The sequence below is a fragment of the Citrobacter europaeus genome (genome assembly GCA_020099315.1).
Lineage (GTDB): Bacteria > Pseudomonadota > Gammaproteobacteria > Enterobacterales > Enterobacteriaceae > Citrobacter > Citrobacter europaeus.
In genome coordinates this window covers 4,264,429-4,379,771 of record CP083650.1, presented here as the reverse complement: position 1 = coordinate 4,379,771, position 115,343 = coordinate 4,264,429, and the positions used below count along the sequence as shown (strand labels likewise).

Sequence of the window (115,343 nt, the reverse complement as noted above, 5' to 3'; positions counted from 1 at the left end):
CGATGCATACCCGCAAACTGTGGGTAATGACCGTTTTTATTATCCTCACCCTGGTTCTCGGGCTGGCGAAATTACAGCATGCGATGGAACTGTTGCCGATAATCGGCACGCTGGCCAGCACCTGGGCGCTGTTTCGCTGCCAGGGGTTAACCGTGCGCTGCGTAATGTGGTGCGCAACCGCCTGCTGGGTTATCCATAATTTTTGGTTAGGGTCGATTGGCGGGACGATGATCGAAGGTAGCTTTCTGGTGATGAACGGCCTGAACATTATTCGCTTCCGGCGGATGCAAAAACGCGGCATTGATCCATTCAAAATAGAAAAAAGCGTACAAGAAGAGAACCCCTCCGCCCGATGACGGAGGGGAGCGGAGATTAGCCGCGCAGGGCGTTATTTGCCAGACGCTCGTCTTCAGCCTGGCAGGCCGCAGCGGTAAACAGGACGTCTGTCGAAGAGTTCAGCGCCGTTTCACAGGAATCCTGCAATACGCCGATGATAAAGCCAACGGCAACAACCTGCATGGCGATGTCGTTCGGGATACCGAACATATTACACGCCAGTGGGATCAGAAGCAGAGAACCCCCCGCCACGCCCGATGCGCCGCAGGCGCACAGCGAAGCCACCACGCTCAGTAACAGCGCCGTCGGTAAATCGACCGGAATACCCAGCGTATTCACCGCCGCCAGCGTCAGCACGGTAATGGTGATCGCCGCGCCTGCCATATTGATGGTGGCGCCCAACGGGATAGAGACCGAATAGGTATCACGATCCAGATTCAGCTTCTCACACAGCGCCATATTCACCGGAATATTTGCCGCGGAACTGCGGGTAAAGAAAGCGTACACGCCGCTTTCGCGCAGACAAGCCAGCACCAGCGGATACGGGTTACGGCGAATTTTCCAGAATACCAGCAGCGGGTTGATTACCAACGCCACCAGCAGCATACAACCTACCAGCACGGCCAGCAGTTGAGCGTAGCCCCAAAGCGTGGCAAAACCGGTGGTTGCCAGCGTGGAGGAAACCAGGCCGAAGATCCCGATCGGCGCGAAACGAATCACCAGCCTTACCATAAAGGTGACGGCGTTGGACATATCATTAACCAGGTTTTTGGTCGTTTCATTGCCGTGGCGCAGCGCAAAGCCCAAACCGACGGCCCATACCAGAATACCGATATAGTTGGCGTTAAGCAGGGCATCAATTGGGTTAGAAACCATGCTCATCAGCAGGCTGCGCATCACTTCGACGATACCAGACGGCGGCACAATATCACCGGCGCTACTGGAAAGATGCAGTGTGGATGGGAAGGCGAAACTGAAGACAACGGCTGCTAACGCTGCGGAAAATGTTCCGAGCAGATAGAGGAACAGGATTGGGCGGATATTAGTTTTTTGCCCGTGCTGGTGGTTGGCGATAGAAGCCATCACCAGCATCAAAACCAGAATTGGCGCGACAGCTTTTAATGCGCCGACGAACAGCGTACCCAGCAAACCAACGGCTTCTGCCGCAGGTTTTGACACCAGTGCCAGTAAAATCCCCAGTACCAAACCGATCAAAATTTGTTTAACCAGGCTCCCTTGCGCCAAACGCGAGAGTAGCCCCGATGAACGTTGCGTAGTCATGTAGTGATCCTTTCATTGTGTTGTTGCCTTACCTTTGTGCGTTCTGTAGACGCATCTTTCAGGATGGGCAAATGTTTGCATGGCTGAGTATAAGGAAAGTACGGGGTTCGGGAAGATAAATATCCTGGATTCCGCGTTGAGATCATATTTTATAACTTTGGATTAACATTATTTTGACATGATAAACAAAAAGCCCGACGCACGCAGTGTGCTGTCGGGCTTTTCAGCTAGCAGATGAAACTTACTGAATTTGCTGCTTTTTATCGTGCTGGTGGTTGACCCACGCATTCACAATCAGCGTCACAAACAGAATGCCAAATACTACGCCTAACGAGATAGCGATCGGGATATGGTAGAAATCGACGATCAGCATCTTAATACCGATAAATACCAGAATGACCGACAAACCGTACTTCAGCATGGAGAAACGCTCCGCCACGCCTGCCAGCAGGAAGTACATCGCGCGCAGACCCAAAATAGCAAACAGGTTCGAGGTCAACACGATGAACGGGTCGGTGGTGACGGCAAAGATAGCCGGGATACTGTCGACGGCAAAAATAACGTCGCTCAGTTCAACCAGAATCAACACCAGCATCAGCGGCGTGACAAACAGCAGGCCGTTTTTACGCACAAAGAATTTTTCATCTTCGATGGTATCGGTCATGCGTAAATGGCCGCGCAGCCAGCGTACTAACGGTCTGTCGCCAATACCGGAGGCATCTTCTTTCGCCAGCGCCATCTTCACGCCGGTAAACAACAGGAATGCGCCGAACACGTACAACAACCACTCAAACTGGGTGATAAGCCAACTGCCGGCGAAGATCATGATCGTACGCAGAACAATCGCGCCCAACACGCCATACACCAGCACCCGACGCTGCAACGCAGGCGGTACGGAGAAGTAGCTGAACAGCATTAACCAGACAAAGACGTTATCTACCGCCAGCGATTTTTCGATCAAATAGCCGGTAAGGAACGCCAGCGCCTGCGGGTCGGCAACGGCGCGGCCCTGGGTTTGGGCCAGGTACCACCAGAAGGCGGCGTTAAACAGTAACGACAGCGTTACCCAGACGATTGACCAGGCCGCAGCCTGCTTCATCGACATCGTATGCGCGCCACGACGACCCTGTAACAGCAGGTCGATGGCCAGCATAATAACCACCACGACAGCGAAGCCACCCCATAACAACGGTGTGCCGACAGTATTCATTGTATTTCCCCATGCATAAAAAAAACGGCCAACGCCGAATGGCATTAGCCGCTGCTTTTTATGCATAGACCTTGCCATTCGGCAAGGTCTCACTTACAACAACAAAGGAATACGATGGCGTATTCCTTTGTTATCGCCCGGCGACCGGATGTGGTTTTTCACACATCGTAATGACGATCAACCGACAACGAAGTTACTCCCCTTTGCGGGTTACAAAATATTACAGGCCATGCATTCAGTCAATGGCCTGCAACATTCGTTTTACACACCTTTACGCAGTCAGCGATGCTACCGCTTCGTCTGCCGGAAAAATCACGCCGGTCTGGCGGCGAATCTCCGTTTGCAGTTTGGCGGTGATACGACTGACGGTCAGTGCCGGGTGATCCACTTCGCCGGATTCAACCAAATGAGCAAAAGCCTCTGCCTCATACAGCATAGTATTGATGTGTTGAGGCGTCGTCAGATCCTGCGTTTTCCCCCCGCGAGGAACGAAACACACTTTCTGACACTCGGAGATATGCTCGATGACCAACGATCCCGACTCGCCCTGAATTTCACTGGCTAATACCGAGTCGCTTACTTTTGAGTGCTGGAGCGTAACGCTGAAATCACCGTAATTCAGCACCACCACGCCGTGAGCGTCCACGCCGCTTTCCAGCAGGCTGGCGCTGGCCTGAACGCTCTGCGGCTCGCCCCACAGCGCAACCGCCGAGGCCAGGCAGTAAAAACCGATATCCATAATCGAGCCATTGGAGAATGCCAGATTAAACGTGTTCGGATTTTCACCGTCCAGATAGCGCTGGTAACGCGAGGAGTACTGGCAGTAATTGATAAACGCTTTCCTGATTCTTCCAACTTTGGGGAGCGATTGCTGCAACAGCAGGAAGTTAGGCAGGCTGGCGGTCTTAAACGCTTCAAACAGTACAACCTGATTTTCGCGCGCGCAGGCGATAGCGGCTTCGGCTTGCGTCAGGTTTGAGGCCAGCGGCTTTTCGCAAATAACATGTTTTTTATGCCGCAAAAACAGCTCGGTCTGCGGGAAGTGCAGGGAGTTTGGGCTGGCGATGTAGACAGCGTCGATTGCCTCGCTTTGCGCCATCGCTTCCAGCGAAGTAAACAGATGTTCGACGGGGTAATCGTTGGCGAAGGTCTGCGCCTGCTCAAGGCTACGGGAATAAACTGCGGTTAACTTATATTTGCCGGTTTCATGGGCGGCATCGACAAACTGGCGAGTGATCCAGTTTGTGCCAATTACTGCAAAACGTATCATAAAGGCCTTCAGGCTGCGAAAAGGGATTCTTTCGTCAATTTAGCATGCCCTGAAGACAAAGCCAGTGCGCGACTACGCAGTTTGCTTTAACGATTGTTGCGTTAACCACAGGCGGGTATCGAACTCCAGTTGATGGTACTGAGGTTCCATATGACAGCACAGCTGGTAAAACGCTTTGTCGTGCTCTTTTTCTTTCAGATGCGCCAGTTCATGAACGACGATCATACGCAAAAAGGGTTCCGGGGCATTGCGAAAGACGGTGGCGACGCGGATCTCCGCTTTGGCTTTGAGCTTACCGCCCTGCACGCGAGAAACGGCGGTATGCAGCCCCAACGCATTCTTCAGAACGTGGATCTTGCTGTCATACATGACTTTATTCAGCGGCGGGGCATTGCGCAGAAACTGATTTTTCAGATCCTGCGTATATTGCCAGAGCGCTTTGTCGGTGGCGAAATCGTGGGTGCCCGGATAGCGTTTTTCCAGCACTGCGCCCAGGCGCTGTTCAGCTATCAGCGTTCTCACCTGAGAAAGCAAATGTTCCGGATAGCCCTGGAGGTAAGTTAGTTGGTTCATTCATGTCCCATCCACTTCATCCTTCAAGCTGCCTCTGTGTTGGCTGCGTTCGCGCACCCCAGTCACGTACTAAATGTACGCTCCCGGGGATTCACTCACTTGCCGCCTTGATGCAACTTGAATGATTTTGTGTATTCAAAATGTTGTATACTCACGCACCCTTTTCAGGGATACGCCGAAATTTTACCATTCAGGAGGGCCGATGAGCCACACAGACAACGGTTTCCGTTCACTGACACTTAAACGTTTCCCGGAAACGGACGACGTTAACCCGCTGCTGGCGTGGGAAGCGGCGGATGAATATCTGCTGCAACAGCTGGACGATACCGAGATTAGCGGCCCGGTGCTGATCCTGAATGATACCTTCGGCGCGCTGGGCTGTGCGCTGGCGGAACATACGCCGTACAGCATTGGCGACTCCTATCTCAGCGAGCTTGCCACACGCGAGAACCTGCGCCACAACGATATTGCCGAGTCGAGCGTCAAATTCCTCGACAGCACCGCGGAGTATCCGCAGGCGCCGGGCGTGGTGCTGATAAAGCTGCCAAAAACCATGGCGCTGCTGGAGCAGCAACTGCGCGCGCTGCGCGAAGTGGTAACGCCGCAAACGCGCATTATCGCCGGGGCAAAAGCGCGTGATGTGCATACCTCGACGCTGGAACTGTTTGAAAAAGTGCTGGGTCCAACCACCACGACGCTGGCGTGGAAAAAAGCGCGTCTAATCAACTGTACGTTCAGCAAACCTGAGCTGGCCGCTGCCTCGCAAACGCTGAGCTGGAAGCTGGAAGGTACCGACTGGACTATCCATAACCACGCTAACGTCTTCTCCCGTACCGGGCTGGATATCGGCGCGCGCTTTTTTATCGAGCATCTGCCGGAAAACCTCGAGGGGGAGATTGTGGATCTCGGCTGCGGTAACGGCGTTATCGGTATGACGCTGCTGGCGAAGAACCCGGAAGCCAGCGTGGTATTTGTTGATGAATCGCCGATGGCGGTGGCTTCAAGCCGTTTGAACGTGGAAAGTAACATGCCTGAAGCGCTGGATCGCTGCGAGTTTATGATCAACAACGCGCTGTCTGGCGTCGAACCGTTCCGCTTTAACGCCGTGCTGTGCAACCCTCCGTTCCATCAAAAGCACGCGCTGACGGATAACATTGCCTGGGAGATGTTCCACCACGCCCGCCGCTGCCTGAAAATCAACGGTGAGCTGTACATTGTGGCTAACCGTCACCTCGACTACTTCCACAAGCTGAAGAAGATTTTCGGCAACTGCGTAACCATTGCCACCAATAATAAATTTGTGGTGCTGAAGGCGGTTAAAACCGGTCGTCGTCGCTAACAGGGATGCCGGATGGCGGCTAACGCCTTATCCGGCCTACGAATTACATCCTGTTAAATTTCCAGCGCCAGTCGGGTGCCTTGCGCAATAGCACGTCGGGCATCCAGTTCCATCGCCACATCGCAGCCGCCGATCAGATGCACCGTTTTACCTGCCGCATGGAGCGGATCGACCAGCTCACGGCGCGGCTCTTGTCCGGCGCAAATCACCACGTTATCCACGTTAAAGATCACCGGTTCACCGTTCAGCACGACGTGTAACCCATCATCATCAATCTTCTGATAACTGACTGCAGGGATCATTTTTACGCCGCGTGAGAGCAGGGTGGTGCGATGGATCCACCCCGTCGTTTTACCTAAACCTTGTCCCGGTTTGCTGGCTTTGCGCTGCAGCATCACTATCTGGCGCGGGCTGCGGGATAAGTGCGGACCTTCCGGGCGTAAACCGCCAGGCTGTTGCAGGCTGGTGTCGATCCCCCATTCCACGCAGAACTCCGCAATGTTCTGGCTGGTGGGATCGCCGGGCTGGCTCAGATACATGGCAGTATCGAAACCGATCCCGCCGCATCCAACGATTGCCACGCGTTTGCCCACTGGCGTTTTATCGCGCAGGACGTCGAGATAGCTCAGCACTTTAGGATGTTCGATTCCCTCGATCGGCGGCATGCGCGGCTCGATCCCGCTGGCAAGGATCACTTCGTCGAAGGTGTGCAGATCGCGTGCGCTGACAAAGTGATTCAGCTTTAGCGTCACGCCAGTCACGTCGATCATCCGGCGGTAGTAGCGCAGGGTTTCATAGAATTCTTCTTTGCCGGGGATCTGTTTGGCGATATTAAACTGCCCGCCAATCTCGCCATGCGCGTCAAACAGCGTGACGTGATGTCCGCGTGCAGCAGCATTAATAGCGAAGGCGAGGCCGGCAGGGCCTGCGCCGACAACCGCCAGATTTTTCTGCACAGTTGCCGCAACGATCGGCATTTTGGTTTCATGGCAGGCTCGCGGATTCACCAGACAAGAGGTGACTTTGCCGACGAAGATCTGATCGAGACAGGCCTGGTTACAGCCGATACAGGTGTTGATCTCATCTGCTCGTCCGGTCTGCGCTTTTGACAGCAGTTCGGCATCGGCGAGGAACGGACGGGCCATCGACACCATATCGGCGTCGCCACGGGCCAGAATGTCATCGGCGACCTGGGGGTCGTTAATGCGGTTGGTGGTGACCAGTGGGATCGTCACATGCCCTTTCAGCTTACGCGTCACCCAACTAAACGCGCCGCGCGGTACCGGGGTAGCGATAGTGGGAATACGCGCCTCATGCCAGCCAATACCGGTGTTAATAATGGTGGCCCCGGCGGCTTCTATAGCCTGCGCCAACTGGACGGTTTCGTCGAAGGTTCCACCGTTTTCCACCAGATCGAGCATCGACAGGCGGAAGATAATAATAAAGTCATTCCCGGCACGCTGGCGTACCGCTCGCACCACCTCAACGGCAAAACGCATGCGGTTGGCATACTCACCGCCCCATTGGTCATCGCGCTGGTTGGTACGCAGAGTCAGGAATTCGTTGATGAGATACCCTTCCGAACCCATCACTTCTACGCCATCGTAGCCCGCTTCCCGTGCCAGCTGTGCGCAGTGGGCAAAATCTTCAATCAACTGCAGCACTTCGTCGTGCGTCAGTTCATGCGGCGTAAAGCGGTTGATTGGCGCCTGAATGGCAGAAGGCGCCACCAGATGCGGCTGGTAGCTGTAACGCCCGGTATGCAGAATTTGCAGGGCGATTTTGCCGCCTTCATCATGCACGGCGTCGGTAATGACACGATGGTGTGCAAGCTGGCTGGTGTCGTTGAGCATCGCGCCACCTTCCATCCCTACGCCGGAAAGCGCAGGCGCAATGCCTCCGCTCACAATCAGAGCCACACCGTGACGAGCGCGTTCGGCGTAGAACGCGGCCAGCCGTTGGGCGCCGTCGGGATACTCCTCCAGCCCGGTATGCATTGAACCCATCAGCACGCGGTTTTTAAGCGTGGTGAAGCCTAAATCGAGCGGGGCGAACAGCGACGGATAGCTCATAAAGGTGTCCAGTATGTAAAATTATTGTTATGTGGTCGGATGAGTTAATAATTTAGCCGTCACCGCGTAAAAGGGAAAAGGGGAATGCCGTGATTGTGATGGGATTCAAAAAAGGAGTGGGAGCAGAGAATGAATTTGCCGAATGTCGGTGCAAGCACCTAACCCGGCCGGTGAAAATGTGTCTTTTGGGCCGGATGAGCGAAACGTCATCCGGCAAAATGCTACCGATTACTGTTTTTTAAGAAAATCGTTATACAGCATATAGAGATGCGCCGCGCTCCAGGAGAAGTTCGGTGCGCCCTGTTGTGCGCCGGTCAATGGGTTATAGTTTTCCTGAATCGGACCGTCTGCGGTCAGGCCTTTGGCGTGGCTGAAGAAGGTATCCGCCAGTTTTAACGCTTCATCGCGATAGCCGTAACGCTCCATCCCTTTTAGCCCGAACCAGAACTGATCCACCCAGACGCGCCCGCGCCAGTATATATCCGCGCCGAAAGCCGGGTTGGTCAACGCCGCCGTGCCAAGCGGGACAAAGGTGTTGAACTCTTTGGGGTCGAGCATCACCTTAACCACCGCATCCGCATGGGTCTGCGTCGCCGCACCGTTAAACAGCGGCGACCAGCCTTCCGGCCCTTTGCCGCGTTCGACGATCGGTTTACCTGCACAGCCGTTTGCCAGCGGGGTATCTTCGATCCTGACGTCATAGAAGAATTGGGTGTCAGGGTCGAACATACAGGTATTGATGTAATCCGCGAGATTTTGCGCCAACTGGCGGTAGCGCTGCGCCTCCTGGTGTTTACCTAGCAGGGTCGCCATCTGCGCCAGATAATGGTTGTCGCTGTACATGTAGCTGGCCTGATCCACCGACTCCTGCATTAGCGAGTAACCCAGCAACTTACCGTCTTTACTGCGGTTTTCGGCAAATTTCACCACCCAGTCGCTGCGTTTTCCACCGCTCGCGACATATTTATCCAGTTGATCTTTATCGATAAAACCGAATACTGCCGCATCATCACGACCGGACTCCCACGAGGCGGCAACCTGTGCCGGGATCTCCAGGCTGTCATACTGGCCTTTATCGATCACGGCGGCGTAGTTGTTCAGTCCAAAGAGGGTTTCTTCCTTGTCGCCTTTTTTCACCGTAAACAGCATTTCACCGCTGTCGGTATTGTGGGCTTTATCGCGCGTAGCGCCGTATTCCGGCACGCCGTTGCCGTTGTGATCGCGGTTACGCAGCCACCAGTCGTGATACGCCACCAGTTTTGGATACATCTCTTCGAGCCAGGCCTTGTCTTTGGTGACGTTGTAAACCTCCATCACCGACCAGGCCGCCAGGCTGGGTTTGGTGTTGCGCTCGTTCCAGTTACCGCCGTCGCCGCCGCGTTCCGGGCTGAGATTCCAGGCAATCAGGTCGGGAAGGAATCCGGCATCCTGCGCACGAACCGGATCGCCAGGTTTAACCTGCCATGAAAAGACGGCGCGAATGTTCTCTTTGGCGATATCCGGGTTAAAGTGCGCCATGGCGAAGGCCTGCTTCCAGGTGTCCCACGGCCAGGTTTGGTTGCCGGAGAACCAGCGGCCGGTGACCGAAGGCGTCACGGTATTGTGTTTTACCGCCCCGCCTGGCGAGCGCCAGTTGCCGTTCAGCGTTTCAATAGCTTTAACCGCGACCCGGGTTTGTTCCGTTGTGGCATCCGGGTTGGTTAAGCCTTTTTGCAGATAATCTGCCCAGCGCTTTTGCGATGCCGCAAGATACCAGGCCGGGCGAGCCAGAATATCGCGGATCTGCGGCTGCTCTTTCGCCACATCCTCGGCGGTAAGCAGATGAGAATAGGTGGTGTAGAAAGTGGTTGAACCTTTGATATGGGCCTTCCCCATGAAGCGATGACCGTTAACCATCGTTTTCATGGCGACAGATTTATGCACCTGATACTCCGACTCACCGGAGGTGAGCAGATCCCAGGTTGAGCGCACTTTGCCGAAGGTGACTTTCAGGCCATCGTGTGTGGCGGTGATTTTGCGCTGATAGCCAGGGAATTCGCCATCAATGGTTTTATCTGACAGCGCTTTTCCCTCTTTGGCTTCCAGCTTCGATAGCAGGTCGCCGTCCCACACCAGATCCAGCGGCGTGTCGCTGGTGATTTTGGTTTCCAGCAGCGAGGTGCGGGGACTGGCAAAACGCAGCGTCATCTCTATTTGCACATGCTTAGATGACAGCTTTTGCACCAGCGCGCCCGGAATGCTGTAGGCCTCAGGTGCGAAATCGACCTTTTTACCGTGCTGGTACACCGTCAGACGGTCAAAATTATTGGCCATAAAATTGATGTATTCTTCGGTCAGCAATGCCACGCCCGGAAAGCCGCCCATCGTGGCGGGACCGTCCGGCAGCAAATGACCGTGCCAGGCGCCAAGATCGAAAAAGGGATTAAAGCGCTGGTGGTCGTCGTGATCGTAGTCATGCATGTAGCCCGGCGCACCGGTGCGATTAATGATGTTTTTAAAGTCGTCAGCAGTGGCGGCATGCGCGGAGACGTTCATCAGCAGGATGCAGGCCAGCGGCGTAAGAAGAGGTTTCATGTTCATGGTGTTCCGGTCCTTGTTACCAATAGAAATATTGCATCAGGAAGATTTGGTCGCTCGGGTCGCCAGATGCATTCTGCATATAGAACCGGCTGTCGAAGGCGGTAGCGAAACGTCCGCCGCCGTATTCATACCAGATACCGAACTGCATAAAGGAAGTGGTTTCGTCCTCATAGCTATCCGGTCGGTGTTTGGCGTAACTATAAGCGGTGGAGAGGTAAACGCCTTTTAGTGCTTCATACATCGCGCTGACCATAAAGCCGGTCTCGGTGCCGGGCACATCCAGCCCGTCGGCGCGGCCCGTGTGGTGCCAGGCGCGGGCGGCGAAGTTGGGCGAGAGGATACCGGTCAGGAACAACTGTCCGGTACCATCCGTTATCTCCAGGCCGTTCATCCAGGTTACGCCTTCGATCAGATCGTACTGGATGTAGCCGTTCATCATGGCCGGATAGGTATATTTATCGTCGTAGCGATCGTATTTACCAAAGTGCAGCCAGGCTTTGCTCTCGTCGTGGTGTCCGGCGGGCGTCGCGGTCACGCTGTAGCGCAAAGGACCGGTCAGGTTTTGCACTTTAATGGCGGTCATGATGTCGCGGGTATTAGGAATGACGTAGCCCAGGTCTGGAGTGAAATCCCCCCACCATTGCAGGTCATCCAGCGAAGAGTCCTGGCGCAGGCTGAGCATCAGCTCCGTGCCATCATCGGTGCGGTAACCACCGTAAAAGCGGTTGATCCCGCCTTCGAATCCGCCCCAGCTATGGTCAGGAACCCAGGCATTGCCCTGATGGTCCGCTTGTACGGTCCAGCCCTCGCCGTAGATCAGACCAAACCACGAGCCGTGTTTTATCTCCAGGCCACCTTCTATATAGGTACCATCGCTGTACTTATGTTTATCTTTTCCTTCTAAATCCATATATCCACCCATGCCCAATTCGCCATAAAAACGAAATGACGGGGAAGATATTTCGGGCGTTTTCGTGTCGTCGTGTTCTGCAGGGCGAACTTCTTCTGCACCCAGAGAGGAGATGCAGAAAAAGGGCAGGGCAAGAATTGCCCTGCAACAGAGGCTAATGTTTTTCATGCTTCGATCCTAAGCCAAATAAAAGATAATTTTTATTGTTATATACCCGTCATACTTCAAGCTGCATGTGCGTTAGCTACGTTCGTTCACCCCAGTCACATAGTTATCTATGCTCCTGGGAATTCACTCACTTGCCGCCTTCATGCAACTCGAATTATTTTGGTTATAGCCTTGGCGAATATTGTTTATTGTTATTCTGTTTTAGTCATTAATTGATATCTGAAGCAGGGGCCGCCTCAATAGCTTTTTCTTCTTTGGTCAGCCCTTTGATGTATTTACTGTATTTCCACCAGGCGAAGCCGAGGAAAATAACAATGCCACCAACGTTATAGAAAATAATGGTTATGATGTTACCGCCGGTCGGGAAGGTAGAGGCGATAAATCCGATGGTGAAAAGAACAATCAGCATCGAGACCACAATAATGCCGGTTTTTTGTGAACCCATACGGAAGTCACGCGGTAAGTGATCCAGTTTTGCGCGCAGATTCAGGTAAGCCAGCATAATAAACAGCGGCGGCAGCATCGATGCGGCGGCTGTCATGTTGATGATGGTGTTCATTAAATCCTGCACGGTATTGGAGCCGAGGGTTGGGATAATCATCAGCGGGATAACGATCAGGAACTGGATCCACGCTGCGCGGGCCGGAACGCCATTTTCATTCAGTTCGACGGTTTTTTTACCGAAAATACCCGCCGGAATTTCAGAGAAGAAGATCTTCACCGGCGTGGCGGTCCACATCAGCAGAGAGCCGAACATCGCGGTAAAGGAGACCAGGCCGACAAAGCGGTTCACGACCAGTTCCGGCAGGCCGAAATATGCCGCCAGGCCGTGGAATACCTGCACCGAACCACCGGTAAACTTCAGCTCTTTGCTGCTGACAAAGACGTTGATCAGCACCGAGGAGATGGAATAGAGCACGCCGATAAAAATCCCGGCAATGATAATGACCTTCACGAATGATTTGGAACCACCCTTGACGTCATTGACGTACACCGCCACCGACTCTGCGCCGCCTGCAGCCATAAAGATCCAGGTGGTGATACCCAGGAAGGCCCAGTTAAAATTCGGGATCATTGCGTCTACGGTGATAGGGTCAGCAGGCTGTACGCCGCCAACCAGCGCAGTACCCGCCAGTAAGATATAGGATAGCGTCAGCAGCAGCATCAACGTGGAGGTGACTGAGGTAATTGGTCCTAACATTTTTGCGCCGTTGGTCGAAACCCAGGTGGAGAAGGCAAACAGCACCATACTTAACACGGTAGTCGCGAACGGCGTCAGAATGTATTCGTAGCCTAAAAAAGCATATGAGGCGTAGGCGATAACGCGGGGCAAAAGCGAGGTAAAAAAGAACAGATTAACGAACCAGTAGGTGTAGGCGGTAATAAATGCCCAACGTCCGCCCAGCGAACTTTTTACCCATGCGTAGACACCGGCTTCGGAGTTTTTATTCAGCGAAACAAATTCGGCGATGATTAAACAGAATGGAATAAAGTAGAAAATCGTCGCGAGGAAAAACATCGGTGCGGATGCCAGACCAAGCTCAATATTATTATTGATTACGTTATTAAAACTATAAACCGCGGCAAAAGTGAGTGAAAGTAAGCCGAACTTGCCGATGGTATTGCGTTTGGTATCAGACATAGCACATCTCCGATTCCTGATTATTATAGGGTACTGGCGGCGCAACGTCGGCGCCGCCTGTGTTTTTATTTATTATGAAAATAACCATCTTCGATGGTGACTTTGAGTACGACTTTTTTCACTGCGTTATTACAAATAAAACGATAGGCCTCATGGTTGTCACAAATAACCATTTGTCCTTCGTGCACTTCTACGGTTTTTCCACAACCTTTCAGATATTCGCGATCGGTTTCATCGCGATAGTATTCAACCACCTGGAGATCCTCTTTGGCGGCATACTCTATTTTTTGCTGTCCTTGCAGGTAGTAATGGATCTCAAAATAACGACGATGGCCGGTAAACAGCGCATCGGTCGCGGAGTCTGTTTCCACGCGGTAGCTCAGGGAATCACCGATCGAGTGGGCGACGCCTGGCTGAATATTGTCAATATTTTCAATAGCCTCGACGCAGCGTTGCCATTTCCGACCCGAAGCATAGCGTTGCTGGAACTGCTCTAAGTTGTCGATGATCCTCATTTTGTATTCTCGCTGTGCAAATTCGTGGAAAAGAATCCGGTGCCAAAGGCGCGGTTGGCGGTGGTTTGAGCGCCAGACTCGCTGCCGGAAAATGGCAACAACGTGAAGCCGTAGCTGAATGATGTAAACCAGACGCGCCAGGAATCGAGCACCTCACTTCCCCACGAATTGGAACCTAGTCCCAACAACTGGTGGTCCAGATTCAGGGTGATGTCATCGCTACGCTGTAGCGCGTTGCAGTGCTGTGCGGCGAAGATATTTTCTGGCGTATAGCGCCAGGAGCTCAGGTTGACAGGGCGCTGCCCAACCACCAGAAGACCGTTGCCGTGGCGGTTGGTTAGCGTTGCCCAGCGCACGTCCTGACGATTGCCGTTGTTTTGCGGGAACGGATAATTTTCGAACATCTCATCCACGCTGCTGCGCCAGATGTCGATGATGTTGGCCTGCTGGCTATCGGCATAGTTTTCACCGGGACCACGTCCGTAATATGCCACCTGGCCCAAATCACCGTTGATGCCTATCGTGAAGCCGATGCACGGAATGATGTCCCGGTACTCTCCGTAAGGCTGGCCGGAAAGCTCTACGTTCAACTGACCGTCCGCGGCAATGCGCCAGCGATAGGTGCAGCGCATACCGAAATCGAATACCGGCGGGGCGATAATGGTCTGGCTGGTTATCAGCAGCGCATCATCGGTTTGCTCAAGGGTAAATTCGCGCAGATGCTCCTGCATAATCTGTAAATGATTCGGCTGCCAGAGGCCTTCGAACTCTTGCTTGTGGTTATCAATGGTCGGTTTGAAGAAATTAATCTTCGGCTCGCGGGTAATCAGCTCTTCGCCATTGACGTTCCAGGCGATCGGCTTACCGGTCAGCTTTGAGAAGGTCAGATGGAAGTTATAACCGCGAACGGTGAAGCTCTGGCGGCTGTCTTCCAGCGTCAGAGGGGTGGAGTTTTGCAGTCTAAACGGTACAGTAGCCGCCGTTCTGGCTTTCAGCGGAAACTGATACGTCGCGATGTGATGCCCGGCTTCGCTGTATAGCGTGCGGGAATCTTTCGTCACGCTGACGTTAAGGAACGCTTCGCGCGCATCCAGCTCCGGCAGTGCGCATTGCAGGAGCGCATCGCTGTTGGGAGGAACGTCACGTAGTTTTATCTGCTGAACAGAGAGCGTATCTCCTTCGGCGCGAACCTCAATATGCAAGGTGTAGTCGTCAAGCGTGGTGAACCACAGTTTGTTTTCTACCCGCAGTTCGCCGCGAGCCAGATCCTGTGCGCGTACTTTCACTGGCGCAATTACCTGCTTGTACTCTTGCAGTCCTGGTCCTGGGGTTTGATCGGAATAAATCAGGCCATCAAGGCAGAAGTTGTAGTTGTTCGGATAGTCGCCGTAGTCGCCGCCATAGTTGTACCAGACGTTGCCGTCGTCATCTTTGGCCTGAATCCCGTGATCGCACCACTCCCAGACATAGTGCCCCTGAATGCAATCATGCTGATAGAAGACGTTCTGATATTCCGTTAGCCCGCCGGGACCGTTACCCATGGCGTGCGCATACTCGCAGATGATGCGTGGCTTAGGATGCGGATATTCACCAAACTCATTCATCAGCGGCACGCGGGTGTACATGGTGGAGATGATATCCACCACTTCGGCGTCACGATCTTCTTCGTAATGGATCAAACGCGTGTCATCCAGCGCTTTTGCAGCGTGATACATGGCGCGGATGTTACAGCCGTATCCGGATTCGTTGCCGAGTGACCAGATGACGATCGACGGGTGGTTTTTCTGCGCATGGACGTGGCGCACGATGCGCTCAACGTAGACATTTTCCCATAGCGGATCGTCGGTTATCCGGCTGATATCGCCGATATTAGCGAAGCCGTGAGATTCAACGTCGGTTTCGGCCATCACGAACAGACCGTAGATATCGCACAATTCATAGAAGCGCGGATCGTTCGGGTAATGGGCGGTGCGTACGGAGTTGATATTGTGCTGCTTCATTAACAGCAGATCTTTTTCAACGCGATCCATACCGACCGCGCGGCCCTTAAGATGATCGTTATCGTGGCGGTTAACGCCATGCAGCATCACGTAGCGATTATTGATGTAAAACAGACCGTCGCGAACTTTAATATCGCGGAATCCGACGCGCTGTGGCACGACTTCAAGGATGTTGCCGCTGGCATCTTTCAGCGTCATCACCAGATGGTAGAGATACGGCGATTCCGCCGACCACTGCTGCGGCGCGCTGACCTTGAAATTAAACGCGGTCTGCGTTTGTTTATCCACCTTCAGGGTATTAATCACGCCGCTATGCAGCACCTGCTCAGCGTCAAACAAGGTGTATTCGAGCGACGCTATCGCCGGCGTGGCGGCCAGGTTTTCCAGCGCAATGTCGCAAGAGAGGGTGGCGTCGCGATAGTCATCATCGAACTCGGTGCGAACGGTAAAATCCTGAATATGGGTCGCCTGTTTGCCTACCAGATAGACGTCGCGGAAAATTCCCGCCGACCACCACATGTCCTGGTCTTCAACGTAGGTGGAATCAGCCCATTGCATTACGCGAACGCACAGCAGGTTGTCACCGGTGCGCACCATTGCGCTGATATCAAATTCGGCCGTCAGGCGGCTGCCTTTGCTGAAGCCAACGTACTGACCATTCACGTAAACTTCGAAGTAGGTTTCTACGCCATCAAACTTTATCAGCGTCTGTTTGCCCTGCCAGCCTTCGCTGAGGGAGAAAATGCGCTGGTAGGCTCCGGTGGGGTTATTGGTCGGAACGTAGGGGACGTCAATCGGGAAAGGAAAACCTTCGTCGGTATACTGCAGCTTACCGTGTCCTTCCATCTGCCACATGCCAGGGACGGTGATGCTGCCCCAGTCGTTCATAAATTGCGACGTAAAGGCTTCCGGCACCTGTAGCGGATGCTCAAAGAACTGAAAATTCCACTGACCGCTTAACAGCTGAAAGAGGCTGCTGGTTTCGCGGGCAAACGAGCGAGCCTGCGCAACGGAGTCATAAGAGAAAAAATATGCGCGTGGCGCTAGTCGATTTTCGTGGGTGAGCTGAATGTTTTCCCAGCGATTCATAAGGCCTCCCGGTGGAGAAAAATCGGAACCATTCATTGTAATGGTGAGTAAGTGTAATTGATGGTGATTTTAGTAAAAGTTTTACTAAAATATAGCGAATGAAGTGATTTACTTTAACTGGATCACGAAAATAATTCGGACGCAGAAAAGAATGCATGACAATGCGCGCCCGGCATCAGAAGAAACCGGGCGGGTTAACGGGGGATTTTAGCGGGTGGTGCCGCGCAGTTTCAGCTTGCTGGGAACAAAAACCAGCAGGGGAAGCGCACGCCCGTCGCGGGCTTTCTCGAAAAGCAGGTTGACGCCCTGACTGCCCATCATTTCAGAATGAATGCGAACGGTGGAAAGCGGAGGAAAGGTGAAACGCGCCGTTGGAATATCATTAACGCTTATCAGCGAAATATCCTGTGGAATGTTCAGACCACGCTCGTGGATGGCGCGCAGAACGCCAATAGCAATCGAATCTGAAGCCACAAACAGGGCGCTGGGATAGTCGGGTTTTGCCAGCATTTCTTTAGCCAGTTCATAGCCTGATGAACTGGAGAAACCGCCGCGATAGATGTCCTGTTCAGAAACGACCTGCTGGAGACGACCGTATTCGACAAACGCGGCTTCGCGGATATCGGCCTTGCCCGGCTGGTCTTCACCACCGATGAAGCCAATGCGGGTGACGCCCTGGGCAATGAAAAAGTCGATGCTCTCTTTGCTGATGCGGGCCAGATCGATATCGACGGCGTCATATTCGCTGCCGGGTTCATGGAAATCGATAAAGCAGATGTTGTCGGTAAGCGCTGTTGCCGCCTCGCGCAGAGCGGGAGAAGGCTTGCCGACAATAAGAATGCCGGTAATGTGTTTGCTCTCCGGCAGTCCACTGTGCTCATAGCAGTTGGTCAGTTCGATCCCGAGTTTCTCACACTGGGTTTCAATCCCATGGCGGATCGCGAGGTAGTAAGGATCGTTGATTTCCAAATCCTGCTGATAGCTGTAGAGCGCCAGAATATGCTGGGGGCCGAGCGCATTGGTCTGGTTCTTACGGGCGCTGCTGGTTTTGTACTCCAGCTTTTCCGCGATCTCCAGAATGCGATGCTTAGTCTCTTCTTTTACATTCAGCGTGGGGTCATCGTTTAAAACCCGGGACACTGTCGCCAGGGACACGCCAGCTTCGATTGCGATGTCTTTAAGTGTTGCCATGTTTGCCTTTTCCCTGAGTTACCTGCGCATTGTAAATGAAGTGCTTATCTATTCATCTGTTTTCAGTAAAAAAAGCATGTTTAATTGACATGCTCGGGGTAAAACCGGGCTTTCAGAGTGTGATGAGTACGTCATTTTCCCGCTTTTGAGAACAATGCCTGGAAAATATTTTGCTAGTATTTAGTAAAATTTTACCAGAGGAGAAAACAATGGATATCGTCGCATTTGCTGATTTTGCCCGAATGGAAATACGTGTTGGAAAAATCGCACAGGTAAAGCGCCATGACAATGCCGATAAGCTGTATATCGTACAGGTAGATGTTGGAGAGCGTACGCTGCAAACCGTGACCAGCCTGGTTCCTTATTACAGCGAAGAGGAGCTAATGGGGAAAACGGTAGTGGTGCTGTGTAACCTGCAAAAGGCCAAAATGCGCGGTGAAACATCTGAGTGTATGCTGCTGTGCGCTGAGACGGATGATGGCAGCGAAAGCGTGCTGTTAACGCCAGAACGGGTGATGCCTGTGGGTGTGCGGATTGTTTGAGTTAGGCTAATTGCCGGATGGCGGCTACGCCTTATCCGGCCTACAAAAGGGTATCTTTTATAGGCCGGGTAAGGTTGTTACACCTGCTCCACGCTCACCCGTAATGCTGCCAGGGCTTTGCGCGTTGCTCGCAATACCAGATCGCATTGCTCGATCGTTAACGTCAACGGCGGTTCGATACGGATCGTCTTTGCATTGTTCAGCGTGCCGGCTACCAGCACCCGCTGGCGGAACATCTCACTGGCAAAGTTATAGCCGATTTCATTATCAACAAACTCAATCGCCATCAGCATGCCCTTACCGCGTACATCATGTACCAGGTCCGGGTATTCCCGCGCAAGCTGGCGGAAACCATCCAGCAACATATCGCCTTTCTGCTCCGCCTGAGCCGGTAAATTTTGCTCCAGCAGGACGTTAATGGTGGCCAGCGCAGCCGCGCAAGCAAGCGGGTTGCCGCCAAACGTGGTGGTATGCAGGAAAGGATTGTCGAACAGGACGGAGAATACCTCTTCGGTGGCAATGGTTGCGCCAATGGGCATCACGCCGCCGCCCAGCGCTTTAGCCAGGCACATAATGTCGGGCTGCACGTTTTCGTGTTCGCAGGCGAACATTTTGCCAGTACGACCCATGCCGGTCTGCACTTCGTCAAGGATCATTAGCGCGCCAAACTCATCGCAAAGTTTACGAACGGCGGTTAAATAACCTTGCGGCGGCAGGATCACGCCTCCTTCACCCTGGATCGGTTCGAGGATCACGGCAGCGACGTCGTCACCGGTTTTTTTACACTCGCTGAGCACGGTGCGCATCGCGTTAATATCGCCAAACGGTACATGGCGGAAACCCGGCAGCAGCGGCATAAAGGGTTTGCGGAAGGTGGATTTAGCCGTGGCGGACAGCGCGCCCAGCGATTTACCGTGGAATGCGCCGCTGGTGGCAATAAACGTAAATTTACCGCGCGGTGATTGATACGCTTTCGCCAGCTTCAGAGCGGCTTCAACCGACTCGGTCCCGCTGTTACAGAAAAAACTGTATTTCAGCTTACCTGGGGCCAGTGCGGCGAGGGTTTTTGCCAGCATGGCCCGCAGAGGGTCGAGTAGCTCCTGGCTATGCAGAGGTTGTTTCGCGAGTTGATTCTGTACGGCGGAAACCACGACTGGATTACGGTGCCCCACGTTGAAAATTCCAAAACCACCCAGGCAATCGACGAACTCCTGCCCCTGGGTGTCGACAAGCGTATTCAGGCTTCCCGCTTGCCACTCTACGGCTCCGTAATCCCCGCCTGCTGTTACAGATTTTCGATACTCTAAGAACCCCGGATTGACATGCTCCTTGAAGTATTCAATCACCTCTCGGTTTAATGATTTCATTTCCTCATGATCAAGCGTGCGCTTTTCGATGAGATTCAGTGCGTGTGCGCTGCAGGCCAGGGCCGATGCGCTGGAAGGTAACCTGTTCAAAATATGCTCCCGGAGCTCGCGTATCACATGATACTGATTTAAGTATTGCAGGGATTGCGCCATTCCGGCGCGCTTAGCAAAAATCGGGATAAACACCAGGAAACATCTCATTTACGCAATATTTAATGCCAGCGCTTAACATTTGCTGGCATTTTGCCCATGTTCAGACTGAGAAAACAGATCGGAAAACCCCTTTTCTGCGCTAAAAATGAGCAATATTCGCCCTGTGACGGTGCATTGGTAGAAGTGAAATTGAATAGTTTCTGATTGAAAGTATTTTAAATCAATGGATTAGAATGCGTACAAATTTTGAGGTTTAATCGCAAATTGCGATCTAAATCAAATTTAACAACTAAAGATAAAAAAATTATCGCCGAAATAACATAAGCCGAAAGAGTTAACAACCAGATAACCTGCACAGGACGCAATCATGTCTTCTCATCCCTACGTTAGTCAGCAAAATACACCGCTGGATGATGATATCACCCTCATGTCGACTACCGATTTACAAAGCTATATCACCCATGCGAACGATACCTTTGTCCAGGTCAGTGGCTATCAACTAAATGAATTGCTCGAAAAACCGCACAACCTGGTTCGTCATCCGGACATGCCAAAAGCGGCGTTTGCGGATATGTGGTACACCCTGAAGCAGGGTGAGCCATGGAGCGGGATTGTGAAAAACCGGCGTAAGAATGGCGATCACTACTGGGTAAGGGCCAATGCGGTGCCGATGGTGCGGGAAGGGCGTGTAACCGGGTATATGTCGATCCGTACCCGGGCAACTGACGAGGAGATTGCGGCGGTAGAGCCTTTATATAAAGCGCTGAATGAAGGGCGTTGCAATCGACGAATTCATAAAGGCCTGGTGGTACGCAAAGGCTGGTTGGGTAAATTCCCGGCGCTGCCGATTCGCTGGCGAGTGCGCAGCGTAATGGCGTTTATGTTTATTTTACTGGCGGCCGCATTGCAGCAAATGGGCGCCGAATGGCCGTTACTGCTGACGAGCGTGTTGGTGATGCTTTTAGGAACGGCTATTTTCGAATGGCAGATTGTGCGTCCTATTGAGAATGTCGCCCGTCAGGCGCTTAAAGTGGCGACCGGTGAGCGGAACAGCGTGTCGCATCTTAACCGCAGTGATGAGCTGGGCCTGATGCTGCGAGCGGTCGGGCAACTGGGGCTAATGTGCCGTTGGCTCATCCATGATGTCTCCAGCCAGGTGAGTTGTGTACGCAGCGACAGTGAAACGCTGGCGAAAGGCAGTGATGATTTAAACAAGCATACGCAGCAGACCGTAGAGAATGTGCAGGAAACGGTGACCACCATGAATCAGATGGCGGCATCGGTAAAACAAAACTCTGAGACCGCCGCCGCAGCCGATAAACTCTCCATCGCCGCCAGCAGCGCGGCAACGCACGGCGGTGAGGCGATGGATACCGTCATCAAAACCATGGACGATATCGCCAACAGCACCCAGAGGATCGGCACCATTACGACGCTGATTAACGATATTGCTTTCCAGACCAACATTCTGGCTTTGAACGCCGCCGTTGAAGCTGCACGGGCAGGTGAGCAAGGGAAAGGGTTCGCCGTGGTGGCGGGAGAAGTGCGTCATCTTGCCAGTCGCAGCGCCAGTGCGGCCAATGATATCCGCAAGCTGATTGATGCCAGCGCCGATAAAGTGCAGTCCGGCTCCGATCAGGTTCACGCTGCAGGGCGCACGATGGACGATATTGTGGCGCAGGTGCAAAACGTCACTCAGCTGATCGCCCAAATCAGCCACTCAACGCTGGAGCAGTCAGATGGCCTTTCCAGCCTGACTCGGGCAGTGGATGAACTGAGCAATATTACGCAGAAAAACGCCGAACTGGTTGAAGAGAGCGCCCAGATTTCTGCGATGGTGAAGCATCGCGCTGGTCGACTGGAAGATGCTGTCACGGTGCTACATTAATATAAACCCTACAGGCGGAACGGCGGGCAAACGGGTCCCGCCTGCAGTGTAAATTAATCCAGCTGAGTAATATCCAGCGCAGCGCGATCGATAATACCGATGATTTTTTTGATCTGCGCATCGCTGGTATCACCATGATTAACCCGTAGGTCCAGCACGGCTTTGAAGTTTTCCAGCGCGCGTTTCATCTGCGGATTCTTGCGTAATTCAAAACCCACGCAGCGGGCTTTAATACGTTCGTGGATATGTTCCAGATGCTCACGGTTTTCATCCAGCCATTGCTGGCCCTGAGTCGTGATCGCAATCTGTTTACGCCCACCTTCCTCGTCGCTGATGGTGATCAGTGCCTGATCCTGCAAGAAATCCAGCGTCGGATAGATAACGCCCGGGCTCGGGGTATAGTTACCCTGAGTCAGGGTTTCAATTGCTTTAATCAGCTCATAGCCGTGGCTGGCGTCGCGGGTCAGGATATCCAGAATGACCAGGCGTAATTCTCCGTGACCGAAGAAGCGTTGGCGACGACCACCGCCCCCGCGACGGTGCCCACAACCCTGTTCGTGGTGATGTTCTTTGTTACAGCCTTCATGGCGATGTTCTTCACCTTTGCAGCAACCTGCATGGTGCTCGTTGTGGCGGCCTTCGTGGTGATGTCCTTCACCCTTGCAGCAGCCTTCGTGTTGGTGCTCAGTATGTTTGCAGCAACCTTCATGATGGTTTTGCATCATCGTCTCCTGATGTTGTTTAGATATATCTAATTTATATCTAAAAATTGTCATCTTGCAAGTCTACAAATTATATTTTGTTTAATATGATGATTATTAACAGTTTTTATTGGTTGGTGCTGTCAGTCTAATCTGACGGTGACTATATCAAAAAAGTGCTTGCAATCCTCTTGATTAGCAATCATTATCATTTAAAAATGTATTTAGATATATCGTATTATCTTCACAAGGCGAAAAAAATGACAAAAAACACCTCACGCTACCCCCAGCGCGTTCGTAATGAACTGCGCTTTCGGGAACTTACCGTCCTGCGCGTAGAACGTATTAGCGCGGGCTTTCAGCGCATTGTACTGGGCGGGGACGCTCTGGACGGTTTTAGCTCACACGGGTTTGACGACCATACCAAGGTCTTTTTCCCTGAACCGGGCAGCCATTTTGTGCCGCCTGTCGTCACCGATGAAGGCATTGTCTGGGCTGACGGCGTACGTCCGTTATCCCGTGATTACACGCCGTTGTATGACGAAGCGCGCCATGAGCTGGCGCTGGATTTTTATATCCATGACGGTGGCGTGGCAAGTACGTGGGCGATGAATGCCCGTGAGGGGGACAAGCTGACAATTGGCGGACCGCGCGGTTCTTTGGTGGTGCCAGAGGATTATGCGTATCAGGTTTATGTGTGTGATGAATCGGGAATGCCCGCGCTGCGCCGACGCCTGGAGTCGCTCAGTCGTTTAGCGGTACGTCCGCACGTCACGGCGCTGGTCAGCGTGCAAGATGCAGCATACCAGGACTATTTTGCCCACCTCGACGGGTTTACTATTCAGTGGTTTATCGGTCATGACGAGCAGGCGGTGAATGAACACTTATCGCGGCTAAGCGTGCCAGCAGACGATTATTACATCTGGATCACTGGCGAAGGGAAGGTGGTCAAAAACCTGAGTGCTCGCTTTGAAACCGAGGCGTTCGATCAGCAACGGGTTCGCGCAGCGGCTTACTGGCATCAGCGCCGTTAATCAGTAATTAGACGGCGGAACGCCAAACGCCTGGCGGAATGCGTAGCTAAATGCCGCGGTGCTTGAATACCCCACGTCGAGCGCCACGGCGGTTACGCTTTTATTTTTCTTCAGCATTAATACGGATTCCAGAATACGCATTTTTTGCTTCCAGACGCTGAAAGGCAATCCGGTTTCTTTTTTGAAATGGCGTGAAAAGGTACGGGCAGACATACCCAGATGCTGCGCCCAGTATTCAACCGAATGCTCCAGTGCGGGGGATTCTTGTATTGTTCGGCAGACTTTGGTTAATTCACGATCCTGCGGCCAGGGTAATACAAAAGCGACTTCCGGGAGTTGCAGAATAATATCGACCAGCACACTAACCAGCTTGCCCTCTTTTGACTGACTATCATAATGGCCTGAAATTGAATTCGTGGCGTAATGAATAAACTCTCTGGCGAAATCACTGATAGCCACTACTTTGCATTCATTGATGCTCTCTTCAAGAAAGCCCGGTTTAATATCCAGATTTTCTAAATACACATCATCTAATGCCCAAACCGCATGCTCCGTATTATTTGGGATCCAAATGCCATAATGCGCGGGGATTATCCAGCACTTACCGGCAACATCAATGCGCATGCTGCCTTTGCGGGCGAAATGAAACTGCATAAAAGAGTGTGAATGCTGCGGTACATGGTGGTTGGCTTCCAGGACATAAGAGCGAAAGAATACGTCCTGCGGCAGTTCGGTCATGGAGTTATCCGGGAAGGAGTTCCACTGTTTTTGCGCGAGAGTTTCCATAAATGAATCGTCAATGCTCCCGATGGTGTGTCCGCTGCTCGATAGATCTTGTCCGCGGATCATAATACATACACTCTTTTTTCCATAATAATCTTGCGTAATAATTTTTAGCCCACTTTTGGTAAATACCATGAACTCGCTTTGTTCAGATGCTGTCATCGTCAATGAAACAAATGATAACTGGACCCGAATGGGAAAAGAGCTGCTTTCGCAAGCGGATATCAGAATTAATGGCTCGCGCGCCTGGGACATTCAACTTCATCATACCGGTTTCTTTAAACGGGTATTGCAACAAGGCTCATTAGGGCTTGGCGAAAGCTATATGGAAGGCTGGTGGGACTGCGAACGGCTCGATATTCTGTTCTGCAAAATCCTGAAAGCAAAACTCGACCAGCAGATGCCAGGTAATCTGAAAGATATTTTACGCATTGCCAGCGCACGCCTGTTTAATTTGCAGTCACGGAGCCGCGCATGGATCGTCGGTAAAGAACATTATGATATTGGTAACGATCTCTTTGCGCTGATGCTTGATCCGCATATGCAATATTCCTGCGGTTACTGGAAAGACGCGACCACCTTAGACGATGCGCAAAATGCCAAATTAAAAATGATCTGCGAGAAGCTGCAGCTTAAGCCGGGTATGCGTTTACTCGATATCGGTTGTGGATGGGGCGGGTTGGCAGAATATGCGGCGCGTCATTATGGCGTGGCGGTAGAAGGCGTTACCATTTCCAAAGAGCAGCAGAAAATGGCGCAGCAGCGCTGTGAAGGGCTGGACGTTAACATTCTGCTGCAGGATTATCGCGATCTTGATAAACACTACGATCGCATTGTCTCCGTGGGGATGTTTGAACACGTCGGGCCGAAAAACTACGATACCTATTTCAGCATCGCCGACCGTTGTTTAAAACCGGACGGGCTCTTCCTGCTGCATACCATCGGTAGCAATAAAAAAGGGATGAGCGTCGATCCATGGATCAACAAATACATTTTCCCGAACGGTTGCTTACCGTCGATTTCCCATATTGCCGAGGCCAGCGAATCACGGTTTGTGATGGAGGACTGGCATAACTTTGGCAGCGATTACGATAAAACGCTGATGGCCTGGCACGAGCGCTTTAATCAGGCCTGGCCGGAGCTGTCGTCACGTTATTCCGCCACCTTCAGAAGAATGTTTAATTACTATTTATGCGCCTGCGCCGGGGCTTTCCGCGCCCGAGATATCGAGCTTTGGCAGGTACTGTTTAGCCGTGGCGTCGAGGGTGGCCTCCGCGTTTATCGTTAACGTTCTGCCGGATGGCGGCGTAAACGCCTTATCCGGCCTACATAGGTTTGTACTCGTAGGCCTGATGCGCGAAGCGCATCAGGCATTTATGATTTAACCCAATTCACTCTCCGCCAGCGCTTTAAACACCATCGCGACGGCGTGTGCGCCGGGGTCCATATTGCCGAGCAGACTTTCGCTGCTCAGATACGATGCGCGACCGGCATTGGCTTTACTCGACAAACAGGTTCGTTCGGCTCCCGCTTGCGCGGCGTCGAATGCGGCCTGCAGATTTTGCGGCTGCGCGAGCAGTGAAGTCAGGGCCGGTTGCAGCGCGTCAATCATGGTGCGATCGCCTTCGTCTGCGCCGCCGTAGAACTTCATCTGCGCCAGGCCCGTATTTAATGCTTCGACAATATTTGCTCCCTGTTCCAGTTTCTGTCCGGCTGAGGTAAAGAAGATCGACATCAGCACACCGCTGGAACCGCCCATCACCACGGTCAGGCGTTCGCCAATCAACGCGAACAGCGTAGCAAGGTTATCCAGCGGCAACTGCTGGCGATGCAGTAGGCTGGCAATTTCGCGTGCGCCAGCGGCGAAGGTTGAACCGGTATCGCCATCGCCGACTTTGGCATCCAGCGCATTAAGATGGGACTCCAGATCGGAAAGGGTTGCGGTGATAAGCTCCACAATCCCGGCCACCAGGGCGTTTGCCGAGGGCTGGAATTCCACGCGTGCGCTACGCTGAGATGACGGAACACAACTGATTTCACGCGGTGGGACCGGCGTCGGCCAGTTGCTGGTTTCCACTTCGGTGAGCAGCGCTTTTTCGATGCTCTCTTCCAGCACGATGGCCGTGAGAGAAAAGCCTTTCATATCCAGCGCGGTGACCAGCGAGGCCGGGCCAATCAGCCAGTCGATACGCGAGTGCAGCGGGCTGCTGGCCAGCTCGCGGGTAATGATGGCCATTTCGGCAACAGAAACACCGCCAAGATTGTTAATCATCACCGCCAGACGGCCGGTTTCAGGCAGGGCGGCCAGCAGTTTATCCACCATCAGGTTCACCACCTGCGCACTGTTCTGAGTGTCGATAACCGAAGCACCTGGCTCGCCGTGAATGCCCATCCCTAGCTCCGCGTGACCCGGATGATGACGCGGGGTCGCGTCGGTTTCTTGCGGCAGATGACAACTGGAAAGCGCAACGCCCAGGCTGAAGGTGTTGTGGGCTGCGTACTGCGCTTCACGCAGAACGGTGGCGAGGTTGTAGCCGCGTTCGGCAAAGTAACCCGCGATTTTATGCACCAGGATGGTTCCCGCAATGCCGCGTGGGTGTTTGTTATCCGGCAGAGAGATGTCGTCGCCAACAATCAGCATTTCAACGTTATAGCCAAGGCGACGCGCTTTCTCGGCGGCGAGACCGAAATTAAGACGGTCACCGGTGTAATTTTTCACGATCAACAAACAGCCCGCTTCACCGGTTACCGCCTGAATGGCGGTCAGTACCGCATCCACGCTCGGGGAGGCGAAAACGTCGCCGCAGACCGCAGCGGTTAGCATGCCTTTACCGATAAATCCAACGTGCGCGGGTTCGTGTCCCGAACCGCCGCCGGAAATGACCGACACGTTATTTTTATCGAGATCACGACGGACTACGATACGAATGGCCGGATCGCTTTCCAGACGCGCCAGGTTATTCCACGGGCTGGCGATAATCGTACCGTCGATGACATCGCTCACGAGATGGGGGCGTTGATTAAAAAAGAATTGAGACATAACGGCTCCTCGAGGTTGAGTGAAAGACAAACCCCCGAATGCTTAGGTCATGGTGCGGAGGCGATGAAGAGATTCTGGCGAAGTCAGCGCGGAAAAAAACAACCTTAAAATGAGTTTCATTACGGAACGTGATTGTTGTTTTTTGTTCCGAAATGAAACTGAAAAAAGCAAGGAACGATCACAATGCGAGCTCGCTCGACTTTTTTCACCGGCGAACGGCGCTGGTTATCCGGCACCGTCAGCCTTTTTGTGCGGATTTTAAGACAAGCGAGTGGGTAAAAGAGAAAGTGAGATTCATGTGTGCTGGATATTTGGCGGTAAATGAACGGATCAGGATCGCAAACCTTATATTTTTTATGGATAAGCGTTCCAATATGAAACGTAGTCCGTTTTTATCTGTTTCATATCAGAACAAAAAGACGAAAGATCTTTTTGTGCACGCCTCGCCATACAGTTATTGCATCGCTCCGGTACCTCCCGTTTTCGCCATCAGCATCAGGCCAAACAGGTTAACGCCAGGGCTCACCATGTAAAAACATGTACTTATTTGAGGATGAAAGGAATGCTAAAAGTTATTCAATCTCCAGCCAAATATCTCCAGGGTCCTGACGCTTCCACCATGTTTGGTCAATACGCTAAAAATCTGGCGGACAGCTTTTTCGTGATCGCGGATGACTTCGTGATGAAGCTGGCGGGAGAGAAAGTACTCAACGGCCTGCACAACCACGACATTAGCTGCCACGCGGAACGCTTCAACGGCGAATGCAGCCATGCTGAAATTAATCGTCTGATTGCCATTTTGAAACAGCACGGTTGCCGCGGTGTGGTTGGGATTGGCGGCGGGAAAACGCTGGATACCGCCAAAGCGATTGGCTACTACCAGAAGCTGCCGGTGGTGGTGATCCCGACTATCGCGTCTACCGATGCGCCAACCAGTGCGCTGTCCGTAATCTATACCGAAGCCGGTGAGTTTGAAGAGTATCTGATCTACCCGAAAAACCCGGATATGGTGGTGATGGATACCGCAATCATTGCTAAAGCGCCGGTACGTCTGCTGGTGGCCGGGATGGGCGATGCGCTCTCGACCTGGTTTGAAGCGAAAGCCTGTTATGACGCCAGAGCGACCAGCATGGCGGGCGGACAGTCCACCGTGGCGGCGCTGAGCCTGGCGCGCCTGTGCTATGATACCCTGCTGGCGGAAGGCGAGAAGGCACGCTTTGCCGCGCAGGCTGGCGTGGTGACCGATGCGCTGGAGCGTATTGTCGAAGCTAACACTTACCTCAGCGGCATCGGCTTTGAAAGCAGCGGTCTTGCAGGGGCGCATGCGATCCACAACGGCTTTACGATTCTGGAAGAGTGCCACCATTTGTACCACGGTGAAAAAGTCGCCTTTGGTACGCTGGCGCAGCTGGTGTTGCAAAACAGCCCGATGGAAGAGATCGAAACCGTGCTGAATTTCTGTCAGAAAGTAGGCCTGCCGGTAACGTTAGCGGAAATGGGCGTGAAAGAAGACGTTGACGGCAAGATCATGGCCGTAGCAAAAGCGACCTGTGCAGAAGGTGAAACCATCCACAATATGCCGTTCCCGGTAACGCCTGAAAGCGTACATGCCGCTATTTTGACGGCAGACCTGCTGGGACAGCAGTGGCTGGCGCGTTAATCAGTCGTCGGTAGGTTTTTATCCGGCATCTTCTCCCCCTCTGACAGTCTCTGCCGGAGGGGTTGTCTATGGTTAAACAGCGGAAAGGGATATGACGGCGCACACGCATAGCATCGGGAAGGAAGTCTCTTCGGTCATTGCCCAGTCATGGCATCGTTGCAGCAAGTTTATGCAGCGGGAAACCTGGCAGGCGCCGCATCAGGCGCAAGGGCTGACCTTTGAGTCGATTTGTCGTCGCAAGACGGCGCTGCTGACGATTGCCCAGGCCGCGCTGGAAGATGCCTGGGAGTTTATGGATGGCCGTCCGTGCGCGCTGCTGATTCTGGATGAGTCAGCCTGTATTCTCAGCCGTTGCGGCGATCCGCAGACGGTTGAACAGCTGGCGGAGCTTGGGTTTCGCGACGGCAGTTACTGTGCCGAAAGCATTATTGGCAGCTGTGCGCTTTCTCTGGCGACGATGCCGGGGCAGCCGACAAAAACTTCTGGCGATCAGCACTTTAAACAGGCGCTGCATCCCTGGTCGTTCTGCTCGACGCCGGTCTTCGATAACCATGGTCGACTGTTCGGCTCCATCTCGCTGTGCTGTCTGGTGGAGCATGAGTGCGTTTCTGATTTATCCCTGACGCTGGCGATTGCCAGAGAAGTCGGCAACTCTTTGCTGACCGACAGCCTGCTGGCTGAATCTAATCGACATTTGAACCAGATGTACGGCCTGCTGGAGAGCATGGATGATGGCGTAATGGCCTGGAACGAACAGGGCGTTTTGCAGTTCCTCAATGCGCGCGCGGCGCTGCTTTTGCATCTTGACGCGCAGGCCAGTCAGGGGAAAAACATTCACGACCTGCTCAATCTACCCATGCTGCTGCGCCGGGCGATCAAACATGCCCGCGGTCTGAACCACGTTGAAGTCACTTTTGAAAGCCAGCATCAATTTGTTGATGCCGTCATTACCCTGAAACCGATTGTTGAGGAGCAGGGCAACAGCTTTATCCTGCTGCTGCATCCGGTGGAGCAAATGCGCCAGTTGATGACCAGCCAGCTCGGCAAGGTGAGCCACACCTTTGAGCAGATGTCGACAGACGATCCTGAAACCCGCCGCTTGATCCATTTTGGGCGCCAGGCGGCGAGAGGAAGTTTCCCGATCCTGCTGTGTGGAGAAGAGGGGGTTGGTAAAGAGCTGCTGAGTCAGGCTATTCACAACGAAAGCGAGCGTGCCAGCGGACCATATATTGCCGTGAACTGTCAGTTGTATGCCAACAGCGTGCTGGGGCAGGATTTTATGGGCAGCGCGCCCACCGATGATGAAAACGGTCGGCTGAGCCGTCTTGAACTGGCGAACGGCGGCACGCTGTTTCTGGAAAAAATTGAATATCTGGCGCCGGAGCTGCAATCCGCGTTGTTACAGGTGATTAAGCAGGGGGTACTCACCCGCCTGGATGCCCGCCGGCTGATCCCGGTGGATGTCAAAGTGATCGCCACCACCACGGTTGATCTCGCCAATCTGGTGGAGCAGAACCGCTTTAGCCGCCAGCTGTATTATGCGCTGCACTCTTTTGAGATAGTGATCCCACCGCTGCGGGCGCGGCGTAACAGTATTCCCTCGCTGATTTATACGCGGCTGAACAGCCTGAAAAAACGCTTTTCATCCAGTCTGAAGATCGACGACGACGCGCTGGCACAGCTGGTGGCCTATTCGTGGCCGGGCAATGACTTTGAATTGAACAGTATTATCGAAAACATCGCCATCAGCAGTGATAACGGCCATATTCGGCTGAGCAATCTACCGGATTATCTGTTTGCCGAACGTCCGGGTCTGGAGACGGCGTCTTCACTGCTGCCTGCCAGCCTGACGTTTACCGCTATCGAAAAAGAGGCGATTATCCATGCCGCTCGCGTCACCAGTGGGCGCGTGCAGGAGATGTCGCAGCTGCTGAACATTGGTCGCACCACCCTGTGGCGCAAGATGAAGCAATACGACATTGATGCCAGCCAGTTTAAGCGCAAACATCTGGAGTAGTTTCTTCAATTCTCGCCATCGAGAACAGCGCATCCGACAGTCGGTTGATATAACGCCTGGGTTCATCGCGTAACGTCAGCGTTCTGCTCATCGCGATGAGGACCCGCTCCAGCCGACGCGTCAGGGTTCGCGCAACGTGTAGCTGTGCCGATGCGAGATTTTTCCCCGGAATAACAAACTCTTTGAGCGGGCCGCTTTGCGCCATATTACGGTCAATTAGCTGCTCCAGCGCCTGAACATCCTCTTCGCCAATACGCTGTTTTAAGCGAGTCAGTCCTTTCTCATCGCTGGCGAGTTCCGCACCCAGTACAAACAGCATCTTCTGCATGGCGTGCAGCTCCTGGCGTAGTTCGGCCTGGTGCGTGCTGGCATAGCAGACGCCTAGCTGGGAAATCAGTTCATCCACCGTACCATAGGCCTCAACGCGGATGTCGTCTTTGTCGACACGACTGCCGCCAAATAGCGCGGTCGTGCCTTTATCGCCGGTTCGGGTATAGATGCGGTACATTTATTTTATCTCGCTGAAGGGAAGAACTTTAACCAGTTGACCGGCATTGGCACCGAGCGTGCGGAGCTGGGCAGCCCCGGCGTGAGTATGCCCACGGACCAGTGCCCGATCTTCGGGCAACTGAGCATGGGTTAAGGCAATATCGCCGCTGGCGTTGAGCCCAAGACCCACGCGTAGCGTTGAGCTTTTAGCCGCCAGCTTGCTGAGGGCCAGCGCGCAGTCATGCTCGTCGCAACAGATTGTCCGGCAAGGGACGCCTTGCTCTTCCAATCCCCAGCACAGCTCATCAAGCACGCGAGACTCCTGCCAGCGTGAGTGATAAAACAGATGTACGCCCGGTGATGAAAGTGACATTGCGCCCCCTGGGTTATCAGAATGCCTGACGGAAGATCTCGGCGATTTCTTTCTCGTTCCCTTTGCGCGGGTTAGAGAAGGCGTTGCCGTCTTTCAGCGCCATTTCCGCCATGTACGGGAAATCGGCTTCTTTGACGCCCAGGTCGCGCAGATGCTGCGGAATACCGATGTCGGCGGAGAGACGGGCAATGGCGTGAATGGCCAGTTCGGCGGCATCCATGGTGGAAAGGCCGTCAGTGTTTTCGCCCATAAATTCTGCGATATCGGCAAATTTTTCCGGGTTAGCGATCAGGTTATAGCGCGCCACGTGCGGCAGCAGTACGGCATTCGCCACGCCGTGCGGCATGTCGTACAGACCGCCAAGCTGATGCGCCATCGCGTGAACGTAGCCAAGGTTGGCGTTGTTAAAGGCCATGCCGGCCAACAAAGAGGCGTAGGCCATGTTTTCGCGTGCTTTCAGGTTGCTGCCCAGTGCTACGGCCTGGCGCAAGTTACGCGCGATGAGACGAATAGCCTGGATAGCGGCGGCGTCGGTAACCGGGTTGGCATCTTTGGAAATATAGGCTTCCACGGCGTGGGTCAGGGCGTCCATCCCGGTCGCTGCGGTCAGCGGGGCGGGTTTGCCGAGCATCAGCAGCGGATCGTTAATGGAGACCGACGGCAGGTTGCGCCAGCTGACAATCACAAACTTCACTTTGGTTTTGGTATTGGTCAGCACACAGTGGCGGGTGACCTCGCTGGCGGTACCGGCAGTGGTATTCACCGCGACGATCGGCGGCAGTGGATTGGTCAGAGTTTCAATCCCGGCATAGCTATAGAGATCGCCTTCGTGGGTCGCCGCGATACCGATGCCTTTACCGCAGTCATGTGGACTACCGCCGCCGACGGTAACGATGATATCGCAATGCTCTTTGCGAAAGACGTCCAGACCGTCACGCACGTTGGTGTCTTTGGGATTCGGTTCAACGCCGTCAAAAACCACCACGTCAATACCGGCCTCACGCAGATGGGCGAGGGTTTTATCTACTGCACCGTCTTTAATAGCCCGCAGACCTTTATCAGTAACCAGTAGCGCTTTTTTACCGCCTAACAGTTTGCAGCGTTCGCCAACAACGGAAATAGCATTGGGGCCAAAGAAGTTCACATTTGGCACCAGGTAATCAAACATACGATAGCTCATAATATACCTTCTTAGATTTGAATTATAATTCAGAGAAACAACTTAGCGCGGTTTCTGCTAATAATCTGTCTTGTTCGACGGTGCCGCCGCTAACGCCAATGGCTCCAATTAATTCCCCATTTAACATGACGGGTAAACCGCCACCGAAAATAACGATGCGCTGTTGGTTGGTAAGCTGCAAACCATATAGCGAAGCGCCAGGTTGTACCGCATCAGTAATTTCATGGGTGCCCTGGCGCAGGCAGCAGGCGGTATACGCTTTATTAAGAGAGATATCACAACTGGTGACAAACGCGTCGTCCATACGGTGCATCAGCAGCGTGTTTCCGCCGCGATCCACCACAGAAAAGACCACCGGAACGTTGATATCAAAAGCTTTAGCCTCGACGGCCTGCGCCATTTTCTTTGCAGCCGCCAGCGTAATGGTGGCGATTTGTTGGCTTTTATTCACAGTCTCTCCTGAAAATATTGTAGGGCTGAGGTCACGAAAAATATCGCGCGACAGCTATTTTTATCATTGGCTTTACCTTATTTTCTCGCCGCACGTTATTAAGTCAATAGGGCATGCATTTCAGGAAATTTAAATTCATCTTCCCATTTTTACGTTTATTGATAATGATCATTTAACCTCGTCACAATTCACGGCGGATATTCCTGAGCTGCGTTTCAATATGAAACGATGCGTTTTTATTCGGTGCCAAATTGGAACGAAATTAATTTTATTTTTTTATTGTCCTGCTCATTTAGAGTTCGGCCATTGCTGATGAAAGGCGAATGCCGGGTGTTGTGTCCCCGGCAATGCGGCCCGGCGTCCCTATTTTTTATCTTTTGAGTCCATAAACTATGAGAAGATCAAAACGATTCGAAGTGCTTGCGAAGCGCCCTGTAAATCAGGATGGCCTGATTGGCGAATGGCCTGAAGAGGGGCTGATCGCCATGGAAAGCCCCTACGATCCGGCTTCGTCGGTGAAGGTGGAAAAGGGTCGTATTGTTGAGCTGGACGGCAAAAGTCGCGCCGAGTTCGACATGATTGACCGTTTCATTGCCGACTACGCCATTAACGTGGCCGAGGTAGAGCGCGCCATGCAGCTCGACGCGCTGGAGATCGCCAGAATGCTGGTGGATATCCACGTCAGCCGGGAAGAGATAATTGCCATTACCACTGCTATCACCCCAGCGAAAGCGGTGGAGGTAATGGCGCAAATGAACGTGGTGGAGATGATGATGGCGCTGCAAAAAATGCGCGCCAGACGAACGCCCTCTAATCAGTGCCACGTGACCAACCTGAAAGATAACCCGGTACAGATTGCTGCCGACGCGGCTGAAGCGGGGATCCGTGGCTTTTCCGAGCAGGAAACGACGGTCGGGATCGCCCGCTACGCGCCGTTTAACGCCCTGGCGCTGCTGGTGGGTTCCCAGTGTGGTCGCCCCGGTGTGCTGACGCAATGTTCTGTTGAAGAGGCCACTGAGCTGGAGCTGGGAATGCGCGGGCTAACCAGCTACGCCGAAACGGTGTCGGTCTATGGCACAGAATCGGTGTTTACCGATGGCGATGACACGCCGTGGTCCAAAGCGTTTCTCGCCTCGGCTTATGCGTCGCGTGGCCTGAAAATGCGCTACACCTCCGGCACCGGCTCGGAAGCGCTGATGGGCTACTCCGAAAGTAAATCGATGCTTTATCTGGAGTCGCGCTGCATTTTTATCACCAAAGGCGCGGGCGTACAGGGGCTGCAAAACGGCGCGGTCAGCTGTATCGGCATGACCGGCGCTGTGCCGTCGGGGATCCGCGCGGTGCTGGCGGAAAACCTGATTGCCTCAATGCTCGACCTTGAAGTGGCCTCCGCCAATGATCAGACCTTTTCCCACTCCGATATTCGCCGAACTGCCCGCACTCTGATGCAGATGCTGCCGGGCACCGACTTTATTTTCTCCGGTTACAGCGCGGTACCCAACTACGACAACATGTTTGCCGGGTCGAACTTCGACGCTGAAGATTTCGATGATTACAACATTCTGCAACGCGATCTGATGGTTGACGGCGGTCTGCGTCCGGTGACTGAAGAAGAAACCATCGCCATTCGCAATAAGGCCGCACGCGCCATTCAGGCGGTGTTCCGCGAACTGGGCCTGCCGCTGATTAGCGATGAGGAAGTGGAGGCTGCCACTTATGCTCACGGCAGCAAAGATATGCCCGCGCGCAATGTGGTGGAGGATCTGGCGGCCGTGGAAGAGATGATGAAGCGCAATATCACCGGGCTGGATATTGTCAGCGCGTTGAGTTGCAGCGGCTTCGAAGATATCGCCAGCAATATCCTCAACATGCTGAGGCAGCGCATCACCGGGGATTATCTGCAAACGTCGGCAATTTTGGATCGCCAGTTCGATGTCGTCAGCGCCGTCAATGACATTAACGATTATCAGGGACCCGGTACCGGCTATCGCATCAGTGCCGAACGCTGGGCGGAAATTAAAAATATTGCGGGCGTGGTTCAGCCCGGCTCGATCGAATAAGGCGAAACACAGTGGAATACACAACTGAACGTAAGCCGGTTTTCACCTTGCAGGTAAGCGAAGGCGAGGCGGCTAAAGCGGACGAACGCGTGGATGAGGTGGTGATTGGCGTCGGCCCGGCCTTTGATAAGTATCAGCATAAAACCCTGATTGATATGCCGCACAACGCGATTTTGAAAGAGCTGGTTGCCGGAATTGAAGAAGAGGGACTGCATGCGCGAGTGGTGAGAGTGCTGCGCACCTCGGATGTTTCTTTTATGGCATGGGATGCGGCAAATCTCAGCGGTTCAGGCATCGGGATTGGTATCCAGTCGAAAGGAACCACGGTGATTCATCAGCGCGATCTGCTGCCGCTGAGCAACCTCGAGCTGTTCTCTCAGGCTCCGCTGCTGACGCTGGAAACCTATCGCCAGATTGGTAAAAACGCCGCGCGCTATGCGCGTAAAGAGTCGCCTTCGCCGGTGCCGGTGGTCAATGACCAGATGGTGCGGCCCAAATTTATGGCCAAGGCCGCGCTGTTTCATATCAAAGAAACCAAACACGTGGTGCAGGATGCTGCGCCCGTCACGCTGCATATTGCACTGGTAAGGGAATGACCATGAACGACAACATCATGACCGCGCAGGATTACCCATTAGCGACCCGCTGCCCGGAGAAAATCCAGACTCCTGGCGGTAAGCCGCTAACCGACATTACCCTTGAGAATGTGCTGGCGGGCCGCGTAGGACCGCAGGATGTGCGGATTTCTCAGCAAACGCTGGAGTACCAGGCGCAGATTGCCGAACAGATGCAGCGTCATGCCGTGGCGCGCAATTTCCGTCGCGCGGCAGAGCTGATTGCGATCCCGGATGCCCGCATTCTGGAGATCTACAACGCGCTACGTCCGTTTCGTTCTTCGTTCGCTGAGCTGCAGGCTATTGCCGATGAACTGGAGCATACCTGGCACGCTACGGTGAACGCCGGGTTTGTCCGCGAGTCGGCAGAGATATATCAGCAGAGAAACAAGCTGCGTAAAGGTAGCCAGTGACGGGGGCAACATGCCGTTAATTGCAGGGATCGATATCGGCAACGCCACCACCGAAGTGGCGTTGGCACAGCATGGGCATTTTATCGCCAGCGGGATTGTCGCCACCACGGGCATGAAAGGCACGCGGGACAATATTGCCGGGGTGGTGGCTTCTCTGCAGCAGGCTCTGAATAGCACCCCGTGGTCGCTTCAGGATGTGGCGAAAATCTGCATCAACGAGGCCGCGCCGGTGATTGGCGATGTGGCGATGGAAACCATCACTGAAACCATCATTACTGAATCGACAATGATTGGCCATAACCCGCAAACGCCCGGCGGCGTTGGCGTGGGAATGGGGACCACTATCGCCGTGGAGAAGCTGGCGGCGTTAAGCGAGGATCGGTTTGCCGAGGGCTGGATCCCGCTGGTAGGCGAGGAAATGGATTTTCTCGAGGCGGTCTGGCTTATCAATGCGGCGCTGGATCGCGGCATCAACGTGGTGGCGGCGATCCTGAAAAAGGATGATGGCGTGCTGGTGAACAATCGCCTGCGTCGGCCAATGCCGGTGGTTGATGAAGTCACCTTACTTGAGAAGGTGCCGGAAGGGGTGCTGGCGGCGGTGGAAGTGGCGGCCGCCGGGCAGGTGGTGCGGGTATTGTCGAATCCTTACGGCATCGCGACCTTCTTTGCCCTGACGCCCGAGGAAACGCAAACTATCGTCCCCATCGCCAGAGCGCTAATCGGCAACCGTTCCGCCGTGGTGCTGAAAACCCCGCAGGGTGATGTGCGATCAAGGGTGATCCCGGCGGGCAAGATCTTTATCCGTGGTGAAAAGCGTGGCGGCGAAGCCGACGTAGCGCAAGGCGCGCAGGCCATTATGCAGGCGATAAGCGCCTGTGCGCCCGTGTGCGATATTCGTGGTGAAGCAGGCACGCACGCAGGCGGCATGCTGGAGCGGGTGCGTAAGGTGATGGCCTCACTGACCGGTCATGACATGAACACGGTGCATATTCAGGATCTATTGGCGGTCGATACGTTTATTCCGCGCAAGGTGCAGGGCGGCATCGCTGGAGAGTGTTCAATGGAGAACGCCGTGGGCATTGCGGCAATGGTGAAATCCGATCGCTTACAGATGCAGGCCATCGCCAGTGAGCTGAGCGCCCGGTTAAACACGCCGGTTGAAGTTGGCGGCGTGGAGGCCAACATGGCCGTAGCGGGGGCGCTAACAACGCCCGGATGCGCCGCACCGCTGGCGATCCTCGATTTAGGCGCAGGATCTACCGATGCCGCCATTATCAATAGCGACGGCGTAGTGAGAGCGGTGCATCTGGCCGGTGCAGGAAATATGGTTAGCCTGTTAATTCAAACTGAGCTGGGCCTAAACGATGCGTTTCTGGCGGAGGAGATTAAAAAATACCCGCTGGCAAAAGTGGAAAGCCTGTTCAGTATTCGCCATGAGAACGGCGCGGTAGAGTTTTTCCGCGAACCGCTCAGCCCGACAGTCTTCGCCAAAGTGGTGTATCTGAAAGAGGGGGAGCTGATCCCGGTAGATAACCTCACCTCGCTGGAAAAAATTCGTCTGGTGCGCCGACAGGCCAAAGAGAAGGTTTTTGTGACCAACTGCCTGCGCGCATTGCTTCAGGTTTCACCCAGTGGCTCCATTCGCGATATTGCTTTTGTAGTGCTGGTGGGCGGCTCCTCGCTGGATTTCGAAATCCCGCAGATGATCACCGATGCGCTGGCGCACTACGGCGTTGTCGCCGGACAGGGCAACATCCGTGGTAGCGAAGGGCCGCGTAATGCGGTGGCAACCGGGCTGGTTTTGGCCGGAATCGCGAATTAATCGTGCAGAAAACAGCCACCGCAAGCGTTTAGCTGCGGGGTAAATCAAATAAAGGCGATGTTCTCTTTGATATCCCGACGAAGTTGGGTACATAGTATAAATGTGTCTCTCACGTGGTTAATTTTAAGGATAAGAGCATGCCAACAGCAATTGAGAAAGCATTGGATTTTATTGGTGGTATGAACACTTCGGCGTCAGTACCCCATTCAATGGACGAAAGTACCGCTAAGGGAATCTTAAAGTATTTGCATGACTTAGGTGTGCCAGCGAGTCCGGAAGCTGTAATGGCACGAGGTGAGCAGGAGGGATGGAATCCCGAGTTCACGAAAAAAGTGGCCGGATGGGCAGAAAAAGTCGCCTCCGGTAACCGCATCCTTATCAAGAATCCAGAGTATTTTTCAACCTATATGCAGGAGCAGCTCAAAGAGCTAGTGTGAGCTGACTATCGAATCAAACGCTAACGGACGTTTCCATCTCTGGATGGGGCGTCCAAAGGAGGGCTAGTGACATGCTTGTTGCCAGGCAGGCGTTTCGCACCGCAAAAGCGAGGTAATCTAATAGCTTTTCTTTAACTCCTGCACATAGAGATATTATCAACTTCTCAGTAGTACCTGGATTATCCGTGGCGACTCACCTCACAAAGAAGACTCAATAATCAGAATTATATTGCGTCAACCTCATTATATTTACTGAAATATTCTTTTATTACTAAATTTTCCACAGATTATTGATAGTCATTAGCAAGTCCGTTGCTGAATAATATTTGCATTCGCAGCCCGAGCAGCAGCATCCAGCACACCTGTTATTTTCAATCCAAAGCCCACAATTTTCCTTCACTTCAGCGATAGTGGCCCATGTGTATCAATCAAATCTACAACTATTTTTCTCTCCTGAGTAAAAGACCATTCAAAAAATATTTGTCAATAAATTCTATAGTCTTGGTACAAATTGACATTTGTTTGAAAATCTTTGTGTTAAGTACGCTGTGAAATTAACGCAAAAATGTTCATTTACTGGGAGGTAATAATCCTATTTATAACAAAGAGTTTTCATGTTTGTATAAAAAACAACCTTTCAGACTTTTATAAAGATCCCGCAATATTCTTTATTCTATTAACATCACATTAACATTGTGGGTATGGTTAGGGTGTACAGTATTTGTTATGCTCCAAGTCAATTAATAATATTCACTAGGGAAAATCCTATTTCACCATTTCTTGATAAATGAGCTCATTGTTGAGAAAGGAAATTTATTCCTTATTTGACAAATGGTTAAAAAACGAATCCTGGAGGAGAATCTACCCTATTAATATGGAGGCTCATGTGCGGATTTTTGTACCCCTAAGGCACACAATATTTTATTTTTTATTTGCAGGTATGATCGTATGTGGTACTGCGAAAGCCTATAACGGTACACCGAACACAGCCCGAGTTGCGTCTGTGACACTGAAGGAAAGTATTCTTTTTGCTTTTGACCGTGACCCATCAATAAGTCAGCAGGCCGCGCAAATGGGAATCGGCCAGGCGCAAATAGACGAAGCACGCAGTGGTTGGATGCCGCAAATATCACTTAATGGCAATACAGGGCATAGCCAGACGACAGACTCAAGCGGCTCACTAAAAAACTCAGCAGCATGGGGGCTAAGTCTGACGCAGCTTGTCTATGATTTTGGCAAAACGAATAGCGCAATCAGTCAGTCTGAAGCACAACGAGATAGTTACCGGTACCAGCTTATGGCTACATTGACTGGTGTCGCTGAGAAAACGGCTCTAAGCTACGTTGAAGTCAGACGCTATACCGAACTGACACAAGCAGCGAAAGAAAATATTACTGCGCTTAAAAATGTTCAGCATATGGCGCGATTGCGCGCAGAGGCTGGTTTGAGTTCTACGTCCGATGAGCTTCAGACGCAAGCGCGTGTCGCGGGAATGCAGGCAACGTTTGAACAATACAATGCAGCGCTGAGTAGCGCGCGGGCAAGACTGGCTGTTTTAAGCGGTATTGATGCAGAGCAGTTGCAACCCGTGCCTGAGGCATTAGTCGTTCGAGAGGATTCTCTTGATAATATTGATTATTCATTAATTCCATCTGTGCTCGCCGCAAGGACAATGGAAACGTCTGCTCAGTATGCCGTTGAAAAAGCAAAATCACAGCACTGGCCGACTCTAAGCCTTAAAGGTGGACGTACGCGTTATGAATCGGATAACCGAAGCTATTGGGACGATCAGATTCAGCTAAATATTGATGCCCCTATTTACCAGGGCGGTTCGGTTTCAGCGCGAGTTCACCAGGCTGAAGGCGCAAGAACAATGGCGATGTCGCAAGTCGATCAGGCTCGATTTGATGTACTACAAAAAGCGTCAGTTGCTATGGCGGACTGGTCTGGAGCACACGGTAGAATGAATGCCGGGAATATACAATTGCAGAGCGCTCTGCGTGCTCGCGAGGTTTATAAAAATGAATATACCCTTAGCAAAAGAAGTATTAATGACTTACTAAGCGTTGAACAAGACGTCTGGCAAGCAACGCTATCAAAAATAATGGCTGAATATGATAGCTGGAGTGCCGCAATTAATTATGCCACTGCCCTGGATAATTTATTGCCTGCTATAGGTGTTGAAAAAAATGCTGCGGCGAAATTACCTGATCTAAGTTAGTAACGAAAAGAAAACGCTGCAAAAATTGCTGAAAAAAAACTGAAGACAATGGGAGTCTTTCCCAGAGATTGCTACATCTGAATGTTGGCAATCTGTGAAAGATGGGGGCGCCTGTAAGGAGAAAAAATATGAGTTCAGTAAAAATTGTTGATGTCATTATCCGAAAGACGGCTGAAAAAACAGTTCTGACAGGTGAAGGGAACCTCTCTGTTTCTGTCTCTGCACCCAGCGTTATCGAAGTCCATGGTTCTGCACAGGATGTGGCACGCTACGTGCGACAGGGTAAGGATCTCCTGCTTTACATGAAAGATGGCAGCGTGATCCGCTGCAACAATTATTTCATGGAAGATCCTGAAGGTAAAAACCATTCAGAGTTGGTCTTCAACAATGAGGATCAACTTACCCATATATCGTTTGCTGAGACCGGAGAAGCGTCTGGGCTTGCGACTACTGAACTGACTTCTCATGCGACAACCATATCCAGTATCGAACCTTTTCTCAAGCAAGGCAGTGCCCTGAGCGATGCGCCTTGGGGCTGGATTGCAGGCGCGGCATTAGGCGGCGGCGCGATTGGCGCATTGCTGGCACATGGTGGTGATGGCAAAACCAAAGTCATTGATAACACCAAAGAAGTTGAGAGCGCAACGCCGACCTTTTTGGTAACGGACAAAGCGGGTGACAAGCAGGGTGTGCTGAGTGCAAAAGAGGTCACGGATGATAACACCCCAACCTTCAGCGGTACCGGGCAACCTGGTGCGACCATTCAGATCAAAGATAGCAGCGGCAGCACCATTGCCAGCGCCATGGTCGGTACAGACGGGACCTGGACGGTAAAGCTTCCGACGCAGACGGACGGAGAACACACCTGGTCCGTGGTGCAGATCGACGGCAGTAAAACCACGACTGCAGGCAGCATTACCGTGACTGTCTCAACGGCTGACGCGGCCGTTACGCTCGCCACCACCGCAGGCGATAACATGATTAACGCCAGTGAGCAGTCCGCAGGCTTTACCCTCTCCGGTGCGAGCAAAAATCTCGCGCAGGGAACGGCGCTCACCGTCACGTTAAACGGTAAAACCTATACCGCAGAAGTGGGCGAAAATGGCGCATGGAGCGTGAAGGTGCCCGCAGCAGACGCACAGGCGCTGGGTGATGGAACCTGGACGGTCAACGTCAGCGGCAAAGATGCAGCGGGTAATACCGTAAGCGGTAGTCAGACGATTGGCGTGGATACCGTGCCGCCGACATTATCGGTCGATGCGATTTCCCAGGACAACATCGTCAATGCCGCAGAGCACAACCAGACCCTGACCCTTACCGGTAAAACGAACGCGGAAGCGGGCCAGATTTTAACCGTGACGCTGAACGGCAAAAACCACACAGCAACGGTAGGTAGCGACGGCACCTGGTCCGTTACGCTTCCTGCCAGTGAAGTACAAGAGCTGGCTGACGGCAACCATTCGTTGACCGTGAACGTCAGCGACAAGGCGGGTAACGGTTCTTCAACCACCGCCAATTTCACCGTTGATACCTCCGCACCCGTAGTTACGATCGATACCGTAGCGGGCGACGATGTTCTCAATACCAGCGAGCAGAGCCAGGCGCAAATTATCTCCGGCAAGGCGAGCGGCGCGGCAGCGGGCGACGTGGTCACGGTTACCCTGGGCGGCCAGACCTTTACCGGTGTCGTACAGGCCGACGGCAGTTGGAGCGTTGGCGTCCCTGCCTCCGTCATCGGCGCGCTGGGTGAGGGCGACCACAGCATTTCTGTCTCCGTTACCGATGCCGCGGGCAATACCGGCAGCGCGACGCACGGCGTGACGCTGAGCGGCAATCCGCCAGAATTCACGATTGACGCCATCAGCCAGGACAATGTTCTTAATGCTCAGGAGGCTATGCAGCCGCTGAGTCTGAGCGGTACCAGCAATCTGCCGAACGGCAGCGCCATCACCGTTACACTGAACAACGTCAACTATCAGGCCACCGTTGAAAACGGCATCTGGAGTGTCCAGGTGCCGGTTTCCGACGTTCTGAATCTGGCAAATACCCTCTACACCGTCAGCGTGAGCGGCACGGACAGCGTGGGTAATAGCGGTTCTGCAGACGCTAACCTGCTGGTCGATACGGTGCTGCCACAGGTGATTATCAATACCTTTGCGGGCGACAACCTGGTCAACAACGCCGAAGTGGCGGTGGACCAAACCCTGAGTGGGCGCGTCACTGGCGCGGCGGCGGGCGATACCGTTTCTATCTCCGTTGGTGGCAAGAGCTATACCGCCACAGTAGGGAGCGATCTGACCTGGAGCGTGACTATCCCGTCAGCGGATCTCAAGGCATTTGGCGACGGCGATTTGACCTTCAGCGCTTCGGTCACCAATGCGCACGGCAACACCGGCAGCGGCGAACGTGATATCAACGTCAACGCTGAGCTGCCTGGCCTGCGCGTGAACACGATTTCTGGCGATGACGTGATCAACGCCATCGAACAGCAGCAGGATCTGACCGTCACCGGCTCCAGTACCCATCTGGCTGCAGGCACGCAGATTACCGTTACCATCAACAACGTTGACTACGCTGCCGTGGTGAGCGCCAGCGGTAACTGGCAAATTGGTGTTCCTGCGTCCGATCTTCAGGCATGGACGGCAGGAGATATTACGGTCAACGTTAGCGCGCAGGACGCGTGGGGCAATACCGTTTCTGCTGAGCACCCCATCGAACTGGATCTGAACGCTGTAGCGGTCACCATTGATATCATTAGCAGCGATGACATGCTGAACGCGGCCGAAAAAGGGGCTGAGGTGACGCTGTCAGGTCAGACGCAGGGTGTGGAAGCCGGTCAGACCGTGGTGGTTAAATTTGCCGACCAGACCTTTACTGCGCAGGTGCAGCAGGATGGTTCCTGGAGCCTGACCGTTCCGGCGAGCGCAATGGAAACCCTGATCGACGGACGTGCGCAGGTGAGCGTCAGTGTCACCAATGTGAACGGCAATAGCGCAGAAGCCTCGCGCGTCGTCACCGTGGATACGTTGCCACCGACTATCACGCTGGACAACCTGACGTCCGATAACATCATCAATGCGGCGGAAGCGCAGCAGGATCTGGCGGTCAGCGGCACCAGTAATGCCCAGGCGGGACAGACTGTTACCGTGACGCTGAACGGTAAATCTTACCAGACCACCGTCCAGACGGACGGAACCTGGACCCTCAATGTACCGGCCGCCGACGTAGGCGCGCTGGTAGATGGTACGGTGACGGTCACGGCTACTGTGAGCGATGTGGCGGGCAACAGCAGTAGCGCCGATCGCGTGGGGCTGGTGGATGCCACCGTGCCGCAGGTGACGATCAACGATTTTGTCACCGATACCAATACCGTTAACCAAATCGCCCATTCTCAGGCGCAGATCCTCAGCGGCTCCGTCACCGGCGCAGCAGCGGGTGATTTGGTCACCATCACCATCAATAACGTCGACTACACCACTGTGGTAGACGCGGTGGGCAACTGGAGTCTCGGTCTGCCAGCGTCTGTTGTTCAGGGGCTGGCCGACGGTACCCTGACGATTGATGTCTCCGTAACGGACCAATCCGGCAATACTGGCAGCAATTCGCTGGACGTTGTCGTTAACACCGTGACGCCGCAAATCGGCATCAATACCCTGGCGGCGGATGATGTGATCAATGCCACTGAGAAAGGCGAAGATCTGCTGCTCTCTGGCACCAGTAATCAGCCTGATGGCACCACTATCACGGTGACCCTGAACGGCATCAACTACACCGCCACCACCGATGCCAGCGGTAACTGGAGCGTTAGCGTACCTGCGTCTGCGGTGAGCGCGCTGGGCGAAGCGAACTACACCGTGACTGCCAGCGTCACCGACAGCGTTGGCAACAGTGCCTCGACCACCCACAACGTGCTGGTGGATAGCTCGCTGCCGGTAGTGACCATCAACACCCTCGCGGGCGATAACATTGTTAACGCCTCGGAAGTTACGGCAGGGCAAACCCTGACTGGTAAGGTGAGCAACGCGGCGGCGGGCGATACCGTTACGATTATCCTCGGCGGCCAGACGTACACCGTTACCGTGCAGGGCGATCTCACCTGGAGCCTGCCGTTAACCGAGAGCCAGTTAAGCGCGCTCGGCAACGGCGAACTGACCGTATCGGCAAGCGTAACCAACGCACACGGCAATACCGGTTCTTCTTCCCTGGACTTCACCATTGACGCCCAACTGCCGGGTCTGCGTATTGATACCGTCGCCGGTGACGACGTGATCAACGTGATTGAACACGCGCAGAATCTGATTGTGTCAGGCACCAGCACCGACCTGGCGGTGGGCAGCACCGTTACCGTGACCATCAATGGTAAAGACTACGCTGCAACGGTTCTGGCAGATGGCACCTGGCAGGCGTCGGTTCCGGCGGCGGACGTCTCCCTGTGGGCGGACGGTTCGCTCACCATCAGCGCCAGTGCGCAGGATACCTCCGGCAACCCGGTGAACATCGGCACCGTCGTGGATGTGGATCTCTCCGCGGTGGCAATCAGCATCAACAGCGTGACCGCTGACAACGTGCTGAACGCGGCGGAAAAAGGCCAGGACCTGGTGTTGAGCGGCACCTCAAGCAACGTTGAGGCAGGGCAGACCGTCACCGTCACCTTTGGCGGTAAAACCTATACCACCACGGTCGATGCCAGCGGCGACTGGTCCTACACGGTTCCAGCGGCAGACCTGAACGGCCTGAAAGATGGCGACGCCAGCGTGCAGGTCAGCGTGACCAACGTGAACGGCAATTCGGCCTCTTCCGCGCAGGAATACAGCGTCGATACCACCGCGCCGACGGTCACCATCAACACCATCAGCAGCGACAATATGCTGAATGCGGCTGAAGCGGCGCAGGATCTGACCCTGAGCGGTACCTCAAGCGCCGAAGCCGGTCAGACGGTCACTGTAACCTTCAATGGCAACCAGTACACCGCGCAGGTTCAGGCGAACGGTATCTGGACGCTGAACGTTCCGGCAGCCGACATGACAGGTATCGCCGACGGCAATGCGGCGGTAACGGCGACGGTGTCGGATAAAGCGGGCAACCCGGCGAGCGCGGGCGCATCCGTGCTGGTCGACACCACCGTGCCGCAGATCAGCTTTAACATCGTGGCAGGCGACGACATCATTAATGTCGCCGAGCACGGCCAGGCGCTGATCGTTTCCGGCAACGTGAGCGGCGCGCAGGCGGGTGACGTCATCACCGTAACCCTGAACGGCAAAGATTACACTGCAATGCTCGGTGGTTCAGGTAACTGGAGCATTGGCGTACCAGCCTCTGACGTTGGCGCGCTGGTAAACGGTGACCACACGATCTCCGCAACCCTCACCGACAAGGCGGGCAACAGCACCACAGCAACGCATGACGTTGACGTCTCCCTGACGGCACCGGTGATTACCATTAATACCCTGGCGGGCGATGACGTGATCAATGCGACCGAGAAGGGCCAGGATCTTCAGCTCTCCGGAACCAGCAACCAGCCGGACGGCACCACTATCACGGTGACCCTGAACGGCATTAACTACACCGCCACCACTGACGCCAGCGGCAACTGGAGCGTGACCGTTCCGGCGGCAAATGTTTCCGCATTGGGCGAAGCGAACTACAGCGTCACGGCCAGCGTGACCGATACCGCAGGTAACAGCGCCAGTACCAGCCATGGCGTACTGGTGGACAGCGCGATCCCAGTGGTAACCATCAACGCTATCGCTACCGACGACGTGATCAACGCGGCAGAAGTAGCCACGGGGCAGACTCTGAGTGGTAAAGTCAGCGGCGCGGCGAGTGGTGATGTTGTCACGATTAATATTGGTGGTAATACGTACACGGCGAAGGTTCAGGATGACCTGAGCTGGTCGGTAAATGTTCCAGCGAACGTCTTAACCGCTATCGGTAACGGCTTACTGACTGTGTCAGCAAGCGTGACTAACGGCCACGGCAATAGCGGCTCTGGCGAGCGCGACATCACCATTGATGCCAATCTGCCTGGCCTGCGCGTTGATACCGTGGCGGGCGACGATGTGATCAACAGCATCGAACACGCGCAGAACCTGATCGTCACCGGCTCCAGTGAGGGCCTTGCAGCAGGCTCCGCGCTGACCGTAACCGTGAACGGCAAAACCTACGCCGCCACGGTGTTGGCAGACGGCACCTGGAGTGCAGCCATCCCGGCGGCAGACGTTAGCGCACTGGCGGCGGGAACCGTGTCGGTCACCGTTAAAGGCGAGAGCGCGGCGGGTAACCCTGTATCCATTACTCACAACGTCACGGTCGATCTGGCGACAGTTGCCATCAGCATTGATGCCATTGCCACGGACGACGTGATTAACGCAGTGGAAAAAGGGACGGACCTGGTGCTGTCTGGCTCAACGACCAATGTGGAAGAGAACCAGACCGTCTATATCACCTTTGGCGGCAAATCTTATACTGCAAGTGTAGATGCCAGTGGTAACTGGACGGCAACCGTGCCGATGGCAGATTTGGGCAGCCTGAAAGACGGTGATGCCAGCGTACACGTTAGCGTGACCAACGTGAACGGCAACAATGCTTCCGCCGGTCGTGAGTACAGTGTGGATGCGACCGCGCCGACGGTGTCTATTGAGATTATTAGCGATAACAACATCATCAATGCGGCAGAAGCACAGGTCGATTTGGTTGTTAACGGCGTGACTAATGCCGAAGCCGGACAGACCGTGACCGTGACCCTGAACGGCCAGAATTACACCACCACCGTACAGGCCAACGGTAGCTGGAGCGTGACCGTACCTTCTGCGGATCTCGGCTCGATTGTTGACGGCGACTATACCATCACCGCAGCGGTGTCCGATAAAGCGGGCAACCCGGCCTCGGCGGATCGCGACGTGCTGGTCGATACCACGGTGCCGAAACTGACCATCAATACCGTTTCTGACGATGACGTTATCAACAGCGCTGAACATGCGCAGGCGCTGATTGTCACCGGTTCTGTGACCGGCGCGGCAGCGGGTGATGTAGTGACTGTCACCATCAACAACAAAAATTACACCGCGACCCTGGATGCTTCAGGCAACTGGAGTGTGGGGGTGCCTGCGGCAGACGTCAATGCGTTGACTGCCGGAGATTACACCATCAGAGCGGCGCTGACCGATAAAGCCGGTAACAGCAACAGCACCACACACGACGTGGAAGTGAATCTGACCGCGCCGGTGCTGACCATCGACGTAATTTCTGGTGACGACGTCATCAACAGTACCGAAAAAACGCAGGAACTGACCCTTTCGGGCACGGCATCCGGTCTGGCGGTTGGTACCGTCGTTACCGTGATGCTCAACGGTAAAGCCTACAGCGCCACCGTCGATATCAACGGACAGTGGACTACCACCGTTCCGGCGGACCAGGTGGGAGCGCTGGGTGAAGCCTTGTACACCGTCACCGCGTCGGCAACGGATAGCGTGGGCAACAGCACCAGCACGTCACACACAGTGAATGTGGAGTCTGTATTGCCTGGCATGACCATCAACACCATTGCAGGCGACGATGTGATCAACGCCGCCGAGCTGGCGAACGGCCAGACCATCAGCGGTAAAGTGGTGAATGCCGAAGCGGGCAACACTGTGACCGTAACGATTGGCGGCAACACCTATACCACGGTGGTAGAGAGCGATCTGAGCTGGTCCGTTAACGTCCCGGAATCCGTATTGACGGCGCTGGGTAACGGTGAACTGACTGTAACCGCCAGCGTAACCAACGGCATTGGCAACAGCAGTACCGGGGAGCGCGATATCACCATCGACGCGAACCTGCCAGGGCTGCGCGTTGACACGGTAGCAGGCGATGACGTAATCAACAGTATTGAGCATGCGCAGAATCTGATTATCACCGGCTCCAGCAATGGCCTGAGTACAGGTACAGTGCTGACCGTGACCGTCAACGGCAAAACCTACCCGGCAACCGTGCAGGCGGATGGCACCTGGAGCGCGGCGATCCCGTCAGCGGACGTGAGTGCCTTAGCTGCGGGAACTATCACTGTGACCGTTGAAGGCCAGAGCAGCGCCGGTAACCCGGTCTCTATCGACCACAACGTGACGGTGGATCTGGCGACCGTGGCCATCAGCATTGATGCTATCGCGACTGACGATGTGATTAACGCTGTCGAGAAGGGCGCGGATCTGGTGCTTTCGGGTACCACCTCCAACGTCGAAGAGAACCAGACCGTCAACATCACCTTCGGCGGTAAGAGCTACACCGCGACCGTGGATGCAGATGGAAAATGGACGGCGACCGTGCCATCGGCTGACCTGGCGGGTATGAAAGACGGCGATGCCAGCGTGCAGGTGAGCGTGACCAACGTCAACGGCAACAGCGCGTCTGCGGGCCGCGAGTACAGCGTGGATGCGACCGCACCGTCCGTGACCATCAGTACCCTTGCGGCTGACGATATCCTGAACGCCACGGAAGCGCAGTCAGACCTCGCCATCTCCGGCACCAGTACCGCCGAGGCGGGCCAGACGGTGACCGTGAGCCTGAACGGTAAAAACTACACCACCACCGTAGGCGCTAACGGCAACTGGACGCTGAACGTTCCGGCGGCGGACCTGGCGGGATTAACCGACGGCAGCGTGACCGTCACCGCGAGCGTCAGCGACAAGGCGGGGAACCCGGCGTCGGTTGACCACAACCTGACGGTGGACGTGACCGTGCCTGCGGTGACGATCAACACCATCGCGGGCGATGACGTCATTAACGTGGCTGAACACAATCAGGCACAGATTATCAGCGGCTCCGCCACCGGCGCGGCAGCGGGGGATAAAGTCACCGTCACCATTGGCGGCCAGACTTACACCACCGTGCTGGACGCGGCGGGCAACTGGAGCGTGGGCGTTCCGGCGAGCGTGATTGCCGGCCTCAGCGATGGCAGCGTGACCGTCACTGCGTCAGTGACTGACGCGGCGGGCAATACCGGCAGCGGTACGCACAATGTAACCGTTGATACCGGGCTGCCGTCAGTTGGCTTCGACACCCTCAGCGGCGATAACGTGCTGAATGCGGTGGAGAAAGGCCAGGATCTGAGCGTGAGCGGTACCAGCGCCAACCTGGCGGAAGGCACTCTGATCACAGTGACGCTGAACGGTAAACAATACACGGCGACAACCGCTGCAAATGGAAGCTGGAGCCTGACGGTTCCGGCAGCCGATCTGGCGGGCCTGGGTGAAGCTAACTACACCCTGAACGCCGCGGCGACCAACGCGGTGGGTAACAGCGTGAGCAATACCGCAAACCTGCTGGTCGATACCGCGCTGCCAACCGTCACCATCAATACCGTGGCGGGCGATAACGTCATCAACGCGGCGGAAGTGGCTGCGGGGCAGACCCTGAGCGGTACCGTGGCCCATGCGGAAGCGGGCAACACCGTAACCGTGACGATTGGCGGCAACACCTATACCGCGACGGTGCAGGGCGATCTGAGCTGGTCAGTGAATGTGCCGTCTGACGTGCTGACGGCGCTGGGCAACGGCAGCCTGAGCGTGACCGCCACCGTGACCAACGGCCACGGTAACACCGGCTCCGGCGAGCGTGATGTGACTATCGACGCCAACCTCCCGGGTCTGCGTGTCGATACCGTGGCGGGTGATGATGTGGTCAACAGTATTGAACACAATCAGAACCTGATCGTGACCGGTTCCAGCGACGGTCTGACCCCCGGCACCGCGCTGACCGTGAACGTGAACGGGAAAGACTATTCCGCCACAGTACTGGCAGACGGCACCTGGAGCGCAGCGGTTCCGGCGGCAGATGTGGGCGCGTGGCCGGAAGGCACCGTGAAAATCAGCGTCACCGGCGACAGCGCGGCGGGTAACCCCATCACCATCAGCCACGACGTGACCGTCGATCTGGCGAGCGTGGCGATCAGCATCAATGCCATCGCCACCGACGACGTGATCAATGCCGCTGAAAAAGGTGTTGATCTGGTGCTTTCCGGCGCGACGACCAACGTCGAAGCCGGGCAGACCGTGACCGTGAGCCTGAACGGTAAAATCTACACCACCACCGTTGATGACAGTGGCAACTGGACGGCGACCATCCCATCGGCTGACCTGGCGGGCATAAAAGACGGCGATGCCAGCGTGCAGGTGAGCGTGACCAACGTCAACGGCAACAGCGCGTCTGCGGGCCGCGAGTACAGCGTGGATGCGACCGCACCGTCCGTGACCATCAGTACCCTTGCGGCTGACGATATCCTGAACGCCACGGAAGCGCAGTCAGACCTCGCCATCTCCGGCACCAGTACCGCCGAGGCGGGCCAGACGGTGACCGTGAGCCTGAACGGTAAAAACTACACCACCACCGTAGGCGCTAACGGCAGCTGGACGCTGAACGTTCCGGCGGCGGACCTGGCGGGATTAACCGACGGCAGCGTGATCGTCACCGCGAGCGTCAGTGACAAGGCGGGGAACCCGGCGTCGGTTGACCACAACCTGACGGTGGACGTGACCGTGCCTGCGGTGACGATCAACACCATCGCGGGCGATGACGTCATTAACGTGGCTGAACACAATCAGGCACAGATTATCAGCGGCTCCGCCACCGGCGCGGCAGCGGGGGATAAAGTCACCGTCACCATTGGCGGCCAGACTTACACCACCGTGCTGGACGCGGCGGGCAACTGGAGCGTGGGCGTTCCGGCGAGCGTGATTGCCGGCCTCAGCGATGGCAGCGTGACCGTCACTGCGTCAGTGACCGACGCGGCGGGCAATACCGGCAGCGGTACGCACAATGTAACCGTTGATACCGGGCTGCCGTCAGTTGGCTTCGACACCCTCAGCGGCGATAACGTGCTGAACGCAGTTGAGAAAGGCCAGGATCTGAGCGTGAGCGGTACCAGCGCCAACCTGGCGGAAGGCACTCTGATCACAGTGACGCTGAACGGTAAACAATACACGGCGACAACCGCTGCAAATGGAAGCTGGAGCCTGACGGTACCGGCGGCGGATCTGACTGCTCTGGGTGAAGCAAATTACACTCTGAGCGCGACGGCGACTAGCGCGGTGGGTAACAGCGTGAGCAATACCGCAAACCTGCTGGTGGATACCGCGCTGCCAACCGTCACCATCAATACCATTGCGGGTGACAACGTTATCAATGCCTCCGAAGTGGCTGCAGGCCAGACTATTAGCGGTAAAGTCGCCAACGCAGAGGCGGGCAGTAGCGTAACGGTTTCTATCGGTGGGAATGATTACATCGCAACGGTTCAGAGCGATCTGAGCTGGTCCGTTAACGTGCCTGAGGCCGTCCTGACGGCGCTGGGGAATGGCGAACTGACCGTTACAGCAACCGTCACTAACAGCCACGGCAATACCGGTTCTGGCGAGCGTGATGTGACTATCGACGCTAATCTACCGGGTCTGCGTGTGGACACCGTGGCGGGCGATGATGTGATCAACAGCATCGAGCACGGTCAAAACCTGATCATCACCGGTTCCAGCGACGGTCTTGCTGTTGGTACCACGCTTACCGTAACGATCAATGGCAAAACCTATGCAGCATCCGTGCTGGCAGACGGCACCTGGAGCGCGGCAATCCCGGCGGCAGATGTCAGCGCCCTGACTGCGGGGACGGTAACCGTTACCGTAGAAGGCCAGAGCACGGCGGGCAACCCGGTGACTATCAGCCATGACGTCACTGTCGACCTGGCGACGGTAGCCATCAGCATCGATGCCATTGCCACCGACGACGTGATCAACGCGGCTGAAAAAGGTGCGGAACTGGTGCTTTCGGGCAGCACGTCCAACGTGGAAGAAAACCAGACCGTAACCATCACCTTTGGCGGCAAGTCTTACACCGCGAAAGTTGATGCCGACGGCAACTGGACGGCAACCGTGCCGCCCGCCGATCTCACCGGACTGAAAGATGGCGACGCCAGCGTGCAGGTGAGTGTCACCAACGTGAACGGCAACATCGCCTCTGCGGGTCGTGAGTACAGCGTGGATGCGACTGCGCCAACCGTGACTATCGATACGGTTGCGGGCGATAACGTGATCAACAGCAGTGAAGCGGGGACGGGTGTCACAATTTCCGGCTCGACAACGGCCGAAGTTGGTCAGACGGTGACCGTGACGCTTGGCGGAAATAGTTATACCGCGCAGGTTCTGCAGGGTGGTATCTGGAGCGTTAACGTGCCAGCGGGTGACCTGACGGCTATGGCGGACAACGGCTACACCGTACAGGTGAGCGTGAGCGATGCGGCAGGTAACACCGGTAGTGCGAATAAAGCGATTACGCTCGACACTACGCCGCCAACCGTCAGCTTTAATATCGTGGCGGGCGATGACGTGATTAACAGTCTGGAGCATACCCAGGCGCAGATTGTCAGCGGGACAGCAACCGGCGCGAACGTCGGCGATAAGCTGGTCATCACCATTGGCTCAAACCAGTACACCACCACCGTTGATGCCAGTGGTAACTGGAGCGTGGGCGTACCGGCCAGCGTGATTTCTGCCCTGACTGACGGCACCGTAACCATCAGCGCAACTATCATCGACAGCGCGGGTAACAGCAGCACCCAGACGCACAATGTCGTGGTGAATACCGCCTCCGTGGCGCTGACCGTCAACACCCTCAGCGGTGATGACGTGATCAACGCGGCGGAAGCGGGCAATGCGCTGGTGATTAATGGCTCCAGCGCGCAGTTTGCCAGCGGCACGCAGGTGACCGTTACCCTGAACGGCAAGAACTACACGGCCACCATTCAAAACGACGGTTCCTGGAGCACAACGGTACCGGCTGCAGACGTGGGCGCACTGGCCGATGGCGCGAGCTATCAAGTCTCTGTTTCGGCGCGGGACAGCGCAGGCAACAGTGCTTCGGCAACGCATGGCATCAGCGTGGATACCACGGCGCCAGTCGTCAGCATTGCCACGATTTCCAGTGATGATGTTCTGAATGCGGCTGAGGTGCAGCAGCCGCTGACCGTACACGGCTCTTCCAGCGCGGAAGCGGGCCAGACGGTGACCGTGACGCTGGGTGGCAAAACCTATACCGCGACGGTCGCAAACGACGGCACATGGACGCTCAATGTTCCGGCAGCCGACCTTGCCAACCTGAGTGAAGGCGCGTTGACCGTCAGCGCGTCGGTGAACGACAAAGCCGGTAACAACGGCCAGACCACGCATACCCTGACGGTTGATACCGTGGCACCAACCGTCACCATCAGCACTGTGGCAGATGATGATATCGTCAACAACGCCGAGCAGTTGGCGGGCCAGACCATCAGTGGTACCACTACGGCGGAACAGGGCCAGACGGTGACGGTCTCCTTCAACGGGCATAGCTATCAGGCGACCGTGGCGGCGAACGGTGCGTGGTCGGTCTTCGTACCGGGCCGTGATTTCCTCGGCCTGACCGATGGGGATTACACCCTCACCGCGACGGTGAGCGATAAGGCGGGCAACCCGGGCAGCGCCACGCACGACGTGACGCTGAGCGGTGACGTGCCGACGATTGCTATTAACACCTTTGCTGAAGATGACATCGTTAGCGCGGCGGAGCACGGTACGCCTCTGGTCGTCAGCGGTACCACCGACGCACCTGTGGGTCAGACAGTGACCATTACGCTTAACGGCAAAACCTACACCGCAACTGTGCAGAATGACGGCACCTGGAGCTACACCGTTGGCAGCGCGGACGTGACAGCGCTGGCAGACGGCGGGTCATATGTGATTCACGCCGTGGTGAGCAATACCATTGGTAACAGCGCCAGCGCCGACCACACCGTGACAGTTGATTTGACCGCACCATCAATGGGGATCGGCATTGATTCGCTGCAAAACGACACCGGCCTGAGCGCGAGTGATTTCATCACTAACGACAGTAAGGTCATCGTTAACGGCTCACTGACCGCACAACTTGGTAATAACGAGAAAGCGCAGATCAGTCTTGATGGCGGTAAGACCTGGATTGATCTGACCGTTACTGGTTTGCAATGGCGTTACACCGACGGCCGCACCCTGACAGACGGTACGTACCAGTACCAGGTTCGTGTGATCGACAATGCGGGTAACGTTGGCGCAACGGATAGCCAGGACGTGGTGGTTGACCTGACTGCGCCAGCGGTCACGACCATTACTGTGGATTCCGTTATTCAGGATACCGGACTGTCTGGCAACGACTTTATTACCAGCGACAACCAGATCAGCCTGAAAGGGACGCTCGGCGCGGCGCTGGGCAATGGCGACCACGCGCAGATTAGCCTGGATGGCGGTCTCACATGGACTGACGTCAGCGTCAGTGGTCTGAGCTGGACGTATGTAGATGGCCGTACGCTGGCCGATGGTGATTACAACTATCAACTGCGAGTTATTGATAACGCAGGTAATGTCAGCGCGACCACAAGCCAGGTGGTCACCATTGATACCGTCGTACCTGACGCCAGCAAAACGATCTCTATTGATAGCATCAGCGACGATACCGGCCTGAGCGGCAGCGACTTTATCACTAACGATACCTCGCTGACGCTGCACGGTTCGCTGGGGGCGACTCTGGCCGCTGATGAATACGTTCAGATCAGTATTGATGGCGGTGTGACCTGGCAGAACGTAATTGTGACTGGCAACAGTTGGTACTACGTTGATGGGCGCACGCTGCAAAACGCCACCTACGATTATTATGTGAGGGTAGTGGATGTTGCCGGAAACATCGGTGCTTCCGCGCATCAACAGGTGACCGTTGATACGGTCGCTCCTGACGCGGCTATCACAGTAACAGTGGATAACATTACTGTTGATACTGGCTTCGATAATAATGATTTCCTGACCAGCTCAACGTCATACACTCTGCACGGTACGCTGGGTGCGGAACCTGGCAAAAATGAGTATGTCCAGGTGAGCTTTGATGGTGGGGCTACATGGGCCTACGCCACGGTGAATGGAACAAGCTGGAGCTATACCGATACCCGCACGCTCAGCGATGGCGATCACCGCTATCAGGTTCGCGTGGTGGATCAGGCCGGTAACGTAGGGGCGACGACTTCTCAGGTAGTTACTGTCGATACTGTGGCACCGCAGAATGGCATCACTATTGACAGCATTAGCGAAGATACCGGGCAATCCAGCAGCGACTTCATCACCATGGACACCACGCTGACCATTAACGGTTCTCTGGGCAGCGCGCTGGCAAGCGATGAGCGCGTGCAGATAAGCCTCGACGGCGGCAATACCTGGATTGACACAACCGTAACTAACCAGCGCTGGAGCTACACTGATACCCGCGATCTGGCTGACGGTGATTACACTTACCAGGTGCGGATCGTCGACCAGGCAGGCAACGTCGGCTCGACCTCTTCGCAGGTGGTGACGGTCGATACCACGCCGCCAGCCACGGTCGGTACAGTCGTCAGCTATACCGACGGAGAAGGTGAACGCCAGGGCAGTTTTGGCGCATCGGTGGCAACAGATGACAGTTCCCCAGTCATTAACGGGACACTTAACCGTGCGCCGGACAATGGCGAGATTGTGCAGTTGTATCGTGATGGTGTGCTGCTGGGATTGGTGACGATGAGCGGTGCCGCCAGTTGGTATTTCCAGGACAGTGGTCTGAATGACGGTAATCACACCTATACGCTGCGTGTCACCGATCTGGCGGGTAACCACACCGATTCAGATAATTTCGTGTTGAAAGTGGACACTCGCATCCCTACTACCACTGTGAGCATCACCGCCCAAACGACGACAGACACTACCCCCATTCTGAGTGGTTTGGTATCGGCGGAACTGACTAACGGCGAGTATCTCGTTATCAACGTGAACGGTAAAACTTACACCTCTGAATCAGGCGGTGCGGTAGTGGTCGATCCGGATAATAACACCTGGTATTTGCAGATCCCGGACAGCGATGCGCTGAGCGTGAAGAATTATGATGTCACCGCACAGGTGAAAAGTAGCGCCGGCAACGGTAATACTGCTGATTTGACCACCGGCAGCCTGGTCGTGGGTAATGAAGCCTCATTGACACCAGCCTGGTCATTTACCGCCGCGAATTATTCCTATTCTTCCAGTTATATGCTGGATTCGGATGGGCTGTGGACGATTATCGCTAATCAGCAGTTCGCCTCGGCGAACTCCAGTAGCCGTAACTCTTACACCGTTTCAGGTAATTTCTCTATGACGGGGAGTTACACCACGGGTACTTACGCAGATATCAACCGCGACGGGCTGGCAGACGTGCTGGCTGAAGGGACAAGCTACTCGTACATGGTGCAGCTAACTAACAATGGAGATGGTACATACACCTCCAGTACGCTGACCAATATGGGCGCTGCGGTGTGGTATGGCGCGGTGGTTGCCATTGATATTCAGGGAGATGGTTACACCGATTTCGTTATTGGCGATGCGGGGGGGCCTGACTCCAGCACCTTCATGCTCAATAACAAAGGTGTGCTGACCGGTAGTTCTAAGGCCGGGGCATACACCAACTTTGTATCAGGCTCGACGGTAGGTAACTACGTCAGCCTGATTGAAGCGTCCGGTGTGGATTTGAATAACGACGGAAAAGTGGATATTGCCCAGCATACGACCAATGGGGTGAACAACTATGCGCTGTCAACCATGTTTAACCAGGGCAATGGTTCTTTCACATGGGGGCAAAATTTTACCAATACCATGTACAGCGGCTATGGTTCTGGCGCGGCTTCCAGTGCGGTAAGTATGACCTGGGCCGACTTTAATGGTGATGGTTACATGGACCTGTATATGAGCATGTCCCGTACCTCCAGCGGAAGCAGCCAGGGCGGCGTGTTAATGCTGAACGATGGTAGCGGTAACCTTCTTGCCGGTACTGCGGTTGGAACAGCGACCACGGATAAGTTTGTGGGTAACGTCAGCGTGGCGGTGGACTGGAACCTCGACGGTAACATGGACATCATCAAACTGGCGAACAGTGGGCAGTCCTATCTTTACACCAACGATGGACTGGCGGGGACAGCAAGTTTTACAGCTTCAAAGTTCAGTACCGCTACGTCAACCCAGGTATCCGGAGCGGCTCTGCTGGATTACGACTGGGATGGTGCACAAGACCTGCTGATTTTCCGTCAAAACGGTACGGTTTTACTGGAGCGTAATACCAATACGGTTGCGCCAGGAACCGCATTGCATTTGAAGATCGTCGACAGCGAAGGCATTAACGCCTTCTTTGGCAACACTGTCCAACTGTACAACTCGGCAGGTCAGTTGGTCGCCAGCGAAATCATCAATGCTCAGTCCGGGATCGGCATAAATGATTCTTCGTCACTCATCAGTTTTTACGGTTTAGACCCCAGTGAAACTTACCGTGCGGTGCTGGTTCGTGCCATTAACGGTGTTTCAAGTAATGCAACCTGGGATGGACTGACGGCAGGAGACGGTAAAGAGAGTTATTCCCTGACGGCTGATGCTGCCACAGGCGGACACCACGGAACCCTGACAGGTACTGGATACAACGATACCTTTATAGCTGAGGCGGGTACTTATACCTACAACGGTTCTGGTGGCTGGACGACAACCTCTGAACACGACACGTGGAGCAGTACAGGCGGCATGGATGTCGTGGATTATCGCCATGCTACTTCCGGTGTAACCGTCGATCTTGGTCGGTCTACGGCCCAGAGTACCGGGTTCGATACCGCGACGCTGGTTAACATTGAAGGGATTAATGGTTCCAACTACAACGACGTTATTACCGGCAACAGCGGCGATAACCAGTTCGAAGGGCGTGGCGGTAATGACACTTTCAATATCGGCAGCGGCGGTCACGATACGTTGCTTTATAAGCTGATCAACGCTTCGGATGCCACGGGGGGCAATGGCAGTGATGTGGTCAACGGCTTTACCGTCGGTACCTGGGAGGGGACGGCGGATACTGACCGTATTGACCTGCGCGATCTGCTTTCCGATAGCGGCTATACCGGCACGGGATCGGCGAGCTATGTGAATGGCGTGGCGACGTTGGACAGTGGGGCGAGCAATCTCACTGACTATATCCGGGTGGTACAAAATGGGAGCAACACTGAGATTCAGATCGACAGAGATGGTACGGGTAGCCAGTTCGACCCGACCACCGTCGTGACGCTTAATGGTGTGCAAACCGATTTGGCCACGTTGTTGGCAAATCATCAATTGTTATTAGCGTAATCAAATGAGCTGCGAGGGGAGAAACTCTCGCAGCTATTCATTTCTTTACATAAAAATTGATAACAAACAGAAAAATAAAGATTTTTTTCATTTTTATTAGGATTCTGTTCGTATTGATATATCAATTAAATGACATAATTTCGATGCGTGACAATGTTGTTGGATAGGAAGTAGCACTATGAAGACTCATCCGCTTTATGAGCCATGGTTACAAGCCATGCTTATTATTGCGAAACATTACCGGCTTGATTTTTCGTTAGAACATGTCCGGGTGGTGATTAATCACGAAAGCCAGTCACCGCGTCAACTGGTCCTCGAAGATATGGCTCGCCATTTGGGATTAGGATTGAGGAAAGTTTCGGTGAATGCCGAATTACTCGATCCCTGGCGTTTGCCGTTGATTGCTGAGTTTACTGGCGGTCAAATTGCAGTTATCAACCGGATGGATAAAGAGGGGAATGTTAGTCTTCAATTCAGCGGTGATAGCGGTCTCGAAACAGTATTAACGCGAGAGGAGCTTGCGACGCGCCTGCTAGGGGGGGTCGTGCTTCGCCCTCTTGAGTCAACGCCGGACGCACGCGTTGATGACTATATCAAACCTTATGAGAAAAACTGGTTCTGGCAGCTGGCGCTGAAAGACTGGCGCCGTTATGGCGATATCATGCTGGTGGCGATGATCGCGAATGTACTGGCGCTTTCAGGCATGGTGTTTTCTATGCAGGTGTACGATCGCGTAGTACCGTCACAGTCGGAAGCAACGCTATGGGTCCTCTTTGGTGGGGTCATGGTGGCTATTACCTTTGAGTTCATCATGCGTATGCTACGCGTTCATCTTTCAGATGTAATTGGTAAACGCGCAGACCTGCGGATCTCTGAACGCGTATTTGCTCATGCTCTGAGAATTAAAAATGGTGCGCGGTCAAAATCCACGGGCTCTTTCATCGCTCAAATCCGCGAGCTGGAATCAGTGCGAGAGTTGATTACCTCCACGACTATTGCGGCAATTTCCGATCTCCCCTTTTTCCTGTTGTTCGTTTTTATCCTCTGGATGATCGGCGGGCCGCTTGTGCTGGTGGTATTGCTGGCCGTTCCGCTGCTGCTAATCCCTGGACTGCTGGTACAACGTCCATTAGGACGGCTCTCCAGCGAAGGGATGCGCGAGTCGGCGATTCGTAACGCCACATTGGTAGAGGCGGTACAGGGCCTTGAAGATATCAAACTGATGCGTGCTGAGCAGCGTTTTCAAAATCAGTGGAATAACACCAATGATGTCGCCGCTAATGTGGCGATGAAACAGCGTTGGCTAACGGGGTTACTCCTGACCTGGACCCAGGAGGTTCAATCCATCGTTTATGCTGTGGTGCTGCTGATAGGTTGTTATCTGGTGATTAGTGGAGATATGACTACCGGCGCGTTAGTGGGTACCTCTATCCTTGCATCGCGCACAATTGCTCCACTTTCGCAAATTTCCGGCGTGCTTTCACGCTGGCAGTCAGCGAAAGTTGCACGCAAAGGGCTTGATGATCTGATGCAACGGCCAATTGACGATCCGCAATCCGGCAAGAAAGTCCATAAAGCCCATCTGCGTGGAAATTACGTCATGGAAGATGTGAGTTTCTATTACGATGAGGAAGAAAAACTTGATGTATTAAATATATCACGTCTCCAAATTCAAGCCGGGGAACGTATTGCCCTGCTGGGACGTAACGGCTCAGGAAAAAGTACGCTTCTGCAACTTCTTGCGGGTATGCAGGAACCCCAGCAAGGTTCCATCTTACTTGACGATATCTCACTCAATCATCTTGATCCTGCTGATTTACGCCGGGACATGCAGCTACTCAGCCAGCAGGCTCGTCTGTTCTTTGGCTCAGTGCGCGACAATATTATAATGGGCAATCCCTTAGCGACTGATGAGGAGATCCATCAGGCGCTGGCGATAACAGGAGCATTGGATTTCGTTCGTAAACAGAAAATGGGTCTGAATTACATTGTAAATGAAGGCGGGGCTGGTCTGTCTGGCGGTCAGCGACAGGCGCTATTGCTCACTCGCGCACTCTTAACATCACCTAATATTTTGCTGCTTGATGAACCGACGGCCTGGCTTGACGAGGTGAGTGAGAAACAGTTTATCGGCAGTCTGAAAGGCTGGTTGGGAAAAACGCGCACACTCATTGTCGCTACACACCGCTTACCTATCCTTGAACTGGTTGACCGCATCATTGTGCTGGATAACGGCCGAATTGTTATGGATGGACCACGAGATAGCATTCTTCGTGAACATGGTATGGCTCCACAAAAAGCGGGCCAACGTACGGTAACAATGAAAAAAGCCACTTCTCAAAAAACGGTAGTTAATGAGGAGGGCGTATGAGCGATTTCAGTCGTTTTAATAGTCGTCTTCAGGAACCCCATCTTCCTCGCTCGAGTCTGGTGGTATGGAGCGTGGTGTCTATGCTTGTTGTTTTCATCGCATGGGCGGGGTGGTTTCAACTTGATGAAGTTACAACCGGAAGCGGTAAAGTAGTGCCTTCTTCACATGAGCAGGTTATCCAGTCGCTGGAAGGTGGAATCATCCATAAATTGCTTGTTCAGGAAGGCGACATCGTTGAACGCGGGCAGCAGGTTGCGCAACTGGATCGCACAAAAACAGAATCCAGTGTTCTGGAAAGTGAATCCCGGTTAAATGCGGCGCTGGCAACTGCTTCACGTTTGACTGCCGAAGTGAATGGTACAGAACTTACTTTTCCGGCTGAACTGGATGATGATGTCGACCTGGTCAGACAAGAGACAGCACTTTTTACTTCACGCCGCGAAAGTCTGGAAAAGGGGGTTGCTGGATTGCGTCAGGGGATGGCGTTGATTCAAAGAGAGTTGGCTCTCACCCAGCCTTTGGTAAAGCAGGGCGCTGCCAGTAATGTGGAAGTTCTTCGTCTGCAACGGCAAAAGAACGAATTAGATAATAAAGTGACAGAAATGCAGAATCAATACGTTGTGCGCGCACGCGAAGAATTAGCTAAAGCGAATGCCGAAATTGAAGCGCAACGTTCTGTAATGAAAGGCCGTGAGGATTCATTAACCCGACTGACTTTCAATGCACCGGTGAGAAGTATTGTTAAAGATATCGATGTGACGACAGTCGGTGGTGTTATTCCGCCGAATGGAAAACTGATGACTCTGGTTCCACTGGATGACCAAATGGTTATTGAAGCAAAAATCTCTCCCAGAGATGTTGCATTCATTCACCCAGGACAGAAAGCGTTAGTTAAAATTACCGCTTATGATTATTCTATTTATGGTGGTCTGCAGGGTGAAGTGACGATGATTTCACCGGATACAATCCAGGATGATGTAAAACGTGATGTCTATTTTTATCGTGTCTATATCAGAACAAACACTAATCATCTTGAAAATAAGCAGGGTAAAGAGTTTCCTATATTTCCTGGCATGATTGCAACTGTAGATATAAAAACAGGTAGTAAATCGATTCTTGATTATTTGTTAAAGCCATTGAACAAAGCAAAAGAGGCGTTACGCGAAAGATAAAAAAAAGCGATCGACGCAAATCGATCGCTTGTAACTTACCACAAGCTAGCACGAAAGAATGGGGGGTGATTTAACTATTTTTCAGGATGTATATTCAGATAGTGCATGACATAAGCAAAATACAGACCTGCATAGTTTTCGACAAGCTGAATAAATGAAGGATAAATCTCAATCAATCCGTCTGCTCTTTCTCTCAGGTAACCAGTGTCCTGGGCAACCTTTATAATCCTGCTGACATGAATCCGTGACACAAAGAATTCTTTGGCCAGTACATTTGATGAATAATTAATGACTGCACCACGACTGGTCAGTTTTTCTATAGCTTGCAAGTAAAGATAAAGCATAATCATTCGCCCACCATCTTTTTCAATAAATATCCCGACTTCAGGCAGGATTTTTTTGAAGGTTACTCCGCGAAAAAGATATTGGGATGCGCGTTTGAAAAAATCATACCGTGGCGCTTCATCATCCAGTGAATCTACTGAAATATTATATTCAGGGTAGAGCAGATTCAACGGCGAAAACGCGCCAGACATATATCTTTTAAGTTCATCGATTCCTTTTTGCGTTGGCGTGATCAGGATTTTCCTTCTGTCTTCCTGGCTACGCCATGTTTTAATTCTGTTCGTTGTTTTTAATAGCGTAATGATTGCAATAACGCTATTAGGACTGGCGATTTGATATCTGGAGCAGAGCTCTTTAATCTCTGATATACATGATGCCTGGTTACCAAAAACAAAACAACACATTGAGAGTGCGATGTTGAATCTTGATTCCTGAAGCATTACTTTGTAGAACAAAGGTTGTTTCTTATAAATTTTATCATTGATTTGATAGTGTTCTCTTATGGCTTCTTTAAATTTAGGGTTAGCTTTTATAAGGTTTCTTCGATGAAGCAATGCCTCTGGGGAAATTTTTGTTTCCATATGGTAGCCCCTATGTTTAATTATTTAAATAACGTTGGTATATTGGTCCTTTCAGATGGTTAGTCGCCACTTATTATACATTGAGAATAATAATAATACTTTTAATATCTAATCATATTCTGATCATAAGGTGATATTTTATACGGGAAACACGAAGTCTGGTATGCCAACTTTCCAAAAATGGGCTGTAGATTATTGGGTTTATTTTGCAGCGAAATAAGATCAGAAATGTACATGGCAAATAATGATAAGTGATGTGATCTTTATTATCTTTTATACTAAGGGTTAAAGGTAATGGCTTTTTTTGATGTTTTTTGTTGATAATTGTGTGGTCCTCTTGTTTTATGTTTGTTATGCTTGAATTAAGTTTTAAAGCATTGCTTTGTTACATTTATTAGGAAAAGGTAACATTTTTATTATTGGGTAGATTCCTGGTCAATTTTTCATTATAACTATTATTATAGGGAATGAATATGATTTGTAATTCATCTTTGCCTTCAATTAAAAAATATAATCACTATTATATCATCTCTTGTTGTAGTTATGCTTGTGAAGGCGCCACAGCACTTTTCATGCATGAGAGTGAGGCACCTAAGAGAATATCCTGTGACCAGGAGTATCTCTCCGGTGATGAATTGCTATTGTTTCCAGAGAGTGGTGAAGTATGCATTTTTGTGTATCTGAATGGTAATATTGATACTATTCTTAGTGCGCTGAAAAAAACAGCGAGTATTATTTGCAACACAAAGTGTAGTTCATCAGTATATATTATTTCTGATTTTCCTCCTGCATGGGTTAGCTTTATTTTAAGCCCGCTGATTAATAATGAAACCCTTTTGTCAAAAGTTTTTTGCACGGATGCTAATTTATCCTGTGAACAGCTCCTGAGTCAGGACTTTATCAGAGTTGAGTCAATTCTCAGTGAAGGGATTAAATATAAAAACAGAAAAATCAAGAGGTTATCTTTAAGGGAGTTGGCTGTCGCCATCCGTTACTACCGAGGAGAGACAGTGAAAAATTTTTCTCAAACTTTGGGACTCCCGGCAAAGTCTGTATACGTCTATAGAAGAAATGGTGTGGCTAAGCTTACAGCGCTTAAGCAATGGCTAAATAATGAACGTGCTAAACAAAGTTTCAAATAATATGAATGCCTGGTGTCACACCATGGTCCTGTTTGTTTTGTCTACAAATTCAGATTCTATCAATTTTTTTATCTGAGATGATAGAGCGCTGGGCTTGTAATCACGATTATATATGCACCAAAAATAATATCAGATAGATATTATTTTTGTGAATCCCCTACGTCCATTACCGGAGCGTAATGATTTTTCACGCTGAGATCCCGTAGGAATAAATCTGACGGCCTGCAGATCATAGAACAATCGCTGGCGTTGCTTCCGTTCACCCGACGACAGATTATTCTTCAAAGTATTCATGTATGAGCCGGCAGAAGCCGGGGCCATCAACGTACCGATCGATAAACTGCATGACATCATCGCCCTGCACTTTGCGCGAACGCTGGCAGCGAGATGAACAGGACTCGGAGGCAATAACTTTCCTGACCCAAATGGCACCCAAAGAAAAAGGACCTGCGATTTCTCGCAAGTCCTTGAAGTTTGGTGGCCCCTGCTGGACTTGAACCAGCGACCAAGCGATTATGAGTTCCTAACGGAACAACCGAAAATCAATAGTTTGCGTTATTTATCATTGATATAGGTTGCCACTACTTGCCAATGATTACCCAGCATTAGCCATTTCTACCGCCATTTCATCGCCATCACATTTCTTTACATGTGGAACCATTGATTCGAACCATTACAGGCCTTAACTTACTTATTGTCCTGAGTATACCCGCATGGACGTTTTTAAAGTGGTAAGGTGGCTTCCTCATATCCTGAAGGATACGGATGTGAAAAAGAAGCTTAAGAGAAAACACAAAACCTACGCTAAAAACGCAAAAAGATCAGTTGTTAAACCGAGTAAAAATGGTAGCGTTTTTGATATCGTACTGAAAACAATGAAATTAATTTCATATTGTTTATCAGCTTACCGTTCGGTTCGTGATCTTGGTTGGTTTGAGTACCTTCCAACGTTTTGGGAGAAATTAGGCGTAGAGATTAAGTTTATCGTTTTGATTATAAAGAAATATTTTTAAAAAATAAGGAGAGTCTATGAACAAGTCATATCCTCTTTCTGTACAATTTTTAGCATAAATACCACTTATTAACGGAGGGGTCCCCTCCATTCTAGCTTTTGGTGGAGATGAGTAGATCTTCTCAATTGTTAGGGTAAGCGTAACGAGGAACTGTTTTGGAACATGCTGTTATAGTCACTAAGCGAGATGGTCAAAGGGTTACGGTCGATGCGGATCGTATCCATAAGGCTATTGAACGCGCGGCTGAAGCTTGTGCCAAAACAATAGATGATGAACTCTTATCAAACTCTTATCTCGATTATGTGATGAGTGTAATCGTAGGGCGCGCGTTACCTGCGCAGTCAGGTTCAACGAGAGCTCAAAGAGTAGTGTTGAGGCATTTTTATGTTTTATTGCCCAGCAAAAAGATCATCAAGGTTTATGTCATTTGTTTGAAAAAGACATTACAAAAATTCTCGATTTGTGATGCATTATTCACCGTTACGACAATACAGCTACTCAAAGCTTCGAGTAAGTTGGCTAGATCACCTCCACCTCCTCAACATTATCTTCTATTTTGATTTTTGTTTTAAAGTCCAATGGGTTGAGCTTTACTGCATCTTCCAGATGATCGGGGGCAAAATGCGCATATCTCATGGTCATTTTGATATCGGTATGACCAAGCACGCGTTGTAAGACCAAAATATTACCACCATTCATCATAAAGTGGCTGGCGAAGGTGTGGCGCAAAACGTGGGTAAGCTGTCCTGCCGGTAGTTCGATGCCTGTTCTTTCCAAAGCAGACCGGAACGCGCCATAACAATCACTAAACAACCGACCTTTTTTATCATCGGGCAGAGACTCGTAGAGCTCTTTGCTAATTGGAACGGTACGGTTTTTTCTTCCTTTTGTGTTGGTGTATGTGATTTTGTATTTCGCGAGCTGGCTTTTTTTCAGACTCTCGGCCTCAGACCACCGAGCACCAGTAGCGAGACAGATTCTTACCACTGTTTCTAAATCAGGGTGGTCATGCCGTTTGCACTCTCCGAGCAGTAGTGAAATCTGGTCGTGAGATAACCAGGCCATTTCCATTTCTTCCGTGCGGAAAGGGCGCATATTTTTCAGCGGGTTTTCACCTTTCCACTCTCCAAGGCGATTTAGTTCATTGAACACCGCACGAAAGTAGGCCAACTCAAGATTAAGCGTGCGGGGAGATACCTCTTTCACCCTGTTTGAGCGGGCATACTCACCTTTTAATCGTTTTTCTCGGTAGCGGGAAAACATCTGCGCATCGAAATCTCGTGCGAGCGGCTCGCCCATACACTCAAAGGCATGGTGCATCGCTAACTGGCGCTTTAGTCCATCTCTCAAGGTAATGCCGTGAGCGCTATACCATGAGTCAACCAGCTCTTTCAGCGTGCGCCTGTCTTCCTTCTCTTCCTGCCACGGGTTTTGTACGGTGTATTGTTCAAACGCCAGTGCTTCGCCTTTGGTGGCGAATTTCTTTCTAATACGTTTGCCTTTTGCCCCGTTTGGGTAGAGCTCGCAAATCCAGCCGCCAGCCGGATTTTTACGGACGGTCATTAGTTAACCTCGCTGTATATACCCACCACGCGACCCAATGCTTTAATATCATCAATGCCGCACTCAAACGGAACCTTCCCGCCTGCAACATGAAGTTTTCTGCCCGGTAATTTTGTTAATTCCCGAATGCTTATTGCTCCCTCAATATCGACCAGCCATAAGCCATCAGACAATGATGCTTGCTTGTCCACAAAATAAATTTTTCCATCGGAACGAATAGCCATCCCATCAGTGAGCTGTTTTGTGAAAAATTGGGCGTCAATACTCAGGTAATTATCGGATTTGAGTGTTTCTTCACTTAATGTGAATGTATCTATCCTTTTTGCGTCAGTTGATGCTGCATTACTTGCGAATGCTTCCCCCTCTCCAGTAAGCAACCACCGAAGATTAGCACCTGTCTCAAGAGCGCAGTGAGCTGCGAAGTCATAGGAGATAGCGCCTCGGGTGTACCTGTTTGATAGTGAACTGGACGCAATATCGAAGTGGTTAGCTAATTGAATTTTCTGTGAAAAACCATAAGCCTCACAGATGCGATCGAGTACATCTACGTTGCTCCATCCTAAAGAATCTATTCTCATTTCGATAAAACCTATTTACTATCTCTCAATTGGGAGATATATTTTGGCTAAACCCACGCAATTGATGGTGAATGTTGGCAAACAGAGTCATATCAATTGCAAACTTTGGCTAATAGGGAATCATGCAACATGGCTTCTGAAATCGCAATCCTCAAAGTGCCTGCACCCATCGTTACTTTGCAGCAGTTTGCTGAGCTTGAGGGTGTTTCTGAACGTACCGCTTACCGCTGGACAACCGGCGACAACCCTTGCGTACCAATCGAACCCCGTACCATTCGTAAAGGCTGTAAGAAAGCAGGTGGCCCGATTCGTATCTATTACGCACGCTGGAAAGAAGAACAGTTACGTAAAGCGTTGGGTCATTCCCGTTTTCAACTCGTCATTGGCGCTTAATTCACTTTATGTGAATTTTAAGGATCCCACATGTTTGATTTTCAGATTTCCAAACATCCTTATTATGACGAAGCATGCCGAGCTTTCGCGCAGCGTCACAACATGGCAAAGCTGGCCGAGCGTGCGGGTATGAATGTTCAGACGTTACGTAACAAGCTAAACCCGGAACAGCCTCACCAGTTCACGTCGCCTGAGTTATGGCTGCTGACTGACCTGACCGAAGACTCAACCCTCGTTGATGGTTTTCTGGCACAGATTCATTGTCTGCCATGCGTGCCGGTTAACGAGCTGGCTAAAGACAAATTGCAGACTTATGTCATGCGAGCAATGAGCGAACTCGGAGAACTGGCGAGCGGTGCTGCATCTGATGAACACCTGACCTCTGCTCGTAAGCACAACATGGTTGAAAGCGTTAACGCCGGTATTCGCATGTTGTCATTGTCGGCGCTGGCGTTACAGGCTCGCATCCAGGCTAACCCGGCAATGTCGAGCGTGGTCGACACCATGACCGGCATTGGCGCTACATTCGGTTTGGTGTGAGGTGCCTGTGCTGAAAAATGAACCTTCATTCGCCTCTCTGCTCGTTAAGCAAAGTCCCGGCATGCATTACGGTCACGGCTGGATTGCGGGGAAAGATGGCAAGCGCTGGCATCCGTGCTGCTCACAGTCCGAATTATTAAAAGGGCTGGAAACAAAGCCGCCAATGTCGTCAGGCTTTTTAATTATTCGTATTGTCCACTTTATTATTAAAGGGATTAAACATGTCACGCGATGAATTAAGAATTGTTTTGGGAGCTATGATTCCGAATATGGAAGACGGCTTTGAAATTAAAACTCGCGACGGTGCAATACTTCGTGTTGACCCTGAGTGGGAATGCTGCAAAGAGTTTAAGGATGGCCTGAAAGCTGAAATTATCAGCCAGTTAAAAAGTAAACCTGCCGTTGTATTTGGCTATAGCTAATTAATCACAATTAATTATCTGGCGTAAACCCGCCGGGCTTCTTATTGCCCGAAATCAGGAGAGTCAATTATGCGTAATACCGAATCACGTAGTTTTAACACTGATAGCGATGCGCTGGCCGTATTGCTGACCGATGCAAAAAAAGAAGAGCGCAAAGGTCGCGCACTAGCCGTTTCAATCCGTCTTGAGGCGCTGGCTATCCATATAACCAAAGAAGGCATGAACGGCAAAGAGGCCGCCGAACTGCTGCGCCGTGAAGCTACCCGTTTTGAAAACGAATCTCAGGAGTTGCACTAATGGCCGACGTTATGGATGGAGTGCAGGAGCGCGAACAAGCTGAACGCGAGCGCCATATCAACAACGTGCGCAGCCATATCACTGCGCCTTCTCGTTTCCTCTGTGAAGTATGTGACGCACCAATTCCGGAAGCCCGCCGCATTGCGATTCCGGGCGTGGCGTTTTGCGTGACGTGCCAACAAATCAATGAGCTCAAATCTAAGCATTACAGGGGCGTGTGATGGGCGAAAGCGTGTCTGAGGTTATCCACTACCACGGAACGCCCATTTGGGGGGGCGCCGGTAACGTTCACCGTATCGCGGTAAACGGTGCTGGCGCATTCGTATCTTATGCACGGCCTGACCAACTGGCAGCATCAGTAAAATACGCCCTCTCTATTGCCATTGATAATGGAGCGTTTTCTGCCTGGAAGCGCGGCCTTGTTATTGACTGGCAGCAATTCTATCAATGGCTTATTCCTCATTATCATCATCCAAAGCTGTCTTTTTTTGTCATCCCTGATGTGGTGGAGGGCGGTGAGGCTGATAACGATGCGCTTATCGCGAAACTACCACGCTGTTTCAGGGGCAAGGCGGCACCAGTATGGCATCTTCATGAATCGCTGCACCGTCTGATTGAGCTTTGCCGGGAGTGGCCGCGAGTGTGCTTTGGTTCGTCAGGTGAGTACGCAACTATCAGAACCCAGCTCTGGCATCGAAGGATGTCAGATGCGTTTGAAACCATCTACTGCAAACATAATTTCACGACCCAAATACATGGGCTTCGCATGCTTGATGGTCGAATTCTGGGTAACTACCCACTGGCGACCGCAGACAGTACCAATCTTGCCTGTAATGTGCCGAAATTCGAAGTCAAATACCCGGAGCTCACAAAAGCAATTCGCGAAGCCGATTATGCGAAAAACCTTTCTGAAGATGAACTTAAGGCAGTCATTCTCAAACGCCGTTGCGCCATTCTGAAAAATACTATTGAGGCCGTATCCCCTCCATCGATTGCAAGCTGGCTATCAAAAGGGTTGGCTCCGCTTCAACTGGAGTTGGCTATCGCATGACGAAATATACATTTGCATACCCGTGGAATGTTCCACGGTCGGCAATAGCCAGCCCATACCTTACCTATGACCAACAGTATCGCCGCGACCGTATGTTCGCGGCTTTGCTGCATGCGAGAAAGGTGCTTTCTCTCCAGCCTGAGTGCGTGCGTTTTGATGTATATCGAACCGCTGCGGTGCTGGAGCAAAATCAGGGCAGTCAACGAGCCAATGCTTTTTTAATCAGCTTCTGCAAAAAGGCATTGCCGCGTCTTGAACTGGTCACAAAAAAATACGAGTGCGCGGGTATTAACAGCAATGTATCAGCCGCTGTTTTCGGTGGTTATTTTGATACCCAGCTTATGCAATATCTGGCGTCACGCATGGTCAATATGGTCGCCAGATTTAACCGCCTCCCGGATATGTCGCGCGCCGATATTGACCTGCTGGCCGCTGATATCGCTAATTTCATTCGTGCTGAACTGGCTGATATTGATGACACCGGATTTAGCGAACTCAAAACGCTGTACACCTGGTACATGCGCGCCGGTTTTATTTCCCTGCAATTCAACGTTACACCGCCGAAATGGGATCGTGTAACTAAAAAATATTTTGGCGAGGATGAAATCGCACCGGCAGTAATGCGCATGTTTAATGAGATTTGGTGGCGTGGTCGTTTACGTCGCATTGCGTCTGCATGGCGCGAACATCTACAAATTGCTGTTGGCAACGTCAGTAAGAAAAAACACGCCTACGCGAGTAAAAACTGCGTGACTGACTGGCGCGAGCAGAAGCGCCGCACTCGCGAATTTCTCAAGGGGCTGGATCTCGAAGACGAAGAAGGCAACCGCATTAGCCTGATTGAAAAATACGACGGCTCGGTCGCTAATCCAGCAATACGCCGCTGTGAGCTGATGGCTCGCATTCGTGGGTTTGAAAATATCTGTAATGAGCTCGGTTATGTCGGGGAGTTCTATACTCTGACTGCACCGTCTAAATACCACGCCACCACCAAAGCGGGCTACCGTAACAGCAAATGGAACGGTGCAAGCCCGTCAGACACGCAGAACTATCTCACCGGTCTTTGGGCGCGTATTCGCGCCAAGCTGCACCGGGAAGAAATCCGCATTTTCGGCATACGCGTCGCTGAACCGCATCACGATGGAACGCCGCACTGGCATATGCTTATGTTCATGTTGCCGGAGGATGTCGAGCGTGTGCGACTCATCATCCGTGATTATGCGTGGGAGGAAGACCACTACGAACTGAGAAGCGATAAAGCCAAAAAGGCGCGCTTCCACGCTGAGGCCATTGACCCGGAAAAAGGCAGCGCTACCGGCTATGTCGCTAAATACATTTCCAAAAATATCGACGGTTATGCTCTCGATGGTGAAACCGATGACGAAAGTGGTGAGTTGTTAAAAGAGACTGCTCCCGCCGTTTCAGCATGGGCGGCGCGCTGGCACATCCGTCAGTTTCAATTTATCGGCGGTGCGCCGGTGACGGTATACAGGGAGCTACGCAGAATGGCTGACCCTGAAACAGCCAGGGCGCTCAGTGTTGAATTCGCCGCAGTGCATGATGCGGCTCACTATGGACGCTGGGCTGACTATGTGAATGCTCAAGGCGGCCCATTCGTTCGCCGTGATGATTTACAGGTACGTACATTGTATGAGCCTCGAACTGAATTTAATCAGTATGGCGAAGAAACTGTGTGCATCAAAGGTGTATACGATGCCTCGATAGGTGCTGGCTCTCCTATTCTAACCCGGTTAACGCAGTGGAAGATTGTTCCAAAGCGTGCCGTTGATTTGGCCGTTGACGTTAAGGGCGCTCCTGCGCCCTCTCGGAGTTCTGTCAATAACTATACGGGAAGCGAAAGCGATCCACCGGAACTCGATTTATCAAAACCCTTGAGTCGACGTGAAAGACGAGAGCTGACAAACCGACTCAGGAAGCAAAAACCACAAATACGGCGAAAATTCATTCACGGAACGAATGAGCAAAACGTAGTTTTAGCGAAAATTATCGACGAGATACATCTGACAACTGGCATCGTTATCAGCCGGGGCGAAGCCCTGCACCTGATGGTCGGTGGTAAAAGTTGTTTTGATGGTAAATGGTTACGCGGAACGGCCAAAGGCGAAATATTTTCCGCAGCGCCATCGCATCAAGATAGAGCTAAGGAACATCAGACCAAGGCTACAGAAATCCTCAATCGCGTTGCGGTTTTAACTGAACTGGCAATGAAAATATAACCGTTAATATTCATCCATATCATGCACATACAGTGTATTTATTGGTTTTTTTCCTTCACATTTTTTATCAATACGTGTTACTGTATGTTTATACAGTATCTCGTTGTGGAGGTTGTGTGGATAGAGAATTAAGTGAGCACGTTATGATTGAGCGAGTCGAAATGATTGCGCGTCTAACGGCTGAAGGGACTTGTAAGGAAAGAGACCGTGAAATCGCATTGAATTTGATTGCAGAAATAGTGAGAGGCAACTTGATGAAAAATAACTCCTTTTCACTAGTTTTCTCTGCAACCCATGCTGAAGAACGATTAACAAAGGCTGAGTAAGTTGCGAGAAAAAACAAGTTGTATGCTGGTAGTTGGGTTGCTTGCATAGAATGGTCAGCTATTTTTTGAATCTCCCCTTATTCCAACCTCATTGGGAGCACTACTCAGTGCTCCGAAGGTTAGGTGGGGCGTAAACGGAACTCTTCCTGTCAAAACAATAATGATATTCATACAACAGGCTTAAGGTGCTATAATGCCGCGTTTTTTTAAGGTTGATTGTCAGTTATAACACAATAATAACCAATACGTTAATCGAAATGACATTTTTTATTATAAAAGGTTTTTTGCATGAGTGATAATGAGAGAAATAATGTAAAAATCTTTGATGGGATAAGAGGTGTGGCAGCCATGGCTGTCGTTTTATCGCATTCATTTTTAATGTTTATACCTTCGGTGCATTCTGGCAGTATGTTTGATAGCAAGTGGCAAGAAAATTTATTTAATAGCCCTTTTACTTTTTTCTATAAGGGGGGATCTGCTGTTAGCTTATTCTTTGTTTTGAGCGGGTTGGTTTTGTCACTGAGTTGCCAAAAAAATAATAACGAAATACGCTATATACAAGCATCAGCATTGAAGAGATACATTAGGCTTGGGGTTCCCGTAGCAGCATCTGTGATTATTTGCTATTTTATAATGTTGTTGGGCTTTTTTCCGGATAAGGATAGCCCCGCTGCATCAATGCCGTTAATGACTGCGTTTAGTTTTGATGGGAATATAGTGTCAGCCATATGGGATGCTTCATTTGGCGCTATGCTTTTTGGTAATATAAAGTATAACTATGTTCTGTGGACTATTAGTATTGAGTTTTTTGGTTCTATATTGGTATACGGATTTATATCTCTGTTTGGTGAGAACAAGACCATTCTTCGCTGGTTGTCATTTATTTCATTTGTTTGCATGTTTTTGTCTGGTAGTATTAATATAATTTATTATGGGCTTTTCCTTTCTGGTGTGTTTTTATCAACTTTCGAGATAAGTGAAAATAATGGACGGTTAAGAAAGCTTGTATCGCTTCTTATGTTGTTTATTGGCCTTTATCTTGTTGGGTATGCACCGGCGAGCACTGCGTATAAAGATCTGGTTGAATTTTACCTCTACCTTCAGTTTCAATGCGATATATTAATACAATGGCCAGAGTTTACAATATCGCTTGGTTCTTTTTTGATTATTGCTTCTGTCTTTGTGAATGGGAGATGTTTAAGGGGGATGAGCAAAAATGTAGTCTTGTTTATTGGGAGGTTGTCATTTTCAATATACTTGCTTCATCCATTTGTTATATCTATAGTTGGTTTTTGGGTTTACAAAAACATTGCGTCGCCGTCCGTTGGTGCGTTTGTTACATTTATCTTAACTTCGATGATAACTATTTTGATATCAATGCCCTTTTATTCATATGTAGACAGAAAGTCAATAATTTTGGCGTCAAAGTTCCCTGAAAAACTTAAGTTGTTCGCAATAAATTACAAGCGGATGGTGGTGGGGGGACGCCTTGATAAAGCTAATTAAACAGGGCTTCAGCAGAACGATGATCATGGATGTTTTACTTAATAGTATTTTCAGCACATTTATAGGCCAGAAGTGCAAGCATGATATGATATGAACTAAACCGGCATCTTGATGCCGGTTTTTTTATGTTATTTTCTGTTTTTAGCTGTGCATGTATAAGAAGCATGGTTTTGCATTCGCAAGGCTTGCTAGTTCTGGACGTGTAATGCCAGAGCTGGCGCAGATCCAGAGTGGTCATGCAACTGCATTAAAACCGACCCTTAAAGCGGGCAGGCGTGGCGGGGATAGCATTGCGCGCTGAGCGTGGTATTTAATTTATTTATTCAGCGCCTGGGCGCGTCGCTGTGGCGTTGTTGTTGTAGTGGGTGAGTTACGAGGTGAAGCGAAACGGCGACGGCGTGTCGTGGCGCTGAGGCGTTGTGTGCGGTGGGGGTAAAGCCGCCACGACGGGCGGCTGTGGGTGGGGTTACTCGTCGTCGCCGAGGCTATATTTTTCGAAGCGGATAATTTCTTCACCCGCCCACTCGTTCAACTCCATGAACCGTGCCTGTAGCGGGGTCAGCTCGTTACGCACAAAGACCTTTGCCACCTTCTCAACGTCACCCACTGAGCCGACGTTCTCTGGCTTACCGCCCATAAGCTGGAATGGGATGCGGTGTGCGTCAAGCAGGTCAGCGGCGCTGACTTTCTTGATATTAAAAAAGTCATCCTTCGTGGCGACTTCGCTCAGTGGCACAATTTTAATTCCGTCTGCTTTACCATTCGGCGCGTAAAAAAACAGATTCTTAAAATTGCCGAGTCCTTTTGAGTCGCGCATCGCCTTTCGCAGTGCCTCGACGTCGGTGCTGCTTTGCGCGGCGTCGGTCACATACATGATGTAACCCGCATGCGCGCCGTTCTGGTAATACTTGCGACGGAACAGGGTCGCCGATTCATTCAGCCAGGCTGAATTGAGCGCGCTCAGGTATTCCGGCATCCCGTAAAGCTCCTGATTAATATCGGGCTCGAGCAGGTGGAAGACGGAGCCGGGCGCGAACTGGTGCGGCTGCGTGTAGGACTGAATATACCAGTACACGTCATCCTCGATGCCACGGCGGGTGTATTTCGCCGGTGAGGTTTCCAGTTTTAACGGCTTGCCGGTCAGGCCGCGACGCTCTTCGATAAACGCATTGCCAAACACCAGATAGTCGAGTGCGAACCGGGTGAAGTCCTGACGGGATAACAGCGGGTGCGGGATGTAGGTCGACACCAGAATGTTACGCTTCACGTAAATCGGTGAGCTGTGGTGCACGGCGGCGCGCATACTTTTCGCCAGCCCGGAGAAACTCACCGGCGGCTCGTACCACTGGCCGTTATCGATACACTCGACATAATCGAGAATATCGCGGCGGTCGAGTACCGGCGTTGGCTCACCAAAGGTGAATGCTTCCATGCTCTGCGCCGGTGCGGCGGTGTGGTTTGGGGGGCGCGGCGGCTGCTGGCGCTTGTTGCGTTTTTTGCTCATTAGTTCCACTCCATGATGCTGGATGACTGCTCACCGGTGGCGGCGGTTAACGGCTCATTGATTAATACGTGCATGGTTGCCCAGGCGAGATCGGCGTGACTGGCCTCCTCGGTGCGGCTGGCCTCATAGGTCGAGCTGCGACCACTGCTGGTCATGGTTTTGCGGATTGACATAAACGACTGCGTGATATCGGTCGTGCTGACGTCGTACTCGAGGCAACCCCGGCGAATGGTGTCTTTGGCTTTGAGCACCATCGCGGTTTTCATTTCCGGCGTGTAGCGGATTTCCCGCGCTGCCGGGTAGAACGAGCGCACGAGCTGGAAGACGCCCTGACCGAGCCCGGTCGCATCGATGCCGATATATTCCACGGTATATTTCTGCGTGAGCTCGCGAATGGATTCGGCCTGTTGAGCGAAGTCCATCCCTTTCCACTGGTGGCGCTCGAGGATGCGGAATTTGCCACCGGCAACGACCGGCGGCGCGATAACGACGCACCCGGCGCTGTCGCCACGTAATGACGGGTCGTAGCCAATCCACACCGGGCGGTGACCGAATGGCCGGTCGGCGAATGGCGCGTAGTCCTCCCATTTCTCGAGGCTGTCGACCATGCAACGCTGTAGCTCTTCGAACGGGAATACCGACGCTTTATCGTCGACGAACTCGCACATAAACAGGTTGCGGAACTCATCGACACTGTTCTCGCGCTTCAGCGTATCGATGTTGAACAGGGTGCACCCTTTGGCGAGTGCGTCCTCGATGGTGACAATCTGCCGCCACTGGCCGTCAGGACAGGCGACGCCCTTTGCGAGTGCGGCGTGGCTGATATCGATATCGACGCGCTCGCTCTTGTCTGAGCGCCCCTTGTTGAACTGCTCACCCGACCAGAACGGGTAAGCGCCGTGCGCCAGCGATGAGGGGGTCGAAAAATAGGTCGTGCGTAAATGCTCCTGTGACGACATGCCCCCAGCGACGCGCTTCAGTTTCTGAAAGTTGGGGATCCAGAAAATTTCGTCGACATACAGGTCACCGTTGTGACTCTGTGCCGTGTTGGCATTGGTACCGAGAAACATCAGCTCCGCGCCATTGTTGCCGAGCACAATCGGGTCGCCGGTAAGCTCGACGCCAGCCTGTCGGGCAAAGGCGATAATGTATTTACGGAATACATAGGCTTGCGTCTTACTGGCCGACAAAAATATCTGGTTGTGGCCGGTCTTCAGTGCCTGTAACAGTGCCTCACGTGCAAAATAGAACGTCGCGCCAATCTGTCGCGATTTCAGAATGTGCCTGATGCGGTGCGCCAGCCCCGCGCGCCACCACTCGAGCTGATAGTCGAAAGACTGTTCGAGGAAAATCTCTTCGAGTTTCCCGATAGCCTCTTCGCTGAAAAAGTTCTTTTTCGGCTTCTTCTTTTCCCCTTTGTTGCGGTTGGCCACGTTCGGGTTTAAATCCGCTTCGCTGCCGGTCTGGCCGTAGCGGTTTACCCGCGCGAGGCGCTCCATCTGGCGCGCCAGAAAATCTGCGACCTTAAAGTCGTGAGCCGTCAGGTCAGGCTTGGCATAGAGCTGAATCAGCCGCGCCTCGAGCGTGAACTCGACCCGGTTTAACGGGGCGGTTTCTTCCCATTTATCACGCTGTTTCCAGCTCTGCACCGTAGGGCGCTTGACCTGTAACTGCTCCGCGATTTGTGGCACGGAATAGCCCTGCCAGAACAAAAGCGCGGCCTGTCGTCGCGGGTCGCTGAGTAGTGATGTGTCGTTGGTAGTGGTCATAAAACCTCACTGTGATGAGTACACGGCAAGGCTAAAGATTCAGGGGGGATGAATCGCTAACCCCCTGTTGTGTCAGGGGTTGCACTTCTGTAACCGGTGGCTGGCGAGGGAGGGAGTCGGGAAACTACATCCGACCCGATAACCCAACTCAGGACACCTGATTCATGGCTAAAAAAATTTCGAAATGGTTTCGCATCGGCGTCGAGGGTGACACCTGCGACGGTCGCGTCATCAGTGCGACCGATATTCAGGAAATGGCCGACGGCTTTGACCCGCGCGTCTACGGCTGTCGCATTAACCTCGAGCATATCCGCAGCGTTATTCCCGACAGCCCGTTTTGCCGCTATGGCGACGTCACGGAAGTGAAAGCAGAAGTGATTGACGACGATTCGGCGCTCAACGGCAAGCTGGCGCTGTTCGGCAAAATTGCCCCGCTCGACAACCTGCTCGCGATGCTGGCGAAAGGCCAGAAAGTTTACACCTCGATGGAAATTCGCCCGAACTTTGCCAACACCGGCAAATGTCACCTCATCGGGCTGGCGGTAACCGACGACCCGGCGAGCCTCGGTACCGAGTACCTGCAATTCTGTTCCCGCGCACAACAAAACCCACTGGCCGGGAAGAAAGACCAGCCGGGCGACCTGTTCTCAGTGGCAACCCTTGCCGAGCTGGAATTCGAAGACCTGCCCGACACCCTGCTGACCAAACTCAGCGACACCGTGAAAGGCATCTTCAGCCGTAAACAGACTGACGACGATGCGCGTTTCGGTGATGTACATGAAGCCGTGACCGCCATTGCCGAACGGGTGCAGACCGGCGGCGAAAGCGCTGAGGTGCGTTTCAGTGCCATTGAAACCGAACTCGCCGACGTCAAAAAAGCGCTGGCTGAACAGGCCGACGCCACCTCGCAGCAATTCAGCACTATCAAAACCACGCTGGAGCACACCGAAGACAAAACGCAGCCGCGCCGCAAGTTAAGCGCCGGTGGCGACGGTGATTCGTCTGGCTCCACGCTGACCGACTGCTAACCCCGAAGGAATACAAAACTCATGCGTAAAGAGACCCGTTTTAAATTCAATCAGTACCTGAGCCGTATCGCCGAGCTGAACGGCATCGCGACCAGCGACCTCGACAAAAAATTCACCGTCGAGCCGTCGGTGACGCAGACCCTGTTTGACAAAATCCAGCAGTCGTCCAGCTTCCTGAAGCTCATCAACATGGTGACCGTTGGCGAGCTGACTGAAGAGAAGGTCGGCATCGATGTGACCGGCTCCATTGCCAGCACCGCTGACACCGACGGCGGCGTCGAGCGTAAAACCGCTGATTTCGCGAAAATGGATGCGTACCGCTATTTCTGTCACCCGGTGAACTTCGACTATCACCTGAAGTACAACAAACTCGACCTGTGGGCGCGTTTTCAGGATTTTCAGATTCGCATTCGCAACGCCATCATCAAGCGTCAGGCGCTGGATTACATCACCATCGGCTTTAACGGCGTGAGCCGGGCGGCGACGTCTGACCGTAGCAAAAACCCGTTACTTCAGGATGTGGCTGTCGGCTGGTTGCAGAAATACCGCAATGACGCGCCTGAGCGCGTGATGTCCAGCGTCACCGACGCTGACGGCACCGTAATTTCGAACACCATCAAAGTGGGTAAAGGGGGGCATTACGCCAACCTCGACGCGCTGGTCATGGATGCTTTCGAGTCGCTGGTCGCGGAAATTCACCGCGAGAACCCGGAAATGGTTGTCATCTGTGGTCGCCGTATCCTGACCGACAAATACTTCCCGATGATTAACAAATTCCAGGCAAACAGCGAACAGCTCGCCGGTGAGCTGATTATCAGCCAGAAAACCATCGGTCAGCTTCAGGCGGTGCGCGCGCCGTTCTTCCCGGCAAACAGCGTTTTCATTACCACGCTGGATAACATTTCGATTTATCTGTACGAGGACGGTCACCGCCGCCACATCGTCGAAAATCCAAAACTCGACCAGGTGGAAAACTACGAACAGGTCAAAGTCGATTTCGTTATCGAGGACTACGAGGCCGGGTGCCTGATTGAAAATATCGAGATTCTCGAGCCGGAAGAACCCGCCACCTCTGAACCAGTGAGCGCGGAAGTCTTTGCGGCGGCAATGGTCAAGGCGATGCAGTCTCTGACAGGCAGCGCACCGGCTGAAATTGGCACCACTGACGGCAAGGAGGCATAACCGATGGCAACCCCCGCACAGCGTCACGCGATGCGGGTCTCGGCTGTCAGGGCATCGCAGCGGGATAACGCCCCGCTGCGTCATGCCTCACCTTACGAGCAAATGCTCGTCAAGCTGGCCGCAGACCGCAGGACGCTATCAGCCATTCGTTCTAAAGAGCGCAAAGCGGATAAAAAACGCGAATTACTCCCGCTGTACCTGCCGTGGGTCGCTGGCGTACTGGAAAGCGGCACCGGCGCACAGGATGACATTCTGATGACGGTGATGCTCTGGCGTCTGGATGCGGGGGATATCACCGGCGCTGTTGAGATTGCGCGCTATGCCCTGCGTTTTGGCCTGTCGATGCCGGAAAACCATTCCCGCCCCGCGCCTTACATGCTGGCCGAAGAGGTCGCGCTCGCGGCTCTCCGCGCCCGTATCGGCGGTGAGCCGGTCGACGCTGCACAACTGCTCGAGGTCATCGGGCTGACCGATGCCGCCGATATGCCTGACGAAGTGCGCGCCCGACTGCATAAGGTCACCGGTCTGACCCTGCGTGATGCCGGTCAGCTTCCTGATGCACTGGCGCACCTGCAACGCGCCTTACAGCTCGACACCCACGCCGGGGTAAGAAAAGACATTGAGACCCTCACTCGTGAGCTGAACCCGAAACCGGTCGCCGTCAAAAAAACGGCGCCGAAAGCCGCGAAAAAGGCACCCGCGAAAAAACAAGATTCACCGGTGAAACGAGGGCGGGGACGCCCGAAGAAAGTCGCCGGTTAACAGAACGCGCCCCGCGCCGGGCGGCACGCTGGTCAATGTCGGTGATTCACCGTAACTGCGACCGGCGTCCACCGCCCACCTATTTACTGAGGTACTCATGACCATGATTGTGATGAATAACCCGGCGCAACAGCGCGACCCGATGGTCATCCCGCCGGTGCCGGTCGACGAGCCGGTGATTAAAAACACGGCTTTTTTCCCGGATGTTGACCCGAAGCGCATGCGCGAAGAAATGCGCCTCGAGCAGACTGTGACGCCGGTGCGTCTGCGCCGGGCGATTAAAACCGCGATGGCCGAGACCAACGCCGAGTTAACCGACTGGCGCGACCTTCAGCTCGCCGCCGGTTACGCGCGACTTGAGGATGTGCCGACGGATGAACTCGACGGCGAAAGTGTGCGGGTTTTTCACTACTTCAACGCTGTTTGCTCGATGACGACCGCGACGCTGTACGAGCGTTACCGGGGCGTTGATGCCAGCGCCAAAGGTGACAAAAAGGCCGACAGCATCGATGACACCATCGATGAAATGTGGCGTGACATGCGCTGGTCGGTTGCCCGCATCCAGGACAAAGCGCGCTGCATCGTGGGGCAAATCTGATGAACGTCATCGCGCATCAGGGCGACACGCTCGACACGTTATGTCAGCGCCATTACGGGCGTACTGAAGGTGTGGTCGAGGCGGTATTGCTGGCTAATCCGGGGCTCGCCGAGCTGGGTGTCGTCCTGCCACATGGCACGGCGGTCAGTCTGCCTGAAGTCGACGCCGCACCGGTATCGGAGACCGTGAATTTATGGGACTGACTGTGGATAAAATCACAACCTTTCTGACCTACTGGCTGTCAGTGGTGCTGGCGTATTTCGGTACGCAGACACCGGAACGGCTCGCGCTTTATGTCGGGGGAAGCTGCGCCATTTTTACCGCGCTGGTTAACTTCTGGTACCAGCGAAAGAAATACCGCTATCTCGTCTCGATGGGGATTGATAAGGGGGTTATTCGTGGGCTCATTCGTTAAACGTTGCAGTGTGGCCGTCGTGCTGGCGCTGGCGGCACTGGTGCCTGATTTTCGTTTGCTTCACACCTCGCCGGAGGGGCTCGCGCTGATTGCCGACCTCGAGGGGTGCCGGTTGCGTCCTTACCAGTGCAGCGCGGGTGTGTGGACGTCAGGCATCGGCCACACTGCCGGGGTGGTACCGAAACGGGATATCACCGAGAAGGAAGCCGCCGCGAATCTGGTCGCCGACGTGCTGAACGTCGAGAAACGACTCGCGGTCTGTGTGCCGGTGGACATGCCACCCGCCGTCTATGACGCGCTGGTCAGCTTCGCTTTTAACGTCGGCACCGGCGCGGCCTGTCGCTCGACGCTGGTGTATCACCTGAAACACCGGCAATGGTGGCAGGCCTGTGACCAGCTTACCCGCTGGGTGTTTGTGAATGGTGAGCGTAATACCGGGCTCGAAAACCGCCGCTTTCGCGAGCGTACTTACTGCCTGAAGGGGGCGAAATGAAAACGATAGTCGTGTTGTTAGTGCTGGCCGTGGCCGGGCTGCTCTGGATGCGGCACGAAAACACCAGTCTGACCCGTTCCTTTGAGCGGGCGAATAAAGTCGCCGGTGAACAAAAAACGGTGATTACCATGCTGAAAAGCCAGCTTAAAACGGCCTCCCGTATCCGTGAGGAAAATGAGACCGCTCAGGTCTTACTGCGCGGTGAGCTCATCGATGCCGGAGCGCGGGCGCAACGCCGGGAACAGACCATTACGAGGTTACTCAATGAAAACGAACAACTTCGCCGCTGGTATAGCGCTGATTTGCCTGATGCTGTGCGCCGGTTGCACCAGCGCGCCGCCTGTGCCGACGCCGGTGATTGTTTACAACGCATGCCCGAGGGTCAGTCTTTGCCCGATGCCGGGAAGTGACCCGACCACCAATGGCGACCTGAGCGCGGATATACGCCAGCTCGAAAGCGCCCTCGAGCGCTGTGCGCTTCAGGTCAGAACAATAAAAAACTGTCAGGATAGAATCGATGTACAAGCCGAAGAGTCTGCGAAAAGCCTTAACTGACGCTGTGCCGGTGCTGGCACGAAACCCCGATATGATGCGTGTCTTTATCGACAACGGGAATCTTGCCTCGACGCTGGCGACGTCGCTGTCGTTTGAGAACCGGTACACGCTTAATGTGGTGGTGACCGATTTCACGGATGATATCGAGCTGTTACTCGTCCCGATTCAGGCATGGTTGCGCATCCATCAGGCTGACATTATGACGACCGATGAAGGGCGTAAAAAGGGATTCACCTATTTTGCCGATATCAACGACAACGACAGCACCGATATCAGTATCAGCCTGATGCTGACCGAGCGCACTATCGTTAAAGAGCAGGGGGATAAGCTCCACGTCGAACAGGCTGAAGAGCCGCAGCCGCCGGAGCCCGTTACCCGGCCAGTTGAACTGTATGTTAACGGTGAGCTCGTGAGTCGCTTGCATGAATGACTTTAAACCCTTTGACGATAAGCTCGCGGGGCTGATAGCGGCGCTGTCACCTGCTGCCCGTCGCAGAATGGCCGCAGATATCGCGAAGACCCTGCGAGCCCGTCAACAGCGCCGGATTAAAACGCAGAAAGCCCCGGACGGGACACCTTACGCCGCCCGAAAACGCCAGCCGGTAAAAGCCAAAAAAGGCCGGGTTAAGCGGGAAATGTTCGCCAAACTCCGCACCAGTCGCTTTATGAAAGCTACGGCGGGGAATGACGCGGCGGTCGTGGAATTTACCGGTAAAGTACAACGGATGGCGAATGTGCATCAGTACGGCCTCAAGGATAAGCCCGGGCGAAACAGTACGCCGGTACAGTATGATGCCCGACCATTGTTAGGTTTCCAGAGTGACGACTTGGCTATTATTGAAGTTATAATAGCCAAGGGCTTCGATATCTAATCAATTTAACTTGTCTGGAGTGTGTGGCTATTTATCAGGTCGCACACCAGTAAAAACAAAATATTCGAGGTGAATTTCAATGTTTTCTCTTCTTTGTTATAGGGTATGAACCTGAAAGAATGATCTGTTTGATCTCCATGCAGGGTTTTATTTCTAAGGAAGTAGGCGTAATGATTACAAATTGCATCAACTACTTCGGCATCATTTCTTTGGTTGTTATTTATTTTATTTGCAATGTCATTTATTGTTGTGGTTTTTAGGTTGGAGTTGGTCCAAAAGTTTTTTTCAATATCAACGTTCCTCTGAGATACTTCATTTAATCGAAAGTCTTGATATTGAGTAAGGAAGGTAGAGAAATTATTTTCTCGAGTTTTTTTATTTCCTCGTATGATGAATTTATTCTCTAACATCCTCCACCACCGAGTGGAATCCGATATATCATTACCCGAAATGGCTTGAGCGGCATTTACAGAAAGAGGGTAGTTTGCAGGGTTGCTTATTATCTCCCTCCCCATTTCATTAAGACATTCAACCTCTTGCTTTTCATTGCTGATGACTCGGTAAATTGAGTTATAGGACTTCCATATTTTTTCGAAAATGTCGTTATTGTCGTCACTACAAAGTGAACGGATTAATGTGCTCATAGCGTACAGGTATTTATTACTTTCAGGCGTGGCCTCAAAAATTATTGCCGCTTTTGCCTTGTTTATCTTTCTTATATTTGGTGCATTGTTTGACACGTTGAGATTTCGTATCTCATCACCAGAGTATACTTTATCGATGGCGTCGTCGTTATTATGACATTCTATTTTCAATATTTTAAATATGTTGCCATTCGCGACGCAGTAATAAATATATGATTTAATTACCTGAAAATAAACCTCGCTTTGATTATTGGCGAATATTTCATCGAAATTAGGCTTTCCAGAACGGCTACCGGATATTGTGATGGTATCTCCAGTGATTTCTAGTTTGTCAGTGTGATTTCTGGAGAACTTATATTTTAAATTATGACATTCAGGTACGACGGTTGCTGAGTTGTTGTTGAGCGTAATAACTATTCTAAAAGCAATGCGTTTGGAGTTTCCCATTTTTTGTATCCATTTTTTTAGACTTATATCGATAAAAACCGCCTACAAGTTGTGCTAGCGAAGGTACAGCCCCTAGCCTTTGGCATTCGTAGGTAAATTTAGCACTCTAACGTCTATGACAACATTATCACGTATACAAGAAATTTCACGCCTCCTTCGCAACCTGATACGCACCGGCGTCGTCGTCGAAGTTGACCTCGATGACGGGCGCTGTCGCGTCCAGACTGGCGGCATTGTTACCGACTGGCTTCAGTGGCTGACTACGCGCGCCGGTCGCTCACGTGTCTGGTGGGCTCCGTCTGTGGGTGAGCAGGTTTTACTGCTGGCCGTCGGTGGTGAGCTCGACACCGCTTTTGTGTTGCCCGGTATTTTCTCCGATGACCACCCCGGGCCGTCGGCATCGGCTGATGCATTTCACATCACCTTTCCTGATGGGGCTGTTATCGAGTACGAGCCGGAGACCGGCGCACTGACTGTGAGCGGCATTAAAACCGCAGATGTTACGGCGTCGGATTCCATCACCGCGACGGTACCGCTGGTGACGGTGAAAGCCGAGACCCGCATCACCCTCGAAACCCCGGAAGTGGTCTGCACCAACAAACTGACGACGGCGACGCTTGAGGTGCAACAAGGCGGCACCATGCGCGGAAACATCGAACACATCGACGGTACGTTTAAATCAAACGGCGTTCAGGTCGACAACCACGGTCACGGCGGTGTGCAAAGGGGTGGAGCCTGGACGGAGGGCACGAAATGACGACCCGTTATATCGGTATGAACAGGGAGACCGGGCTCGCCATCACTGACGCCGATCACATCCGTCAGAGCTGTGGCGATATTTTGCGAACGCCAGTCGGCTCTCGCGTGATGCGCCGCGATTATGGCTCGCTGCTGTTCTCCCTGATTGATATGCCGCAGACCGACGCGCTGAGGCTGCAAATTATGTGCGCCTGTTATATGGCGCTGCTGAAGTGGGAGCCGCGCATCAGCATCAGCTCGCTGACGGTCGAACGTCAGTTTAACGGTCAGATGATTGTTGAGCTGACCGGCGAGACCCGGGACACCGGCAAAACCCTGTCACTGACTATTCCTGTGAGTTGAATTTATGCCAACCATCGACCTGAGCCAGCTCCCCGCGCCTGACGTGGTAGAAACGCTGGATTTTGAAACTATTCTCGCGGAACGCAAAGCGACGCTGGTCTCGCTTTACCCTGAAGAACAACAGGACGCTGTTGCGCGAACTCTCGCCCTTGAGTCTGATCCACTGGTGAAGTATCTGGAGGAAAACGCCTATCGGGAGGTTATCTGGCGTCAGCGTGTGAACGATGCGGCGAAAAGCTGCACACTGGCTTACGCGAGTAATAACGACCTCGATGTGATGGCCGGAAACAACAACACCGGGCGACAGATTGTGACGCCAGCCGATGACAGCACTATCCCGCCAACACCCGCCGTCATGGAATCTGATGCCGATTTACGGTTACGCGCACAACAGGCTTATGAAGGGCTCAGCGTGGCTGGTCCGGTCGGCGCATATGAATACCACGGGCGCAGCGCCGACGGTCGGGTCGCTGATATCTCGGTTGTCAGCCCGTCACCGGCCTGTGTGACCATCACCGTACTGTCACGCGAGGATGATGGCACCGCATCCGATGAACTTCTGACCATCGTTGAAAAAGCACTAAATGCTGAAGAGGTGCGCCCGGTTGGCGACAGGGTGACGGTGCAGAGTGCTGAAATCGTGCCGTATCAGATTGACGCCACGCTGTATTTTTATCCGGGGCCGGAGGCCGAGCCAATCCGTCAGGCCGCAGAGGAAAAACTGAAGGCATACATCAGCGCACAACAGCGACTGGGTCGCGACATTCGCCAGTCGGCCATCTATGCCGCCCTGCACGTTGAAGGTGTACAGCGTGTCGAACTGGCCGCGCCACTGGCTGACATTGTGCTCAGTAAATACCAGGCATCCTGTTGCACCGAATACCGCATCGCTGACGGGGGTGCTGATGAGTGATAACCGGCTGTTGCCCGTTGGCTCGTCGGTGCTGGAGGTTGCCGCCGCCCGCGCGGCCGCAGATATCGAGCGTGTGCCGGTTCCGCTTCGCACATTGTGGAACTGGCGCACCTGCCCGGTGCGGCTGCTGCCCTATCTGGCGTGGGCGTTTTCGGTTGACCGGTGGGATGAGAACTGGCCGGAGGCGACAAAACGCAGCGTCATCGCCTCGGCGTTTTTCATCCATGCCCACAAAGGCACTATCGCCGCCTTACGGCGCGTGGTGGAGCCGCTGGGCTATCTGATTGAGGTTAAGGAGTGGTGGGAACTCAACGAAGAGCCCGGAACTTTCCGGCTTGTTGTTGGCGTACTCGAGACCGGTATCACCGATGAGATGTACCTCGAACTCGAGCGCCTGATAGAAGGGGCAAAACCGGCAAGCCGACACCTGACCGGGCTAGCTATCAGCCTGAGCACCACTGGGCGCGCTTATGTGGGCGCAAGCTGCTATGACGGCGACCTGTTAACCGTTTATCCCTATGCCGCCGGGGAAATTGTCGTCGGTGGTGAGTTTTATCCGGCTTCGGCCATTCATCTGATTGATAACCTGCGAGTAAGCGCATGACAACAAAATATTTTGCCATCCTGACCAATCAGGGCGCGGTGCGACTGGCAAACGCGACCATGCTCGGTACAAAACTTAATATCACACAAATGGCTGTTGGTGATGGTAACGGCACGTTGCCGACGCCTGACCCGGCTCAGACAAAACTCATTAACCAGACCCGCATCGCGCCGATTAATTCACTGAGCGTGGATGCTAACGACGCCGGTCAGATTATTGCCGAGCAAATTATCCCGGAAAATGAGGGCGGTTTTTTCATCCGTGAAATCGGTCTTTATGATGAAGATGGCATTTTGATTGCTGTCGCCAACTGCCCGGAAACCTACAAGCCGTTACTGGCCGAGGGGAGCGGTCGAACGCAGACCATTCGCATGATTCTTGTTGTCTCGAGCACGTCGGCAATCACCTTAAAAATCGACCCGTCGGTCGTGCTGTCAACGCGCCAGTATGTCGACGACAAGGTTATCGAGGTAAAAGCCTATGCTGACAGTTTGCTACGCACACATGAGCGGTCACGTAATCACCCTGACGCCACGCTAGATGAAAAGGGATTTGTGCGGCTTAGTAATAGTGTTTCAAGCGAAAGTGAACTGATAGCTGCCACACTGAAAGCAGTAAAAATAGTGATGGATAATGCGAATGCACGTCTGGCGAAAGAACGTAATGGCGCAGATATTCCCAATGTGGCGTTATTTTTACAGAATCTCGGTCTCTTAGACACGATAAATAAAGCTGCCGGTGCGATGCAGAAATCAGCTAATGGCGCTGATATTTCTAATGTGGCTGCTTTCAGGAATGCCCTGCAGCTTGGCTCGGCCGCGCTGGCGTCAATGGGCACTGGAAAGGACCAGGTATTGAGCGCATCACATTTCACTTTTTACGCCAGTGGAAATGGCTATTTATACATTCCCTGTCTTGCAACCACAGATAACCCAGTGAAGATAATGCTGCAATGGGGAACCATTCAGACACGCGGAGGAGAAGATGCTATCTACAACCTGCCTTATGCTTTCCCAACTGGTGGCCTGTGGGCAATGGGATGTCGGGGAACAACGGGTTACAGTCAGGCGATGAATGTTCGGCTGGCTAATCGTTCTCAAATTAGTATTCAAAACTGGGCCCCAGCCGGCTCGTTGGAAGACTGTTGTTTTTTTGCTGTGGGGTATTTATGAATAAATTTTATCAGGGTGTTTTTTATCCGGAAGCACTTAAAGAAGCATATATTTCTGCCGGAGCGTGGCCGGAGAATGCCGCCAGTGTGAGCGATGAGGTCATGGCTGTTTATAGCCAGTATCCACCAAAAGAGAAAATGCTCGGGACGGATAAAAATGGTTATCCTGTATGGGTTGATATCCCAGCCCTGTCTGCAAAACAACTGGTCGCTCAGGCTGGGCAAATGCAACGCGAATTACGCACCGAAGCAGAGTCTGAGATTTGCTGGCGACAGGATGCTGTTGATTCTGGAATTGCCAGCGCAGAAGAAATTAACGCCTTAGCTGAGTGGAAAAAATACCGGGTATTACTTATGCGCGTTGACATCTCCAAAGCACCGGATATCGAGTGGCCGGTTAAGTATGAGTAAGGCAAGGCGGGCATAAGCTCGCTTTTTATTCTTCTCATCTGTTGTGTCAGCGTTCGCAGAACCCTGACAAATAGCCCCCTGTAAATGTACACCCGACAATATCACTCACCCCAACTAACGGAGTTAAACGGATGAGTGATTATCATCACGGTGTCGAGGTCGTCGAAATTAACGACGGCACCCGCACAATCTCGACGGTATCAACAGCGGTCGTTGGTATGGTCTGTACAGCCAGCGATGCTGACGCCGGGGCATTTCCGCTCAATGAGCCGGTGCTGATTACCAACCCACAAAGCGCCATCGCAAAAGCCGGTACTAAAGGTACCCTGGCAAAATCCCTACAGCTCATCGCTAACCAGTCAAAACCGGTTGTTGTTGTCGTGCGTGTCGCAGAGGGTACCGGCGAAGGCGAAGAGGCACAGGCGCAAACCATTTCGAACATCATCGGCACCACGGATGAGAACGGCAAATACACCGGGCTGAAAGCACTGTTAACGGCAAAAGCGGTCACCGGCGTGAAGCCCCGTATTCTCGGTGTGCCGGGTCACGATACTCAGGAAGTGGCGACCTCGCTTGTCTCCGTGGCTCAGAAACTGCGCGCTTTCGCCTATGTCAGCGCGTGGGGCTGTAAAACCATTTCTGACGTCATTGCCTATCGTGAGAATTTCAGCGCACGTGAACTCATGATTATCTGGCCTGAATTCCTCGGATGGGATACCGCGACCAGCGCCACAACGACCAGCTACGCGACCGCCATCGCGCTGGGTCTGCGCGCCAAAATTGACAATGACACCGGCTGGCACAAAACCCTGTCAAACGTCGGCGTCAATGAGGTCACCGGTATCAGCGCATCCGTCTTCTGGGATTTGCAGGAAAAAGGCACCGATGCTGACCTGCTGAATGAGGCCGGTGTTACCACGCTGATTCGTGCCGATGGTTTCCGCTTCTGGGGTAACCGTAATTGCTCCGATGACCCGCTGTTTCAGTTTGAGAATTACACCCGCACGGCACAGGTCATCGCCGACACAATGGCCGAGGGGCATATGTGGGCGAACGATAAGCCCATTACCGCGACACTGATTCGCGACATTATCGACGGTATTAACGCGAAATTCCGCGAACTGAAAAGCGGTGGTTACATCATCGATGCGACGTGCTGGTTTGACGAAGAGGCCAACAGCAAAGAATCCCTGAAGGCCGGGAAGCTGTTTATCGATTATGACTATACGCCTGTCCCGCCACTCGAACACCTGACCTTACGCCAGCGCATCACCGATAAATATCTGGCGAATCTCATCTCATCCGTCAACAGCAAATAAGGAGCCTGACAAATGGCATTACCGCGCAAGCTCAAACTCATGAACCTGTTTATCGACGGGGTGAGTTATCTCGGCGTCGTGCAGTCCGTCACGCTGCCAAAATTAACCCGAAAGCTCGAGAGGTATCGCGGCGGCGGGATGAATGGCTCAGCCTCGGTTGACCTTGGCCTCGATGACGATGCGCTGTCGGCTGAAATCTCGCTCGGCGGTTTTCCTGATGATGCTGTCTGGTCGTTATATGCCGCCACCGGTACGGCCTCCGTGCCGCTACGTTTTGCCGGGTCTTACCAGCGTGATGACACCGGCGAGACCGTGCCGGTTGAGGTTGTTCTCCGTGGCCGTCAGAAAGAAATCGACCTCGGCGAAGCCAAACAGGGCGAAGACACGGAGTCGAAAATCTCGCTCGAGTGCTCGTACTACAAGCTGACCCTCAACGGTAAAGATATGGTCGAAATTGACACCGTGAACCTCGTCGAAATGGTGAACGGTACCGACATGCTCGAGGCACACCGACAGAATATCGGCCTGTAATTATTGTCCCGGTCAGCATGGCTGGCCGGGCATCCTGAAACCTGAATTTAACGAGATATATCATGGAAAAAACTAACGAAAATATCGTCACTCTGATTAAACCCATCAAGCGCGGCGAGCAGGTAATTTCCGATGTCACCCTGTTAAAGCCGTGTGCCGGAACCCTTCGCGGCGTCAGCCTGGCATCTGTCGCAAACTCTGACGTCGATGCGCTGATTAAAGTTCTGCCACGCATGACCATGCCGTCGCTGACCGAGCAGGAAGCCGCCGCGCTGGAGCTGCCCGACCTGCTGTCGTTTGCCGGTAAGGTGGTCGGTTTTTTGTCACCGAGTTCGGCGGCGTAACCTTCCCGAAAAAACTCTCGGTCGATGACCTGATGGCTGACATAGCGGTAATTTTTCACTGGTCGCCATCAGACCTTTATCCCATGAGCCTGACCGAGCTCGTCAACTGGCGCGAAAAAGCGCTACAGCGAAGCGGAAACACGAATGAGTAATAACCTCAAACTCGAAGTGCTGCTGAAAGCTGTCGACCAGGCGACACGACCCTTTAAAGCGATCCAGACGGCGAGTAAATCGCTGTCTGGTGATCTCCGCATGACTCAGCAATCCCTGCGTGATTTGAATGGTCAGGCATCGAAAATAGACGGTTTTCGTAAAACCAGTGCGCAACTGGCGGTAACCGGCCAGTCACTGGAAAAAGCAAAACAGGAAGCTGAAGCGCTGGCGGTGCAGTTTAAAAACACGGAACGGCCAACAGCGGCACAGGCCAGAGTGCTGGAGTCAGCGAAACGCGCGGCTGATGGGTTGCAGACGAAATATAACAGCCTCACGCAGTCTGTTAAGCGGCAACAGGCGGAGCTCGGTAAAGCGGGGATTAATACCCGCAACCTGACGAATGATGAAAATCGCCTGAAAAATAATATCAGCGAAACGACCGCACAGCTTAACCGCCAGCGTGAAGCACTGGCGCGCGTCAGCGCGCAACAGGCGAAACTGAGAGCAGTACAAAAACGCTATCAGGCAGGGAAGGCTCTGGCAGGGAATGCCGCCTCGATGGGCGCTGCCGGGGTAGGTATGGCAACAACAGGTACTCTCGCCGGTGTTGCACTAATGAAACCCGGTTATGATTTTGCTCAGAAAAACTCTGAGCTTCAGGCTGTTCTCGGCGTCGAAAAAGATTCAGCTGATATGGTGGCTCTTCGCAAACAGGCGCGTCAACTCGGTGATAACACAGCCGCGTCGGCTGATGATGCTGCCGGTGCTCAGATTATTATTGCAAAAGCCGGTGGTGATACCGCTGCTATTCAGGCGGCTACGCCAGTGACGCTTGATATGGCGCTCGCAAACCGTCGAACGATGGAAGAGAACGCCGGGTTATTGATGGGGATGCGCTCTGCATTCCAGCTCTCAAACGATAAGGTCGCCCATATCGGTGATGTTCTGTCGATGACGATGAACAAAACCGCCGCCGACTTTGACGGCCTGAGTGATGCGCTGACCTATGCCGCGCCGGTGGCGAAAAATGCCGGGGTCAGTATCGAAGAAACAGCCGCAATGGTCGGCGCACTGCATGACGCCAAAATTACAGGTTCGATGGCGGGTACGGGGAGCCGCGCTGTGTTAAGTCGCCTACAGGCTCCTACGGGAAAAGCGTATGACGCTATTAAAGAGCTCGGCGTAAAAACGGCTGATGGTAAGGGGAACACGCGCCCAATATTTACCATCCTGAAAGAAATGCAGCGGAGCTTTGAGAAAAATAATCTCGGTACCGGTCAGCGCGCTGAATACATGAAAACCATATTCGGTGAAGAGGCAAGCTCAGCTGCTGCTGTATTAATGACTGCAGCCTCAAACGGTAAGCTGGACCAGCTTACCGCCACGCTTAAAGCATCTGACGGTAAAACGGCTGAGCTTGTCAAGGTCATGCAGGACAACCTCGGCGGCGACTTTAAAGAGTTCCAGTCAGCTTATGAGGCGGTCGGAACAGACCTGTTTGACCAGCAAGAGTCATCCTTGCGTAAGCTGGTACAAACGGCGACCGGGTATGTTTTAAAACTTGATGGCTGGATACAAAAAAATAAATCACTGGCGACGACGCTTGGGGTTATTTCAGCGGCGGCTATCGGTGTTGTGGGGGTTATAGGGGCAATCGGCCTTGTTGCGTGGCCGGTTATTATCGGTATTAACGCCATCATCGCTGCTGCTGGCGCACTTGGTGCTGTCTTTACGACAATCAGTGGCGGGGTTATCGCCGCTATCGGTGCGATTACATGGCCGGTCGTGGCCGTTGCGGCGGTGGTTGTCGCTGGCGCGCTGCTTATTCGCAAATACTGGGAGCCTGTCAGCGCCTTTTTCGGTGGTGTTATCGAGGGGCTGATGAGCGCCTTTGCGCCGGTCGGGGAAATGTTCGCGCCGCTGGCACCCGTCTTTGACGGCCTCAGCGAGAAACTTCGCGGTGTCTGGCAGTGGTTTAAAGACCTGATAGCGCCGGTAAAAGCGACTCAGGACACGTTAAACAGTTGCCGTAACGTCGGTGTCATGTTCGGTCAGGCGCTGGCTGATGCTTTGCTGATGCCGCTTAATGCCTTTAACAAGCTGCGAAGCGGGATTGACTGGGTGCTGGAAAAGCTCGGGATTATCAACAAAGAATCCAGCTCGCTTGACCAGACCGCGGCGAAAGCCAGTGCGGCGACGCAGAGCGGTTACAGCCCGGCTATCAGCTCTTACAACAGCTATCAGCCAGTTACGGCACCCGCCGGTAAAACCTACATCGACCAGAGTCGGCCAACCTATCAAATCAACGTGCCGGGCAACGGTATGCCGGGCGGTCGGTTAGGTAATGATTTGCAGGATGCCTTAGAAAAATATGAGCGTGAGAAACGCGCCAAAGCCCGCGCAAGCATGATGCATGACTAAGGAGACCGATTATGATGCTGGCATTAGGTATGTTTGTTTTTATGCGTCAGACGTTGCCCTATCAGAGTATGCAGCGCAGCGCGGATTATAGCTGGGCGTCAAACTCCCGCATCGGGAAACGTGATGCTTTTCAGTATCTCGGTGAAGGAGAGGACAAAATCACCCTGAGCGGTGACCTGTATCCTGAGCTGACCGGCGGCAAGTTTTCGATGCTGACGCTTTATGCGATGGCCGAGCAGGGACGAGCATGGCCGCTTATTTCTGGCTCGGGCTGGATTTACGGGATGTTTATTGTCAGCAATGTCTCGGAGACCGGCACGGTATTTTTTGAGGACGGGTCGCCACGAAAAATCAGCTTTACTCTGTCACTGACCCGTGTCGATGAGTCGCTCACGGCGGTCTATGGCGATATCGGAAAACAGGCCGAGAGTCTGGTCGGTAAAGCGGGTGATCTGCTGTCTAAGGTGGGGGCTTAATCATGCTGAATATTATCACCGGCGCGGGGGCCACACTGACGCCCGATTTTATGCTGACACTGGAAAGCAAAGATATCACCGGCAATATCAGCGACCGGCTGATTAATCTCTCGATGACGGATAACCGGGGCTTTGAAGCTGACCAGCTCGACATTGAGCTCGATGATTCTGACGGGCTTGTCGCGCTGCCGATTCGCGGCGCGGTGCTGTCACTGTATCTCGGCTGGAAAGGTTTCGCGCTCGTTGGTAAGGGGCGATTTACTGTCGATGAGGTGGAGCACCGGGGGGCGCCAGATACGGTGACCATTCGCGCCCGTAGCGCTGATTTTCGCGGAACGCTCAATTCACGCCGCGAGGAATCATGGCACGACACCACGCTCGGCGCTATTGTCAGCGCGATAGCCGCCCGGAATAAATTAACGGCCAGCGTCGCGGATTCTCTTGCCGGGATAAAAATTCCGCATATCGACCAGTCGCAGGAATCCGACGCTGTTTTCCTGACTCGCCTCGCGGAACGCAACGGCGGCGCGGTATCGGTCAAAGCGGGTAAATTGTTGATGCTCAAAGCGGGAAGTGGTACGACGGCCAGCGGAAAAGCTATCCCTCAGATTACCATTCAGCGCAGTGACGGCGACCGGCATCAGTTTGCTATTGCTGACCGTGGCGCTTACACCGGCGTAATAGCTAAATGGCTGCACACCAAAGACCCAAAACCGGCGAAACAAAAGCAAGCGGTGAAGCTGAAGCGCAAGCCCAAAGAGCAGCACCTCCGGGCGCTACAGCACCCGAAAGCAAAAGTCGTGAGCAGTAAAACCGCAGCGAAAAAGAAGAAAGAGCAGGAAGCCCGCGAGGGTGAATATATGGCCGGTGAGGCTGACAACGTTTTCGCACTGACGACCATTTACGCGACAAAGGCGCAAGCGATGCGCGCGGCTCAGGCGAAGTGGGATAAATTACAGCGCGGCGTTGCGGAGTTCTCAATCATGCTGGCAAATGGTCGGGAAGATATTTATCCCGAAATGCCGGTCAGGGTCTCGGGCTTCAAAAGCGTCATAGACGACCAGTCATGGATAATCAGTAAGGTGACCCATAATCTCGGCGGGAATGGCTTCACGACGGCTGTAGATCTCGAGGTTATGCTTTCTGGCATAGAATATGAGTCGGAAGAAAATGGTTCTCAAATGGTGAATAACTGAGTATTATTAATTCACTTTTTGTGAATGTGTGGGGGTGGCATGTTCCATTGTCCAAAATGCCAGCATGCAGCGCATGCTCGTACCAGTCGCTATCTTAGCGAGAATACTAAAGAGCGTTACCATCAATGTACGAATATTAATTGCAGTTGCACATTCGTAACGATGGAGTCTGTAGAACGTTTTATCGTTACACCGGGAACAATAATTCCGGCGCCACCTCACCCGTCGGTGAGTGGTCAGCGGCCATTGTGGCTCTGATTAGTTTTCTCTAAAGACCCGCCGCGCGCGGGTTTTTTTATGTGCTCATGAAAGTGGTGGTAAAAAATCAACCGCCATTTCATCGCCACTCGAAAACAAGATAACAAAAAAGCCACTCGCTAGAGTGGCTTAATTATATGATTATAAAGCTAAAATTTGGTGGCCCCTGCTGGACTTGAACCAGCGACCAAGCGATTATGAGTCGCCTGCTCTAACCACTGAGCTAAGGGGCCGTGGCGGTGGATTATAAAGTAACTCTGCGTTGCAATCCAGACATAAGCGTACGGATGCTGTTTTTATAAACAATGTATTTTCAGTCCGTTATACTTGTTCCCTTGATGTATTGTTCGGAGTAATTATGGTTAAGGACATACTGGCGCCGGGGCTACGGGTGGTGTTTTGCGGCATTAACCCAGGGCTGTCTTCCGCAGGTACAGGATTCCCCTTTGCACACCCCGCTAATCGCTTCTGGAAGGTCATCCATCAGGCGGGATTTACCGATCGTCAGCTAAAACCTGAAGAGGCACAGCACCTGCTGGACTTCCGCTGCGGCGTGACTAAATTTGTCGACAGACCAACGGTGCAAGCCAATGAGGTGAAGCTGCAGGAGATGCGTAGCGGCGGTCGTCTGCTCATTGAGAAAATTGAGGAGTATCAGCCTGCGGCGCTCGCTATCCTTGGCAAGCAGGCATTTGAGCAGGGTCTTAGCCAGCGTGGGGCGCAGTGGGGGAAACAGACGTTGACCATTGGCGCGACGCAAATATGGGTATTGCCGAATCCCAGCGGGTTAAGCCGGATCACGCTGGATAAACTGGTGGAGGCGTATCGGGAAGTGAATGACGCCTTGCTCAGGCGAGGACTATAAAGAAAAACGCCACCTTGCGGTGGCGTTTATGCTTATGCGGCGAGATTAATCGTCGAGGAAGCTACGCAGTACTTCAGAGCGGCTCGGGTGACGCAGTTTACGCAGCGCCTTTGCTTCGATCTGACGGATACGTTCACGGGTAACGTCGAACTGTTTACCCACTTCTTCCAGCGTGTGGTCGGTATTCATATCGATACCGAAACGCATACGCAGAACTTTCGCTTCACGGGCGGTCAGGCCAGCCAGCACGTCGTGCGTTGCAGCACGCAGACTCTCGGTGGTCGCAGAGTCCAGCGGCAGCTCGAGGGTGGTATCCTCGATGAAATCACCCAGATGCGAATCTTCATCGTCGCCGATCGGCGTTTCCATGGAGATAGGCTCTTTAGCGATCTTCAGCACTTTACGGATCTTGTCTTCCGGCATTAGCATGCGTTCAGCCAGTTCTTCCGGCGTCGGCTCGCGGCCCATCTCCTGCAGCATCTGACGGGAGATACGGTTGAGCTTGTTGATGGTCTCAATCATATGTACCGGGATACGGATGGTACGCGCCTGATCCGCGATCGAACGGGTGATCGCCTGACGGATCCACCAGGTTGCATAGGTGGAGAACTTGTAACCACGACGGTATTCAAACTTATCAACCGCTTTCATCAGACCGATGTTACCTTCCTGAATCAGATCCAGGAACTGCAGACCACGGTTGGTGTACTTTTTGGCGATAGAGATAACCAGACGTAAGTTCGCTTCAACCATCTCTTTTTTCGCACGGCGGGCTTTCGCTTCACCAATGGACATGCGACGGTTGATATCTTTAACCTGCTCGATGGTCAGGCCGGTTTCTTCTTCAATCTGCTGCAGTTTCTGCAGGCCGCGGTGAACGTCATCTGCCACGTCGTGCAGTTTTTCAGACCACGGTTTGTTCATCGCGATTGCCGCGTTGAACCAGGTTTCGCTGGTTTCATTGCCAGTGAACAGAGTGATGAAGTTTTTCTTCGGCATTTTGCACTGCTCAACGCAGAGCTTCATGATCAGACGTTCCTGAGTACGCACGCGGTCCATCATGACGCGCATGCTGTTTACCAGGTAGTCGAACTGCTTCGGCACCAGGCGGAACTGTTTGAACACTTCAGACAGCTTCTGAATTTCTTCCTGCGCGGCAGCATGACTGCGGCCTTTCGCTTTGATGGTGTCGCGAGTGATTTCGTACTGAGTACGCAGTTCACCAAATTTTTCACGCGCTAATTCAGGATCGATGCTGTTGTCGTCATCGCTGCTGTCGTCGTCTTCTTCTTCATCTTCGTCTTCATCGTCATCCAACTCTTCCTGAGAGAGTTCAGAACCGACGTGCGTCGCCGTTGGCGCCATGTCTTCTTCCGCGTTCGGATCGACAAAGCCGGTGATCAGATCGGAAAGACGCGCTTCTTCAGCTTCTACGCGATCGTATTGCTCAAGCAGGTAGGTGATGGCTTCCGGGTATTCGGCAACGGAGCATTGAACCTGGTTAATCCCGTCTTCGATGCGTTTAGCGATGTCGATTTCGCCTTCACGGGTTAACAGTTCAACGGTACCCATTTCACGCATGTACATGCGAACCGGGTCAGTTGTACGACCGATTTCGGACTCAACGCTGGACAGAACCTGGGCAGCCGCTTCTTCCGCGTCTTCATCGGTGCTGTTGGAGGTTTCAGCAAGCAGCAGATCATCGGCATCAGGTGCTTCTTCCATCACCTGAATACCCATGTCATTGATCATTTGGATGATGTCTTCGATTTGATCTGAATCGACGATATCTTCCGGCAGATGGTCATTGACCTCGGCATAGGTCAGATAGCCTTGCTCCTTACCACGTTGGACAAGAAGCTTCAGCTGTGACTGCGGGTTTTGCTCCATAAGACGGTATCCACACTTAATTCGTTTGATTGGTGTTGGGCGGTAAAACCGCCAACGGCAAAACGAGGGCATACTTATATTTTGCCGCTGCCTCTCCGTGCGGCTGTCGGGGGCTTCCCGATCGATATTCGGCAGTTAAGCCGTTAAATACTTCATCTTTCACGTTGTTTCTGCGTTAGCTGCGTTCGTTACTCGGCTCATCCTGAGCCTCGCCCCTTACGGGGCCACCGCAAGCAGCGTTCAAATCCGCTCCCGGCGGATTTGTCATCCTGGTCATGTACTTATGTACACTCCCTGGCGTTCGTTCACTTGCTGCCTTGATACAACGCGAATGATTTTGTCTTTGTTTTGTCTTTCGCTTATTTCTTGGCCAGTTCCTGGTTCAGCGTCCAGAGTTCCCGGCGTTCTTCGCTGCTTAAACCGTGTGTGCGCTCACGAGCTATCAACTCTTCCTGGCGCAGTTCAAGCATCGAATCAAACATATGGTTGAGTGAGTCGGTGAAGGTTTTTTCTGCGATATCTTTATCTGCTATATCGTCCCACATCGACAGTTTTTCAAGGGTCGCAGCATCATTTGTGCCACGATAGTGTTCTAAAAGTTGCCCGGTAGTCAGACCTGGCTGAGCCAGACAAGTGTTGACCAGTTCTCTGAATAAGCCAAGACCAGGCAGCTTATTGCTATCCAGTGCGCCTAACGGTGGAACCAGCGGGGCGAGGCCCGGATTCTGCACCAGCAACCCTATAAGTATACGCATGGTCGTACGTTTTAGCTGTGGAACAGGACGGGAAGCTCCATTTTCTGCCAGTTTTGGCATTAAACGTTCAAGCTGGCTGTCATCCAGAATGCCGAGCTTGTTTCCCAACTCCTGTCGCAGATAAATGCGCAACGTTTCGCCTGGTACCTGAGTAATCAGCGGTAATGCCAGCGTGCTGAGCTGTGCGCGTCCGTCCGGGGTACTCAAATCCACCTGTGGCAACAGGCTATTAAATAAAAACGCGGAGAGCGGCAACGCCTGCTCCATCCGGGCTTCAAAGGCCTCTTTCCCTTCTTTACGCACCAGCGTATCGGGGTCTTCGCCGTCAGGTAAAAACATAAAGCGTAGCTGGCGTCCGTCTGTCATATAGGGCAGTGCGGTTTCCAGCGCGCGCCATGCTGCATCGCGTCCGGCACGGTCGCCGTCGTAACAGCAAATTACGTTGTTCGTCGCGCGGAACAACAACTGGATGTGATCTGCGGTGGTTGACGTCCCAAGGGATGCCACGGCGTAGTTAATGCCGTATTGCGCCAGCGCCACCACATCCATATAGCCTTCTACCACTAACAGGCGCTGCGGATCGGCGTTATCCTGCTGGGCTTCATAAAGGCCATACAGCTGGCGACCTTTATGGAAAATATCGGTTTCCGGGGAGTTGAGATACTTCGGCAGGGCATCGCCCAGCACGCGTCCACCAAAACCAATGACCCGACCGCGTTTGTCGCGGATGGGGAACATCACCCGTTCGCGGAAGCGATCGTAACTGCGTCCTTGATCGTTGGTGACCAACATCCCCGCATCGACCAGCGATTTGCGATTCTCAGCATTGCCGCCAAACCGTTTCAGGACGTTGTCCCAGCCGGGGGGCGCAAAACCAATAGCAAAACGGGTGATAACGTCGCTACTTAATCCGCGCTTTTCCAGGTACTGGCGCGCGGGGGTAGCGGCGGGTTGCATCAAAGACTGTTGATAAAAAGTGTTCAGGCCGTCCATCAATTGATAAAGGCTTTGCCGTTGATGGCGCTCTATCTGACTGGGGCCACTGCCTGCTTCATAGGGCACTTCAAGGTTGTGCATTGCGGCCAATTCTTCGACGGTTTCCACAAACTCGAGCTTGTCGTAGTTCATGAGAAAGTCGACGGCGTTGCCATGCGCGCCACACCCAAAGCAGTGATAAAACTGTTTTTCACCGTTTACGGTGAAAGAGGGGGTTTTTTCGTTATGGAACGGACAGCACGCGTGATAATTTTTGCCCTGCTTTTTCAGCTTCACCCGTGCGTCGATGAGATCGACGATGTCGGTTCTTGCCAGCAGGTCATTAATAAAAACGCGAGGAATTCGTCCAGCCATAAGCCCCTGTTTTTTGATGACTCATATACACAAAATCATTCAGGATGCATCAAGGCGGCAATGGAGCGAATCCTCAGGAGCGTACATAAGTACGTGACTGGGGTGAACGACTGCAGCCAACGCAGAGGCAGCTTGAATGATGACGTGTATAAACGAAAATAAGCCGCGCATTCCTTCCGGAAGCACGGCCTTACAACTACAACTCAGTCTGAATTGAGAGCTTTAGCTCTCAATGGATTAGTACAGACGAGTACGGCGTGCGTTTTCGCGAGCCAGTTTCTTCGCGTGACGTTTCACAGCAGAAGCTTTAGCGCGCTTACGTTCGGTAGTCGGTTTTTCATAGAACTCACGACGACGAACTTCCGCCAGAACACCTGCTTTTTCGCATGAACGCTTGAAGCGACGCAGTGCTACGTCGAACGGCTCGTTTTCACGTACTTTAATTACCGGCATGTAACTCTCACCTTTAATAAATTCGGTTTGCCGCTGGCATCAACGCCAGCTTATTTCAAAATGGTGCGGAATTTTACTGCAATTGCTGCTGCTTTGTAAAGCACCGACGCGATTTTGAAAGGGACTTTTATAAGGACAAGGAGTATACACGAGCGAAACTCCTGGGGCGAACAAAGTTTTACATCAACCCGCATTGGTCCTACACTGCGCGGTAATAAAGCGAGGTAAAACAAGTCATGCGTGTACTGGGTATTGAAACGTCCTGCGATGAAACCGGCATCGCCATTTACGACGATGAAAAAGGTCTTTTAGCCAACCAATTGTATAGTCAGGTGAAATTACACGCTGACTACGGCGGCGTAGTGCCAGAACTGGCCTCGCGCGATCACGTACGTAAAACCGTACCGCTGATCCAGGCCGCGCTGAAAGAAGCGGGACTGACGGCAAAAGAGATTGATGCGGTAGCGTATACCGCAGGTCCTGGTTTGGTTGGCGCGCTGCTGGTTGGCGCAACCGTAGGACGTTCGCTGGCGTTCGCCTGGGGCGTACCGGCAATTCCTGTGCACCATATGGAAGGGCATCTGCTGGCGCCGATGCTGGAAGATAATCCTCCTGCTTTCCCGTTTGTCGCGCTGCTGGTTTCCGGCGGTCACACGCAGTTGATCAGCGTCACCGGTATCGGTCAGTATGAATTACTCGGCGAATCGATTGATGATGCCGCTGGCGAAGCGTTCGACAAAACAGCCAAGCTGCTGGGGCTGGATTATCCTGGCGGCCCAATGCTGTCAAAGCTGGCTTCGCAAGGCGTTGAAAAACGTTTTGTTTTCCCGCGTCCAATGACCGACCGTCCGGGGCTGGATTTCAGCTTCTCCGGTCTGAAAACCTTCGCTGCGAATACCATTCGTAATAACGAAAATGACGATCAGACCCGCGCAGATATCGCCCGTGCGTTTGAAGATGCGGTGGTTGATACGTTGATGATCAAGTGCAAACGCGCGCTGGATCAAACCGGTTTTAAACGTCTGGTGATGGCGGGGGGCGTGAGTGCGAACCGTACGCTGCGCGCAAAACTGGCAGAGATGATGCAAAAACGTCGTGGCGAAGTGTTTTATGCGCGTCCGGAATTTTGCACCGATAACGGGGCGATGATCGCCTACGCGGGCATGGTGCGTTTTAAAGCGGGCGCAACGGCGGATCTTGGCGTGACCGTGCGTCCACGCTGGCCGCTGGCGGAATTACCGGCAGCATAAGCTCACAATATCGTAGGCCCGGTATGCGTAGCGCCACCGGGCAATACGCTACATCCGCAGCATTCCTTTCTCTTCCAGAAACGCGATAATTTTTTCCAGGCCATCTCCGGACTTTAAATTACTAAACGTCCATGGACGCTCGCCGCGCATGCGTAAGGTATCGCGCTCCATCACCTCCAGCGAGGCGCCCACATAAGGGGCCAAATCGGTTTTATTGATCACCAGAAAATCGGATTTGGTGATCCCCGGCCCGCCTTTACGCGGGATCTTCTCGCCTTCAGCAACGTCGATCACATAGATCGTCAGATCCGCGAGTTCCGGGCTGAAGGTGGCGCTCAGATTATCGCCGCCGCTTTCCACAAAAATCAGATCCAGATTGCCGAATTTCTCACTCAGCGCTTCTACGGCAGCCAGATTCATCGATGCATCTTCACGGATGGCGGTATGCGGACAGCCGCCGGTTTCCACGCCGACGATCCTGTCCGGTTCCAGTGCGCCTGCCTCGGTGAGAATGCGCTGATCTTCTTTGGTGTAGATATCGTTGGTCACCACCGCCAGTTGATAGCTCTTGCGCATGGCTTTGCATAACGCTTCCAGCAGCGCCGTTTTGCCCGAGCCAACCGGGCCGCCAACGCCCACACGCAGGGGATGCTTGTTATTACTCATTTTTTCTCCTCAGGAGCGGAATAATCGGGAATATTGGGTTTCATGCCGGGCAGACGCGATAGCGGCCAGCGGCGTTGCGGAGCCGAGGCTGGCGTCAGGACACGCCAGCGCCTGTGCCAGACCCTGCGCATAGCGATCGCAGAGCGCAATAATCAAACGCTGGGCCGCCTGTTGTCCAAAGGGAACCAGCTTGACGCCGGCCATGACAGCGCTCTCAATCCAGCTGTAGCCGAGGCTTAACGCCAGCTGCGTCAGGGGGATTTTCCAGCGCACGCCCAGCCAGGCCATGCCGCAGAGTTGGCTGTCGATAAAGAGCGCGCGCCACTCCCGCGAGCAGTCCGCTTCCCAGTCGGTGACCAGCCGTGTAAACGCCGCGCCCCGACTGCGTTCTTCATCTCGTAATTCGCGGGTTTCGCGACAGGCCAACAGGTAAGCGCTCCAGCGGCGTGCGGCGGCGAGATCGTCCTGCTCGCAGGCGCGATACAGTCTTGCCAGCAGCGGCAGGTCGACGGTAAAAAAGTTCTGCTCCATCTGCTGGATTTGCCAGGCAGAGAAGTCATCGACGCTTTTCACCCAGCCGATTTCCACCGCCCATTCCAGGCCCTGGGACCAGGTAAACGACCCCACCGGGAGAGCGCTGCTGGCGAGCTGCATCAGACGTAGCTGTTGGGTGTTATGCATCAGTGCGCATGGCCATGATGATGCCCATGTGATTCGCTGGCATAAGCGCCTGCTTCAGGTTCAAACGGCAACTGGGCGAACGTCACCTCAAGATTGAACTGGCGCAGCATGTCGTCCAGCACATGATCGTGATGGTAGCGTAGTTGGTCGGGGAGAATTTGCAGTGGAACGTGACGATTGCCGAGGTGATAACAGGCTTTGGCGAGCAGAAAAGGATCGGCGCAGCTCACCACGGAAACCGACTCCGGCGCGGCGATCACTTCGATCACTTCGCTGCCATCTTCGGTACTTAGCAGATCGCCGCCGCGCAGCAGCAAACCACGCGGTAGCATTAGCCCGGCTTCGCGACCGTCGTTCAGCGCCACTCTGGCGCGACTTTTAACCCGAACATCAATGGGTAGCGTGACGCTTGCGGTGGCGCGGTGGGCGTGGTCAAGGCGTTGGGTCAGGTAGATCATCGTCACTCCTCAAAACAGAAAATAGCGTTGCGCCATCGGCAAAACATCTGCCGGTTCGCTGGTGATAAGTTCGCCATCAATACGCACCTCGTAGGTCTGAGCATCGACGGTGATATTGGGTTGCAGGCCGTTGTGGATCATGTCGGCCTTTTTCACCGTCCGGCAGCCTTTGACGACGGCGATAGTGCTTCGCAAACCGAGCTGCTGCGGGATGTTTTGCGCGTCAGCTGCTTGCGAAATAAAGGTCAGCCGGGTGTGATGCCGCGCTGCGCCAAGTGCGCCGAACATCATGCGGTAATGCACCGGCTGCGGGGTGGGGATCGAGGCGTTGATGTCGCCCATCGGCGCGCAGGCGATCATCCCGCCCTTGACGATCGTCGCCGGTTTTACGCCAAAAAAGGCGGGCGACCACAGCACCAGATCGGCCAGTTTGCCAGGCTCAACGGAGCCGACTTCATGGGCGATACCATGGGTTAACGCCGGGTTGATGGTGTATTTAGCAACGTAGCGTTTAACGCGCTGATTGTCGTTGTCGCCGGTTTCTTCTGCCAACGGACCACGCTGAACTTTCATGCGATGTGCCACCTGCCAGGTGCGCAGGATCACTTCACCCACGCGCCCCATCGCCTGTGAATCGGACGAAGTCAGGGAAAACGCGCCAATGTCATGCAGAACATCTTCGGCAGCGATCGTTTCCCGGCGAATGCGTGATTCGGCAAAGGCTACGTCTTCGGCAATATCCGGGTCGAGGTGGTGGCAAACCATCAGCATGTCGAGATGCTCGTCGATGGTGTTGACGGTATAGGGCAGCGTCGGGTTAGTGGAGGAGGGCAGAATATTCGGATGTGCGCAGGCGGTGATGATATCCGGCGCATGGCCGCCGCCTGCGCCTTCGGTGTGGAAGGTATGAATGGTGCGATCGCCAATCGCCGCCAGCGTATCTTCAACGAAACCGGACTCATTGAGCGTGTCGCTGTGCAGCGCTACCTGGATGTCCATTTCGTCGGCCACGGTTAGCGCGCAGTCGATAGCGGCAGGCGTGGCGCCCCAGTCTTCATGGATTTTCAGGCCAATTGCCCCCGCGCTGATTTGCTCGCGCAGGGCGTCAGGATTTGAGCCGTTGCCTTTGCCCAGCAAACCGATGTTAACCGGCAATGCGTCTGCCGCCTGCAGCATACGCGCGATGTACCACGGGCCCGGCGTGCAGGTGGTGGCATGAGTTCCTGCCGCCGGACCGGTGCCGCCGCCGATCATCGTCGTCACGCCGGAAACCAGCGCCTCCTGGGCCTGCTGTGGGCAGATCCAGTGAATATGCGTATCTACGCCGCCCGCAGTGACGATCTTGCCTTCCCCGGCGATGACTTCAGTTCCCACGCCTATCGGGATCGTGACGTTGGGCTGAATATCGGGATTACCCGCTTTGCCGATGGCGAAGATCCTGCCGGCTTTGATACCGATATCCGCTTTCACGATCCCCCAGTGATCGACGATTAGTGCGTTGGTAATCACCAGATCCACACACGCTTGCGCGCGCATTTGGCCCTGGCCCATGCCGTCGCGGATCACTTTTCCGCCGCCAAATTTGACCTCTTCGCCGTAAGTGGTGAAGTCTTTTTCCACCTCGATCCACAGGTCGGTATCCGCCAGGCGCACTTTATCGCCGGTGGTTGGGCCAAACATGTCGGCATACGCTTGCCGGGAAATTTCACTCATTATCTGCCTCCAGCGCGCCCATCACTTCGCTGCGAAAGCCCACGATCCTTTGTGCGCCGGCTACATGCACCAGTTCGACTTCGCGTTTTTGCCCCGGCTCAAAACGTACCGCTGTGCCCGCCGCAATGTTCAGACGAAAGCCACGTGCAGCCAGCCTGTCAAAATGTAGCGCCGGGTTCACCTCGTAAAAGTGATAGTGCGATCCCACCTGGATGGGTCTGTCGCCATGATTTTCCACCACGATCGTGCAGGTCTCCCGTCCCTGATTGAGCGCGATAGTGCCTTTTGCGATCTGATATTCACCTGGGATCATTGCCGCTCCTTAGACGATCGGATTGTGGACGGTGACCAGCTTCGAACCGTCCGGAAAGGTGGCTTCAACCTGAATATCCGGGATCATTTCCGGCACGCCTTCCATCACCTGATCGCGGCGCAGGACGTGACGCCCGTCCTCCATCAACGCGGCCACGGTTTGCCCGTCGCGTGCCCCTTCCATGATGAAAGCGCTAATCAGCGCCACCGATTCCGGGTAGTTCAGCTTAAGCCCGCGGGCCAGGCGACGTTCCGCCACCAGCGCGGCGGTAAACAGCAACAGCTTGTCTTTTTCTCTGGGGGTCAGTTCCATAAGGATTCTCTTAGGTTTGCCAGATTCGCGGTAGTACGGGGGCTTTGTGCGTCAGCAGCGGGCGCAGAAATTGCCAGATGTCACGCATAACGCGCTGAACAACCAGGTTGTCGTCGGCAAGAAAGCGAATTGTCAGCAGCGAGTCGTTAAGCGTTGCCCCGGCGTAATCGCCAAGTGACGTAAGCCGCTCGCGGGTGCCCTCCAGCATGAGTTCGCTGGCCGGATAACACAGTAACGTGCCGACCCAGGGAAAGTGCGCGACGCCGCTCAGATTCCCCTCTCGCAATTGCAAGCGTTCTATCAGCAGCGGCTGCCCATCCCGCCACACTTCCAGACGGTTTTGCAGCGTGCCGTGGCTGAAGACTTCCTGCATAACCGGTCGCCCAAGACACAGCAGATCCCAGGCCAGCAGGTGGCTTGCGGATGTCAGATGAAAGACGGTCTGAATTGCGGCGTTGGCACCGGGAAAGAGGATCGTATCCTGCGGCAGCCACTCCAGCGTGGCGTGTGAGGCAAGCGTGAAATGCTGGCGCAACAATGCCTGTGGTCCGCGGCTGCGATAAAATTTTCCCGCGCCTGGCTGGGTGATTAACGCGTGGCTGTTTTCGTCGAGCGTTACGGCGATATGGAGCTCATCCCCGCCGACGATCCCCGCCGGTGGATGAAGCAAATAGAGATGGCAAACGTCCTCTTCCGGGTAAAACGGGCGCTGAACCGTCAATGGACCCTGATGGCGCGCCGAGACGAGCACCGTTTTGTGACCGGTGCGGGTAAAATGCAGATCCAGTTCGGCCTGCCAGCCCCGTGTGAGTGTCTCGTGCGCAACCGTGTCCAGAGCGTTTCCCTTATCAGCATGAGGGTGTTTGCATACAAAAAAGTATGCCTCAGCGCATCGGGAAATCGATCATATGAGAAGCTTATGGATAAAGGGGCGGCAATACGCCGCCCCACCAGAGTCTTACAGTAAAACGAGGGGCATCCAGACCAGACCGGTAATCACCAGCAGCACGAGGAAAATCAGGCCAAAAATAGCACCGAGTCGCCAGTAATCCGCCGTTGGCAAATAGCCGCTGCCATAGTAGATAGGGCTGGGACCGGTGGCGTACGGGGTCAGAATGCTTCCGAGGCCAATGGCTGCGCCGACCATCAGGCAGAAGACCGGAAGCGGGATTTCCGGCATTGCCAGCGCGGCGGCAATCATCATCGGCGCCAGGGCGGAGGTATACGCCGTGGCGCTGGCAAAGAAGTAGCGCAGCAGATAGAACACCACGATCAGCGCCACCATCACCATCATTGGCGAATAGCCGCTCAGCCCGTTTGCCAGCAGCTTGCCAAACCAGGTAATAAAACCGGTGTTATTGAGCCCGGTGGCCAGCGTGATCAGCGAGGCCAGCCAGAAAAAGACGTTCCACGCGGCTTTATTGCTGATAATGTCATCCCAGCTAATGATGCGCAGTACCAGCATCAACGCCACCACGCTGTATCCGACCATCGCAGCGTCAATGTAATCGCCGCCGAAGATCCACAGCACCAGCGCGCCGACCATCAGCACCAGCATCTTTTTCTCGCGAGCGCAGAGCGGTCCCATCGCTTTTAGCTCCGCATCCGCCCAGCGCGGAACCTGATCGCCGGATTTCAGCACTGGTGGATACAACACGTACGCCAGCCAGGGCACAATCAGCACCAGTAAAATGCTCAGCGGCAGCATGCCTAAGAACCAGTCGCCCCAGCTCAGCGCCGTGTGGGAGGCTCCTTTCATCAGGCCGATCAACAGCAGGTTCGGTGCCATCGCCGTTAAGAAAATAGCGCTGGTAACGCAGTCGGCGACAATGCCCATCCACATGATATATGAGCCAATGGAGCGTGAACTGGCGCTATTGGGCTGTGAGTTATACAGCGGCGGCAGGTTGCGGATAATCGGGTAGATTATTCCGGCTCCGCGCGCGGAGTTGGAAGGCGTGACGGGGGCGAGGATAAGCTCAGAGAACATCACCGCATAGCCGAGAAACAGCGTCCGGTGCCCCATCTTTTTCACCAGCATCAGCGCGATACGCCGCCCAAGCCCGGTTTTCTCATAGCCGGTACCAAACATAAAGGCCGCGAAGATCAGCCAGATGACCGAGTTTGAAAAGCCAGATACCGCCCACGACAGCGATTTGGCGGTAAATTTAAAACCGTCCTGCGCGAGTTGCTCCGGGCTGAACAGCAGCCATGGCGAAAGGACGGCGATGATCGAAATACCAATCATCGCCACCACCGCGCCCGGTACAGGTTCCAGAATAAGCCCGACAATCACACCGGTAAAGACGGCAAAATAGAGCCAGGTGTGGCTCTCAAGACCGGTGGGAACGGGCAGAACAGCAATAATGGCGATGACCACCAGCGGAGCCAGGTATCGCCACCAACCAGCTAAAGGTGCCATTGTTGTATCCCTACGAAAGGGGAGAGGCGCAGCGCCTCTCCGGGAGGGTTATTTGATGTAGTGCACGTGCTCGCAGATTTCATCGACGATAGGATCGCGACGTTCAGCGAACAGTTTTTTGTTTTCGGCGATCAGGTTGTTGCCGTGGGTATCGATGGAAACGATCAGCGGGCCGAACTCTTTTACCCGACACACCCACAGGGACTCCGGCATGCCGAGTTCCGTCCAGTGCACTTCTTCGATCTCCTCAACCTGGGTTGCCGCCACGACCGCGCAGCCTGCCGGGAAGATGACGTGCAGCGCTTTAAACTGCTGGCAGCCTTCTTCTGTCAGCGGTCCCATGCCGCCCTTGCCGACCACCAGCTTGACGCCAGTCTGTTCGATAAAGTCTTTCTCAAACGCTTCCATACGCATGCTGGTGGTTGGGCCGACGGAGACCATCTCCCATTTCTCACCGTTCTTACGTACGATTGGGCCTGCGTGGAAAATGGCTTTGCCGTTCAGGTCATAAGGAATCGGGCGCTTCAGTTCGATCAGGCGACGGTGGCAAACGTCACGGCAGGTCACCAGCGTACCCGTCAGGTAAATAACATCGCCAACGCGAATGTCTGCCAGATCTTCGGCTTTGATCGGGGTTGTGAGGATCTTTTTCATAACGCGCTCCGGGTGTGAGACAGGTTTTCGAAGGAGAGGTCTGCATGAACCAACAGCGTGCCGCGGCGGTGCGCCCAGCAGCCGGTAGAGACGGCAACGCCGATAGTCGACGGATGGCGTGCGGCGGATTCGATATGCACGCCCATTACCGAGCTATTCCCGGTCAACCCTTGTGGACCAATACCCAGACGGTTAAGCCCTTCTTCCAGACGCAGTTCCAGTTCGGCCGCTTTCGGATTCGGATGACGTGATCCGATAGGGCGCAGCACCGCTTTACGAGATAGAACAGCGGCGGTTTCTACGGAGGTGGCAATACCTACGCCCACCAGCACCGGCGGACAGGCGTTGACTGCCAGCGTGGAGATATTTTCGAAGACAAATTTCACCACGCCTTCGTAACCTTCAGAAGGCATTAACACTTTCGAGCGTCCCGGCAGCGTACAGCCGCCGCCTGCCATGTAGACTTCGATTTCCGCGTCATCATTATCAGGAATGATGTCCCAGGTGACCCACGGCACACCGGTACCGGTATTTTTGCCGGTATTCACTTCATCAAAAATCTCGACAGCGTTATGGCGCAACGGCGCTTTTACCGTGGCGTCTTCAACGGCCTGCTTCAGGATGCTTTGCAGTTCGCCGAGGAGTGGAAAACGGGAACCAACCTTCACAAAAAACATAATCTCGCCGGTGTCCTGACAGGCAGGACGGTTCAGGTCGATAGCCTTCTGCATGTTGTCAAACATGGTGTGGTAGATGATTTTACCCATCGGCGAGGTTTCGCCTTCACGCAGTTGCTTTAATTTATCCACGACGTCGTCGGGCATGCGGGTAGAAATCATGGCGGTAAAGTCCGCGACAATGTTCGTCAGCGTAGTTATCGCATTTTGGTTATTTTGATTGCTCATCTTGTTAACTCCAGTTCTTTTATTTGTCTGGAAATAAATTCTCCGTCACAAACTACCATTAAAAGTGTGGGTTTATATTATTTGCCACTGTGAATATCCAATTAACAGTTCGTGAATGATGTCCGGATAAGACAATAAAAATTGCGCAAAGGCAGGGTTTAATACGCATGAGGGAATTACACTGCGGTTAACAACATTACGGATCTACCGATCATGCTGAACACGTATCCCCTGGCGAAAGACCTGCAGGTGCTGGTCGAAATTGTGCGTAGCGGCAGCTTCAGCGCCGCCGCAGCGACGCTTGGCCAAACGCCGGCGTTTGTGACGAAACGCATTCAGATCCTTGAGGCCACGCTGGGAGCGACGCTGCTAAGCCGCTCTGCGCGCGGTGTGGCATTAACGGAGAGTGGTCAACGTTGCTATGAACATGCGCAGGCTATTCTTGCGGGCTATCAGCATCTGGTCGATGACGTCACGCAGCTCAAAACACGCCCGGCAGGGATGATTCGTATCGGCTGTAGCTTTGGTTTTGGGCGCAGTTATATTGCACCGGCAATTACCGAATTGATGCATAGCTATCCTGAATTACAGGTGCATTTTGAACTTTACGATCGGCAAATTGATTTGGCACAGGATAATATTGATTTGGATATTCGTATTAATGACGAAATTCCTGATTATTATATTGCGCATTTGTTAACGAAAAACAGAAGAATATTATGTGCAGCACCGATGTATTTACAAAAATACGGCAAACCGATGACGCTACAGGAATTAAGCCGGCATGATTGTCTGGTTACCAAAGAACGCGATATGACACACGGGGTGTGGGATCTGGATAACGGCAAGGAGAAAAAGTCGATCAAGGTAGCGGGTCATCTTTCCTCTAACAGCGGTGAGATTGTGCTGCAGTGGGCGCTTCAGGGGAAAGGGATTATGCTGCGTTCCGAATGGGACCTGCAGCCGTTTCTGGCAAGCGGTGAACTGGTGCGTGTGCTGCCGGACTATGCGCAAAGCGCCAATATCTGGGCGGTTTATCAGGAGCCGCTGTATCGCAGCGTGAAGCTGCGCGTGTGCGTGGAGTTTCTGGCGACGTGGTGTCAGAACCGATTAGGCAAACCGGTGGAGGGGTATCACATCCCTCACGCCGGATAAGACGCCGTCGCGTCGCTATCCGACATCGAAATCACTCGGGATCTCTTTCGCGCTTTTTCTTCAGCTTGGTCCAGATCTTTGGTTCCTGACGACGCCACAGACGCTGAATGTTGTCATGGTGACGTAGCAGAATTAAGCACGACAGCATAGACACCGGGAACGTGAACTGGGGATTGAACCACCAGACGTAGAAGGGGGCGATCAGCGCGCTGACGATAGCGCCTAACGACGAATAGCCGCTTAATAAGACGGTCAGCAGCCAGGTTCCGGCCATCACGCCGGTTAAGTCCCAACCAATCGGCGCAATTGCGCCAAAGGCGGTGGCAACGCCTTTCCCACCTTTAAAGCCGAAGAATACCGGCCAGATGTGTCCCAGACAGGCGGCGATCGCGATCAATCCCAGCCAGAAGGGGCTGACGCCTAGCGCATAGGCACCCCAGACGGGTAACATACCTTTCAGGACGTCGAAAATTAGTACCGCGACGGCGGCTCCCTTGCCACCAATGCGCAATACGTTCGTCGCGCCCGGATTCCCAGAGCCGCTGTCGCGCGGGTCCGGCAATCCAGCAAGGCGGCATACCAGAATAGCACTGGAAATTGAGCCACAGAGGTACGCGAAGATAATCATTCCAGGCGCGATTGCACTCATAAGCTGTTCCGTTTTGAAAATGTCGTGTAAAACGCTACTTCTGTGGATAATACGCATATTTCGCCGGAAGTGGTATCCGGGTTAGCCAAAAAGCAGGCAGGTCGTGATGGATATTGTATTTATAGAGCAACTTTCTGTAATCACCACTATTGGTGTTTACGACTGGGAACAAACGATCGAGCAACGATTGGTGTTCGATATCGAAATGGCGTGGGATAACCGCAAATCGGCTAAAAGCGATGATGTGGCTGATTGCCTGAGCTATGCTGATATTGCTCAAACGGTTGTTAATCATGTGGAAGGTGGGCGTTTTGCGTTGGTAGAACGCGTGGCGGAAGAGGTGGCGGATCTGCTGCTTAGCCGCTTTAATTCTCCCTGGGTACGGATCAAACTCAGTAAACCTGGCGCGGTAGCCCGTGCGGCGAACGTCGGGGTTATCATTGAGCGTGGCAATAATCTGAAAGAAAATAATTAATTTAATAATTTCTAAAACAAACGGGTATAAAAGGGTCCTTTCGTCGGCTCTTTTTTGCCGTGGTTTCTCTATCTAAGGGTTTATTAATGAGTGATATGCACTCGCTGCTGGTGGCGGCAATTTTGGGTGTGGTCGAAGGGTTGACGGAATTTTTACCCGTTTCCAGTACCGGCCATATGATTATTGTTGGCCACCTGCTGGGTTTTGAGGGTGACACCGCAAAAACTTTCGAGGTGGTAATCCAGCTAGGTTCTATTCTGGCAGTCGTGGTGATGTTCTGGCGACGTCTGTTTAGTTTGATTGGCATTCACTTCGGCAAAGCCCCGCATGAAGGTACTGGCAAAGGTCGACTGACGCTGGGACATATTCTGTTGGGGATGATCCCAGCCGTAGTGCTGGGGCTGATATTCCACGACACCATCAAATCGCTGTTTAACCCGATCAACGTGATGTATGCGCTGGTGGTAGGGGGCGTGCTGCTGATTGCCGCAGAATGCCTGAAGCCGAAAGAGCCGCGTGCGCCGGGTCTGGATGATATGACCTATCGGCAGGCGTTTATGATCGGCTGTTTCCAGTGTCTGGCCCTGTGGCCGGGCTTTTCTCGCTCCGGGGCGACGATTTCTGGCGGTATGCTGATGGGCGTGAGCCGTTACGCGGCGTCTGAGTTTTCTTTCCTGTTGGCCGTGCCGATGATGATGGGTGCAACGGCGCTGGATCTCTACAAGAGCTGGTCGTTTCTCAGCGCATCAGATATCCCGATGTTTGCCGTCGGTTTCGTGACGGCGTTTATCGTGGCGCTGGTAGCGATCAAAACCTTCCTGCAGCTGATTAAGCGTATCTCGTTCATTCCGTTTGCGATTTATCGCTTTGTTGTAGCGGCTGCCGTTTACGTCGTGTTCTTCTGATGACTTACCGTTGTGCCGGATGGCGGCGTTCCGCCTTATCCGGCCTACGGGTTATATCCGTTTAGGTGGTGGGTTTAGGGCAACGCTGCTCCTTCCAACATGCCACTGCCGCGATGCGACGCCGGGTCAGCTCCTCGCGAATAGCCTGACCTTTGAATCCCGCCTCAACGACGTCTTTCGTTGGCACCGCCTGCGCAACCCGCCAGGCTTCGCGCAACAGTCTGCCTTGCGGGTAATCCGCCGCTTCAAAACCGGTTCGCCCGCGTACGTCGGCCTCGCTGGTCAGGGCGATTTGCTCCACGCGCTGCGGTTTACGCCAGGCATCGATGGAATCAAACAGCTTAACGATGGTTTTTGGCTGCAGGATCGGGAAGGTATGAATGAGGTCGTGAAACTCGGCCACCAGTTTGGCTAAATCACGGATGTCATTCGGCACGCGCAGGCGCAGACACAGTTGCTCGACCAGCTTAACGCCAGCCGGACCGTGGCCGTGGTGGCGCGGCCACAGCGCTTTTGGCGTCAACGCCTTGCCAAGATCGTGGCACAGCGTGGCGAAACGCACGTCGACCTCCGGACTTAACATGGCTGCCATCGACAGCGTCATCAACGTGTGAATACCGGTATCGATTTCCGGGTGCCACTGAGCGGGCGCGGGAACGCCGAACAGAGCATCCACTTCCGGAAACAGAACGCGCAGTGCGCCGCAGTCGCGCAGGACCTGAAAAAATACCTGTGGGTTGCGGGTGGTTAATGCGCCTTCTGTTTCTTTCCACACCCGCTCTGGCGTCAGGTGTTCCAGTTCGCCAGCGTCGTTCATGTCGCGCATCAGCGTCATGGTTTCGTCAGCGATACGAAAGCCGAGGTGCGCATAGCGGGCAGCAAAGCGCGCCACGCGCAGCACGCGCAGCGGATCTTCGCTAAAGGCAGGAGAAACATGGCGCAGCAGACGCCTTTCCAGATCGTCGCGTCCGTTATACGGATCGATAATCTCTCCATCGTCACCGCGAGCGATTGCGTTGATAGTCAGGTCGCGCCGCTGAAGATCGGCCTCCAGCGTTACATCCGGCGCGGTGTAGCAGGTGAACCCGGTATACCCCGAACCGGATTTACGTTCGGTACGCGCCAGCGCATACTCTTCCCGGGTTTGCGGATGCAGAAACACGGGAAAATC

At 53.2% G+C, this 115,343-nt stretch carries 98 protein-coding genes, 1 tRNA gene and 2 pseudogenes (2 of these 101 only partly in view); 60 read left to right on the top strand and 41 right to left on the bottom strand.

Annotated features, from left to right (window positions below; genetic code table 11):
- A protein-coding gene (locus LA337_20415; protein ID UBI15497.1) for a YgjV family protein crosses the window boundary here: on the top strand, positions 1–356 show its 3' portion. Its footprint begins 199 nt before the window's first position; only the last 356 of its 555 coding nucleotides appear in the window; the start codon falls outside the window, past its left edge; the stop codon is at positions 354–356.
- A 16-nt stretch (positions 357–372) separates the two neighbouring features.
- Here LA337_20415 and sstT read toward each other — a convergent pair whose 3' ends face one another.
- The 4 genes from sstT to LA337_20395 all read right to left on the bottom strand — a co-directional run bounded on the left by sstT (position 373) and on the right by LA337_20395 (position 4,670).
- Positions 373–1,617 carry a serine/threonine transporter SstT gene (sstT, locus tag LA337_20410; protein UBI15496.1) on the bottom strand — a complete coding sequence of 415 codons (1,245 nt, stop codon included), beginning with the start codon at positions 1,615–1,617 and terminating at the stop codon, positions 373–375.
- A 241-nt stretch (positions 1,618–1,858) separates the two neighbouring features.
- Positions 1,859–2,827 carry a TerC family protein gene (locus LA337_20405; protein ID UBI15495.1) on the bottom strand — a complete coding sequence of 323 codons (969 nt, stop codon included), beginning with the start codon at positions 2,825–2,827 and terminating at the stop codon, positions 1,859–1,861.
- A gap of 271 nt (positions 2,828–3,098) precedes the next feature.
- Positions 3,099–4,097 (bottom strand): Gfo/Idh/MocA family oxidoreductase, encoded by a 999-nt coding sequence (locus tag LA337_20400; GenBank protein UBI15494.1) that lies wholly within the window; start codon positions 4,095–4,097, stop codon positions 3,099–3,101.
- 72 nt (positions 4,098–4,169) lie between these two features.
- The gene (locus LA337_20395; protein UBI15493.1) at positions 4,170–4,670 is read right to left on the bottom strand and encodes a M48 family metallopeptidase; all 501 of its coding nucleotides are present in this window, start codon (positions 4,668–4,670) and stop codon (positions 4,170–4,172) included.
- Between the two features lie 202 nt (positions 4,671–4,872).
- Here LA337_20395 and rlmG point away from each other — a divergent pair, with 202 nt between their 5' ends.
- A complete protein-coding gene (rlmG, locus tag LA337_20390; protein UBI15492.1) occupies positions 4,873–6,009 on the top strand; it encodes a 23S rRNA (guanine(1835)-N(2))-methyltransferase RlmG in 1,137 nt (378 codons plus the stop codon).
- A gap of 53 nt (positions 6,010–6,062) precedes the next feature.
- On the opposite strand, the gene LA337_20385 is transcribed toward rlmG, so the two are convergent.
- The 7 genes from LA337_20385 to ebgR all read right to left on the bottom strand — a co-directional run bounded on the left by LA337_20385 (position 6,063) and on the right by ebgR (position 18,176).
- The gene (locus LA337_20385; protein UBI15491.1) at positions 6,063–8,081 is read right to left on the bottom strand and encodes an NADPH-dependent 2,4-dienoyl-CoA reductase; all 2,019 of its coding nucleotides are present in this window, start codon (positions 8,079–8,081) and stop codon (positions 6,063–6,065) included.
- Between the two features lie 228 nt (positions 8,082–8,309).
- On the bottom strand, positions 8,310–10,661 hold the full coding sequence (gene ygjK / locus LA337_20380; GenBank protein ID UBI15490.1) for an alpha-glucosidase: 2,352 nt from the start codon (positions 10,659–10,661) through the stop codon (positions 8,310–8,312).
- 16 nt (positions 10,662–10,677) lie between these two features.
- Positions 10,678–11,739, bottom strand: a complete 1,062-nt coding sequence (locus LA337_20375; protein UBI15489.1) for a hypothetical protein — start codon at positions 11,737–11,739, stop codon at positions 10,678–10,680.
- A 208-nt stretch (positions 11,740–11,947) separates the two neighbouring features.
- The gene (locus LA337_20370) at positions 11,948–13,381 is read right to left on the bottom strand and encodes an amino acid permease (protein UBI15488.1); all 1,434 of its coding nucleotides are present in this window, start codon (positions 13,379–13,381) and stop codon (positions 11,948–11,950) included.
- A gap of 65 nt (positions 13,382–13,446) precedes the next feature.
- Entirely contained in the window at positions 13,447–13,896 is a 450-nt protein-coding gene (locus LA337_20365; GenBank protein UBI15487.1) for a beta-galactosidase subunit beta, read from the bottom strand.
- Positions 13,893–16,985 (bottom strand): beta-galactosidase subunit alpha, encoded by a 3,093-nt coding sequence (gene ebgA, locus LA337_20360; GenBank protein ID UBI15486.1) that lies wholly within the window; start codon positions 16,983–16,985, stop codon positions 13,893–13,895. The genes LA337_20365 and ebgA overlap by 4 nt, the downstream gene beginning before the upstream one ends.
- Before the next feature lie 207 nt (positions 16,986–17,192).
- Positions 17,193–18,176, bottom strand: coding sequence for a transcriptional regulator EbgR (ebgR, locus tag LA337_20355; GenBank protein ID UBI15485.1), 984 nt, complete (start codon positions 18,174–18,176; stop codon positions 17,193–17,195).
- Between the two features lie 209 nt (positions 18,177–18,385).
- Between ebgR and LA337_20350 the strand changes: the two genes are divergently transcribed.
- The gene (locus LA337_20350) at positions 18,386–18,718 is read left to right on the top strand and encodes a tRNA-binding protein (protein ID UBI15484.1); all 333 of its coding nucleotides are present in this window, start codon (positions 18,386–18,388) and stop codon (positions 18,716–18,718) included.
- Between the two features lie 77 nt (positions 18,719–18,795).
- Here the strand turns inward: LA337_20350 and ygjG are convergent, their stop codons facing one another.
- The gene (ygjG, locus tag LA337_20345) at positions 18,796–20,175 is read right to left on the bottom strand and encodes a putrescine aminotransferase (protein ID UBI15483.1); all 1,380 of its coding nucleotides are present in this window, start codon (positions 20,173–20,175) and stop codon (positions 18,796–18,798) included.
- Positions 20,176–20,605: 430 nt separating this feature from the next.
- On the opposite strand from ygjG, the gene LA337_20340 reads away from it, so the two are divergent.
- Positions 20,606–22,126: a methyl-accepting chemotaxis protein gene (locus LA337_20340; GenBank protein UBI15482.1), complete on the top strand. Its 1,521-nt coding sequence runs from the start codon at positions 20,606–20,608 to the stop codon at positions 22,124–22,126.
- A gap of 53 nt (positions 22,127–22,179) precedes the next feature.
- On the opposite strand, the gene LA337_20335 is transcribed toward LA337_20340, so the two are convergent.
- The gene (locus tag LA337_20335) at positions 22,180–22,851 is read right to left on the bottom strand and encodes a helix-turn-helix transcriptional regulator (protein ID UBI15481.1); all 672 of its coding nucleotides are present in this window, start codon (positions 22,849–22,851) and stop codon (positions 22,180–22,182) included.
- Positions 22,852–23,087: 236 nt separating this feature from the next.
- Between LA337_20335 and LA337_20330 the strand changes: the two genes are divergently transcribed.
- Positions 23,088–23,861: a siderophore-interacting protein gene (locus LA337_20330; GenBank protein ID UBI15480.1), complete on the top strand. Its 774-nt coding sequence runs from the start codon at positions 23,088–23,090 to the stop codon at positions 23,859–23,861.
- On the opposite strand, the gene LA337_20325 is transcribed toward LA337_20330, so the two are convergent.
- Positions 23,862–24,647 carry a helix-turn-helix transcriptional regulator gene (locus tag LA337_20325; GenBank protein ID UBI15479.1) on the bottom strand — a complete coding sequence of 262 codons (786 nt, stop codon included), beginning with the start codon at positions 24,645–24,647 and terminating at the stop codon, positions 23,862–23,864.
- 130 nt (positions 24,648–24,777) lie between these two features.
- On the opposite strand from LA337_20325, the gene cfa reads away from it, so the two are divergent.
- Entirely contained in the window at positions 24,778–25,932 is a 1,155-nt protein-coding gene (gene cfa, locus LA337_20320; GenBank protein ID UBI15478.1) for a cyclopropane fatty acyl phospholipid synthase, read from the top strand.
- A gap of 93 nt (positions 25,933–26,025) precedes the next feature.
- On the opposite strand, the gene LA337_20315 is transcribed toward cfa, so the two are convergent.
- On the bottom strand, positions 26,026–27,684 hold the full coding sequence (locus LA337_20315; protein UBI15477.1) for a glycerone kinase: 1,659 nt from the start codon (positions 27,682–27,684) through the stop codon (positions 26,026–26,028).
- A 562-nt stretch (positions 27,685–28,246) separates the two neighbouring features.
- Between LA337_20315 and LA337_20310 the strand changes: the two genes are divergently transcribed.
- Both LA337_20310 and dhaR read left to right on the top strand, forming a co-directional pair.
- Positions 28,247–29,344, top strand: a complete 1,098-nt coding sequence (locus LA337_20310; GenBank protein UBI15476.1) for a glycerol dehydrogenase — start codon at positions 28,247–28,249, stop codon at positions 29,342–29,344.
- A 91-nt stretch (positions 29,345–29,435) separates the two neighbouring features.
- On the top strand, positions 29,436–31,361 hold the full coding sequence (gene dhaR / locus LA337_20305; GenBank protein UBI15475.1) for a PTS-dependent dihydroxyacetone kinase operon transcriptional regulator DhaR: 1,926 nt from the start codon (positions 29,436–29,438) through the stop codon (positions 31,359–31,361).
- Here dhaR and LA337_20300 read toward each other — a convergent pair.
- The 4 genes from LA337_20300 to LA337_20285 are packed head-to-tail and all read right to left on the bottom strand — an operon-like array spanning position 31,339 to position 33,854.
- Positions 31,339–31,869, bottom strand: coding sequence for a cob(I)yrinic acid a,c-diamide adenosyltransferase (locus LA337_20300; GenBank protein ID UBI15474.1), 531 nt, complete (start codon positions 31,867–31,869; stop codon positions 31,339–31,341). The two genes, dhaR and LA337_20300, sit on opposite strands and share 23 nt — an antisense overlap.
- Complete coding sequence (locus LA337_20295) at positions 31,870–32,223, bottom strand: glycerol dehydratase reactivase beta/small subunit family protein (protein UBI15473.1); 354 nt, start codon at positions 32,221–32,223, stop codon at positions 31,870–31,872.
- 16 nt (positions 32,224–32,239) lie between these two features.
- Complete coding sequence (gene dhaT, locus LA337_20290; GenBank protein ID UBI15472.1) at positions 32,240–33,403, bottom strand: 1,3-propanediol dehydrogenase; 1,164 nt, start codon at positions 33,401–33,403, stop codon at positions 32,240–32,242.
- A gap of 22 nt (positions 33,404–33,425) precedes the next feature.
- Positions 33,426–33,854, bottom strand: a complete 429-nt coding sequence (locus LA337_20285) for a heme-binding protein (protein ID UBI15471.1) — start codon at positions 33,852–33,854, stop codon at positions 33,426–33,428.
- 392 nt (positions 33,855–34,246) lie between these two features.
- Between LA337_20285 and LA337_20280 the strand changes: the two genes are divergently transcribed.
- From LA337_20280 to LA337_20240, 9 genes are all read left to right on the top strand, one after another.
- Positions 34,247–35,914: a propanediol/glycerol family dehydratase large subunit gene (locus LA337_20280; GenBank protein UBI15470.1), complete on the top strand. Its 1,668-nt coding sequence runs from the start codon at positions 34,247–34,249 to the stop codon at positions 35,912–35,914.
- An 11-nt stretch (positions 35,915–35,925) separates the two neighbouring features.
- Entirely contained in the window at positions 35,926–36,510 is a 585-nt protein-coding gene (locus LA337_20275) for a propanediol/glycerol family dehydratase medium subunit (protein UBI15469.1), read from the top strand.
- A 2-nt stretch (positions 36,511–36,512) separates the two neighbouring features.
- Positions 36,513–36,941 (top strand): diol dehydratase small subunit, encoded by a 429-nt coding sequence (locus LA337_20270; GenBank protein UBI15468.1) that lies wholly within the window; start codon positions 36,513–36,515, stop codon positions 36,939–36,941.
- Between the two features lie 10 nt (positions 36,942–36,951).
- Entirely contained in the window at positions 36,952–38,763 is a 1,812-nt protein-coding gene (locus LA337_20265) for a diol dehydratase reactivase subunit alpha (protein UBI15467.1), read from the top strand.
- A gap of 113 nt (positions 38,764–38,876) precedes the next feature.
- A complete protein-coding gene (locus tag LA337_20260) occupies positions 38,877–39,200 on the top strand; it encodes a DUF1889 family protein (protein ID UBI15466.1) in 324 nt (107 codons plus the stop codon).
- A gap of 940 nt (positions 39,201–40,140) precedes the next feature.
- Complete coding sequence (locus LA337_20255; GenBank protein UBI18523.1) at positions 40,141–41,421, top strand: TolC family outer membrane protein; 1,281 nt, start codon at positions 40,141–40,143, stop codon at positions 41,419–41,421.
- A 128-nt stretch (positions 41,422–41,549) separates the two neighbouring features.
- Entirely contained in the window at positions 41,550–59,597 is an 18,048-nt protein-coding gene (locus LA337_20250; GenBank protein ID UBI15465.1) for an Ig-like domain-containing protein, read from the top strand.
- A gap of 178 nt (positions 59,598–59,775) precedes the next feature.
- Positions 59,776–61,968 carry a type I secretion system permease/ATPase gene (locus LA337_20245; GenBank protein ID UBI15464.1) on the top strand — a complete coding sequence of 731 codons (2,193 nt, stop codon included), beginning with the start codon at positions 59,776–59,778 and terminating at the stop codon, positions 61,966–61,968.
- Positions 61,965–63,140 (top strand): HlyD family type I secretion periplasmic adaptor subunit, encoded by a 1,176-nt coding sequence (locus tag LA337_20240; protein ID UBI15463.1) that lies wholly within the window; start codon positions 61,965–61,967, stop codon positions 63,138–63,140. Before LA337_20245 ends, LA337_20240 begins: the two co-directional genes overlap by 4 nt.
- Positions 63,141–63,214: 74 nt before the next feature.
- Here the strand turns inward: LA337_20240 and LA337_20235 are convergent, their stop codons facing one another.
- Positions 63,215–64,066, bottom strand: coding sequence for a MarR family transcriptional regulator (locus tag LA337_20235; GenBank protein ID UBI15462.1), 852 nt, complete (start codon positions 64,064–64,066; stop codon positions 63,215–63,217).
- Between the two features lie 473 nt (positions 64,067–64,539).
- Between LA337_20235 and LA337_20230 the strand changes: the two genes are divergently transcribed.
- The 3 genes from LA337_20230 to LA337_20220 all read left to right on the top strand — a co-directional run bounded on the left by LA337_20230 (position 64,540) and on the right by LA337_20220 (position 66,781).
- Complete coding sequence (locus LA337_20230) at positions 64,540–65,208, top strand: hypothetical protein (protein UBI15461.1); 669 nt, start codon at positions 64,540–64,542, stop codon at positions 65,206–65,208.
- Between the two features lie 767 nt (positions 65,209–65,975).
- Positions 65,976–66,221: a hypothetical protein gene (locus tag LA337_20225; protein UBI15460.1), complete on the top strand. Its 246-nt coding sequence runs from the start codon at positions 65,976–65,978 to the stop codon at positions 66,219–66,221.
- A 155-nt stretch (positions 66,222–66,376) separates the two neighbouring features.
- Positions 66,377–66,781, top strand: a complete 405-nt coding sequence (locus LA337_20220) for a hypothetical protein (protein UBI15459.1) — start codon at positions 66,377–66,379, stop codon at positions 66,779–66,781.
- Here the strand turns inward: LA337_20220 and LA337_20215 are convergent.
- Both LA337_20215 and LA337_20210 read right to left on the bottom strand, forming a co-directional pair.
- Entirely contained in the window at positions 66,741–67,784 is a 1,044-nt protein-coding gene (locus tag LA337_20215) for a tyrosine-type recombinase/integrase (protein UBI15458.1), read from the bottom strand. The two genes, LA337_20220 and LA337_20215, sit on opposite strands and share 41 nt — an antisense overlap.
- Positions 67,784–68,362: a helix-turn-helix domain-containing protein gene (locus tag LA337_20210; protein ID UBI15457.1), complete on the bottom strand. Its 579-nt coding sequence runs from the start codon at positions 68,360–68,362 to the stop codon at positions 67,784–67,786. Before LA337_20210 ends, LA337_20215 begins: the two co-directional genes overlap by 1 nt.
- Positions 68,363–68,491: 129 nt before the next feature.
- Here LA337_20210 and LA337_20205 point away from each other — a divergent pair, with 129 nt between their 5' ends.
- From LA337_20205 to LA337_20160, 10 genes and pseudogenes are all read left to right on the top strand, one after another.
- Positions 68,492–68,755: a hypothetical protein gene (locus tag LA337_20205; protein UBI15456.1), complete on the top strand. Its 264-nt coding sequence runs from the start codon at positions 68,492–68,494 to the stop codon at positions 68,753–68,755.
- Between the two features lie 30 nt (positions 68,756–68,785).
- Complete coding sequence (locus LA337_20200) at positions 68,786–69,295, top strand: phage regulatory CII family protein (protein UBI15455.1); 510 nt, start codon at positions 68,786–68,788, stop codon at positions 69,293–69,295.
- Between the two features lie 7 nt (positions 69,296–69,302).
- Positions 69,303–69,530, top strand: coding sequence for a DUF2724 domain-containing protein (locus LA337_20195; protein UBI15454.1), 228 nt, complete (start codon positions 69,303–69,305; stop codon positions 69,528–69,530).
- Complete coding sequence (locus LA337_20190; protein ID UBI15453.1) at positions 69,517–69,717, top strand: hypothetical protein; 201 nt, start codon at positions 69,517–69,519, stop codon at positions 69,715–69,717. Before LA337_20195 ends, LA337_20190 begins: the two co-directional genes overlap by 14 nt.
- Before the next feature lie 69 nt (positions 69,718–69,786).
- Positions 69,787–70,014: a DUF2732 domain-containing protein gene (locus LA337_20185; protein UBI15452.1), complete on the top strand. Its 228-nt coding sequence runs from the start codon at positions 69,787–69,789 to the stop codon at positions 70,012–70,014.
- The gene (locus LA337_20180) at positions 70,014–70,235 is read left to right on the top strand and encodes a TraR/DksA family transcriptional regulator (protein ID UBI15451.1); all 222 of its coding nucleotides are present in this window, start codon (positions 70,014–70,016) and stop codon (positions 70,233–70,235) included. The genes LA337_20185 and LA337_20180 overlap by 1 nt, the downstream gene beginning before the upstream one ends.
- On the top strand, positions 70,235–71,065 hold the full coding sequence (locus LA337_20175) for a hypothetical protein (protein ID UBI15450.1): 831 nt from the start codon (positions 70,235–70,237) through the stop codon (positions 71,063–71,065). The genes LA337_20180 and LA337_20175 overlap by 1 nt, the downstream gene beginning before the upstream one ends.
- Positions 71,062–73,302, top strand: a complete 2,241-nt coding sequence (locus LA337_20170; protein ID UBI15449.1) for a replication endonuclease — start codon at positions 71,062–71,064, stop codon at positions 73,300–73,302. Before LA337_20175 ends, LA337_20170 begins: the two co-directional genes overlap by 4 nt.
- Positions 73,303–73,418: 116 nt before the next feature.
- Positions 73,419–73,595, top strand: a pseudogene (locus LA337_20165) (DinI family protein).
- A 321-nt stretch (positions 73,596–73,916) separates the two neighbouring features.
- Positions 73,917–75,134 carry an acyltransferase gene (locus tag LA337_20160; GenBank protein ID UBI15448.1) on the top strand — a complete coding sequence of 406 codons (1,218 nt, stop codon included), beginning with the start codon at positions 73,917–73,919 and terminating at the stop codon, positions 75,132–75,134.
- A 466-nt stretch (positions 75,135–75,600) separates the two neighbouring features.
- On the opposite strand, the gene LA337_20155 is transcribed toward LA337_20160, so the two are convergent.
- Positions 75,601–76,638, bottom strand: a complete 1,038-nt coding sequence (locus LA337_20155) for a phage portal protein (protein UBI15447.1) — start codon at positions 76,636–76,638, stop codon at positions 75,601–75,603.
- A complete protein-coding gene (locus tag LA337_20150; protein ID UBI15446.1) occupies positions 76,638–78,407 on the bottom strand; it encodes a terminase ATPase subunit family protein in 1,770 nt (589 codons plus the stop codon). The genes LA337_20155 and LA337_20150 overlap by 1 nt, the downstream gene beginning before the upstream one ends.
- 164 nt (positions 78,408–78,571) lie before the next feature.
- Between LA337_20150 and LA337_20145 the strand changes: the two genes are divergently transcribed.
- The 11 genes from LA337_20145 (at position 78,572) to LA337_20095 (ending at position 84,312) form a co-directional block, all read left to right on the top strand.
- The gene (locus tag LA337_20145) at positions 78,572–79,435 is read left to right on the top strand and encodes a GPO family capsid scaffolding protein (GenBank protein UBI15445.1); all 864 of its coding nucleotides are present in this window, start codon (positions 78,572–78,574) and stop codon (positions 79,433–79,435) included.
- 21 nt (positions 79,436–79,456) lie between these two features.
- The gene (locus LA337_20140; protein UBI15444.1) at positions 79,457–80,617 is read left to right on the top strand and encodes a phage major capsid protein, P2 family; all 1,161 of its coding nucleotides are present in this window, start codon (positions 79,457–79,459) and stop codon (positions 80,615–80,617) included.
- A gap of 3 nt (positions 80,618–80,620) precedes the next feature.
- The gene (locus LA337_20135; protein ID UBI15443.1) at positions 80,621–81,379 is read left to right on the top strand and encodes a terminase endonuclease subunit; all 759 of its coding nucleotides are present in this window, start codon (positions 80,621–80,623) and stop codon (positions 81,377–81,379) included.
- 97 nt (positions 81,380–81,476) lie between these two features.
- On the top strand, positions 81,477–81,977 hold the full coding sequence (locus tag LA337_20130) for a head completion/stabilization protein (protein ID UBI15442.1): 501 nt from the start codon (positions 81,477–81,479) through the stop codon (positions 81,975–81,977).
- Positions 81,977–82,180 carry a tail protein X gene (locus LA337_20125; protein ID UBI15441.1) on the top strand — a complete coding sequence of 68 codons (204 nt, stop codon included), beginning with the start codon at positions 81,977–81,979 and terminating at the stop codon, positions 82,178–82,180. Before LA337_20130 ends, LA337_20125 begins: the two co-directional genes overlap by 1 nt.
- Positions 82,171–82,392, top strand: a complete 222-nt coding sequence (locus LA337_20120; GenBank protein ID UBI15440.1) for a phage holin family protein — start codon at positions 82,171–82,173, stop codon at positions 82,390–82,392. Before LA337_20125 ends, LA337_20120 begins: the two co-directional genes overlap by 10 nt.
- Positions 82,376–82,885 (top strand): lysozyme, encoded by a 510-nt coding sequence (locus LA337_20115; GenBank protein UBI15439.1) that lies wholly within the window; start codon positions 82,376–82,378, stop codon positions 82,883–82,885. The genes LA337_20120 and LA337_20115 overlap by 17 nt, the downstream gene beginning before the upstream one ends.
- Positions 82,882–83,295: an Rz-like lysis system protein LysB gene (gene lysB / locus LA337_20110; protein ID UBI15438.1), complete on the top strand. Its 414-nt coding sequence runs from the start codon at positions 82,882–82,884 to the stop codon at positions 83,293–83,295. Before LA337_20115 ends, lysB begins: the two co-directional genes overlap by 4 nt.
- A complete protein-coding gene (gene lysC, locus LA337_20105; protein UBI18522.1) occupies positions 83,177–83,440 on the top strand; it encodes an Rz1-like lysis system protein LysC in 264 nt (87 codons plus the stop codon). Before lysB ends, lysC begins: the two co-directional genes overlap by 119 nt.
- Positions 83,403–83,870, top strand: coding sequence for a phage tail protein (locus tag LA337_20100; GenBank protein ID UBI15437.1), 468 nt, complete (start codon positions 83,403–83,405; stop codon positions 83,868–83,870). The genes lysC and LA337_20100 overlap by 38 nt, the downstream gene beginning before the upstream one ends.
- A complete protein-coding gene (locus LA337_20095; protein ID UBI15436.1) occupies positions 83,863–84,312 on the top strand; it encodes a phage virion morphogenesis protein in 450 nt (149 codons plus the stop codon). The genes LA337_20100 and LA337_20095 overlap by 8 nt, the downstream gene beginning before the upstream one ends.
- A 5-nt stretch (positions 84,313–84,317) precedes the next feature.
- On the opposite strand, the gene LA337_20090 is transcribed toward LA337_20095, so the two are convergent.
- Positions 84,318–85,403, bottom strand: a complete 1,086-nt coding sequence (locus LA337_20090; protein UBI15435.1) for a hypothetical protein — start codon at positions 85,401–85,403, stop codon at positions 84,318–84,320.
- Positions 85,404–85,518: 115 nt separating this feature from the next.
- Here LA337_20090 and LA337_20085 point away from each other — a divergent pair, with 115 nt between their 5' ends.
- The 14 genes and pseudogenes from LA337_20085 (at position 85,519) to LA337_20020 (ending at position 96,301) form a co-directional block, all read left to right on the top strand.
- Entirely contained in the window at positions 85,519–86,160 is a 642-nt protein-coding gene (locus tag LA337_20085) for a phage baseplate assembly protein V (GenBank protein UBI15434.1), read from the top strand.
- On the top strand, positions 86,157–86,504 hold the full coding sequence (locus LA337_20080) for a GPW/gp25 family protein (protein UBI15433.1): 348 nt from the start codon (positions 86,157–86,159) through the stop codon (positions 86,502–86,504). The genes LA337_20085 and LA337_20080 overlap by 4 nt, the downstream gene beginning before the upstream one ends.
- Before the next feature lie 4 nt (positions 86,505–86,508).
- Positions 86,509–87,417, top strand: a complete 909-nt coding sequence (locus LA337_20075; GenBank protein ID UBI15432.1) for a baseplate assembly protein — start codon at positions 86,509–86,511, stop codon at positions 87,415–87,417.
- Complete coding sequence (locus tag LA337_20070) at positions 87,410–88,021, top strand: phage tail protein I (GenBank protein UBI15431.1); 612 nt, start codon at positions 87,410–87,412, stop codon at positions 88,019–88,021. The genes LA337_20075 and LA337_20070 overlap by 8 nt, the downstream gene beginning before the upstream one ends.
- Positions 88,018–88,641: pseudogene (locus LA337_20065) on the top strand (phage tail protein). Before LA337_20070 ends, LA337_20065 begins: the two are co-directional and overlap by 4 nt.
- Before the next feature lie 548 nt (positions 88,642–89,189).
- Entirely contained in the window at positions 89,190–89,603 is a 414-nt protein-coding gene (locus tag LA337_20060; GenBank protein ID UBI15430.1) for a tail fiber assembly protein, read from the top strand.
- 131 nt (positions 89,604–89,734) lie between these two features.
- Positions 89,735–90,922 carry a phage tail sheath protein gene (locus LA337_20055; protein UBI15429.1) on the top strand — a complete coding sequence of 396 codons (1,188 nt, stop codon included), beginning with the start codon at positions 89,735–89,737 and terminating at the stop codon, positions 90,920–90,922.
- A 12-nt stretch (positions 90,923–90,934) separates the two neighbouring features.
- Positions 90,935–91,453, top strand: a complete 519-nt coding sequence (locus LA337_20050) for a phage major tail tube protein (GenBank protein UBI15428.1) — start codon at positions 90,935–90,937, stop codon at positions 91,451–91,453.
- A 62-nt stretch (positions 91,454–91,515) separates the two neighbouring features.
- Positions 91,516–91,797, top strand: coding sequence for a phage tail assembly protein (locus tag LA337_20045; GenBank protein ID UBI15427.1), 282 nt, complete (start codon positions 91,516–91,518; stop codon positions 91,795–91,797).
- A gap of 32 nt (positions 91,798–91,829) precedes the next feature.
- The gene (locus LA337_20040; protein UBI15426.1) at positions 91,830–91,949 is read left to right on the top strand and encodes a GpE family phage tail protein; all 120 of its coding nucleotides are present in this window, start codon (positions 91,830–91,832) and stop codon (positions 91,947–91,949) included.
- The gene (locus tag LA337_20035) at positions 91,942–94,371 is read left to right on the top strand and encodes a phage tail tape measure protein (protein ID UBI15425.1); all 2,430 of its coding nucleotides are present in this window, start codon (positions 91,942–91,944) and stop codon (positions 94,369–94,371) included. The genes LA337_20040 and LA337_20035 overlap by 8 nt, the downstream gene beginning before the upstream one ends.
- Before the next feature lie 11 nt (positions 94,372–94,382).
- Entirely contained in the window at positions 94,383–94,847 is a 465-nt protein-coding gene (locus tag LA337_20030) for a phage tail protein (GenBank protein UBI15424.1), read from the top strand.
- A gap of 2 nt (positions 94,848–94,849) precedes the next feature.
- Positions 94,850–96,043, top strand: coding sequence for a phage late control D family protein (locus LA337_20025; GenBank protein UBI15423.1), 1,194 nt, complete (start codon positions 94,850–94,852; stop codon positions 96,041–96,043).
- Positions 96,044–96,082: 39 nt separating this feature from the next.
- Positions 96,083–96,301 carry a DNA-binding transcriptional regulator gene (locus LA337_20020; protein ID UBI15422.1) on the top strand — a complete coding sequence of 73 codons (219 nt, stop codon included), beginning with the start codon at positions 96,083–96,085 and terminating at the stop codon, positions 96,299–96,301.
- A gap of 157 nt (positions 96,302–96,458) precedes the next feature.
- On the opposite strand, the gene LA337_20015 is transcribed toward LA337_20020, so the two are convergent.
- Positions 96,459–96,534: transfer RNA gene (locus LA337_20015), tRNA-Ile, on the bottom strand.
- Positions 96,535–96,659: 125 nt separating this feature from the next.
- On the opposite strand from LA337_20015, the gene mug reads away from it, so the two are divergent.
- On the top strand, positions 96,660–97,166 hold the full coding sequence (gene mug, locus LA337_20010) for a G/U mismatch-specific DNA glycosylase (GenBank protein UBI15421.1): 507 nt from the start codon (positions 96,660–96,662) through the stop codon (positions 97,164–97,166).
- Between the two features lie 45 nt (positions 97,167–97,211).
- Here mug and rpoD read toward each other — a convergent pair whose 3' ends face one another.
- The 3 genes from rpoD to rpsU form a co-directional block, all read right to left on the bottom strand.
- Positions 97,212–99,056 (bottom strand): RNA polymerase sigma factor RpoD, encoded by a 1,845-nt coding sequence (gene rpoD, locus LA337_20005; GenBank protein UBI15420.1) that lies wholly within the window; start codon positions 99,054–99,056, stop codon positions 97,212–97,214.
- 359 nt (positions 99,057–99,415) lie between these two features.
- A complete protein-coding gene (gene dnaG / locus LA337_20000; GenBank protein ID UBI15419.1) occupies positions 99,416–101,161 on the bottom strand; it encodes a DNA primase in 1,746 nt (581 codons plus the stop codon).
- Between the two features lie 237 nt (positions 101,162–101,398).
- On the bottom strand, positions 101,399–101,614 hold the full coding sequence (gene rpsU / locus LA337_19995; protein ID UBI15418.1) for a 30S ribosomal protein S21: 216 nt from the start codon (positions 101,612–101,614) through the stop codon (positions 101,399–101,401).
- A 236-nt stretch (positions 101,615–101,850) separates the two neighbouring features.
- On the opposite strand from rpsU, the gene tsaD reads away from it, so the two are divergent.
- Complete coding sequence (gene tsaD, locus LA337_19990; protein ID UBI15417.1) at positions 101,851–102,864, top strand: tRNA (adenosine(37)-N6)-threonylcarbamoyltransferase complex transferase subunit TsaD; 1,014 nt, start codon at positions 101,851–101,853, stop codon at positions 102,862–102,864.
- Between the two features lie 48 nt (positions 102,865–102,912).
- Here the strand turns inward: tsaD and ureG are convergent, their stop codons facing one another.
- The 10 genes from ureG to ttdA form a co-directional block, all read right to left on the bottom strand.
- Entirely contained in the window at positions 102,913–103,530 is a 618-nt protein-coding gene (gene ureG, locus LA337_19985) for an urease accessory protein UreG (GenBank protein ID UBI15416.1), read from the bottom strand.
- Between the two features lie 9 nt (positions 103,531–103,539).
- A complete protein-coding gene (locus LA337_19980; protein UBI15415.1) occupies positions 103,540–104,211 on the bottom strand; it encodes an urease accessory protein UreF in 672 nt (223 codons plus the stop codon).
- The gene (gene ureE, locus LA337_19975; GenBank protein ID UBI15414.1) at positions 104,211–104,669 is read right to left on the bottom strand and encodes an urease accessory protein UreE; all 459 of its coding nucleotides are present in this window, start codon (positions 104,667–104,669) and stop codon (positions 104,211–104,213) included. The genes LA337_19980 and ureE overlap by 1 nt, the downstream gene beginning before the upstream one ends.
- A 9-nt stretch (positions 104,670–104,678) precedes the next feature.
- The gene (ureC, locus tag LA337_19970; GenBank protein UBI15413.1) at positions 104,679–106,382 is read right to left on the bottom strand and encodes an urease subunit alpha; all 1,704 of its coding nucleotides are present in this window, start codon (positions 106,380–106,382) and stop codon (positions 104,679–104,681) included.
- A complete protein-coding gene (locus LA337_19965) occupies positions 106,375–106,695 on the bottom strand; it encodes an urease subunit beta (protein UBI15412.1) in 321 nt (106 codons plus the stop codon). The genes ureC and LA337_19965 overlap by 8 nt, the downstream gene beginning before the upstream one ends.
- Positions 106,696–106,704: 9 nt before the next feature.
- Positions 106,705–107,007 (bottom strand): urease subunit gamma, encoded by a 303-nt coding sequence (locus tag LA337_19960; protein UBI15411.1) that lies wholly within the window; start codon positions 107,005–107,007, stop codon positions 106,705–106,707.
- 10 nt (positions 107,008–107,017) lie between these two features.
- Entirely contained in the window at positions 107,018–107,842 is an 825-nt protein-coding gene (locus LA337_19955; protein UBI18521.1) for an urease accessory protein UreD, read from the bottom strand.
- A gap of 123 nt (positions 107,843–107,965) precedes the next feature.
- Entirely contained in the window at positions 107,966–109,429 is a 1,464-nt protein-coding gene (locus LA337_19950) for an anion permease (GenBank protein UBI15410.1), read from the bottom strand.
- 48 nt (positions 109,430–109,477) lie between these two features.
- The gene (gene ttdB, locus LA337_19945) at positions 109,478–110,083 is read right to left on the bottom strand and encodes a L(+)-tartrate dehydratase subunit beta (GenBank protein UBI15409.1); all 606 of its coding nucleotides are present in this window, start codon (positions 110,081–110,083) and stop codon (positions 109,478–109,480) included.
- Positions 110,080–110,988 (bottom strand): L(+)-tartrate dehydratase subunit alpha, encoded by a 909-nt coding sequence (gene ttdA, locus LA337_19940; GenBank protein UBI15408.1) that lies wholly within the window; start codon positions 110,986–110,988, stop codon positions 110,080–110,082. Before ttdA ends, ttdB begins: the two co-directional genes overlap by 4 nt.
- Positions 110,989–111,201: 213 nt before the next feature.
- On the opposite strand from ttdA, the gene LA337_19935 reads away from it, so the two are divergent.
- Positions 111,202–112,143, top strand: a complete 942-nt coding sequence (locus tag LA337_19935; protein UBI15407.1) for a LysR family transcriptional regulator — start codon at positions 111,202–111,204, stop codon at positions 112,141–112,143.
- A gap of 31 nt (positions 112,144–112,174) precedes the next feature.
- Here the strand turns inward: LA337_19935 and plsY are convergent, their stop codons facing one another.
- Positions 112,175–112,792: a glycerol-3-phosphate 1-O-acyltransferase PlsY gene (gene plsY, locus LA337_19930; GenBank protein UBI15406.1), complete on the bottom strand. Its 618-nt coding sequence runs from the start codon at positions 112,790–112,792 to the stop codon at positions 112,175–112,177.
- Positions 112,793–112,898: 106 nt separating this feature from the next.
- Between plsY and folB the strand changes: the two genes are divergently transcribed.
- A complete protein-coding gene (gene folB, locus LA337_19925) occupies positions 112,899–113,267 on the top strand; it encodes a bifunctional dihydroneopterin aldolase/7,8-dihydroneopterin epimerase (protein ID UBI15405.1) in 369 nt (122 codons plus the stop codon).
- 86 nt (positions 113,268–113,353) lie between these two features.
- Positions 113,354–114,172: an undecaprenyl-diphosphate phosphatase gene (gene bacA / locus LA337_19920; protein UBI15404.1), complete on the top strand. Its 819-nt coding sequence runs from the start codon at positions 113,354–113,356 to the stop codon at positions 114,170–114,172.
- A gap of 61 nt (positions 114,173–114,233) precedes the next feature.
- Here bacA and LA337_19915 read toward each other — a convergent pair whose 3' ends face one another.
- Positions 114,234–115,343, bottom strand: partial view of a multifunctional CCA addition/repair protein gene (locus LA337_19915; protein UBI15403.1) — the 3' portion only. The gene runs 132 nt beyond the window's last position; only the last 1,110 of its 1,242 coding nucleotides appear in the window; its start codon lies beyond the right edge, outside the window; the stop codon is at positions 114,234–114,236.

Excerpts from the sequence above, each read along its gene's own strand:
- LA337_20365 (UBI15487.1), bottom strand. The coding sequence starts at position 13,896 with ATGAGGATCATCGACAACTTAGAGCAGTTCCAGCAACGCTATGCTTCG.
- LA337_20140 (UBI15444.1), top strand. The coding sequence starts at position 79,457 with ATGCGTAAAGAGACCCGTTTTAAATTCAATCAGTACCTGAGCCGTATC.
- LA337_20335 (UBI15481.1), bottom strand. The coding sequence starts at position 22,851 with ATGATGCAAAACCATCATGAAGGTTGCTGCAAACATACTGAGCACCAA.
- LA337_20370 (UBI15488.1), bottom strand. The coding sequence starts at position 13,381 with ATGTCTGATACCAAACGCAATACCATCGGCAAGTTCGGCTTACTTTCA.
- ebgA (UBI15486.1), bottom strand. The coding sequence starts at position 16,985 with ATGAATCGCTGGGAAAACATTCAGCTCACCCACGAAAATCGACTAGCG.
- ygjK (UBI15490.1), bottom strand. The coding sequence starts at position 10,661 with ATGAACATGAAACCTCTTCTTACGCCGCTGGCCTGCATCCTGCTGATG.
- LA337_20070 (UBI15431.1), top strand. The coding sequence starts at position 87,410 with ATGAGTGATAACCGGCTGTTGCCCGTTGGCTCGTCGGTGCTGGAGGTT.
- LA337_20020 (UBI15422.1), top strand. The coding sequence starts at position 96,083 with ATGTTCCATTGTCCAAAATGCCAGCATGCAGCGCATGCTCGTACCAGT.
- LA337_20200 (UBI15455.1), top strand. The coding sequence starts at position 68,786 with ATGTTTGATTTTCAGATTTCCAAACATCCTTATTATGACGAAGCATGC.
- sstT (UBI15496.1), bottom strand. The coding sequence starts at position 1,617 with ATGACTACGCAACGTTCATCGGGGCTACTCTCGCGTTTGGCGCAAGGG.
- LA337_19950 (UBI15410.1), bottom strand. The coding sequence starts at position 109,429 with ATGGCACCTTTAGCTGGTTGGTGGCGATACCTGGCTCCGCTGGTGGTC.
- LA337_20350 (UBI15484.1), top strand. The coding sequence starts at position 18,386 with ATGGATATCGTCGCATTTGCTGATTTTGCCCGAATGGAAATACGTGTT.
- ureC (UBI15413.1), bottom strand. The coding sequence starts at position 106,382 with ATGAGTGAAATTTCCCGGCAAGCGTATGCCGACATGTTTGGCCCAACC.
- LA337_20135 (UBI15443.1), top strand. The coding sequence starts at position 80,621 with ATGGCAACCCCCGCACAGCGTCACGCGATGCGGGTCTCGGCTGTCAGG.
- LA337_20240 (UBI15463.1), top strand. The coding sequence starts at position 61,965 with ATGAGCGATTTCAGTCGTTTTAATAGTCGTCTTCAGGAACCCCATCTT.
- LA337_20295 (UBI15473.1), bottom strand. The coding sequence starts at position 32,223 with ATGTCACTTTCATCACCGGGCGTACATCTGTTTTATCACTCACGCTGG.
- LA337_20155 (UBI15447.1), bottom strand. The coding sequence starts at position 76,638 with ATGAGCAAAAAACGCAACAAGCGCCAGCAGCCGCCGCGCCCCCCAAAC.
- LA337_20245 (UBI15464.1), top strand. The coding sequence starts at position 59,776 with ATGAAGACTCATCCGCTTTATGAGCCATGGTTACAAGCCATGCTTATT.
- LA337_20130 (UBI15442.1), top strand. The coding sequence starts at position 81,477 with ATGACCATGATTGTGATGAATAACCCGGCGCAACAGCGCGACCCGATG.
- LA337_20170 (UBI15449.1), top strand. The coding sequence starts at position 71,062 with ATGACGAAATATACATTTGCATACCCGTGGAATGTTCCACGGTCGGCA.
- ttdB (UBI15409.1), bottom strand. The coding sequence starts at position 110,083 with ATGAAAAAGATCCTCACAACCCCGATCAAAGCCGAAGATCTGGCAGAC.
- lysB (UBI15438.1), top strand. The coding sequence starts at position 82,882 with ATGAAAACGATAGTCGTGTTGTTAGTGCTGGCCGTGGCCGGGCTGCTC.
- LA337_20270 (UBI15468.1), top strand. The coding sequence starts at position 36,513 with ATGAACGACAACATCATGACCGCGCAGGATTACCCATTAGCGACCCGC.
- LA337_20330 (UBI15480.1), top strand. The coding sequence starts at position 23,088 with ATGACAAAAAACACCTCACGCTACCCCCAGCGCGTTCGTAATGAACTG.
- LA337_20230 (UBI15461.1), top strand. The coding sequence starts at position 64,540 with ATGATTTGTAATTCATCTTTGCCTTCAATTAAAAAATATAATCACTAT.
- LA337_20090 (UBI15435.1), bottom strand. The coding sequence starts at position 85,403 with ATGGGAAACTCCAAACGCATTGCTTTTAGAATAGTTATTACGCTCAAC.
- LA337_20255 (UBI18523.1), top strand. The coding sequence starts at position 40,141 with ATGATCGTATGTGGTACTGCGAAAGCCTATAACGGTACACCGAACACA.
- LA337_20085 (UBI15434.1), top strand. The coding sequence starts at position 85,519 with ATGACAACATTATCACGTATACAAGAAATTTCACGCCTCCTTCGCAAC.
- LA337_20185 (UBI15452.1), top strand. The coding sequence starts at position 69,787 with ATGCGTAATACCGAATCACGTAGTTTTAACACTGATAGCGATGCGCTG.
- folB (UBI15405.1), top strand. The coding sequence starts at position 112,899 with ATGGATATTGTATTTATAGAGCAACTTTCTGTAATCACCACTATTGGT.
- LA337_20120 (UBI15440.1), top strand. The coding sequence starts at position 82,171 with ATGGGACTGACTGTGGATAAAATCACAACCTTTCTGACCTACTGGCTG.
- LA337_20160 (UBI15448.1), top strand. The coding sequence starts at position 73,917 with ATGAGTGATAATGAGAGAAATAATGTAAAAATCTTTGATGGGATAAGA.
- LA337_20075 (UBI15432.1), top strand. The coding sequence starts at position 86,509 with ATGCCAACCATCGACCTGAGCCAGCTCCCCGCGCCTGACGTGGTAGAA.
- LA337_20180 (UBI15451.1), top strand. The coding sequence starts at position 70,014 with ATGGCCGACGTTATGGATGGAGTGCAGGAGCGCGAACAAGCTGAACGC.
- LA337_20395 (UBI15493.1), bottom strand. The coding sequence starts at position 4,670 with ATGAACCAACTAACTTACCTCCAGGGCTATCCGGAACATTTGCTTTCT.
- LA337_20145 (UBI15445.1), top strand. The coding sequence starts at position 78,572 with ATGGCTAAAAAAATTTCGAAATGGTTTCGCATCGGCGTCGAGGGTGAC.
- rpoD (UBI15420.1), bottom strand. The coding sequence starts at position 99,056 with ATGGAGCAAAACCCGCAGTCACAGCTGAAGCTTCTTGTCCAACGTGGT.
- mug (UBI15421.1), top strand. The coding sequence starts at position 96,660 with ATGGTTAAGGACATACTGGCGCCGGGGCTACGGGTGGTGTTTTGCGGC.
- LA337_20175 (UBI15450.1), top strand. The coding sequence starts at position 70,235 with ATGGGCGAAAGCGTGTCTGAGGTTATCCACTACCACGGAACGCCCATT.
- LA337_20235 (UBI15462.1), bottom strand. The coding sequence starts at position 64,066 with ATGGAAACAAAAATTTCCCCAGAGGCATTGCTTCATCGAAGAAACCTT.
- LA337_20190 (UBI15453.1), top strand. The coding sequence starts at position 69,517 with ATGTCACGCGATGAATTAAGAATTGTTTTGGGAGCTATGATTCCGAAT.
- plsY (UBI15406.1), bottom strand. The coding sequence starts at position 112,792 with ATGAGTGCAATCGCGCCTGGAATGATTATCTTCGCGTACCTCTGTGGC.
- LA337_20400 (UBI15494.1), bottom strand. The coding sequence starts at position 4,097 with ATGATACGTTTTGCAGTAATTGGCACAAACTGGATCACTCGCCAGTTT.
- ureE (UBI15414.1), bottom strand. The coding sequence starts at position 104,669 with ATGATCTACCTGACCCAACGCCTTGACCACGCCCACCGCGCCACCGCA.
- tsaD (UBI15417.1), top strand. The coding sequence starts at position 101,851 with ATGCGTGTACTGGGTATTGAAACGTCCTGCGATGAAACCGGCATCGCC.
- LA337_20325 (UBI15479.1), bottom strand. The coding sequence starts at position 24,647 with ATGGAAACTCTCGCGCAAAAACAGTGGAACTCCTTCCCGGATAACTCC.
- LA337_20405 (UBI15495.1), bottom strand. The coding sequence starts at position 2,827 with ATGAATACTGTCGGCACACCGTTGTTATGGGGTGGCTTCGCTGTCGTG.
- ureG (UBI15416.1), bottom strand. The coding sequence starts at position 103,530 with ATGAGTAATAACAAGCATCCCCTGCGTGTGGGCGTTGGCGGCCCGGTT.
- dnaG (UBI15419.1), bottom strand. The coding sequence starts at position 101,161 with ATGGCTGGACGAATTCCTCGCGTTTTTATTAATGACCTGCTGGCAAGA.
- LA337_20375 (UBI15489.1), bottom strand. The coding sequence starts at position 11,739 with ATGAAAAACATTAGCCTCTGTTGCAGGGCAATTCTTGCCCTGCCCTTT.
- LA337_20025 (UBI15423.1), top strand. The coding sequence starts at position 94,850 with ATGCTGAATATTATCACCGGCGCGGGGGCCACACTGACGCCCGATTTT.
- LA337_20210 (UBI15457.1), bottom strand. The coding sequence starts at position 68,362 with ATGAGAATAGATTCTTTAGGATGGAGCAACGTAGATGTACTCGATCGC.
- ebgR (UBI15485.1), bottom strand. The coding sequence starts at position 18,176 with ATGGCAACACTTAAAGACATCGCAATCGAAGCTGGCGTGTCCCTGGCG.
- LA337_19960 (UBI15411.1), bottom strand. The coding sequence starts at position 107,007 with ATGGAACTGACCCCCAGAGAAAAAGACAAGCTGTTGCTGTTTACCGCC.
- LA337_20150 (UBI15446.1), bottom strand. The coding sequence starts at position 78,407 with ATGACCACTACCAACGACACATCACTACTCAGCGACCCGCGACGACAG.
- LA337_20060 (UBI15430.1), top strand. The coding sequence starts at position 89,190 with ATGAATAAATTTTATCAGGGTGTTTTTTATCCGGAAGCACTTAAAGAA.
- LA337_20205 (UBI15456.1), top strand. The coding sequence starts at position 68,492 with ATGGCTTCTGAAATCGCAATCCTCAAAGTGCCTGCACCCATCGTTACT.
- LA337_20300 (UBI15474.1), bottom strand. The coding sequence starts at position 31,869 with ATGTACCGCATCTATACCCGAACCGGCGATAAAGGCACGACCGCGCTA.
- LA337_20050 (UBI15428.1), top strand. The coding sequence starts at position 90,935 with ATGGCATTACCGCGCAAGCTCAAACTCATGAACCTGTTTATCGACGGG.
- rlmG (UBI15492.1), top strand. The coding sequence starts at position 4,873 with ATGAGCCACACAGACAACGGTTTCCGTTCACTGACACTTAAACGTTTC.
- LA337_20340 (UBI15482.1), top strand. The coding sequence starts at position 20,606 with ATGTCTTCTCATCCCTACGTTAGTCAGCAAAATACACCGCTGGATGAT.
- LA337_20040 (UBI15426.1), top strand. The coding sequence starts at position 91,830 with ATGGCTGACATAGCGGTAATTTTTCACTGGTCGCCATCAGACCTTTAT.
- LA337_20280 (UBI15470.1), top strand. The coding sequence starts at position 34,247 with ATGAGAAGATCAAAACGATTCGAAGTGCTTGCGAAGCGCCCTGTAAAT.
- LA337_20310 (UBI15476.1), top strand. The coding sequence starts at position 28,247 with ATGCTAAAAGTTATTCAATCTCCAGCCAAATATCTCCAGGGTCCTGAC.
- LA337_19965 (UBI15412.1), bottom strand. The coding sequence starts at position 106,695 with ATGATCCCAGGTGAATATCAGATCGCAAAAGGCACTATCGCGCTCAAT.
- LA337_20030 (UBI15424.1), top strand. The coding sequence starts at position 94,383 with ATGATGCTGGCATTAGGTATGTTTGTTTTTATGCGTCAGACGTTGCCC.
- ttdA (UBI15408.1), bottom strand. The coding sequence starts at position 110,988 with ATGAGCAATCAAAATAACCAAAATGCGATAACTACGCTGACGAACATT.
- rpsU (UBI15418.1), bottom strand. The coding sequence starts at position 101,614 with ATGCCGGTAATTAAAGTACGTGAAAACGAGCCGTTCGACGTAGCACTG.
- cfa (UBI15478.1), top strand. The coding sequence starts at position 24,778 with ATGAACTCGCTTTGTTCAGATGCTGTCATCGTCAATGAAACAAATGAT.
- dhaR (UBI15475.1), top strand. The coding sequence starts at position 29,436 with ATGACGGCGCACACGCATAGCATCGGGAAGGAAGTCTCTTCGGTCATT.
- LA337_20265 (UBI15467.1), top strand. The coding sequence starts at position 36,952 with ATGCCGTTAATTGCAGGGATCGATATCGGCAACGCCACCACCGAAGTG.
- LA337_20080 (UBI15433.1), top strand. The coding sequence starts at position 86,157 with ATGACGACCCGTTATATCGGTATGAACAGGGAGACCGGGCTCGCCATC.
- LA337_20095 (UBI15436.1), top strand. The coding sequence starts at position 83,863 with ATGAATGACTTTAAACCCTTTGACGATAAGCTCGCGGGGCTGATAGCG.
- LA337_20045 (UBI15427.1), top strand. The coding sequence starts at position 91,516 with ATGGAAAAAACTAACGAAAATATCGTCACTCTGATTAAACCCATCAAG.
- LA337_20100 (UBI15437.1), top strand. The coding sequence starts at position 83,403 with ATGTACAAGCCGAAGAGTCTGCGAAAAGCCTTAACTGACGCTGTGCCG.
- bacA (UBI15404.1), top strand. The coding sequence starts at position 113,354 with ATGAGTGATATGCACTCGCTGCTGGTGGCGGCAATTTTGGGTGTGGTC.
- dhaT (UBI15472.1), bottom strand. The coding sequence starts at position 33,403 with ATGAGCTATCGTATGTTTGATTACCTGGTGCCAAATGTGAACTTCTTT.
- LA337_20215 (UBI15458.1), bottom strand. The coding sequence starts at position 67,784 with ATGACCGTCCGTAAAAATCCGGCTGGCGGCTGGATTTGCGAGCTCTAC.
- LA337_19980 (UBI15415.1), bottom strand. The coding sequence starts at position 104,211 with ATGCATAACACCCAACAGCTACGTCTGATGCAGCTCGCCAGCAGCGCT.
- LA337_19935 (UBI15407.1), top strand. The coding sequence starts at position 111,202 with ATGCTGAACACGTATCCCCTGGCGAAAGACCTGCAGGTGCTGGTCGAA.
- LA337_20035 (UBI15425.1), top strand. The coding sequence starts at position 91,942 with ATGAGTAATAACCTCAAACTCGAAGTGCTGCTGAAAGCTGTCGACCAG.
- LA337_20315 (UBI15477.1), bottom strand. The coding sequence starts at position 27,684 with ATGTCTCAATTCTTTTTTAATCAACGCCCCCATCTCGTGAGCGATGTC.
- LA337_20125 (UBI15441.1), top strand. The coding sequence starts at position 81,977 with ATGAACGTCATCGCGCATCAGGGCGACACGCTCGACACGTTATGTCAG.
- LA337_20250 (UBI15465.1), top strand. The coding sequence starts at position 41,550 with ATGAGTTCAGTAAAAATTGTTGATGTCATTATCCGAAAGACGGCTGAA.
- LA337_20385 (UBI15491.1), bottom strand. The coding sequence starts at position 8,081 with ATGAGCTATCCGTCGCTGTTCGCCCCGCTCGATTTAGGCTTCACCACG.
- LA337_20055 (UBI15429.1), top strand. The coding sequence starts at position 89,735 with ATGAGTGATTATCATCACGGTGTCGAGGTCGTCGAAATTAACGACGGC.